The sequence below is a fragment of the Shewanella sp. 2_MG-2023 genome (assembly GCF_030548905.1).
Lineage (GTDB): Bacteria > Pseudomonadota > Gammaproteobacteria > Enterobacterales > Shewanellaceae > Shewanella > Shewanella electrodiphila.
The window spans coordinates 57,672-173,014 of sequence record NZ_JAUOSO010000001.1 but is presented as its reverse complement, the minus strand read 5'-3'; the positions used below and the strand labels follow the sequence as shown (position 1 = coordinate 173,014).

The 115,343-nt window shown below is 40.4% G+C and carries 87 protein-coding genes (1 of these 87 only partly in view); 61 read left to right on the top strand and 26 right to left on the bottom strand.

Annotated elements, in window-relative coordinates; genetic code table 11:
* The 14 genes from Q4600_RS00675 to rfbD all read left to right on the top strand — a co-directional run.
* A protein-coding gene (locus tag Q4600_RS00675; protein WP_303512675.1) for a nucleotide sugar dehydrogenase crosses the window boundary here: on the top strand, positions 1-235 show its final stretch. The gene continues 932 nt to the left of window position 1, outside the view; 235 of the gene's 1,167 nt are visible here — the last part of the coding sequence; the start codon falls outside the window, past its left edge; it ends in the stop codon at positions 233-235.
* A gap of 330 nt (positions 236-565) precedes the next feature.
* Entirely contained in the window at positions 566-2,497 is a 1,932-nt protein-coding gene (locus Q4600_RS00670) for a nucleoside-diphosphate sugar epimerase/dehydratase (protein WP_303512678.1), read from the top strand.
* A gap of 48 nt (positions 2,498-2,545) precedes the next feature.
* Positions 2,546-3,436, top strand: coding sequence for a UTP--glucose-1-phosphate uridylyltransferase GalU (gene galU, locus Q4600_RS00665; protein WP_303501493.1), 891 nt, complete (start codon positions 2,546-2,548; stop codon positions 3,434-3,436).
* Positions 3,436-4,449: a UDP-glucose 4-epimerase GalE gene (gene galE / locus Q4600_RS00660; RefSeq protein ID WP_303512681.1), complete on the top strand. Its 1,014-nt coding sequence runs from the start codon at positions 3,436-3,438 to the stop codon at positions 4,447-4,449. The genes galU and galE overlap by 1 nt, the downstream gene beginning before the upstream one ends.
* A gap of 180 nt (positions 4,450-4,629) precedes the next feature.
* On the top strand, positions 4,630-6,138 hold the full coding sequence (locus Q4600_RS00655) for an MBL fold metallo-hydrolase RNA specificity domain-containing protein (RefSeq protein ID WP_303512684.1): 1,509 nt from the start codon (positions 4,630-4,632) through the stop codon (positions 6,136-6,138).
* 513 nt (positions 6,139-6,651) lie between these two features.
* Positions 6,652-7,557 carry a sulfate adenylyltransferase subunit CysD gene (gene cysD, locus Q4600_RS00650; protein WP_303512686.1) on the top strand — a complete coding sequence of 302 codons (906 nt, stop codon included), beginning with the start codon at positions 6,652-6,654 and terminating at the stop codon, positions 7,555-7,557.
* Positions 7,558-7,648: 91 nt separating this feature from the next.
* The gene (gene cysN / locus Q4600_RS00645; protein WP_303512689.1) at positions 7,649-9,052 is read left to right on the top strand and encodes a sulfate adenylyltransferase subunit CysN; all 1,404 of its coding nucleotides are present in this window, start codon (positions 7,649-7,651) and stop codon (positions 9,050-9,052) included.
* A 300-nt stretch (positions 9,053-9,352) separates the two neighbouring features.
* Positions 9,353-11,080, top strand: a complete 1,728-nt coding sequence (locus Q4600_RS00640; protein ID WP_102529181.1) for an SLC13 family permease — start codon at positions 9,353-9,355, stop codon at positions 11,078-11,080.
* A 26-nt stretch (positions 11,081-11,106) separates the two neighbouring features.
* Complete coding sequence (gene cysC, locus Q4600_RS00635; RefSeq protein ID WP_303512692.1) at positions 11,107-11,751, top strand: adenylyl-sulfate kinase; 645 nt, start codon at positions 11,107-11,109, stop codon at positions 11,749-11,751.
* A gap of 470 nt (positions 11,752-12,221) precedes the next feature.
* Positions 12,222-13,577 carry a phosphoglucosamine mutase gene (gene glmM, locus Q4600_RS00630; RefSeq protein ID WP_102529195.1) on the top strand — a complete coding sequence of 452 codons (1,356 nt, stop codon included), beginning with the start codon at positions 12,222-12,224 and terminating at the stop codon, positions 13,575-13,577.
* A gap of 166 nt (positions 13,578-13,743) precedes the next feature.
* Positions 13,744-14,868: a dTDP-glucose 4,6-dehydratase gene (rfbB, locus tag Q4600_RS00625; RefSeq protein WP_303512694.1), complete on the top strand. Its 1,125-nt coding sequence runs from the start codon at positions 13,744-13,746 to the stop codon at positions 14,866-14,868.
* Positions 14,855-15,754 (top strand): glucose-1-phosphate thymidylyltransferase RfbA, encoded by a 900-nt coding sequence (gene rfbA / locus Q4600_RS00620; RefSeq protein WP_303512696.1) that lies wholly within the window; start codon positions 14,855-14,857, stop codon positions 15,752-15,754. Before rfbB ends, rfbA begins: the two co-directional genes overlap by 14 nt.
* Complete coding sequence (rfbC, locus tag Q4600_RS00615) at positions 15,751-16,287, top strand: dTDP-4-dehydrorhamnose 3,5-epimerase (protein ID WP_303512698.1); 537 nt, start codon at positions 15,751-15,753, stop codon at positions 16,285-16,287. The genes rfbA and rfbC overlap by 4 nt, the downstream gene beginning before the upstream one ends.
* Positions 16,284-17,228 (top strand): dTDP-4-dehydrorhamnose reductase, encoded by a 945-nt coding sequence (gene rfbD, locus Q4600_RS00610; RefSeq protein WP_303512700.1) that lies wholly within the window; start codon positions 16,284-16,286, stop codon positions 17,226-17,228. The genes rfbC and rfbD overlap by 4 nt, the downstream gene beginning before the upstream one ends.
* 298 nt (positions 17,229-17,526) lie before the next feature.
* Here the strand turns inward: rfbD and Q4600_RS00605 are convergent, their stop codons facing one another.
* From Q4600_RS00605 to Q4600_RS00595, 3 genes are all read right to left on the bottom strand, one after another.
* Positions 17,527-18,930 (bottom strand): RsmB/NOP family class I SAM-dependent RNA methyltransferase, encoded by a 1,404-nt coding sequence (locus Q4600_RS00605; RefSeq protein ID WP_303512703.1) that lies wholly within the window; start codon positions 18,928-18,930, stop codon positions 17,527-17,529.
* A 277-nt stretch (positions 18,931-19,207) separates the two neighbouring features.
* Positions 19,208-20,566, bottom strand: a complete 1,359-nt coding sequence (locus Q4600_RS00600) for a BamA/TamA family outer membrane protein (RefSeq protein WP_303512705.1) — start codon at positions 20,564-20,566, stop codon at positions 19,208-19,210.
* Between the two features lie 414 nt (positions 20,567-20,980).
* Positions 20,981-21,652, bottom strand: coding sequence for a DUF2461 domain-containing protein (locus tag Q4600_RS00595; RefSeq protein ID WP_229367535.1), 672 nt, complete (start codon positions 21,650-21,652; stop codon positions 20,981-20,983).
* Between the two features lie 532 nt (positions 21,653-22,184).
* Here Q4600_RS00595 and Q4600_RS00590 point away from each other — a divergent pair.
* From Q4600_RS00590 to Q4600_RS00580, 3 genes are read left to right on the top strand one after another with little or no spacing between them, the layout of a single operon-like run.
* Positions 22,185-22,616, top strand: coding sequence for a RimK/LysX family protein (locus Q4600_RS00590; protein ID WP_102529175.1), 432 nt, complete (start codon positions 22,185-22,187; stop codon positions 22,614-22,616).
* Positions 22,617-22,620: 4 nt separating this feature from the next.
* Positions 22,621-23,526, top strand: a complete 906-nt coding sequence (gene rimK / locus Q4600_RS00585) for a 30S ribosomal protein S6--L-glutamate ligase (protein WP_102529174.1) — start codon at positions 22,621-22,623, stop codon at positions 23,524-23,526.
* Positions 23,526-24,536, top strand: a complete 1,011-nt coding sequence (locus Q4600_RS00580) for a succinylglutamate desuccinylase/aspartoacylase family protein (protein ID WP_303512716.1) — start codon at positions 23,526-23,528, stop codon at positions 24,534-24,536. The genes rimK and Q4600_RS00580 overlap by 1 nt, the downstream gene beginning before the upstream one ends.
* Before the next feature lie 103 nt (positions 24,537-24,639).
* Here the strand turns inward: Q4600_RS00580 and Q4600_RS00575 are convergent, their stop codons facing one another.
* Complete coding sequence (locus Q4600_RS00575) at positions 24,640-26,514, bottom strand: winged helix-turn-helix domain-containing protein (protein WP_303512718.1); 1,875 nt, start codon at positions 26,512-26,514, stop codon at positions 24,640-24,642.
* A gap of 137 nt (positions 26,515-26,651) precedes the next feature.
* On the opposite strand from Q4600_RS00575, the gene Q4600_RS00570 reads away from it, so the two are divergent.
* Both Q4600_RS00570 and Q4600_RS00565 read left to right on the top strand, forming a co-directional pair.
* Positions 26,652-27,410 (top strand): sterol desaturase family protein, encoded by a 759-nt coding sequence (locus Q4600_RS00570; protein ID WP_303512720.1) that lies wholly within the window; start codon positions 26,652-26,654, stop codon positions 27,408-27,410.
* 75 nt (positions 27,411-27,485) lie between these two features.
* Positions 27,486-28,166: a fumarylacetoacetate hydrolase family protein gene (locus tag Q4600_RS00565; protein ID WP_303512722.1), complete on the top strand. Its 681-nt coding sequence runs from the start codon at positions 27,486-27,488 to the stop codon at positions 28,164-28,166.
* A gap of 436 nt (positions 28,167-28,602) precedes the next feature.
* Here Q4600_RS00565 and Q4600_RS00560 read toward each other — a convergent pair whose 3' ends face one another.
* The gene (locus Q4600_RS00560; RefSeq protein WP_248954639.1) at positions 28,603-29,163 is read right to left on the bottom strand and encodes a CBS domain-containing protein; all 561 of its coding nucleotides are present in this window, start codon (positions 29,161-29,163) and stop codon (positions 28,603-28,605) included.
* 248 nt (positions 29,164-29,411) lie between these two features.
* Between Q4600_RS00560 and Q4600_RS00555 the strand changes: the two genes are divergently transcribed.
* Positions 29,412-30,086: a flagellar brake protein gene (locus Q4600_RS00555; RefSeq protein WP_303512726.1), complete on the top strand. Its 675-nt coding sequence runs from the start codon at positions 29,412-29,414 to the stop codon at positions 30,084-30,086.
* A 21-nt stretch (positions 30,087-30,107) separates the two neighbouring features.
* Here Q4600_RS00555 and Q4600_RS00550 read toward each other — a convergent pair whose 3' ends face one another.
* Both Q4600_RS00550 and Q4600_RS00545 read right to left on the bottom strand, forming a co-directional pair.
* Positions 30,108-30,527, bottom strand: a complete 420-nt coding sequence (locus tag Q4600_RS00550; RefSeq protein WP_303512728.1) for an MmcQ/YjbR family DNA-binding protein — start codon at positions 30,525-30,527, stop codon at positions 30,108-30,110.
* A gap of 28 nt (positions 30,528-30,555) precedes the next feature.
* Positions 30,556-31,071, bottom strand: a complete 516-nt coding sequence (locus Q4600_RS00545) for a hypothetical protein (RefSeq protein WP_303512731.1) — start codon at positions 31,069-31,071, stop codon at positions 30,556-30,558.
* Positions 31,072-31,261: 190 nt separating this feature from the next.
* Here Q4600_RS00545 and Q4600_RS00540 point away from each other — a divergent pair, with 190 nt between their 5' ends.
* On the top strand, positions 31,262-31,663 hold the full coding sequence (locus Q4600_RS00540; protein ID WP_303512733.1) for a PilZ domain-containing protein: 402 nt from the start codon (positions 31,262-31,264) through the stop codon (positions 31,661-31,663).
* An 81-nt stretch (positions 31,664-31,744) separates the two neighbouring features.
* On the opposite strand, the gene Q4600_RS00535 is transcribed toward Q4600_RS00540, so the two are convergent.
* From Q4600_RS00535 to Q4600_RS00520, 4 genes are all read right to left on the bottom strand, one after another.
* Positions 31,745-32,239 carry a CPBP family intramembrane glutamic endopeptidase gene (locus Q4600_RS00535; protein ID WP_241906465.1) on the bottom strand — a complete coding sequence of 165 codons (495 nt, stop codon included), beginning with the start codon at positions 32,237-32,239 and terminating at the stop codon, positions 31,745-31,747.
* Positions 32,240-32,644: 405 nt separating this feature from the next.
* On the bottom strand, positions 32,645-33,562 hold the full coding sequence (locus Q4600_RS00530) for a LytTR family DNA-binding domain-containing protein (RefSeq protein WP_303512738.1): 918 nt from the start codon (positions 33,560-33,562) through the stop codon (positions 32,645-32,647).
* Positions 33,563-33,896: 334 nt separating this feature from the next.
* Positions 33,897-34,760, bottom strand: a complete 864-nt coding sequence (gene yghU / locus Q4600_RS00525; protein WP_303512741.1) for a glutathione-dependent disulfide-bond oxidoreductase — start codon at positions 34,758-34,760, stop codon at positions 33,897-33,899.
* A gap of 348 nt (positions 34,761-35,108) precedes the next feature.
* Entirely contained in the window at positions 35,109-35,600 is a 492-nt protein-coding gene (locus tag Q4600_RS00520) for an OmpA family protein (protein WP_102529164.1), read from the bottom strand.
* 417 nt (positions 35,601-36,017) lie between these two features.
* Here Q4600_RS00520 and Q4600_RS00515 point away from each other — a divergent pair, with 417 nt between their 5' ends.
* The 29 genes from Q4600_RS00515 to Q4600_RS00375 all read left to right on the top strand — a co-directional run bounded on the left by Q4600_RS00515 (position 36,018) and on the right by Q4600_RS00375 (position 74,500).
* Positions 36,018-37,898, top strand: a complete 1,881-nt coding sequence (locus tag Q4600_RS00515) for a serine/threonine-protein kinase (protein ID WP_157936231.1) — start codon at positions 36,018-36,020, stop codon at positions 37,896-37,898.
* Between the two features lie 51 nt (positions 37,899-37,949).
* Positions 37,950-39,272: a type VI secretion system-associated FHA domain protein TagH gene (gene tagH / locus Q4600_RS00510; RefSeq protein WP_303512749.1), complete on the top strand. Its 1,323-nt coding sequence runs from the start codon at positions 37,950-37,952 to the stop codon at positions 39,270-39,272.
* 14 nt (positions 39,273-39,286) lie between these two features.
* The gene (gene tssJ / locus Q4600_RS00505) at positions 39,287-39,757 is read left to right on the top strand and encodes a type VI secretion system lipoprotein TssJ (protein ID WP_102528958.1); all 471 of its coding nucleotides are present in this window, start codon (positions 39,287-39,289) and stop codon (positions 39,755-39,757) included.
* Positions 39,758-39,854: 97 nt separating this feature from the next.
* Positions 39,855-41,183 (top strand): type VI secretion system baseplate subunit TssK, encoded by a 1,329-nt coding sequence (gene tssK, locus Q4600_RS00500; RefSeq protein WP_102531752.1) that lies wholly within the window; start codon positions 39,855-39,857, stop codon positions 41,181-41,183.
* A gap of 27 nt (positions 41,184-41,210) precedes the next feature.
* Positions 41,211-42,497 carry a type VI secretion system protein TssL, long form gene (tssL, locus tag Q4600_RS00495; RefSeq protein WP_102528960.1) on the top strand — a complete coding sequence of 429 codons (1,287 nt, stop codon included), beginning with the start codon at positions 41,211-41,213 and terminating at the stop codon, positions 42,495-42,497.
* Positions 42,498-42,520: 23 nt separating this feature from the next.
* Positions 42,521-46,063: a type VI secretion system membrane subunit TssM gene (gene tssM, locus Q4600_RS00490; protein ID WP_303512753.1), complete on the top strand. Its 3,543-nt coding sequence runs from the start codon at positions 42,521-42,523 to the stop codon at positions 46,061-46,063.
* Positions 46,045-46,776: a type VI secretion system-associated protein TagF gene (tagF, locus tag Q4600_RS00485; RefSeq protein WP_102528962.1), complete on the top strand. Its 732-nt coding sequence runs from the start codon at positions 46,045-46,047 to the stop codon at positions 46,774-46,776. The genes tssM and tagF overlap by 19 nt, the downstream gene beginning before the upstream one ends.
* The gene (locus tag Q4600_RS00480; RefSeq protein WP_102528963.1) at positions 46,767-47,534 is read left to right on the top strand and encodes a PP2C family serine/threonine-protein phosphatase; all 768 of its coding nucleotides are present in this window, start codon (positions 46,767-46,769) and stop codon (positions 47,532-47,534) included. Before tagF ends, Q4600_RS00480 begins: the two co-directional genes overlap by 10 nt.
* Positions 47,535-47,847: 313 nt before the next feature.
* Positions 47,848-48,954, top strand: a complete 1,107-nt coding sequence (gene tssA / locus Q4600_RS00475; RefSeq protein ID WP_102529483.1) for a type VI secretion system protein TssA — start codon at positions 47,848-47,850, stop codon at positions 48,952-48,954.
* A gap of 34 nt (positions 48,955-48,988) precedes the next feature.
* Positions 48,989-49,489, top strand: coding sequence for a type VI secretion system contractile sheath small subunit (tssB, locus tag Q4600_RS00470; RefSeq protein WP_303512759.1), 501 nt, complete (start codon positions 48,989-48,991; stop codon positions 49,487-49,489).
* The gene (gene tssC, locus Q4600_RS00465; RefSeq protein WP_303512762.1) at positions 49,489-50,982 is read left to right on the top strand and encodes a type VI secretion system contractile sheath large subunit; all 1,494 of its coding nucleotides are present in this window, start codon (positions 49,489-49,491) and stop codon (positions 50,980-50,982) included. Before tssB ends, tssC (Q4600_RS00465) begins: the two co-directional genes overlap by 1 nt.
* A gap of 45 nt (positions 50,983-51,027) precedes the next feature.
* Positions 51,028-52,563 carry a type VI secretion system contractile sheath large subunit gene (gene tssC / locus Q4600_RS00460; RefSeq protein ID WP_102529480.1) on the top strand — a complete coding sequence of 512 codons (1,536 nt, stop codon included), beginning with the start codon at positions 51,028-51,030 and terminating at the stop codon, positions 52,561-52,563.
* A 12-nt stretch (positions 52,564-52,575) separates the two neighbouring features.
* Positions 52,576-53,364 carry a type VI secretion system accessory protein TagJ gene (locus Q4600_RS00455; protein ID WP_303512766.1) on the top strand — a complete coding sequence of 263 codons (789 nt, stop codon included), beginning with the start codon at positions 52,576-52,578 and terminating at the stop codon, positions 53,362-53,364.
* Positions 53,365-53,372: 8 nt separating this feature from the next.
* On the top strand, positions 53,373-53,858 hold the full coding sequence (tssE, locus tag Q4600_RS00450; protein WP_241904026.1) for a type VI secretion system baseplate subunit TssE: 486 nt from the start codon (positions 53,373-53,375) through the stop codon (positions 53,856-53,858).
* Positions 53,855-55,684 (top strand): type VI secretion system baseplate subunit TssF, encoded by a 1,830-nt coding sequence (gene tssF, locus Q4600_RS00445; protein WP_303512769.1) that lies wholly within the window; start codon positions 53,855-53,857, stop codon positions 55,682-55,684. Before tssE ends, tssF begins: the two co-directional genes overlap by 4 nt.
* The gene (tssG, locus tag Q4600_RS00440) at positions 55,681-56,664 is read left to right on the top strand and encodes a type VI secretion system baseplate subunit TssG (protein ID WP_102529476.1); all 984 of its coding nucleotides are present in this window, start codon (positions 55,681-55,683) and stop codon (positions 56,662-56,664) included. Before tssF ends, tssG begins: the two co-directional genes overlap by 4 nt.
* Positions 56,665-56,683: 19 nt before the next feature.
* On the top strand, positions 56,684-59,290 hold the full coding sequence (tssH, locus tag Q4600_RS00435) for a type VI secretion system ATPase TssH (RefSeq protein WP_303512772.1): 2,607 nt from the start codon (positions 56,684-56,686) through the stop codon (positions 59,288-59,290).
* A gap of 458 nt (positions 59,291-59,748) precedes the next feature.
* Positions 59,749-60,228, top strand: coding sequence for a type VI secretion system tube protein Hcp (locus Q4600_RS00430; protein ID WP_102527844.1), 480 nt, complete (start codon positions 59,749-59,751; stop codon positions 60,226-60,228).
* A gap of 71 nt (positions 60,229-60,299) precedes the next feature.
* Positions 60,300-62,180, top strand: a complete 1,881-nt coding sequence (locus tag Q4600_RS00425) for a type VI secretion system Vgr family protein (RefSeq protein ID WP_303512774.1) — start codon at positions 60,300-60,302, stop codon at positions 62,178-62,180.
* Positions 62,181-62,182: 2 nt separating this feature from the next.
* The gene (locus tag Q4600_RS00420) at positions 62,183-62,536 is read left to right on the top strand and encodes a hypothetical protein (protein WP_303512776.1); all 354 of its coding nucleotides are present in this window, start codon (positions 62,183-62,185) and stop codon (positions 62,534-62,536) included.
* A gap of 77 nt (positions 62,537-62,613) precedes the next feature.
* A complete protein-coding gene (locus Q4600_RS00415) occupies positions 62,614-62,904 on the top strand; it encodes a PAAR domain-containing protein (RefSeq protein ID WP_102527847.1) in 291 nt (96 codons plus the stop codon).
* Between the two features lie 18 nt (positions 62,905-62,922).
* Positions 62,923-64,092: a hypothetical protein gene (locus tag Q4600_RS00410; RefSeq protein ID WP_102531003.1), complete on the top strand. Its 1,170-nt coding sequence runs from the start codon at positions 62,923-62,925 to the stop codon at positions 64,090-64,092.
* Positions 64,089-65,027: a hypothetical protein gene (locus Q4600_RS00405; protein ID WP_102531004.1), complete on the top strand. Its 939-nt coding sequence runs from the start codon at positions 64,089-64,091 to the stop codon at positions 65,025-65,027. Before Q4600_RS00410 ends, Q4600_RS00405 begins: the two co-directional genes overlap by 4 nt.
* Positions 65,028-65,039: 12 nt before the next feature.
* Positions 65,040-70,046: an RHS repeat-associated core domain-containing protein gene (locus tag Q4600_RS00400; RefSeq protein ID WP_303512780.1), complete on the top strand. Its 5,007-nt coding sequence runs from the start codon at positions 65,040-65,042 to the stop codon at positions 70,044-70,046.
* On the top strand, positions 70,046-70,900 hold the full coding sequence (locus Q4600_RS00395) for an immunity 49 family protein (protein ID WP_303524340.1): 855 nt from the start codon (positions 70,046-70,048) through the stop codon (positions 70,898-70,900). Before Q4600_RS00400 ends, Q4600_RS00395 begins: the two co-directional genes overlap by 1 nt.
* Positions 70,901-70,995: 95 nt before the next feature.
* Positions 70,996-71,487: a DUF6795 domain-containing protein gene (locus Q4600_RS00390; RefSeq protein ID WP_303512784.1), complete on the top strand. Its 492-nt coding sequence runs from the start codon at positions 70,996-70,998 to the stop codon at positions 71,485-71,487.
* A 23-nt stretch (positions 71,488-71,510) separates the two neighbouring features.
* Positions 71,511-72,668: a lipase family protein gene (locus Q4600_RS00385; protein ID WP_303512787.1), complete on the top strand. Its 1,158-nt coding sequence runs from the start codon at positions 71,511-71,513 to the stop codon at positions 72,666-72,668.
* 252 nt (positions 72,669-72,920) lie between these two features.
* Complete coding sequence (locus Q4600_RS00380) at positions 72,921-73,364, top strand: hypothetical protein (RefSeq protein WP_303512790.1); 444 nt, start codon at positions 72,921-72,923, stop codon at positions 73,362-73,364.
* A 461-nt stretch (positions 73,365-73,825) separates the two neighbouring features.
* Positions 73,826-74,500 carry a 2OG-Fe(II) oxygenase gene (locus Q4600_RS00375; RefSeq protein WP_303512793.1) on the top strand — a complete coding sequence of 225 codons (675 nt, stop codon included), beginning with the start codon at positions 73,826-73,828 and terminating at the stop codon, positions 74,498-74,500.
* A 252-nt stretch (positions 74,501-74,752) separates the two neighbouring features.
* Here the strand turns inward: Q4600_RS00375 and Q4600_RS00370 are convergent, their stop codons facing one another.
* The 8 genes from Q4600_RS00370 to Q4600_RS00335 form a co-directional block, all read right to left on the bottom strand.
* Positions 74,753-76,234, bottom strand: coding sequence for a CotH kinase family protein (locus Q4600_RS00370; RefSeq protein WP_303512795.1), 1,482 nt, complete (start codon positions 76,232-76,234; stop codon positions 74,753-74,755).
* 333 nt (positions 76,235-76,567) lie between these two features.
* Positions 76,568-78,145 carry a PAS domain-containing methyl-accepting chemotaxis protein gene (locus tag Q4600_RS00365; RefSeq protein ID WP_303512798.1) on the bottom strand — a complete coding sequence of 526 codons (1,578 nt, stop codon included), beginning with the start codon at positions 78,143-78,145 and terminating at the stop codon, positions 76,568-76,570.
* Positions 78,146-78,638: 493 nt separating this feature from the next.
* Entirely contained in the window at positions 78,639-78,896 is a 258-nt protein-coding gene (locus Q4600_RS00360) for a hypothetical protein (RefSeq protein ID WP_153913414.1), read from the bottom strand.
* 191 nt (positions 78,897-79,087) lie between these two features.
* Positions 79,088-80,716, bottom strand: a complete 1,629-nt coding sequence (pfaD, locus tag Q4600_RS00355) for an eicosapentaenoate synthase subunit PfaD (protein WP_303512803.1) — start codon at positions 80,714-80,716, stop codon at positions 79,088-79,090.
* 10 nt (positions 80,717-80,726) lie between these two features.
* The gene (locus tag Q4600_RS00350; RefSeq protein ID WP_303512805.1) at positions 80,727-86,825 is read right to left on the bottom strand and encodes a beta-ketoacyl synthase N-terminal-like domain-containing protein; all 6,099 of its coding nucleotides are present in this window, start codon (positions 86,823-86,825) and stop codon (positions 80,727-80,729) included.
* The gene (locus tag Q4600_RS00345; protein ID WP_303512806.1) at positions 86,822-89,053 is read right to left on the bottom strand and encodes a PfaB family protein; all 2,232 of its coding nucleotides are present in this window, start codon (positions 89,051-89,053) and stop codon (positions 86,822-86,824) included. The genes Q4600_RS00350 and Q4600_RS00345 overlap by 4 nt, the downstream gene beginning before the upstream one ends.
* Entirely contained in the window at positions 89,050-97,362 is an 8,313-nt protein-coding gene (locus tag Q4600_RS00340) for a type I polyketide synthase (protein ID WP_303512809.1), read from the bottom strand. Before Q4600_RS00340 ends, Q4600_RS00345 begins: the two co-directional genes overlap by 4 nt.
* A complete protein-coding gene (locus tag Q4600_RS00335) occupies positions 97,359-98,192 on the bottom strand; it encodes a helix-turn-helix domain-containing protein (RefSeq protein WP_102527927.1) in 834 nt (277 codons plus the stop codon). Before Q4600_RS00335 ends, Q4600_RS00340 begins: the two co-directional genes overlap by 4 nt.
* A gap of 400 nt (positions 98,193-98,592) precedes the next feature.
* Here Q4600_RS00335 and fusA point away from each other — a divergent pair, with 400 nt between their 5' ends.
* Positions 98,593-100,632 (top strand): elongation factor G, encoded by a 2,040-nt coding sequence (gene fusA, locus Q4600_RS00330; protein WP_303512812.1) that lies wholly within the window; start codon positions 98,593-98,595, stop codon positions 100,630-100,632.
* Between the two features lie 285 nt (positions 100,633-100,917).
* Positions 100,918-101,874: a 4'-phosphopantetheinyl transferase superfamily protein gene (locus tag Q4600_RS00325; protein ID WP_303512815.1), complete on the top strand. Its 957-nt coding sequence runs from the start codon at positions 100,918-100,920 to the stop codon at positions 101,872-101,874.
* A gap of 107 nt (positions 101,875-101,981) precedes the next feature.
* Here the strand turns inward: Q4600_RS00325 and queF are convergent, their stop codons facing one another.
* On the bottom strand, positions 101,982-102,836 hold the full coding sequence (gene queF, locus Q4600_RS00320; RefSeq protein ID WP_303512818.1) for an NADPH-dependent 7-cyano-7-deazaguanine reductase QueF: 855 nt from the start codon (positions 102,834-102,836) through the stop codon (positions 101,982-101,984).
* Positions 102,837-102,895: 59 nt separating this feature from the next.
* On the opposite strand from queF, the gene syd reads away from it, so the two are divergent.
* A complete protein-coding gene (gene syd / locus Q4600_RS00315) occupies positions 102,896-103,543 on the top strand; it encodes a SecY-interacting protein (RefSeq protein WP_303512820.1) in 648 nt (215 codons plus the stop codon).
* Between the two features lie 168 nt (positions 103,544-103,711).
* On the opposite strand, the gene Q4600_RS00310 is transcribed toward syd, so the two are convergent.
* Positions 103,712-104,485 (bottom strand): Zn-ribbon-containing protein, encoded by a 774-nt coding sequence (locus Q4600_RS00310; protein WP_303512822.1) that lies wholly within the window; start codon positions 104,483-104,485, stop codon positions 103,712-103,714.
* 290 nt (positions 104,486-104,775) lie between these two features.
* Positions 104,776-105,111, bottom strand: a complete 336-nt coding sequence (locus Q4600_RS00305) for a hypothetical protein (protein ID WP_102527867.1) — start codon at positions 105,109-105,111, stop codon at positions 104,776-104,778.
* Positions 105,112-105,305: 194 nt separating this feature from the next.
* Between Q4600_RS00305 and Q4600_RS00300 the strand changes: the two genes are divergently transcribed.
* Positions 105,306-105,692, top strand: coding sequence for a DUF3192 domain-containing protein (locus tag Q4600_RS00300; protein WP_102527868.1), 387 nt, complete (start codon positions 105,306-105,308; stop codon positions 105,690-105,692).
* 68 nt (positions 105,693-105,760) lie between these two features.
* Here the strand turns inward: Q4600_RS00300 and Q4600_RS00295 are convergent, their stop codons facing one another.
* Positions 105,761-105,991, bottom strand: a complete 231-nt coding sequence (locus tag Q4600_RS00295; protein ID WP_102527928.1) for a DUF2789 domain-containing protein — start codon at positions 105,989-105,991, stop codon at positions 105,761-105,763.
* Between the two features lie 131 nt (positions 105,992-106,122).
* Between Q4600_RS00295 and Q4600_RS00290 the strand changes: the two genes are divergently transcribed.
* Both Q4600_RS00290 and Q4600_RS00285 read left to right on the top strand, forming a co-directional pair.
* Positions 106,123-106,752, top strand: a complete 630-nt coding sequence (locus Q4600_RS00290; protein ID WP_248954656.1) for a GNAT family N-acetyltransferase — start codon at positions 106,123-106,125, stop codon at positions 106,750-106,752.
* 145 nt (positions 106,753-106,897) lie between these two features.
* Entirely contained in the window at positions 106,898-107,233 is a 336-nt protein-coding gene (locus Q4600_RS00285) for a DUF962 domain-containing protein (RefSeq protein ID WP_229367452.1), read from the top strand.
* Positions 107,234-109,115: 1,882 nt separating this feature from the next.
* Here the strand turns inward: Q4600_RS00285 and Q4600_RS00280 are convergent.
* Together Q4600_RS00280 and Q4600_RS00275 are read right to left on the bottom strand one after the other, a co-directional pair.
* The gene (locus tag Q4600_RS00280) at positions 109,116-109,502 is read right to left on the bottom strand and encodes a DUF3301 domain-containing protein (protein WP_102527871.1); all 387 of its coding nucleotides are present in this window, start codon (positions 109,500-109,502) and stop codon (positions 109,116-109,118) included.
* The gene (locus tag Q4600_RS00275) at positions 109,499-110,524 is read right to left on the bottom strand and encodes a DUF3549 family protein (RefSeq protein WP_303512830.1); all 1,026 of its coding nucleotides are present in this window, start codon (positions 110,522-110,524) and stop codon (positions 109,499-109,501) included. Before Q4600_RS00275 ends, Q4600_RS00280 begins: the two co-directional genes overlap by 4 nt.
* Before the next feature lie 60 nt (positions 110,525-110,584).
* Here Q4600_RS00275 and Q4600_RS00270 point away from each other — a divergent pair, with 60 nt between their 5' ends.
* Positions 110,585-110,962 (top strand): YqcC family protein, encoded by a 378-nt coding sequence (locus tag Q4600_RS00270; protein ID WP_303512832.1) that lies wholly within the window; start codon positions 110,585-110,587, stop codon positions 110,960-110,962.
* 10 nt (positions 110,963-110,972) lie between these two features.
* Positions 110,973-111,821: a tRNA pseudouridine(65) synthase TruC gene (truC, locus tag Q4600_RS00265; RefSeq protein ID WP_102527873.1), complete on the top strand. Its 849-nt coding sequence runs from the start codon at positions 110,973-110,975 to the stop codon at positions 111,819-111,821.
* 156 nt (positions 111,822-111,977) lie between these two features.
* Here truC and Q4600_RS00260 read toward each other — a convergent pair whose 3' ends face one another.
* Positions 111,978-112,160 (bottom strand): hypothetical protein, encoded by a 183-nt coding sequence (locus Q4600_RS00260; RefSeq protein ID WP_102527874.1) that lies wholly within the window; start codon positions 112,158-112,160, stop codon positions 111,978-111,980.
* A 157-nt stretch (positions 112,161-112,317) separates the two neighbouring features.
* Here Q4600_RS00260 and Q4600_RS00255 point away from each other — a divergent pair, with 157 nt between their 5' ends.
* The 3 genes from Q4600_RS00255 to purU all read left to right on the top strand — a co-directional run bounded on the left by Q4600_RS00255 (position 112,318) and on the right by purU (position 115,266).
* Complete coding sequence (locus Q4600_RS00255) at positions 112,318-112,779, top strand: flavodoxin (protein WP_102527875.1); 462 nt, start codon at positions 112,318-112,320, stop codon at positions 112,777-112,779.
* On the top strand, positions 112,734-114,203 hold the full coding sequence (locus tag Q4600_RS00250) for a PTS transporter subunit EIIC (RefSeq protein WP_303512838.1): 1,470 nt from the start codon (positions 112,734-112,736) through the stop codon (positions 114,201-114,203). The genes Q4600_RS00255 and Q4600_RS00250 overlap by 46 nt, the downstream gene beginning before the upstream one ends.
* A 181-nt stretch (positions 114,204-114,384) precedes the next feature.
* Positions 114,385-115,266, top strand: coding sequence for a formyltetrahydrofolate deformylase (purU, locus tag Q4600_RS00245; protein ID WP_303512841.1), 882 nt, complete (start codon positions 114,385-114,387; stop codon positions 115,264-115,266).
* Positions 115,267-115,343 lie beyond the last annotated feature (77 nt).

Sequence of the window (115,343 nt, the reverse complement as noted above, 5' to 3'; positions counted from 1 at the left end):
CAATTTTAGAGCATCGAGTATTCAGGGGATCATGAAGCGCTTAAAGGCAAAAGGCATTGAAGTGATTGTTTATGAACCTGTTTTAGAAGAAGATGAGTTCTTCCACTCTAAAGTCATTAAATCTCTTGAAGAGTTTAAAGCGAGTTGTGATGTGATTGTGTCAAACCGTATGGTTGATGAAATTCGTGATGTTGCGGATAAAGTGTACACTCGCGATTTATTCGGTTCTGATTAATATTCTTTGTGCCGGCTGAATATGACCATCTATCTATTATGATTTTAGCGCTAGAATATTGATTTACTTATAATAGCGCTAATTTTTTCTGTCTCATTATCAACAATGTCGATAAAAATGTGTCTCATTGGTTTTTTGTTCACATTTATTCCTACAATTCCAGAGTAGTGCACAAGTTAAGTTTTTTCTTCGTGTTCTTTCATGCTCTCACATATAATATCCTAAGCTAGTTGTACGCATTACTCATATTTCCCTGTAAATGGTATAGTGGTGAGGCGTTCGTATTTAAAGAAGTAATACACTATGATTTTTAAGTTTATGGAGCGGAAAATGGATTTTTTGCAAAAGTTGTTTCGTTTAGAGCGTAGTCAAAAACGTTTAGTGAGTATCGCAATTGACACTGTTTTTCTAAGCTTTGCCTTTTGGGCTGCGTTATTAGTCAGAGTTGATGATGTCAGTGTGTTGCTTAATGGGCATTACTGGGCTTTGGTTGCTACAAGTATTCCTTTCAGCATTTTAGCGTTCGCCAAGCTTGGTTTGTACCGCGCGGTATTGCGTTATATGAGCTTACAAGCAATAACGGCTATTTTACTTGGTATTGTCGCGTCAACTGTCACTTTAGTGTTCGTCTCTTATTTTACTGAAGCGCATCTGCCTCGCACTGTTCCTATCATATATGCCATGTTCGCTTTGGTGTTTGTAGGGGGAACGCGTGCACTTGTTCGTTCTTTAGTTGGCTCAGGTATTAAACGTAACGGTGAGCCAGTGATTATTTATGGTGCAGGGGTCAGTGGTCGTCAATTACTGAACTCTTTGGTGCTAAGCCATGAATATTATCCTTACGCTTTCGTCGATGATGATGAAGCGCTACATGGCAGTGTAATCCAAGGTGTCCACGTTCATTCACCCTCAATCATACGTAAACTCATCACTCAAAAAGCAGCAACCAAAGTGTTGCTTGCAATACCCAGTGCAACCAGAGCCAAACGTAAAGACATTCTTAATCGTTTAGAGTCGCTATCTACTCAGGTGTTAACCATTCCTGCAATGGCCGATCTGGTAAGTGGTAATAAACTTTATAGTGATATTAAAGAAGTTGAAATTGATGATTTATTAGGGCGTGATTCGGTCGCGCCTAGACAAGATTTATTAATCGCCAATATTACCGATAAAGTGGTTATGGTGACTGGTGCTGGCGGCTCTATCGGCTCAGAATTATGTCGTCAAATTTTAAAAAAATCACCAAAAAAGTTAGTTTTATTCGAACTGTCTGAATATTCGCTTTATGCCATTGAAAGAGAGCTATCTGCTACAGCAAAAGAGCTTGGCCTCAATGTACGCATTTTGCCGATGATGGGCTCGGTTCAGCGTGAGAATCGTGTCCAAGCGATTATGGAATCTTTTGGTGTTCAAACGGTTTATCACGCAGCGGCTTATAAGCATGTGCCACTGGTTGAGCACAATGTTGTTGAAGGGATTCGAAATAACGTTTTTGGCACCCTGTATACCGCAAGAGCGGCTATTGCAGCCAAAGTCGAAACCTTTGTTTTAGTGTCAACTGATAAAGCAGTACGTCCAACTAATGTTATGGGCACGACCAAGCGTATGGCAGAGCTTGTGTTACAAGCTTTTTCAAAAGAGAAGCATCAAACTCGTTTTTGTATGGTTCGATTTGGTAATGTTTTAGGGTCATCTGGCTCAGTAGTGCCGCTTTTTAGAACGCAAATTGCTAATGGCGGTCCAGTTACTGTGACTCACCCAGAAATCACCCGTTTCTTTATGACCATTCCTGAAGCTTCGCAGCTTGTTATTCAGGCTGGTGCAATGGGTAAAGGCGGTGATGTATTTGTATTGGATATGGGTAAATCAGTCAAAATTATCGATTTAGCCAGTAAAATGATCCGACTGAGTGGTTTTGATGTCCGTGATGAGTTTAACCCAGAAGGCGAAATAGCGATTGAATATAGTGGATTACGCCCTGGTGAAAAGCTCTATGAAGAATTGCTTATTGGTGATGACGTTACGGGCACAGAGCATGAGCGGATTATGACAGCCAATGAGCTTTATCTCTCATGGGCAGAGTATTCGAAAATTCTTGAGCGCTTAGATTCCGCTTGTCATGCTTTTGACCATGCCACAATACGAGACATTTTATTAACCACGCCAACAGGTTTTGCGCCAACGGATGGTATTTGTGATTTGCTTTATCAGCAAACAGAAAAAAACAAACCAGCTGTTCAAAATGTGGTTAATTTAGTCTAGTATATTTTTATCATTGTTTTTCAGTCACCTAATTAAATAAGGTTTTTCATGAAAGTTGTTATTCCCGTTGCAGGCCTTGGCACACGTATGCTTCCTGCAACTAAAGCGATTCCAAAAGAAATGCTTCCTATCGTGGACAAGCCGCTTATTCAGTATATCGTTAATGAGTGTGTAGCTGCTGGCGTTAAAGAAATTGTACTGGTTACCCATGCCAGTAAAAATGCCATTGAAAACCACTTTGATAAATCTTACGAGCTTGAATCAACGCTTGAAAAGCGTGTTAAACGTCAGCTGTTAGAAGAAGTACAATCAATTTGTCCCAAAGACGTTTCTGTCATCAGTGTTCGTCAAGGTGAGGCTAAAGGCCTAGGGCATGCAGTGTTGTGTGCTAAACCTTGTATCGGTAATGAACCTTTTGCAGTGGTATTGCCTGATGTTATTTTAGATGAATATACAGCAAACCAAAAAACTGAAAATTTAGCTGCGATGATGGCACGTTACCATACCAGTTTTGCTAGTCAGATTATGGTTGCGCCAGTACCAGATAATGAAGTGAACAAATACGGTATTGCAGATTGTAATGGTGAAGAAATCGCCCCAGGTGATTCAGCTAAAATCAAAGCTATGGTTGAAAAGCCTGCCATTGGGACTGCTCCATCAAACTTAGCTGTTGTTGGTCGTTATGTGCTATCTGAAAAAATCTGGAATCTATTAGCTAAAACACCAGCGGGCGCGGGTGACGAAATTCAGTTAACAGATGCGATTGATATGCTAATTGAACAAGATACAGTTGAAGCGTTCAATATGACCGGTAAATCACATGATTGCGGCGACAAACTGGGTTACATGAAAGCCTTTGTTGAATATGGCCTAAGAGATAAAAAACTCGGAAGTGACTTTTTAGCTGAAGTAACAAGTTTGGTTAAGGGTTGTGAGTAATGTCTGTTCTTGTAACTGGTGGTGCAGGTTATATTGGTAGCCATACGATTGTAGAATTACTAAAAATCGGTACAGATGTTGTTGTTATTGATAATTTATCTAATTCAAGTTTAGAAAGTTTATACCGTGTTAAAAGCATTACAGCACAGCAAGTTACTTTCTATGAAGGTGATATTTTAGATAAAGCATTATTGCGAAAAATATTCAGTGAAAATGATATTGAAGCCATTATTCATTTTGCAGGGCTAAAAGCAGTAGGTGAATCTGTTGAACAGCCATTAAAGTATTATACCAACAACGTCACAGGTACCATCGTTTTATGCGAAGTCATGGCTGAGTTTGGTATAAAGAATTTGGTGTTTAGTTCTTCTGCAACGGTTTATGGTGACCCTGCGAGTTTGCCTATTTTAGAGTCTTTCCCTACTTCAGCAACTAATCCTTATGGTCAATCTAAATTAGTCGTTGAGCATGTACTTGCCGATTTACATCATTCAGATCCTAGCTGGAATATCGCATGTCTACGATATTTTAACCCAGTCGGTGCTCATGAGAGTGGTTTGATTGGTGAAGACCCAAATGATATACCGAATAATTTAATGCCATTTATCTCTCAAGTTGCCATAGGTAAAAGAGAAAAGCTAATGGTGTTTGGTGATGATTATGCAACACCAGACGGTACTGGCGTTAGGGATTATATTCATGTTGTTGATTTAGCTGTTGGGCATTTAAAGGCATTAGAGAAGTTAAAAACCAGTAGTGGCTTAGTTACCTATAATTTGGGGACAGGCCAAGGTTATAGTGTTTTAGATATGGTCAAAGCTTTTGAAAAAGCTTCTGATAAAGTCATTAATTTCGATATCGTAGCTCGTCGCCCTGGTGATATAGGTGCTTGTTATGCTGACCCTACAAAAGCCAAAGCAGAGTTAAATTGGACTGCGACACATAATCTTGACGATATGGTTAATAGCAGTTGGAAATGGCAGTCATTGAATCCTAATGGTTATGCTGAATAGTTAATTCGTCTGTTAGCTTTAATTAATAAGCCTTGAGTTGACACTCAGGGCTTTTTTATGTGTATTTGATAAGGGGAAATATAGAAGGGAACTTTTAAGGCATTACTTTATTAAGCACATATCGTTTTATAACTTATTTATGTTAAGTTAATGGTATCTAAATCATAAAATGGATTTTATATGCGGATACTTCATCATGGCGCTGTGAATGGTGTCACTGGCTCATGTCATCAGTTAGATGTGAATGAGTCAGGTGTTGTTTCAAGTTATCTTATTGATTGCGGCTTGTTTCAAGGGGCTGAAACAGCTGGTAAATCTTCGGCGCAGCAATTACAGATTGATTTTGATATAAGTGCTGTGCAAGCGCTTATTGTGACTCATTGCCACATTGATCATGTGGGACGTATACCGTATCTCATTGCTGCAGGCTTTAATAAACCCATATACGCAACAACAGCCACAGCAGCTTTGTTACCTTTGGTAATTGAAGATGCCCTTAAAGTTGGTGTTACTCGTGACAAAAGCTTAATTAAAACGTTTTTGAAAAAACTGCGGTCTCTTATTCGTCCAGTTGAATATAGCCAGTGGGCTAGCCTTAAGCTTAATACTAATTCTAGCGTTTCCCTTAACGCCAACTTAAGTCAAAGACATTGCTCCAACTCTAAAGCGAATTCTAATGATTTCGCTAGTCCTGCAGCCAAGAATAATGCTGTGCCATCTCAGTGTGATGTCTCTTCAATCAAGCTTAAATTTAAACCTGCGGGACATATTTTAGGCTCGGCGTATGTTGAGTTTGACTTGATGGGTAAGGATAAACACAGAGTGGTATTTTCTGGTGATTTAGGCGCAACTTATACCCCTTTATTAGCGAGTCCCCGTAGCCCTTATCGTGCAGATACCTTAGTGATTGAGTCCACTTATGGGGATAAAACCCATCAAGGTCGTAAGCACCGCACTGAACTGCTCAAGCAGATCGTGACTAAATGCGTGGCGGACAATGGCGTAGTCTTAATACCTGCATTTAGTATTGGCCGCACCCAAGAATTATTATACGAATTTGAACAAATCATTAATCGCAACCCAGATAACCCTATGTGGCAAGAAATTGATATTGTTGTTGACTCACCCATGGCGGCTAAATTCACCGAGAAGTACCTTGAGTTCCAGAAATTATGGGATAAAGAGGCTAAAAAGGTGGTTAGCACTGGCCGGCATCCCTTAGATTTTAAGCAGCTATATACCATAGACAGCCATAAAGACCATTTAGCTGTAATTAATTACCTGAGTAATCGTAGCAAACCTGCAATTGTTATTGCGGCATCGGGTATGTGTAGTGGCGGGCGAATAATGAATTATTTAAAACGTTTTTTAGCTATGCCAACAGCAGATGTATTATTTGTCGGTTATCAAGCGCAAGGTACCCCGGGGCGCGATATTCAAATTTACGGACCTAAAGGTGGGTATGTGGTGCTTGATGATACCAGAATCGATATTAAAGCAGGGGTTTATACCATTAGTGGTTATTCTGCCCATGCAGACCAAACTAATTTAGTTAATTTTGTAAAACGTATGCATCACAAGCCTAAGCATATTCGCATTGTTCATGGTGATGATGAAGCTAAGCTAGCCTTGGCTGAAAAATACCAGCAATTATTACCTGATTGTGAGGTTGTTATAGGCAAAGAATAATAGCCTCCTCTATTGCAAACTTTTAAGGAGTTGGCTTTCAAGTTAATCGCTTTTAAGTTAGAGCCTTTCAGTTATAGGCTTTCAAATTTTTGGCTATCCAAGAGAGTTGCTTTATCGAATTTTGTTGCAGCGTTAGTAATGACCTTGACGGTCAATGAAGCATGCTATATTCGATATAATGTAAATACTTTTTCTGTTTGAGTTAGCGTCACTATTTAAGTTAATCAAGCTTGTTTTTCATCCCACCTTTCTTATCATCAATAATTCTTCCTTCATTTTGCCTCACTTGTGCCACTTACAGACACAAGCTGTCCGCGGCGAGTTACTTTGCAAACCTTTCATTCCTTTATATTCCTTTTCGTTATACTAAACTTTTCATTAATAACTTTTACTATTGTTTGATGCTGGTAATATAATTATATGTAAATTCAGCTTAACAATTATTAAAGGGATGACTCTGACATTTGGGTCTCTTTTTCTCATATGAATTATTGAAGGTTTATTGGAACTGATATGTCGACACAATTGACTCATTTAAAGCAACTTGAAGCAGAATCGATACAAATCATGCGTGAAGTCGCCGCTGAATTTGATAATCCCGTGATGTTGTACTCAGTGGGCAAAGACTCCTCAGTATTGCTTCATTTGGCTCGAAAAGCCTTTTACCCAGGAAAAATTCCATTCCCGTTGATGCACGTCGATACCAACTGGAAATTTAAAGAAATGATCGCTTTTCGTGATCAAATGGCCGAAAAATATGGCTTTGATTTAATTGTGCACAAGAATCCCCGCGGAGTGGCGATGAATGTTGGCCCCTTTACACATGGTAGTGCCAAACACACCGACATTATGAAGACTGAAGGGCTTAAACAAGCGCTAGATGAACATGGCTTTGACGCTGCTTTTGGCGGTGCAAGACGTGATGAAGAAAAGTCTCGCGCAAAAGAGCGTGTTTATTCATTCCGCGACAGTAAGCATCGCTGGGACCCCAAAAACCAGCGACCAGAACTTTGGAACATTTATAACGGCAAGGTTGATAAAGGCGAGAGTATTCGTGTATTTCCGCTTTCAAACTGGACTGAGCTGGATATCTGGCAATACATTTACCTTGAAGGCATTGAAATCCCATCGCTATATTTGTCAAAGCCTCGCCCTGTGGTAGAGCGCGATGGCACCTTGATTATGGTCGATGATGAGCGTATGCCAATTGAACCTAATGAAGTGGTAGAACAAAAAATGGTTCGTTTTCGTACTTTAGGCTGTTACCCATTAACGGGCGCAGTGGAATCAGAAGCGACAACTCTACCTGAAATTATTCAAGAGATGTTGTTATGCACCACATCTGAGCGACAAGGTCGAGTTATTGATAATGACTCAGCAGGCTCAATGGAGAAGAAAAAAATGGAAGGGTATTTCTAATAACAGAAATATATCTATTTTAATCCATCTAAATACCCCTAAAGAATTGATGAAGCTGCGCAGCATGTACGGCGATAGCTAAGGAAAAGAAATGAGTGATAGCACAAGCCTAATTGCATCTGATATCGAAGCATATCTAAACGTTCATGAAAATAAAGACATGCTCAGAGTATTAACGTGTGGCAGTGTTGATGACGGTAAATCTACGTTAATTGGTCGTTTATTGTTTGATAGCAAAATGATTTTTGAAGATCAAATGGCGGCCATTGAGAAAGATTCAAAGCGCTTTAATACCACTGATGAAGCTTTTGATTTAGCCTTATTAGTTGACGGTTTGCAGTCTGAGCGTGAGCAAGGGATCACCATTGATGTTGCTTATCGCTATTTTGCTACTGAGCAACGTAAATTTATCATTGCTGATACACCAGGCCATGAGCAGTACACCCGTAATATGGCGACCGGCGCATCGACTTCCGATTTAGCGATTATTTTGATTGATGCTCGCCATGGGGTTCAAGTTCAAACTCGCAGACACAGTTTTATTTGTTCACAATTAGGCATTAAGCACGTTGTTATCGCGATTAATAAAATGGATGCCGTTGATTATGACCAATCTGTTTATCAAAAAATTAAAAAAGATTACCGTGAGTTTGCCCAAGATTTAGCCTTTGATGATATCCGTTTTGTGCCTATTTCTGCTTTAAAAGGCGATAACGTCGTCAACGAAAGTGACAATATGAAATGGTATCCAGGTTCTACGTTACTTAAGTTGCTTAATACGGTATCTATTACTGAAGATACCAATGCATCTTTCCGTTTTCAGGTTCAATATGTTAACCGCCCAAACCTGAACTTTAGAGGTTTTTGCGGCACTGTAGCGTCAGGTGAAATCCGGGTAGGTGACACCATAGTTGCACTACCATCAGGTAAAGAAAGCAAAATTAAATCGATAGTGACTTTTGATGGTGACTTAGAAAAAGCCTCAGCTGGTATGTCAGTAACGCTTACCTTAGAGGATGAAATTGATGTTGGCCGTGGAGACATGCTTGTTAGGCCCCATGATCAACCTCATTCATCTAACCACCTTGAAGCTGATGTTGTTTGGATGGCTGAAGAACCACTTCAACTAGACCGTGAGTATGAAATCAAAGCGGGCAGCAAGTCGGTATACGGTTATGTGGATGCTTTTAACTTTAAAGTTGATGTTAATACATTAGCTACCGAAAGTACCCAACAACTGGCACTCAATGAAATGGGTAACTGTCATTTTACCTTAACAGCGCCAGTTCAATTTGACTCATACAGCCAAAATCGTTCAACGGGCGCATTTATTATTATTGATAGGCTGACTAACGTGACAGTGGGCGCTGCAATGATCCGCTCGGCGGTTGAAGGCGAGGTAAGTTCAAAGCACCAATACTCTGAGTTTGAAGTTGAGTTCAATGCATTAGTACGTAAGCACTTTCCGCATTGGGGTGCCAAAGTGATTGGCTAGCTTGTAGGGTGATCGTATAGAAGTGCTCGCATGGATGTGATTGGTAAGTGCGAGCACGTTGATTTGTTTCATGTTTGAAGCCAATTAACGTTTAAGGTGACTAATGTTTAAGGCGACTAATGCTTAAGGCAATTAACCGTTTAAAGCTAGCGGTTTGAACTACCGTATTCTTTTAGGGTACCAATACAGCGTTCTTGTCTCTGAGGCCACCACATCTAGATAGTATCTAAATACTTTACTAAGATGTGGTGCTTTTTAGTCCTATTTCTTTTTTACTTACTTAGCGTGAACCATTGTTATATGTCATTTGAAGCCTACGTTACAGTATTTATTTTTGTCGCCACTATCGTGGCATTATTGCGCTTTCAGAATCGGCCTGGCGCCGTTTTTGGCGTAACCTTATTACTACTAGTGGCTTCAGGCTTAGTAACCCAGCAACAGCTGTTATCTAGTATTGCTAATCCTGGGTTGATCACTTTAGTGTTATTGATCATTTGCTCTTTCGCATTAGAAAAAACCCGTCTCTTACGCCTTATAGCCTCTAAAGTGATTTTAAAAAGCTACAAGGCTACTTTTATTCGGCTGTTTTCGTTAACAACAATCAGTTCTGCTTTGTTAAATAATACCGCGGTCGTGGCGACACTACTTTCGCCGATTCGAAATAACCCACACCATTTCGCTAGTCGATTATTACTGCCCTTGTCCTATGCAGCCATTTTAGGGGGAACATTAACCCTGATTGGTACATCTACTAATTTAATTATCAACAGTCTCTATTTGGATACTGCAGGGCAATCGTTATCTTTTTTCTCATTTACAGCCATTGGTTGTTTATTGGTTGTTGGTTGTGGTGGGGTATTAGCATTTTCTGTCAGGTTTTTACCTGAAAATGCGCCCGTGTCGGATTGTAGTAAGGGCTATTTTATTGATGCCAAAATAACCGAGCATTCTGAGCTGATAGGAAGAACTGTCGAAAACAATGGCTTGCGCAATTTAGAGTCATTATTTTTGGTGGAAGTGGTGCGTGATGGATGTTTAATCAGCCCTGTTTCTCCTAGTGAAATACTCAGGCAAGATGACAGATTAATTTTTTCAGGTGACATAACTAAAGTTGAACAACTAGCTCAGTTCTCAGGCCTTAAAACTTTTGCCCATCAAAATGAACTGACAACGGCCAATTTGACTGAAGTCGTTGTTCGACCTGAAAGTATTTTAATTAGAAAAACACTTAAACATGTTGGCTTCAGAGCCTTGTTCGATGCTGCTGTTGTTGCGATTAGACGTGATGGTGAGCAAGTGTCGGGTAAGTTAGGTGAAGTGTGCATTAAAGCGGGTGATTTTTTAGTACTTGCTGTCGGTGAAGATTTTAAATCTCGCCGTAATATCAGTAAAAACTTTATCTTTTTGAGTGGTGTTGAAACTGAAGTTAGATTAAATGGCTGGCGGGCGTGGTTAGCGGTGGGAGGTTTTGTTTCTACTGTTGCGTTAGCGGCTTTGGGATGGGTTGAATTATTTCAAGGGTTAGTGATTTTACTTGGCTGTCTTATTTTATCTCAGTCGATTAGCGTTAATGAAATTATGCGTAGGCTGCCCATTGATATTTGGTTAATTGTTTCAGCGGCTATTTTGTTATCTCATGCATTAGCCAATGCCGGTGTTGTGAGCTTGTTGGGTGATTGGATAAGTGATGGATTTGACAGTAATCATGTTTACTTAGCTTTGATTATTATTTATTTTTTAACTTGGTTTATGACAGAACTTGTCACTAACAATGCTGCGGCCGCACTGATGTTTCCAATTGCGTACAGTGTGGCGTTGGGTTTTGGGGTCGATGTCTTACCGTTTGTTATGACGGTTGCATTTGCCGCCAGTGGCAGTTTTATTAGCCCCTATGGATATCAAACCAATTTGATGGTGTTTAACGCCGGTCAGTATAAGTTTAACGACTTTATTAAAGTTGGTTTGCCCGTCAGTATAGTTTATGGCGCGATTGTTATTCTGGCAGTGCCTTATTTCTTTCCTTTTTAACGACTTAAGTATTACAAGGATTTACCATGTCACAAACGCCTTATCAGTCTATTGACGTTAGCGCTGAAAAATCAACCGATGTTGTCTGGCACCTTACTAGTGTTAGCAATGATGAACGCGCCAAGCTCAATGGACATAGCGCTGCGGTGTTGTGGTTTACAGGATTAAGTGGCTCAGGTAAATCTACCGTTGCCAATGCTGTAGATAAAATGCTCTATGATTTGGGCTGTAAAACCTATGTGTTAGATGGTGATAACGTTCGTCATGGCTTAAATGGCGATTTAGGTTTTAGTGATACTGACCGAGTTGAAAATATTCGTCGTATTGGTGAAGTGTCAAAGCTATTTGTGGATGCTGGGTTGATTGTTTCTACAGCATTTATCTCGCCATTTTTACAAGACAGAGAAATGGTGCGAGCGCAGCTTAATCAAGGACAATTTATTGAAGTTTTTATTGATACGCCTATTGCAATTTGCGAGCAGCGAGACCCTAAAGGGCTTTATAAAAAAGCACGAGCAGGCGAGATTAAACACTTCACAGGTATCGACTCGGATTATGACATCCCTTTAACGCCTGAAATCCACGTTAAAACGGCCGAAAAAGACATTGAATCCTGCGCCAAGCAAGTGATTAACTATTTAATTGCTAATCACTACATCACTGTGAAGTGATATGTCGATGGATTTTGATGTGTTTAATTCTATTCCCATAATGAATCTGCATTATGGGAAGTAAGTTATTTTATTACTAACAGCTAACAGCTAACAGCTAACAGCACATCACCTCAAAAAATCTCATCTTAAGTCTTAATGTCAGCGCCTTTTGTAACTTCGCCTATAAAGCAGCTGGCATTAGCAAGACCTGTATAATAGTGTTTAGCCATGCTCAGGTTACTCTAAAGTTAGCAACAGATAAGTTGTTTAGCTAATGCTACGTCGGTCACTGAAATTAAATTTGTGCGACATAACTCGAACTCAATGATGTCCTGTCAATAAATATGGTTAAACTTGGCTAAAAATTAGGTAAACTTAGCCACAGTGAATCAAAGCATTCGATTTTTTAAAAGAGCTGTGAGCTGTTAGCTATGTGTTAAGTGCCATCAGCAGTCGGCCATGAGCTTGTAGTTTTTAATGGAGTGATAATGTCTCGTAAGTATTTTGGCACCGATGGGGTGCGTGGCAAAGTGGGTGAGTTTCCGATTAACCCATCGTTTGCGATGAAGTTAGGTTGGGCGGCAGGTACGGTTTTAGCCTCTGCTGGTACCAAAGAAGTGATTATTGGTAAAGATACCCGTATTAGTGGTTATATGCTTGAAACGGCAATGCAAGCTGGCTTTTCGGCAGCTGGTATTAATTGTGCGTTAGTTGGGCCTATGCCGACACCTGCGATTGCATATTTAACTTCAACGTTCCGTGCTGACGCAGGAGTAGTGATTAGTGCATCGCACAACCCTTATTATGACAATGGCATTAAGCTGTTCTCAAATTCAGGCACTAAGCTTAATGATGCGCAAGAGTTAGAAATTGAGCATTTACTAGATCAAGCGATTAATCACGGCGCCATGACGTGTGTAGATTCTGCAAAGCTAGGTAAAGTACGTAGGATCAGCGATGCTGCTGGGCGTTATATTGAATTCTGTAAAGGCACGTTTGATAAAAACAAGTCATTAATGGGCCTCAAGATAGTGGTGGATTCAGCTAATGGCGCGGCATACCACATTGCTAAAGAAGTGTATGCTGAACTTGGCGCTGAAGTGATTAGTATCAATGATAAGCCTGATGGTTTAAATATTAATGAACGTTGTGGTGCAACCCATTTAGATAGTCTTCAAACTGCTGTCATGGTTCATGAAGCTGATTTGGGCATTGCTCTTGATGGTGATGCCGACAGGGTGTTGTTTGTTGATCACAATGGTCACGCTGTAGACGGTGATGAGATATTATTTATCTTGGCACAAGCGGCTAAAACTTCTGGTGAACTAAGTGGCGGTGTCGTTGGTACATTAATGTCGAACTTAGGGCTAGAGTTAGCACTTAAAGAAATGGATATTCCTTTTGTTCGTGCAAAAGTTGGCGATCGTTATGTTGTTGAGCAACTTAAAAATACCGGTTGGCTTTTAGGTGGTGAAGGTTCAGGCCATATATTAAGCCTTAAACACACCACCACAGGTGATGGTATTGTTGCTTCGCTTCAAGTGTTAAATGCTTTGATTGATTCAGGTAAAAACTTATCTGAAGTCAAATCTGGGATGACTAAACTGCCGCAAATCTTGATTAACGTGCGTCTTAAAGCAGATAACGCTGATGAAATTATTGCATCTGAGCAGGTTCAAGCAGCTGTTAAAGCTGCTGAGGTTGTAATGGGTGATAATGGCCGCGTCTTGTTACGAAAATCAGGCACAGAGCCGTTAATTCGCGTTATGGTTGAATCAACTTGTGAAGATATGACGCAGACTCAAGCTCAAAGTATTGCCGATGCAGTATCTGCAGCTAATTGATTTATTAGCTTGAACATCATTGTTTAGTCGGGGTTAACTGACTTAACTAAATACAAATTAAAAATGCCAGAGCGATGCTCTGGCATTTTTGTTTTATTTGTTACTATATAGGTAATAAAGCGCATTCCTTCAGTGTTTGCGATATAGAATTAGGTCAGATACAAGAATGATTTTGATAACCGGTGGGGCGGGGTTTATTGGCAGCGCACTAATACGCTACCTTATAAATCACACTCAAGAGCAAGTGTTAAATCTTGACGTGTTAACTTACGCAAGTAATTTAGATGCTTTAAAAGAGGTTTCTGACTCACCTCGTTACCACTTTGTTCAAGCTAATATTTGTGATGCTGAGGCGTTGCAGAGAATTCTCGAACATTATCAACCTTCAGTTGTGATGCACTTAGCGGCAGAGAGTCATGTTGATCGTTCTATTTCAGGACCTTCGGAGTTTATACAAACTAATATTGTAGGTACTTTTCAGTTGCTTGAAGCATCTAGAACCTACTGGCATAAGATGAGTGGTGACAAAAAATCTCAATTTCGTTTCCTTCATATTTCTACTGATGAGGTTTATGGTGATTTATCGCCAACAGATGAACCTTTCTCTGAATCATCCCCGTATGCGCCAAGTTCACCTTATTCGGCATCAAAAGCTTCTGCAGATCATCTAGTCTGTGCTTGGCATCGAACCTATGGTCTCCCTATTATCATCAGTAATTGCTCTAATAATTACGGTGCTTATCAATTTCCTGAAAAATTAATTCCGCACATGATTTTAAGTGCCTTAGCTGGCAAGTCTTTACCGGTTTATGGTGATGGCTTACAAGTCAGAGATTGGCTGTTTGTTGATGATCATGTCGATGCTTTATATAACGTCATCAAAAAAGGGCAAGTCGGGCAAACCTATAATATCGGTGGAAATAACGAATACACTAATATTGATGTGATTAATCTGATCTGTGATTTGCTGGAGGAGTTAGCACCAGAATACAAAACAGGCGATCAATTTAGGGATTTGATCACATACGTTAACGATCGACCAGGCCATGATAAACGTTATGCTATTGATGCTTCTAAAATCAAAAATGATTTAGCTTGGTCTGCGAAAGAAACCTTTATAACAGGCCTTAGAAAAACGGTTAAATGGTATATCGCGAATGCTGGGATGTGGTTACCATTACCTCAAAATACTCTGTTTAAAAATCATATTGATATTGATAGTGTGCGTGAAGAAGAGAGCATTAAAAGTATTACTGATGGTGAAAAGGGCAAAGCTGATGCACAAAATTAATCAGCAAGCCTATAAAGGAGTCGTATTGGCGGGAGGCACTGGTAGCCGTTTATTTCCGCTTACTTTAGGTACGTCTAAACAACTATTACCTGTGTATGACAAGCCCATGATTTATTACCCAATTTCTGTGTTAATGCTGGCAGGTATAAAAGATGTGTTAATCATCAGTACCGAAGAAGATTTATCAAGCTTTAAAAGACTACTTGGTACAGGGGAAAGGTTCGGTATTAACCTTAGTTATGAGGTACAAGCAGCACCTGAAGGTATTGCGCAATCATTGATTATCGCAGAAGACTTTATTGCTGAAGATAATGTGGCTTTAGTGTTGGGCGATAACATTTTTTATGGCCATCATTTTAGAGATAAGCTACTAAATGCTGCCTCTAAAACTAAAGGTGCGACGATTTTTGGTTATCATGTTTGCGATCCAGAACGTTTCGGTGTAATAGAGTTTGACGCTGACGGAAAAGCGCTCAGCATTGATGAAAAACCATCATTGCCTAAATCTCAATATGCCGTAACAGGCTTATACTTTTTCGATAATGATGCCATTAACATAGCTAAATCTATTACTCCTTCAGCCCGAGGGGAGCTTGAAATTACCGATGTGAACATGGCTTATTTACAGCGTGGTGATTTAAGTGTCGAAACCTTAGGTCGTGGTTTTGCCTGGTTAGATACCGGTACGCATGATTCGTTACTTGAAGCGAGTCACTTTGTGCAAACCGTTGAGAAAAGACAAGGCTTAAAGGTCGCTTGTTTAGAAGAAATTGCCTACGGCAATGGTTGGCTCACTCGAGATGAATTAATTATCCAGGCCAAGTTTCATTGCAAAACCGCTTATGGGGATTACTTAATGTCATTATGCAAGGAACCCCAATTTTGAAGGTTATTGATACTAAGATTGCTGACGTTAAAATGATTGAACCTTCAGTGTTTAATGATGCTCGTGGTTATTTTATCGAGACTTTCCAAGCCGATAGATATCAGCGTTTGTTAGGTATCGATAAAGCGTTTGTTCAGGATAACTACTCTCGCTCTAGAAAAGGTGTTTTGCGTGGCTTACACTTTCAAAAAGTAAATCCTCAAGCTAAATTGGTTCGTGTTGTGAGAGGTGCCATTTTTGATGTGGCCGTTGATATTCGCAAAGGCTCAGTTACCTTTGGCCAATGGGTCGGCGTAGAGTTAACAGAGACTAATATGCGCCAGCTTTATATTCCTGAAGGTTTTGCTCATGGATTTGTCGCGCTCACTGAAATAGCTGATGTTGAATATAAATGCACAGATTATTATGACCCCAGCAATGAAGCTTGTATTAAGTGGAATGATCCTGATTTAGGCATTACTTGGCCCATTAAGAGTGTCATATTGTCTGACAAAGACGAGAAAGGTTTGCGATTTAAGGACCTGCTAAAGTGAAATGTTGGTTAGTTGGTGCGAGTGGTCAGTTGGGGCAATGTTTACAACAAGCGTTGATAGACAATCAGGTTTTTTCATCTATTGATCTGGTTAAATCAGTCCACACTAACCCTGACTATCCTAGTTCGGAACCTTTTTACTTGAAAGCCTCGAGAACGAAACCGTTCAAGCTTGATATCACCGATTTTGATGCGGTAATGCTCTTTGTTCTTACTCATAAGCCTCAACTCATTATCAATACAGCAGCTTATACTGAGGTAGATAATGCGGAGTCGAATATTGATAAGGCTTATAATGTTAATCATAAAGGCGCTAGAAATTTAGCCTTGGTTGCTAATCAATCCAATATCCCTATTATTCATATTTCGACTGATTTTGTATTTGATGGTCAAGCGACAATTCCCTATCTAGAAACTCACTCTTCGCGTCCTATAAATGTGTATGGCGCGTCAAAACGTCAAGGTGAGTTAGCTATTCAACAAGCGTGTTCTCAACATGTCATTATTCGAACATCTTGGTTAATCAGCGAATATGGTAATAATTTTGCTAAAACCATTATTAGACTCGCTCAGAATAGAAATGAGTTACGTATTGTTGATGATCAAATGGGCTGCCCGACATCAGCACATGATTTGGCTGACGTTATCCTTACCATTTCGATGAAAATTGCAGAGGGTAAATATCACTGGGGAACTTTTCATTATTGTGGCTCTTCGCCGACGACCTGGTTTAGGTTATCAAGTGCGATTGTTGCTGAAGCGATGAGTCAGGGGAAGTTAACTGCATCACCTAAGCTCGTTGCTATAAATACTGAAGATTTCCCACTTCCTGCTAAACGTCCACAATATTCCGCTCTAGATTGCAGTAAAATAGCTAAGACCTGGGGGGGGGGGATTTGTGATTGGCAGCATGCTTTAAAGCGCATTGTAAGCCAGTTATAAAGATTGCTCTGGGAGATAAGCTTGAAAGAAACTCTTTTTGATGAGCCCTTTGAGATGAGCCCTTTGTGCTAAGGACTTTGAGACAAGGCCTTTGAACCAAAAGATGTGATAGCAATAGCAGGCTATTCTTATCACACAAGCGTATTGGCCAAAATAACCTTTAAGCACTTATACTCGTAAAAGTACTTATCACTAAGCACTTATCACTAAGCACTTATTACTAAGAACTTCTCACTAGCACTCAACACATAGCAGCTCATTACTTAGTACTTAGCACTTAACACATACCAACTAACATCTATCGCTTTACCATTCTCGCCACATACATGCCGTCTGAATTCGCTTCATTAGGCCACACTGTAACGTGTTTTTGTTGAGCTTGGGTGAATGGGTGTGTACTCAACACGAGATCAAAGCTTGGGTTGTGTTGTAAAAACTGCTCTACCACTTGTTCGTTTTCTATCGGTGATAATGAGCAAGTGGCATATACGAGGTGCGCGCCTGTTTTAACGGCTTTTGAACTACGAGACAATATATCAAGCTGTAGTTCTGATTTATTATCTACGCAGCTTCTATCATCAATCCAACGCATGTCAGGGTTTCTACGCCAAGTGCCTGTGCAGCTGCATGGAGCATCCACTAAAACACCATCAAAACTGTTAGCGTCGACAGGTAAGTCGTCGCTTTTCCAGCGTGCAACAGTAATGCCTTTGAAGTTTGCTCTTTTGGCGCGTTTTTTAAGCTCTTCTAACGCTTTTGAGCGAATGTCCGAAGACACAATAGAGCCGGTTAGTATGGCTATTGAATTTGAACTTAAATTTGAGCTCGCATTTTGTAGCATAAGCGAATGAAGCTGTAAGGTTTTCCCGCCTGCGCCACTGCAAGTATCCCACCATTTATCATCAGCCTTTGGCTGGCAAGTATTGCCAATCACTTGCGAAGCTAAATCTTGTATTTCAACTTGGCCTTGCTTGTATAATGCGACGTCATTGAGGTTAATACTTTTATTGCCAAGACTTAATGCATCAGCAAAGTATTCACTAGCACTGGCATCTATCCCTGCTTGCTGTAACTGCTTTACTGCGACTTGGGTATCAATATTTTGTGCTCTTGCCCATATCGGTGGGCGAGAGCTCATTGCCTCGATGAGCTGTATTTTCTGTGACTCATCACTTATCGGGCACACTTCCCAAAACCAATCTGGTAATAGTTGTGATTCACTGAAAGCAACAGGGTTATAAATGCTGGCCATTAACTGTGTTTTTTCAACGACTGTGTAAGTGTTTACTTCAGTTATAGGTTCAGCAGCACTGTTTAACTGTTCATTCAGCACATTATTAATAATGTCTAACTGAGAAGGGGATAATTGGCCAAACTGCTGCCATGCCTCAGCAAAGCTTCGCCAAGTATGTAATTCTAGAATGGCACAACTACTGAGCATTTTGAACCATGTTTGCTCATCATGTTGCGAGCCTAACTGCTTAAGCCAACCCCACCAACGAAATAACCCGAATAAGGTTTCACGTATCACCCTGCGATCTTTTGAACCATGCTTTTTATGCTCACGGAAGTAATTGGCCACAATCCTATCCGCAGGCATTTTAGTGTCTAATACTTCATCAAACAGTTTTTTGATGGTCGCTGAATAACTTAGGGCTCTTTTTTCAGCGGGTGTATTGGCTTGGATATCTGCTTGGTTCATGGTTCACTCAAGAAAGGAATGAGGCGTTTACTCGGCCGCATATCAATAAAATAATAGGTGAGTTTAACATGGCTAATAGAGTGGATTAAAGTTATCGCTGAGATTATGTCGAGCTTAATAAATTTGGTGGAAAAACAAGCCACCTTTATTGTTAGATGACTGTGTTTTCGGTTATGTATTAGGTCCGTTTTAGCTTGCGTTCAAGCTAGGGAACAGGACAGAACTCATTCAAGGCCTTAATGACATACCTTAATCATAGAAATATATGCCAATAAAATTAAAAAGGATGATCGACCATGACCCACGCATTAGTGCTTTCATCTGATTGGGCAACATCAAGTCTTACAACAATCCCTGCGGTTAATGCTCTTAGTGATACGCCATAATCGTATTTCATGTCAGTCAGTAGCTCATCGCTAGTGTAAGACTCACCTACACGCCCAGCTTCAACAAAACCAACCAATTGGAACCAGTCTAAACGAAGAAACTTGAGCCAGTTAACGTCTTCAATCGGATTGTATTTCAGGGTGTAACGGTACTCAGCACTGCCATAAATCACTGCTTTATCATGGAAACGTTTATTATCAAATCCGCGCATGCGATAAAAACCACCTAAGGTTGCTCCTTCGCTGTAAGGTGCGTTATTGGTAACAATTCTTCCACCTTCATCGTCGTATTCAAGCTCCCAGGTGGGCGAATAGCCTGTCCAAAAATTTAATGCAAGAATACGCTGCGATGCGTAATCCGATTCACCAAATGAAAAGTATTTACTGGCTTCAAACTCAATAAAGGTCCATTGCTTTTCTGATTCGAACCAACCTGCGTCATGAGAGATAGCGACATACTGTTTACTACCGTAACTGGGGTTGATTGAAAAATCAGTGTTGTCGTATAAAAGCCCTAACTCAATAGCGTGAATTGCGCCATCAAGCTCACCATCATCAAGCTCAAAACTTTCGTAGCGGTTAAATTGCCTTAGCACGGCAACAGTAGCGCCTGATTCCATCGGATTCCACACACTGCCTCCAGTGGGCTCAGAGGTGAGTAAGCCTCTAGTTAAGTCATAGGTCACAGTGCTTTTATCACGGGTTGCGCCAATAGGAAGCGTGTATTCAATTTTTATATCCCACCAATTTGAGGCGCCATCCGCTTGCAGAAATTGCTCATTGGATGAGTCATTGCTGCCTGGCAATGGTGTTCCAATTGGAATGTATTCACCAGCTCCGCCAGCATAGGCTTTTTGTTGCGGGTAATAGCCCATAAAGCCGACTAGGCTCATAAAAAATCGGTCTGTTTTAGGTAAACGATAATTCCAAACACCAGCGCCCGCACCATAACTGACATCGCCGCCATAGACGGTACCACCAATGGTCATTTGCTCTTGATGGTAACCACTTACCATGGCGCCCACGCCCAAATTTAATCCCATAGAGTCAGTGCTAAATACGTAAGGAAGGATCAGTTTCTCAACCCCTGTATCTTTGGTTTCGACGCGATTAACTGCTGATTTGACGTTTGCAGGTGCTGCTATGGCAGAAGGTTGGGTCAATAGCGCGGTAAAGGCTATTAGGCTGATGAAAAAAATGTGCTGCTGAATCGCTATCGCTTTGGCGGTACTGAGGTATTGTTTCATCATCTACTAGCCTTGTCGTTTCTTCGAACATACAAGCTATCGAGTTCAAAGGGGAGAGTTCTAAGGAAGTGTTTTGTTGATTATTTGTTTCTATTACATTGAATAATATAGATTGTTATATCGGAAAGATACAGCTTAGAAATCAATTATCGCCACGTAGCAACACAGTGTGACAATGTTTGAATAGTCGGCGGAATTTACGAAGTTTAGTTAGCCGTATAAATGATCGTAAACACATTAAAGTAAAGTCGAAATTGCTCACTCCCTCTTTTAATAAGCTTTTATTCCCTTGTATATAAAGGAAAAAGTATATTAAAGAAAAAGAATATTAAAGAATAAGTACATTAAAGCAGGAGCATATTAAAAACTGAATGGCTCGGTGCTCCATATTGGATTTCACCGAACCGAATCGTTAATTTAAAAATCTAAATCGAGTGCAAAGCAAAGGTAGCTCATCAAGTTGATGGTCTTGTTAAATTCTTGGGCGCAATAATCGACAAAATCATTAGCGCAAACTTGTTCAATTGTAATGGGCTTTATAGCAATAAAATCCTTACGCTTTAGTTCCTCAATAAGAGGGTGCGCTTTATCAAAACCTCGTGGTGGCCTTACTAAGCTATCACCAGATAATTCAAACCCAGCTTTTTCTAACGCTAGTAAGGCTTTTTGATAGCCGTTAGGGTTTTCATCAATACAATGTCTAATTGCATTTAATGCCTTTGATTCAGGATGCCAAATGCCAGCAGCAAGAAAACAGCCATCATTAGCTAAGTGTAAATATAAGCCTGGAGCATGAACATCTTTACCCTGAAAGTGTCTAAACTGAATGCCAACATTCAACTTATAAGGGCTTTTGTCTTTACTAAAACGGCTGTCTCGTTGGGGGCGCATCATGCTGCCGCCCACTTTTTTAGGGACTGCGGTTAGGCGAGGGGACAAATTTAAAATCGGACCCTGCATTGCTTCGATAAATTTAAGTGTAGGGGTTCTGACTTTGTCTTCATAATCTTGTTGGTTGGCTTTAAACCATTCACGATCATTGTTATTGGCAAGTAAGGTGAGAAAATCGAAACTTTGCTGAGTATACATAACAAGTCCTAAAAATGATGAAGGTAAAGTGTGCCATAAAGGCATTGAATTTCAATCTATGATTAGCTTTACCTCGACAATATATGACCTTAACTTGCTATATTCAGTTGATGTATACGAGTAGCAATAATAAAGGCTGACCTATGCCTAAACTCATACTCGAATGAGATGATTTATGTTGAGTGTTAAAACATCAAATTTAAGTTATAGGTGTACTTTTTTAGGAAATATATAAAGTTAGCTGCTACTTTTGGCGCTTTGAGAATATAGCGTTAATAAGGTTAGCGACTGTTGGTGATAGTTTTTTTATATCATTTGTATTTTTTTAGTAGTATTTTTAATCTTTAGGAGTATTATGCGCTTCCAAACTGATTGAGAGTAATTTTTTAACTCGATATTAACTCTGTTAAATTGTTGTTTTGGCTTAAGTTGATGATGCTTGAACGGTGATATTACCTAACAAACTCATTTATTCTACTCTAGCTTTTCTAATTTAACGCTATTAAACAAGGTTCTGTAAAAAGGCTTGAACATGACAAAAAATGCATTACAAATTCTTGGCTGGTGTGAATGGGCGACGTTTCCTGAACTTGGCAATGAACGGATCAATATGAAAGTTGATTCCGGTGCTAAGACGTCATGTTTACACGCTTTCAGGATTAAACCGTTTACAAAAGCAGGTGAAGACTGGATTAAAGTCTGGTTTCACCCAGAGCAAGAGTCAGATAGAGAATTGATTTGTGAGTTTGCAGTGTTTGACCGTCGCCATGTAAAAGATTCAGGTGGTCATATTACTCATCGCTATGTCATTAAAACGCCAATCATTATTGGCGAACAACAATTTGATATTGAACTCACGCTTACACAGCGTGACAACATGCAATTTAGAATGCTATTAGGTCGCAGAGCACTAGCTGGACGCTACTTAGTTGACTCATCAGCATCATACTTAACAGGAGCCTAAGCCCATGCGCATTGCCATTATGTCTCGAAACGGGAATTTATATTCAACTCGTCGCCTTCGAGAAGCTGCGGTTGCTCGCGGTCATGATGTTCAAATCATCGATCCGTTAGCATGTTATATGAACATTAATATGATGGCGCCAAGCATTCATATGCGTGGTGAAGAGTTGCCTACATTTGATGCTGTTATTCCGCGTATTGGCGCATCAGTGACATTTTACGGTACAGCAGTATTACGTCAGTTTGAAATGATGGGTGTACACCCCTTAAATGAATCGGTAGCCATTTCTCGCTCGCGGGATAAATTACGTTCATTACAATTGTTGTCACGTAAAAACATCGGTTTACCAGTGACTGGTTTTGCTAATAAGCCTGCAGATGTACCTGATTTATTAGACATGGTTGGCGGTGCCCCTTGCGTGATTAAACTGCTAGAAGGTACCCAAGGTATTGGCGTTGTTTTAGCTGAAACCCGTAAAGCGGCTGAAAGTGTGATTGAAGCTTTTATGGGCCTTAAAGCCAATATCATGGTGCAAGAATATATTGAAGAGGCTGGTGGTGCTGATATTCGTTGTTTCGTTATTGGCGATAAAGTGATTGCAGCAATGAAACGTCAAGGCGCTGAAGGCGAGTTTCGCTCTAACCTGCATCGAGGCGGCAGCGCTACAGTTGTTAAGTTAACACCTGAAGAACGTTCAACTGCAATTCGAGCAGCTAAAACCATGGGGTTAAATGTGGCTGGTGTAGACATTTTACGTTCAAAACATGGCCCTTTAGTGATGGAGGTTAATTCATCTCCGGGGCTTGAAGGCATAGAGCAATCAACGGGTATCGACGTGGCTGAAAAAATTATTCAGTTTATTGAGAAAAATGCCAAGCCAAGCAGCACCAAAACCAAAGGTATTGGTTAATGGCGCCAAAGCGTGAAGCGTTTACCATTGGTGAGTTTAGTATTGATGCTGGCACACGTGCCAGTATCAAACTGCCCGCAGCAAAATTGTATAACGACACGCCTTTAGAGCTGCATGCTGAAGTGTTTCATAGTAAAAAGCCTGGCCCTGTGCTGTTAGTGTGCGCCGCCATTCATGGTGATGAGTTAAATGGCATTGAGATATGCCGCAGGTTGATTGATAAGATGAGCATCAGAACCTTAACGGGGACTTTGGTGGTTGTTCCTATCGTCAATGTGTTTGGCTTTATTCATCAGTCTCGTTATCTGCCAGATAGACGCGATTTAAATCGCTGTTTTCCTGGTAGTGCGAAAGGGGCGCTTGCGAGTCGTTTAGCACATTTGTTTTCGAGCGAGTTGATTTCAAAAGCCACTCATATTGTTGACTTACACACTGGTGCAATCCATCGTGATAATTTCCCGCAGATCCGTTGTGATACTGATGATGAAACAATGATGGCAATGGCGACGGCGTTTGGTGCGCCAGTGATCATGGACTCTAAGTCTGTAAAAGGCTCAATGCGTGGCTACGCTAATGACAAAGGTATTGCCTGTATTTTATATGAAGCTGGAGAAGCACTGCGTTTTAGCGAGCTGTCGATAAAATCGGGTGTCACAGGTGTGCTTAACGTGATGCGCTATTTAGGCATGCTAAGCAGTAAGCTTAAACCCACCGCTTCGATTAATGCCAGTCGAAGCTATTGGTTAAGAAGTGAAGCGGATGGCTTAGTGAATGTGAAACGTAAAATTGGCTCTCGGGTAAGCAAAGGTTGCTTGCTGGCTAATGTGGTCAACCCGTTTGGCGGCGAAGTAACCGAATTAAGATCGCCAACTGATGGCATCATTATTGGACTGACAAACATTCCAGTTGCCAATGAAGGTGAGGCGCTGTTTCATATTGCGCAGTTTGTTGGTGATGATATTGAAATTGCTAACGAGCACTTAGACGAGTTTATTTCGACTTACGCTTAACAGAATTACCTAGGATTAATCCTTTATGAGCCACTGATTAGTTATTTCTATTCAGTGGCTTATTGCTATATGCGAACAAATAACGCTATTGGTTGCTTATTAGCTATTGAGGATACTTTTTAATAGATTCATCATCTAAACCTACCTTTTTTAGGATAACTTTAAATCTCTTTTCCTGATGGTATTTAACTAATCTCGGATCGTTTCTACTAAATATAAGACAATTTGATTGATGGTAAACCGCATCTTCAAGGTACTGAAACATTAATTCTTTGTCGTCTAACAAGGCATAGACAACAGCTGTTTCATAAGGACAAACATATTGGTCCATTGATTGAGCTTGCGCGACTAAATTAAGTGCTTTAGAACCAAAATTTGATGCTGCATAGGACTGTGCTAATAATACGAGAGGTAATGAGTCGTTGAGACTTAAAGAGACTCCCTGTTCAGAAAGTTTGATACTTTCTTGTCCCTGTTGATTTATATATTTTGCGACCGCTAAACTTAATAAAGGATAAGGTTGTTCAGGAAGTAATCGATGCTTTTCTGTTCCCCAGGCTATAGCACCCTCTATATCATTAACCATCATTAACGCCCACATCCCCCATTCTGCAATTTCTAAATTAAGGGGGTCAAGGGTATTGGCAGACTCTAATGCTTGCTTCAACTTTTTTTTATTTCCCAATGCTGCGTAATATAATGCAAATCCTAGTTCGGTCGTCGCTAAGTCTGGTTGAAGTTGTTTAGCCTTATTTAACATGTTCCAAGCTTCTTGCCATTGCCAGTTATGTACGTAAGCTAAACCCAATGATGAAAGCACTTGTGCTGAGTCTGGTTTAATTGCAAGAACTTGTAAGGATGAACTGATCACATCGGGCATGACTTTTTTTGGGGATTTAAAAAATGTCATTAATAGCCTGTAAGCATCTGACTTTGCTTTGTAAGCTTGGACGAACTTAGCGTCTAGTTCAATGGCCTGATTAAACATTGTAATCGCTTGCTCTGTGGAGGAAAGCGTCATTTTTGACAAGGCGTGCTGCCCTTTAATGTAAAACTGATAGGCTTGCATATTTTCGGTTGGCGGTGATGCTAGTTGCTTTTTTTGTTGTGAAAGTACCATAACTTTCAATGTGTCTGAGACCAATGTTGCTATTTTTGCCTGCACAGCAAATATATTGAGACTATCCGAGCTGATGTCAAAATCATTTACCCAGATGAGTTCCTTTGTTTGAATGTTCTCAAGTTCAACAGTTACACGTACTTGACCATTGACACTCTCGCTCACAGCACCGTCTAATACATATTCTATTTGAGGTAGTTTGTTCAGAATATGACTTCGAATTTTATTATTGCTAAAGGTGGAGGAAGTTGGTGGTGGGAGAGTCGTAATACCCTCAATTTTTCTGAGATCTTGAATGATTTCTCGGGTCATTTGTTCGGTAAAAGGCACCCAGTTTTCATTGTTCGTAATTGTTGAGAAGGGCACAACTAACAGTATTGGCGCGTGACTTTTTGTGCCGGTTTTTTGATAGTAAAACCAGAAAGTAAGGGTTATCACGGTGACTAATAATATCATTAGCCATTCCCACTTACGATGGTAGAGAGTGGCCAGTATAGGTACTTTATTGCTTAAACTAGAAGGTTGTACGTTAAATGATATTTGCTTTGGGTTTTCTTCAATTTGAGCTATAAACTGATAACCTCTTGAGCGTATTGTGTTGATAATTTGCTGCCTTTCACCATCATCACCTAATACATTGCGAGCGGTTTTAATATGGTTACTTAAGGTCGTATCTGAAACTTCTCTATTTGCCCAAATATTTTGAAATAACTCATCTCTTGAAATAACCCTTTGGCGATTCTCAATTAAGTATACGATCAAATCGAATACTTTAGGCTCTACAGCAATAACGTTCCCATCAATGCGGATTTCGAATTGAATGAGATCGATTTCTGTTTGGTTATATCGATAAATCACAATGAGTTTTCATCCTGAATCTGTTTGTCGACAGAAATGTGAACAAATAATTAGCTAAAGATTATCCAATCTTCATGTTGTTTAGCACCGCTAATTAATACTAGAAGTTCAATTTGCCAGTGAAAAGGACGAACACTATGCCGACATTAACTGAACTTATTCTAGATCCCGTATCGCTCACACTGCTAGCTATATACGGCACATTAATTGTGATTGAAATTAGCTTCCCTGCACGAAAACTGCCGAAAGTGACGGGTTGGATCCCGATATCTTTAGCCGTATTTAGTTTTTATTTTTTGCTATCTAGCTACCTGCCATTATTGATTGACCCATACTTAAAACCGTTTCAGATAGCTAATTTAGATGACCGGAACTCTTTTCTTGGTACTATTTTCGCCATCTTAATTTTCGAGTTATTGATTTATATTTGGCATAAGGCAATGCATAAACATAAAAGCCTGTGGCGAATATTTCACCAGATGCATCATAGTGCTGAGCGGCTTGATAGTTTTGGCGCTTTTTACTTTAGTCCCTTCGACATGATTGGCTTTACTTTGATTGGAAGTATAGCTCTGAATATCTTTGTTGGGTTATCGCCAGAAGCAACAACTTGGTTTTTTTATAGCACTATGGTGTTAGCTATTTTTCCTCACCTCAATATTAATACACCCCAATGGCTCGGGTATATCATACAAAGGCCTGAAAGCCATTCAGTGCACCATGAAAAAGGCGTGCATGCTTTCAATTATTCTGATTTACCCATCTTTGATATGATTTTTGGCACGTTCAATAATCCTAAAACGTTTGCTAAGGAAATTGGTTTTTTTGATGGAGCTTCGAGAAAACTGCCACAGATGTTAACGTTTCAAGATATAAACTCATTGAAAAGTAAATAAAGATGACTTTTTATAGGTGGTTTTTATGTTTGTATTTCAATAATATAAAGCTGAATGCAATGATAAGGATGCTAAGTGACATTACAAGTAATTGAACAAGATGAGGGTGAAGCATCTTTTACCCCGTCTAAAATCGTATGCGTAGGGCGCAACTACGTCGATCATATCAAAGAGTTAGGCAACGAAATCCCCTCAGATATGGTGGTATTTGTTAAACCGAACTCAGCTATTGGTCAAAGTCTGCCGTCATTTATACAAGAGCCGATTCATTATGAAACAGAGCTTTGCTTTAAAGTGGAAAATGGTCAGTTTGCTGCAGTAGGGCTTGGGTTGGATCTTACTAAACGTGCTTTACAATCAAGCCTTAAAAGTCAGCAATTACCCTGGGAGCGTGCTAAGGCATTTGACGGCTCAGCAATATTTAGCCAATTTATCAGTTTATCGACATCATCACTCAAGGCGAATGCGAGTTTTTGCTTTATGCTCACGATTGATGATGAACTGATTCAATTAGGCCATAGTGATTTGATGATGTATTCGGTTGATCAGATCCACCGTTCTATTAGCGAGTTTATGTCATTGGTTGATGGTGATATTGTGATGACTGGTACCCCAAAAGGAGTCGGTGAGGTCACTAAAGGCGCAGTTTTTGAAATGAAGCTTTGGCCTGGCATTGAATACCATTCTTATGAGCAATTATTAGCAGACGTTAACAAAGCTCAACCTATGATATGTCAGTCATGGGTCGCAGAATAGTTTGATTTAATTTAGCTGGCACGATAGCCCATGTTTGCGTGCGCCTAACTGATGTTGATTGTTGTTATAGCGCTTAAAAGTTTGCAATCACCTGTTATGACACTCATAACAGATATTGTTGTTTTAGCTGAAGATATAAAGGGCAAGGTTGAAAGCCTAGCTATTGCCGCCCATAAAAGTGTAGCAAAGTGGTGAGTGTAAGTTTGGGTTTACTTCATGTACGCCGCAAAAGATCACTGCGCAGATATCTGATTGAAAAGGCTGAAACTGAGCGATATTAACCTAAGAAAACAGGCAAAATCGATGTTGATGATTATGTATGAACACCAATTATGCCGTTAGCGATATTTAATTATAAATCTTATGGTAATGCCTAATAACTAATAACTAATAACTAATAACTAATAACTAATAACTAATAACTAATAACTAATGTCTAATTCGATTGGGCAAATATCTGGCTAAACGATGGGCGCTTGTGAATTTCTATAGGTTGATTGAGCTTTCTTGCCAGATCACTTGCTGCAATTAATCCTCTGATGTGATGCAATTCTTGATCAATTACCAGCATGTGGTGAAGGTTATTCTCTTGCAGTAATCGAACAATATCACTCACTTTTGCAGTTGATATTTGATTGTAATCAAAAGCTTGTAGTTCTTCTCTTGGCACCATAATTTCAGTTACCAATAACTCATCAATCGTTAAAGAGAGACGCTTAGCTGTGAGCATCAGATTGTGATGAGATAGTTCTTGTTGGGTAATGATACCCAGAAATTTATCATTTTTATCCACGACCAAGCGCATATATGCGTGAGTTTTTTCCATGATTTTAGCAGTACCAACTGCACTGGTAGAGGCATCAACAATGATGGGTCTAGATACATCAAAATCAGTAAAAATCTCTAAAGCTGAAGAGTCTAAATTGGGTGTTGTTGACTCTGATGACCATAAAAGGTGATCGATAGATGCTGTACTAAATAATTCTAAATTTCTCATGTGTTTTGTTCCGTTACGCTATGTAAACGGCTTAGGTTACTGAAAGTAGCGACCGCTATTATTCAGGATTGGTGCAACGTCCTTTATATGTTTAACATCAAAAAACCTTAACCTTGTGTTAATAACAATAGACCTGTGGATGCAAGTGAAGCAAGTACATGAAGAACATTTAATTTAGGTTAAGCTACTGTTGTGTATGTTAAATTTTGTGCTAACATTCTAGTGGGTAATAACGCAAGGACGACAAAATGCCGACCAAACAAATCACTAGCAAAGATGGATTATCGAAGGAGTTTAAGTATTTACTGGCAGGCACGTCAGTTAATATTGATATCGTCAGTCCAGCAGGGCAGAAAGGTCGGTTTAGAACCATTTTTATAGGCTACTTACCTGAGCAATTTATATTAATTCAATTTCCTGACTCTAATAAATTAGGTAACTTTGGCCAATATTTTGTTCAGGGGAGTGAAGTCATTGTTAGAGGGCTAGTTGAAGGTCACGAAGCATCTGTTATTGCATTTTCATCAACAATAAAACAAACCTTGAGCACGCCAACAAGAATGATGGCACTTAACTTTCCTGATAAAATGATCATTCATAATTTGCGTTCGACTAAACGTGTGTTAACAGAGCTCACCGCAAGTATAAAAATAAAAGAGGAGTCTTGGGGAGCACAGTTAACAGATGTCTCACTGACAGGCTGCCACGTAGAAGTCAGTGAAGGGGGGCAAGATGAACTTGTCGAAGGTGAAACTATTAATATTTATGTTGATGGAGATGATGAACCCCAAATCTCACTCATAGCCCGTATTTGTAACGCAAAAACTTCAGAAGAAGGGATTAAATTAGGCTGTCAGTTTATTAGCGAACAAGATAAACAGGTAGAAAAACTGGTTCATATAGCTCTCTTAGCTGAAAAGTAATTAGTTAAGAAAGAATCTAGATTACATGTGAAGCAATATCGATGTTTGTTCTTTTTTAGCCATCTTACTGACTACTAACATAAATGAATTATCAATTATCCTTTCTAACTCACCAGCGGGCACTAGATTAATTGGTGCAGAGTTATTTGCAACTGAACTTTCTATTATTCTCTGATTTTCAACATCATTTGGGTAATAAACTGAAATCCAGTGTTTTTTATCCATGTGATAACCAGTGGTAATTGAGTTGAAAATATCCCGTAAAGCACAAGATTCATCAGGATCGCATTTAAGGTTAATCATCAAAGCATTCTTACGCCAGCCAACTAATGCAAACATTTTCGAGTTTACTTTAAATACATGGGCTCCTTCGCCAAAAGGAAAGCTTTCTGTAGTGAATGGCTTCGAGAGTAAATAGGCTCTAACTTGATCAAACTCCATAATATATTCCAAAATTTAGCTGATTAGATTATTTCCTAAGTGATATATCACCGCTTATTACATTAAGGTACTCACCGTTTATCGTAACCAGTTTAGCTTCAATATGCATCGACATAGGGAACTTTATATCAGGTTGTTTTATTAACACCTGTGCATAGGTACGGTAATGATTAGAGAGCATATAAAACTGGCCGTCTACTTCACAATCTAAGTAAAAATTCTTTTCACTTAAATTTATATTTTCTAGCAGGTTATTTGAACTAAACATATGCTCTTCGGTAGTGATGATATTGCAATAATCATCACTATTTATATCAGTGAATTTAAATGTAAGAGCAGGTTTTCCTGCAAGTTCAGTACTATATCCCCCTATATATTTTTCAAGATTAATCGTAGTAGCATAGATGCTACTTGAATAAATAGAGCATAATATAATCAGTAAGTTAACATAAGAGTGAATACGAAAGGTTGTAATTAACGGAGCCTCTGTATTGAATGAAGGGAATTCAATAAAACCTAAATTTAAGTTTGTTAATTGCTTCATAAGATACTCCCTCTCTGACTAAATTAGCACCGTACACTCGCTTTAAATCATGATAGTTGATATTCACAATGCGGTTTTACATAAGTTAAATCAATCTCAAGTAAATCAACCGGAGCTAAATCAATAAAGAAGGTGATTATTTGTTGATAATTATTATGGGTTTTAAGTACGGTTTAACTTGAAGGGTAAAATGATCATTCATAATTTGCGTTCGACTAAACGTGTGTTGACAGACTTATCAATGAAAATTTGCACTACAACTGTTCAATTATCTGGGTCAATGACAGATGTTTCTTTATCAGGGTGCCAGCTTGAACTGGAGCAGCAAAAGAAAGGATTAAATGAAGGTGAAGAAATCGTCATAGAAGTCGCTGAAAACGAGCAAGAGACCATCAGGGTAAAGGCAAGGATTTGCAATGTGAAGCCCTCGGATGATGGCACCGCATTGGGGTGCCAGTTTTTGAATGAACAAGAAACTGAAATAGAGAAAATTGTTCATATGGCATTAATATGGCAGAACAATAATTATCTCAATTTGGCATCATTGATTAACTTGCGTTACACGCTAAGTTATTTTGCAAAAATAGCCTAATGCTTAGGTTTAACAGTATTAGGCTGCGAGTCATTGTTTTATCGTTTAATTAGCTGATTTTACTGTATTAGCTTAGCTATATTAGCTTTTCCAGAGGCGCTGTTTTGTCACCGCTCTTGGCTTTCCTTTTTTTATTAACCAATAAACGTAAACAAGGCTCAAAACAATGGTTAGGCCTTTAAATATGTTGGCGCTAGCTTCTCCCATTGCACCACCTGACATACCAAAAATACCGTAAGTGGCGTTCATAAAAAGATGCATCCACATAGGGTACCAAATGCTGTAACCACACTCACAATAGAGCCAAGCAAACCAAGAACCAGCGACAGCCATAAAAGCAAACAACATCAATGCAGATATGACATCATGGCTTTGGTAAAGGTGTCCAAAACCAAAAATCAGTGAAGTGGTTATTGCTGCAGGAATAAAGCCCCATTTACAAACCCGAAATAGTAGACCAAATAAAATGGCTCTAAAAATAATCTCTTCAAACAATGCAGGGTAAACCGATCCTGTTATTACTGCCGCGATAGATAGGTTTAAGTCTGTCGATAAATAAGCGTAACCGAGCGTCATAGGAACGCAACATAATAAGGCGGAGGTTAAGTAGCAGTCTTTGCGATCAGAATTGAGCCCTAACACGGCTAAAACAGGCTCATCTCGAAAGATGTACAAAGTGAAAAAAACAAAAGGGCCGTAGATAAAAAGCCATCTGGTTAGTGAGTGCAGAACATAAGAATGGTTATCTAAAGCTAGTAGTGTTTCTGTCCATGTTTCACCCCATAAATTTCTTATCAATAAATGGCTACAAATGAATGCCGCCAACAAAAGTGTTGCTCTGATTTTATTTGTCATCTTCTACCCAGTCGTCATTTAGTGTTTATCGAATGACAGTGTTAACAACGAGTGAGTAAGTCACAATACTTTTGGGATTAGCTTAAAATTTTAGTGGTGAAACCTGTCGAATAGGGACGAATAACATTAACTAGGGGCGAGTGACAAAGCGGTTTTAATTACAGCAATATATGATCGAGACACAGGAACGATAACGTCACTAAACTGCATTGTTAGTTTTAAACCATTGGCATTTCCGTGGAATGATTTCACGTGTGATAAATTTACCCCGTAAGAGCGATGGCATCGAACAATATCGCTATCGTGTGGTAATTGTTCTAGCGCTTTAATCAGTGTCATGCGCAGTAAGTTAACAGTCGCTTGGTTGTCTTTTATTGTAATGATTTCACAGTAGTTATCGGCTGATTTGATCAAAATAATATCGGCTAAGCTGACAGATAAAAAGTCTGACTTGTTCTCGCCCGTTATTTGAATGACAACAGAATTATCGGTTGTTTTTTGGGCTTTATCTTCTGTTAACGAAGCTTTTGTTAACCGAGAATTTGTTAACTGAGTATCTGTTGATTGAGTATCAGTTAAGCGAGAATTAGATAAAGGGGCAGATGGAGTGGGTTTACTCGTTGATGTCACATTATTATTGTTACGAAAATACATAATCGAAACTGGAAATATCGCAATAGTCGATACGTAAAATACAAATATCAGCTGATTTTCCCAGTGCCAACTATCATAAACGGCAACAACGAAATAGCTATGATTGAACAGCGCTGCGATTGTGATGTATAGGCTAATGATTAATAGAGGATAAGGTTTTATTTTGGCTCTATGGTGAGATAAGGCTATCTCAATCATCCCTGCAATAAAGACGGCTAGGAATGTGGCAACGCCATAGCCTGCTAAGCGTAGGTATTTAAATGATAACTCTGACTCATAAGTGCCAAAAGGCTGAAAGACACATAAGATCAGCACTGTAATACTGGCAGTTAGCAAAGCCCGTTTTTGTAAAGTAATGCGAGAGTTTAGTGAGTCGTTCAACCAAAACATGAAAGATATTCTAATGATAAACTTTACAAAACACTAACATAAAACTATCTCTAAGAGAAAATCAAAGACGGTTGAAATGAATTCCCTTCTAAGTTAAAAACTTAGCGAGTGTCAGTGATGTTTAGGGGCATATAACGTGAACTTATTCAATGTGTGTATTGGCCAACTAATATTGAGTTATTCCTTGAACATCCTTGCTTTATTATGTCTTTTAAAACGACAAAGTAATTACTTTGCCGTCTTAGCACTCTGTCACTATTTAACCCTTGAAATGGTGAACCTATCTAATAGGGTTAAAGTGGTGAAGCTTGTTTTAATTTATAACATCTAAACTTTAGGTTTTAGGTTTTAGGTTTAATGCCTTATCAATATCTTCAGCGCTATTGCGGTTAGGGACTTGTTCCCATTCTTCTCCCCATGAACGGTTCACAATTCTTCCGCGCTCTACAGCAGAGCGCTGCTCTATCTCTTTTGCCCAGCGAAGTAAGTTAGGATAACTTTCCACATCCAAAAATTCAGCGGCATCGTAGAGATTACCTAAGACTAAATTGCCATACCAAGGCCAGGTAGCAATATCGGCAATACTGTATTCGTCGCCTGCAAGATACTGATTATTTGCCAGTTGCTTATCTAATACATCTAGCTGTCTTTTGGCTTCCATTGAAAAGCGATTAATTGGGTATTCAAATTTTTCAGGCGCATAGGCATAGAAATGGCCAAAGCCACCACCAAGATAAGGTGCAGAGCCTTGAAGCCAAAATAGCCAATTCATTACTTGAGTACGACTCGCTAGTTCTTTAGGTAAAAAGTGACCAAACTTTTCAGCCAGATAAACTAAAATAGCACCAGACTCAAAAACATTAATAGGTTCATCCGTGGTGTTGTCGAGTAATGCAGGGATTTTAGAGTTAGGATTGACTGCAACAAAGCCTGAAGAGAATTGATCACTTTCGCCAATATTAATGATATAAGCATCATACTCGGCTTCAGTTACTCCAGCTGCCAGTAGTTCTTCAAGCATGATAGTGATTTTCTGTCCGTTAGGCGTGCCCAAAGAGTAAAGCTGCAGAGCATGCTTACCTTTAGGCAGCGCTTTATCAAAACGGGCACCAGAATCAGGTCGATTGATACTTGCCCATTTTCCACCATTTTCATCTTCCATTTTCCAAACTTTAGGCGGAGTGAATTCGTTCGTCATTGTAAAACCTCATTAATTTGACACTAGCTAAAAGATTACCATCAATGCTTTTATCTAGCTTCTGCCGACTGGGATACATTTCTCGTGCTATGTAAAAGATATTAGGGCAAAACTAAAATAAAAAAGTGTAGGACGAAAAATAGATTAGCAGAATTGGTTATTAATAAGGGAAATTTAGAATAATGAAACGCTGTGAACTGGGAGGATAACCGAGTCAATAATATGAGAGATGATTGGAGGGTGAAAAGTAACAATTGCTTGATATTAATACTTAACACCCACACCTAACACCCATAATAAAAATCCATACTCGATACCCATATATAATACCTATGGATAAGTAGGGCTTTATAACTTAGTTGTCACTTCAAAATTGACTCTGCGGATTTTTGAGCGCTCAGCTTTAGTAAGCTTTTTACCTTTATCTTGAATGATATGGGCACTTGAAGCTAACTGATTTGGAGAGGCACCAAGTACGACAAGATGTTCAACTAACCCTTCTGCACGACGTTTAGCAAGCGCTTTATTGTATTCAATGGTGCCTTTATCATCCGTGTAACCTTGAATATCAATCGATTTGTTAGGGTTGTTTGACAGGTAAGTCACTATACAAGACATGTTACTGTCTAATCGGCTGTATGGTTTGTCACTGTTCACCTCAAAAAATACCGGTCTAAAGCCTGTTACTTCGGTTTCTTGCTCATTTTGTAATGCGTAACTTAAGCAAGCTGGAGATAAAGAAACCTTTTGCGGCGTTTCGGGGGCTTTTTCTGGTGTTGATTTACACCCTGAAATGACAGTAAATGCTAATATTATCGCTGAATATTTTAAATGTTTCATATCTATATTTAGTCCATTAAAAAAGAAGTCGTAAAATTACCTATTCTATAATTGCGGGTCAATAGTAATTACATTAATTTTAGCGTTTGTTGATTAAAAAATTAATATCACAACATACTTAATGATTACTTTCGTTATTAGTACATACTATTGGGTGTGTTTGTTTTGTTTGATTGGTAATTTAAATTAATTGTAATTATTTTAAATGTTGTTTTTTTATATGCGATGCTGCACCATATTATAGTTTTTTTATTACTAGGTAGTTAGTTTACATACCTTTTGATTATATTTAGGGATAAACCTGTACTTATGGATAAGTGTCAAGAATCGAGCCCATCAATTGATGATAAAACTTTTGTGGCTGGAATAAACCAAACTAAAACAATTGAGAATAAAACTAATTTGATTGGAAAATGTTTGAAAAAACGTTATTTAATTGAATCTAGAATTGGCCATGGTGGCATGAGTGACATATATCGAGCAAAAGATTTATACCTCGAATCACTTAATGTTTCTGAGCCTTTTGTGGCAATAAAAGTATTATTATCGGAATTTGCTGATGCACCTGAGGCGCAGCAAGTGTTAATTAAAGAGTCGATTCAAACACAGCAACTTTCCCATCCAAATATTATTCGTGTTTATGATGTGGATAGCGATGATGCTTACCATTTTATGGTCATGGAGTGGCTAGATGGTGAGACATTAGAGCAGGTCATCAAGCGCTCTAAACCATCGGGCATTAACTTTAAAGGCACAATGCAAATCATTGAGCAGATTGGCTCGGCTCTGTCTTATGCACACAAACAAGGGATTGTTCATACCGATTTAAAACCTTCCAATATCTTTCTCACTCGAAAGGGTGACATTAAAGTCTTTGATTTTGGTGTTGCTAAAAACTTTCAGCAAAACGTAGATCAGTACGCATTAGCTGAAGCCGATTCTGATCCTTCTTTAACGGGTTATACCCCTGCATATGCAAGCTATGAACAGCTTTTAGGCGAAGAAGCATGTGCTGCGGATGATGTTTTTGCGTTTTCTTGTATAACCTATGAATTATTGACAAGTAAACACCCATATTTAAGAGTCGCTGCTAACGAAGTCGATACCAACAAACAAAAACTGACTAAACCAAAACACCTCAGTTTTCGCCTTTGGTTAAGCTTAAAAAAAGGCTTAGCGATTCATAAAGCGCAAAGAGAACTCGATATACAATCATTAATCACCAAGTTTCAAAGTAAGACCTGGCCTGTGCCTGTTTCATTAGCCGCTGCTGCTTTGATTGGTGTTGTAGGTTTTCAGATGCATCAAGCTTCTGAACAAAAAATTGGCGATTTAGAAAATATCATTTCAGCTAATGAGCAAGTCAAAAATGAGTCTGATGCATACGAGTTTATCACTGCCTCGACGCTATTTGAGCAAATTGATGGTCTTCCGATCGAGAAAAATTTGATCCGCGATGGTTTATTGAGAAAACATCAAATCGAAGTCTTGGATTTAATTGAAAAGCAAATAGCAGCTGTGCCTAAAAGTGACAATGGCTTATATCAAAATTACGGTCAAATTGAGTTAATAATTGCAGACATTAGCCGTTACTACCCCGACTCTGTGAGGTTGTTGCAAATCAATAATCAGATGAAGCGAAGTAAACAATCAGTCATCGATTCTTTGTCTGATCGTCTGACTGTGTTGTTGTCGCAATCTCGCTATAACGAGACCGGGGATAACAATATTAAGTTGATTGTAGAAGGTTTAGCTTTCGTAGAGCCTAAATTTAAGTATATGCCTAATGAAGAGGCGTTAGTTTTATATACTTCTTCATTTGAGCAGGCGTTAAAACTTCGTGATGTTGAACAAATCAATGCACTTATTACCACTGGAGAAGTTGTTTTTTCAGCAAGTCCTGAAGCTGAACCATTATTGAAATATGGTGCATCAATGCGTGTTGCTGTTAAAAAGCTTAATGATTTCAACCGTGATACTGAAAGTGGTTCTGCTGCTGAATATCCTTATGAAGCTGCCGAGGTATTTTATCGTGATACGTTCAAGGTGCTTACAGAACAACTTGATCTTATTGATGAACCAAAGAAACTGCATGCTTTTGACAAAGAAGTAGCCATTTTAGCGACAAGTATGCCTGCCGACTTTGAACCCTTACTGACTCTTGAGAAACGTTTAGCGGCTTCTTTTTTACGTCAAGCGAATATCTATTTAGAAAAACAGTACTTAAAAACTGCTCGTGAATTATTTGCCCGCGGAAATGAGCTTTATGAACGTTTGAATGGCGTACAACGCTTATAAATATGTTGGTGAACGTGACTAAGTTTAATGGATTATGAGACGAGTAATAAAATGGAATTAACGTTAGAGATTGTAAGTTATCACAGACTATCGCCCGAGCAGGTCAAGGTTATTAATGTTGGTAATGTTTTGAGCTTAGGAAGGTCTGAGACTTGCGATTGGCATATGCCTGATCCTGATAAAGTGGTATCAGGTAAGCATGCTCAAATATCTAAACGAAATGATGGTTTTTACATCGAAGATTTATCAACTAATGGTTTATTCATCAATCGTGCTGTTGAAGCGCTAGGTTCGGGTGCCGCCCACAAGATTGAGCACGAAGATTTGTTAACTTTCGGTGACTATGAGGTCAGTGCGAAGCTAATTTCGGCAACTGACTCTGCTCATAATGGGCATATGTCTGCTGGAGTTCAGCAATCGAACATTTTACCTGCAGAGGCAGTCATTAGTTCGAGTGAGCCTGCTTTTAACAACGATTTTAATAATGATATTACTGGTTTTGATGCTCAAGAATTATTAGGTAAAGCGAGTTCAAACTCAGCACTATTATCTGAAGTTAATGCCGACCTACAGGATCACTTTAAGCCACCAGAATCTACAATCCCAGAAGAATGGGATAAGGATTTCTTTGAGCAAAAAAGCACTCCAGCAGCGACTCCAACAGTTGCTGCTAAACCTTTAGTGGAAACGCCAAGGCCTCAAGCGGCACCGCAAGCGCAAGCTCAAGTTAACCCCGTCGCTCGAAGCACGCCGCGTACAACACCAGCACAAGAAGCTAATACACAAGTTCAGCCGGTAACGTCTCTCACTCAAGCTTTTTTTAAAGGCTTGGGGGTAGATGAACAAGACTATGGCAAAGTGCTGAATGAATCGTTAATGCTGGAATTAGGCCAAAGTATGCATTTAATGCTGACAGGTTTAATGGATTCTTTGCGTCAACGCTCTCAGCTTAAAATGGAATTCAGAATTAATCAGACGACATTTCAACAAAGAGAAAATAATCCGTTGAAATTTTCGGCCAATATTGATGATGTATTTCAAAATTTATTCTTACGTAACAGCGCGAGTTTCTTGTCTTCACAGCAGGCGATTACTGAAGCCTTCAATGACGGGCGCAAGCATGATATTGCTTTAACTGCCGGCACCATTGGCGCATTGCAAGGCTTACTTAATGAGTTAGACCCTCAGGCGATAGAGCAAAAAAGTCAGAGTCAAACGATAACTGATATGTTGCCAGGTCAAAAGCAAACAAGACAATGGAAAGTCTACAAAAGCTTACATCAAGATTATAAAAATGAATTCATGAGAGATAATTCTGCAGCGTTATCAGATGATTTCGTGAAAGCATATGACAGTAAACTTAAATTACTTTAGGGAGAAACGGTAAAATGAAACTTAAAATTAGTATTTATTATATTGCTTTGGTCTGCACGCTATTATTCAGCACTGGCTGCAAAACGATTAATGCTGTTGTACCGCCTTATACGGATATTACTTTTCAAGCCAGTAAAGATATTAATCCTGATATTAACCTTCGTCCATCACCGGTCGTAGTAAAAGTGTTCGAATTGTCTTCAAGAACCATTTTTGATACCCAAGACTTTTTTACTTTATATGAAGATGCTGAGTCTGTATTAGGCCCAGATTTAATACGCAAAGATCAATTAGAGCTTCAGCCTTCTGAAATTCGTGAGTACCCAATGTCTTTAGGGGCAAATACCCGTTATGTCGGTGTGGTTGTCGCGTATCGTGATATTGACTCATCGCGCTGGCGTTCAGTGGTTGAAGTTGATCCTACAGGCTATGACAGTATTACGATAAACATCGAAAAAATAGCCGTTTATAACTCTGAACAATAATGCATTTTTGATGAAGCTTTCTGGTTTAGAGAAATTGCATTAACGTTTTATAGAATAAAAATAAAGACATTGAACGTCATTATATAATAGGGAAATTATGAGTGATTTTAGTCCTGTAGCATGGACGGAAGGGATGTTCCTGCGTCCACAACACATGCAACAACAAGAGCGATTCTTACAATATCAGCAAACTCATGCGGTCAATAAACTTAACCCTTTTGCGTGGGGAGTGACCAGCTTTGAAGTGAATCATGGATTATTACCCCTAGGACAATTTGGTTTAGACAGAATTGAATGTATGTTCCAGGATCACACGCTGGCATTATTACCAGAGCAAAGTCCTTTACCTAAAGCGATTTCAATTCCTGCTGGCACCATTGATCAACTGATTTATATTGTTCTGCCTGTATCTAAAAGTAACAGTCTTAATATTTCGTCGGAAGAACAAAATCAAATAACAAGATATGTGTTTGATGATCATAATATTGTGGATACCAGTTTTGGCTCTGATGCTACAGAAGTGCTGCAGGTGGCCAAATTAGATTGTCGATTGAAATTGCAAAGTGAAGACCGTTCAGGCTATGTATCCATAGCGATAGCAAGAGTCATTGATGTTTCTGATGAAGGTGTAGTTAAACTTGATAAAAAGTTTATTCCTGCCTGTACCGGTATTTCCCACATTAAAGCCCTGCAAAATATAAATACCGAAATCAATGGCATGATCCAGCAACGAGCAGATGCTATCGCTGGCAGATTAAATCAATCCCAAAGTGCTTCAAGTTCGATTGCAGACTTTTTAATGCTGCAATTGTTGAATAAGTATCAACCTATATTTGAACATTACTCTGTAGTTAGCCATGTTCACCCTGAAACCTTTTTTTGCTCTTTGCTGTCATTCTCTGGTGAATTAGCTACGTTTAGTAGCCCAGATAAACGCCCGCCTAAATTTCCTATCTACCAACATGACAATCTTACGTATGTATTCAGTAATGTGATGGTGATTACCAACCATGGTTTAAGTACTGTTCTTGAACAAAGTGCAACAGAGTTTGCGTTAGAAAAGACCAAGTTCGGCGTATATTTTGCCACCATTTCAGATAAAAGCATGCTTGATAATGCAGACTTTATTCTGGCTGTGAAAGCGAACGTGCCGAGTGAGGAGCTTCGCCAAAGGCTGCCATCACAAATAAAAATTGGTTCAGTAGAAACGATACGAGAATTAGTCAATAACCAACTGGCGGGTATCGGTATCTCAACCTTACCAATAGCACCACGACAAGTGCCGTATCATGCCGGTTATCACTACTTTCAGCTTGATAAAAATAACAGCCATTGGGTAAAGCTGAAATCTAGTGGTGGGTTAGCTATGCATATTTCAGGTGCATACCCTGAGTTACAGATAGAGCTTTGGGCTATCAACACGTAATAAACACAATGTATAAGGATATTTGTTGTGGAAGATAAAACTATTGTTAAACCTCGCCCTGGGAGAGGGGCTGGATTAGCAACCAGTAAACCCAAAGTTAATGATGACAGTCAGAAAACATTGGTACAAGAAATCAAATTTGATAACCGTGCACAAAGTGCGGTGTTAAGTTTAGCGCAAAATCCGATTGTTGATTTTGCAGGAACATTATTATCGATATGTACCCAATTGCGCACCAGTGCTCAGCATGACGATATTGATACATTACGAGTTCATTGTGTTGAGTTAATTAAAAATTATGAGCAGCAACTACGAAGCGCTGATGTGAGTGCAGAAGATATAAAGTCTGCGCGTTACTGTTTGTGTTGTTTCATTGATGAAGTTGTATTGAATTCACCTTGGGGGGAACAAAGTTACTGGGCCTCCGACAGTTTATTATCAACCTTTCATAATGAAACCTTAGGTGGTGAGTACTTTTATACATTACTCGATGCATCATTAAGACAGCCCGAACAAAAGTGTAATTTATTAGAGTTAATGTATTTATGTTTAACCCTTGGATTTGTTGGAAAGATGCGCGTTGAGCCACAAGGTGATCAACAGTTAGAGGCATTAAGAGAAAGAACATTTTTGGTGATTCAATCGACGAAAGATGATTTACATCGTGAGTTGTCACCTTCTTGGCGACAGAACATAGCCTCAAACCAAACCTTTGAGCAGCCATTTCCATTGTGGGTTATTGGTGCGCTTTTTGGTGTGTTGTTATTGTTTATTTATTTAGGATTTAGATACAGCATTAATGACTACTCATCAACAGCTTATAAGCAACTTACCAGTATTGTGCCATGGGAAGACACCGTTGAAGAACAGTTGATCAGTCGCGATGAAGCCTTGTTACTGCAGCAGTTATTACAAACTGAGATTTCTAAAAACTTATTAGAAGTTGAACAGTTAACCGATCGGGTGAGAATTAGAATTGAAGCGGGGGAGTTATTTGCATCAGGTAATACTCAGCCTCGTTCTGACTTTGAAGCTATTCTGGCAAAAATTGCCAGAACGCTTGAAGGCACTTCAGGGAAAATTCTGATTACAGGTCATACTGACGATGAACCTATCTTTACCTCAAAATACCCTTCGAACTGGCATCTATCTCTAGCAAGAGCAACTTCAATAGGTAATGTTTTGGCTCAAAATGCGTCTTTACGAGGTCGTTTATGGCCAGAAGGAAGAGGCGAGTCAGAACCGAGAGTTGCCAATGACAGTGAGCAAAACCGCGCATTTAATCGTCGTATCGAAATAGACTTACTGTTTTAGCATTACACAAAGGAATTGTAATAATGTCTGCAAAATCAATTGGCAAAAGGATTGTCGATATTTTTAAATCCAAATGGGTTATCACAATCATTGGATTTACATGTTTAGCGTTATTGATTTGGTTTGGTGGCCCCTTAGTGGCTATTGCTGGTTATGAACCGCTTGCATCAACAGCAGTGAGAGTGATCGTACTATTGGTCATTGTCATCATTTGGGGTGGGCTGCACTTTATGCAGCAGGTCAAAAATAAAAAACAAAGTGATGAAATGGTCGATAGCCTCATTAATGGTGAGGGTGAAACGGTTTCTGGTGATGATCTCGTTAAAAACGAAATAGATGTTCTACAAAATAAGATGACCCAAGCTTTAGACATCTTAAAGCAGACTAAACTGACAAAGAATAAAAGTATATACGAGCTCCCTTGGTACATCATGATTGGCCCTCCAGGTAGTGGTAAAACGACAGCTATTCAACATTCAGGTTTAGAGTACCCATTAAAAGAAAAAATGGGTGTGGATATGATTGAAGGCGTCGGCGGCACACGTCATTGCGATTGGTGGTTTACTAACAAAGCCGTGTTGATAGATACCGCAGGTCGCTATACCACGCAAGATAGTCATGTAAAACAAGATTCTAGAGCGTGGCAGGGCTTTTTGGGCTTACTGAAAAAGTATCGTCCAATTAGGCCTATTAATGGTGTGATTATTAGTATGGGAATGTCTGAATTGCTTAACCAGACTAAAACCGAACGTAACATGCATGCCAGAGCGATTAAACAACGTTTACAGGAGCTACAAAACCAATTAGGCATGACGTTTCCTGTTTATGTTTTGTTATCTAAATCGGATTTAGTAGCAGGCTTTAACGAGTTTTTTGATGATTTAACAAAGGAAGACTGTGAGCAAATTTGGGGCGTAACTTTCCCACTTGATGTGGATGAAGAAACTGACATTGTTAGTACATTCAATAAAGAGTTTCATCATTTACTGCTGACTTTAAACGCAAGATTAAATACCCGATTAAGGCATGAGCGAGATTTGGAACGTCGAGCTGCGATTTACGAGTTTCCTAAGCAATTAAGGCTGTTACAAAGCTCGGCAGATGACTTTTTGAAAGAAATCTTTGCACCAAATGCATACGAAGAAGCACCGTTACTTCGTGGGGTTTACTTGACGAGTGCCACACAAGAAGGCACACCGATAGATCATCTTTCAACTCATTTATCGAGCGGGATTAAAAGTAAAACCAAGGCAAGTTCCAATGGCAAAGTAAGAAGCTACTTTATAAAACGTTTATTAGAAGATGTTGTTTTTCCAGAAAAAGACCTCGCTTCAAGCAACAGAAAACATACTAACCAAAACAAATTATTGAGAAAGGCATCGTTAGCTATTGCTGCTTCGGTCACTTTAGTAGCGAGTTATTTTTGGTGGGAGAGTTACGACTGGAATCGACAGCTGATAGACAATACTTACCAAGAGCTTACTAAATATGAAGACGTTACCCAAGGTGGCTTGTCTTCTAAGACGGATATTGTCACTTTAACGAAAGGCTTAACGATTATTCGAGATTTACCTGTTGGCTATGGTACTGAAAAATCGGAAGATGCTCATACATTAGGGCTTTATCAAGGCGATAAATTAAAGCAGCCAGCGACAGCCGCTTATGTAAGGGCACTTGAGTCCCACTTAAGACCTTTAATGCTATCTATTCTCAGTGAAGAAATGGATGCTAATGGCCACCACCTTAATTATCTCTATGAAACATTAAAAACCTATTTAATGTTGTATTTACCTGAGTACTATCAAGCTGAAGACATTAAGATTTGGTTTTCTGCTTACATTGACCGCAATGTGATCGGCAATGTAAACGCTGAAGTGCGCCAACAGCTTAACCTTCATATTGAAACCTTACTTAATTTAGGGATTAGGGGCGACAACTATGACGACATGGTTGTTGGTGGTGCTAGGGCCAATTTAACCATGCTACCCCTAGTTGAACGTGCGTATCAGCGTTTAAAAAGTGACTATTCGCAAAGCAGTATTCCAGATTTTGAATTGGTCGATATCCTCAGTTCTGACAGTTTAGATGGGTTAGTTTTTGGAAGTGGACGTCAGTTTAATCAAGGTATTCCTGGCCTATACACCTTCAATGGTTTCCATGGCATTTTTAATATTGAGAAAAATAAAATTATTAAAAACTTAACGGCAGATAGTTGGGTTTATGGTGATGAGTTAGCAAATTTAGACGAGCAAGCACGAAACCGCTTAACAGCTGATCTTGAGAGAAAGTATATTCGAGATTATATTTTTTACTGGGAAGACTTTTTAAGTGATATCACGGTTAAACCCTACTCGACTCTCGAGGAAGCTGAAAGAGTTACTGCAGCATTAGCAAGTCCAGATCAACCGATTAAAACCATTATTGCAGCAGTGCAAAAAAATGTGCAATTGACAAAACTACCCATGGAATCCAATAACTTAAAAGCGGCATCTGAAGTGGCTGGCAATGTTACTGATGTTGCTTTTCGTTCTAAAAAAGCGCAGTTAAATCGCTTGTTACCTGATACCGCGATTGAATTAGATGTGGAATTACCAGGTAAAGAAGTTGAAGTGGCGTTTGCAGAGCTTATAGAAATCAAGTTAACTGATGTCGATAAAATTCAAACAACCCTCAGAGCGCTTAACCGTAACTACGCCAAACTCATGTTGCAGTCAGATATTCGCGGTAACGTGATGAATCAATCTGTAGAAGAAAGTTTTGCTCAAATGGGCAGCAATCTATCAGAACAATTAATTGATCTTCCACATCCAGTGAAAGGTTGGCTAGGTGGGGTTGCATATCAAACACGTACTTTTGCCAAATCAAATCAAAATCAACGCTTTAATGGTATTTGGCGTTCACAGGTTTTAGCTGAGTTTAAAGGCGCGATTGATGGACGTTATCCATTTAATCGTAAATCTAAAGTTGATGTGAGATTGAATGACTTCAGTAAATTCTTTGGCTATGGCGGCACACTCGATAAGTTTTGGGATCAATATTTAGCAATGCATGTTGATACCAGTAAAAAGCCGTGGCGATTCATTCGAAATATTGGCATTCAAGATGATGTGTTGATTATGTATCAACGTGCTGAAGTGATTAAAGAAGCTTTTTTTGAGCCTGGTAGTAAACGCCCTAAAATCAATTTCTCGCTAGAGCCTCAGCTATTAGACCGAAGTGTCAGCTTGTTCTTATTAGAAATGGATAATCAACAGCTTAAGTATCAACATGGCCCAACCAGAAAGGAAATGTTTATTTGGCCTGGCCAAGGTGCAAACAACGAAACGCGCATCGCATTCTCGCCCCCTAATGGTGGCCGCTCAATTAATATGAAATATGAAGGTGAATGGTCTTTCTTCAAATTACTTGATGAGTTGAGTAATAAGCGTCCACAAACTAAAAAGGACGGAAAGTTGATGATTAACCTGAGTGGATATAACGCTGAACTAAAACTGATTGCTAATAGTGTGAACAATCCATTTTGGATGGCAAATATGGAGACATTTAGATGTCCTGCGAACCTTTAAAAAGTATTGGTTATTGTGGAAAAATCCCTGCTAAAGGAGATTTTATTCAACAACATTTGAATCAGGACTTTCTGAAAAATTGGAATGATTGGCTTCAAGCTGTGCTTGCTGTAAGTAAGGAACAAGCCGCAAATGAGTGGCTAGATTATTACCTTACAAGTCCAATATGGAATTTCTCTTTATCGGCAGGCATATGTTGTGAAGAGGCGGTGATAGGTACTGTTATACCGAGTGTGGATCAGGTCGGCAGGCATTATCCATTTACAGTCGCGGGTTTTCATTCTCAATCTGCACTTAGAGGTTGGTGTGATAACACTTGTTCCCCAGTGTTTGAGCAGCACATTTTATCGGTATTAGAGGATGACACTGCAATAGACACTTGGCTAATTGAATTACTTGATAACACATTGACAGTATCAATGGACAAGTATTCATTCTCTGAAGTGGAGTCAGAGGATCAAACCAAAACAGCTTGGGTGTTTACTGGTAGTCAAAGCCCTGAATTATTGTCACTACTGGATCAACAGTATAAGCGTAAATTTAATCGCTACAGTATTTGGTGGACAGAAGGTTCTGCTGATGTTGAGCCTTGTGTCATTATTACAGAAGGCTTGCCGCAGGTGAGCCAATTCATCTCGATGCTAAATGGACAATGGAAGCAAACTAGTTGGAATATGGCCGAACTTAATAAGGATGAACATACGTGCACTTAAGTCATGCTTTGACCCATCGGGGTACAATAAGAGAAATTAATGAAGATGCATTTTTAGAATTGCCGTATTTAGGCGTTTGGGTTGTTGCTGATGGGATGGGTGGTCACGCAGCTGGTGATGTTGCAAGCCAAACTGTTATTGACGGAATTCAACAATCATTGGAACAGGTTGAGCCAAATGAAATCACTATCGAATTACTGAAATCATCTTTGCAGAACAGCAATCGTATTTTACAGCAAATGAGCGAAACTGAGTTTGAAGGTAAAGTCGCCGGTAGTACCGTGGTTGTGCTGTGGTTAGATAATGATCAGTATCATATGTTATGGGTTGGAGATAGCCGAGTATATCGGTTTAGAGAGCAACAGTTAACTCAACTGTCTAAAGATCACAGCCAAGTCAATGACATGGTAGACGAAGGTATACTTGCACCTGAAGAAGCTGAAACTCACCCCTTGGCTAATGTCATCACACGAGCAGTAGGCGTAGATGTCCATTTGGACATTGACTATCGCAGCGATAAAGTAAATGAAGGTGATATCTTTCTTTTATGCAGCGATGGCCTAAACAAAGAACTTAACGATAACGAAATTCAAAGAATCATTCAGTCTGAAAACATTATTGACTCAGGTTTAGCTTTGTTACATGCATCGCTAGTGAGAAATGCACGTGATAACGTGACATGTATATTAGTTAAACATACTAATAAAGTGTCTAGTTTAAGTGAAGAGTGCGATAAAACAATTCCGGTTTTTGTATAATCAGCGATTAATAAAAGTAATATTAATAAATATAGTTAAACCAAACTAATTAAAAAGAGTTTTAATTGTATGTTTGCAATTAAAAAACATTATAAAGTATTAGTTTGATATTTAATTTACATTAATCTGTTTATTTAATCTTGTTATGTTTACTGATTTATATAAAATACATCAAATAGTATTATTGGAAAGTGTTTGGTTTTTAAATTTAAATAGTAAGTGTTATTTATGTCTATTTAAAGTAAGGAATACACTAAAAAGTATTAGTTATTCGGAAGAGACAATATTTTTATAATTCAAGGATTGAATTTAATTGAACCAGCTAAAAGAATTATTCATTAATGATTTAATATTACCTATTGCTGAAGATTCAGCAACGGGTATTGATCCCCGTGAAGATATCAGCCCGACGTCGACTTATTACTTACTAAAAGATGTAAGGAATAATGCACGTGCAAAAGAGCGAAAAGCTCTGATTGATGAAGAAGACCTCTTATCTGTCGCAGTAGACTGGCGTCCTATTTTTGAACAAGTTCCTGGCGTACTCAAAGACCAAACCAAAGACATTGAATATATTGCTTGGTTTATTGAAGCAGCTTGTCGGTTACATGGCTTTAAAGGACTGAGTTTTGGTTTTACACTTGCAGCTGAATTGATTGAAACCTATTGGGAAAACCTATACCCCACACCTGAACCTAATGATTTATCCGAAAGGATAGCTGCACTTATTGGCCTAAACGGCATTGAAAGTGAAGGTTCACTCATTCAGCCCATTAAAACAATCCCGATCACTGAAGGCGGCTATGCCTTTTCCACTTGGCAATATGAACAAGCTTTAGAAGTGGATCGTTTAGATAAAGATAAGCAGGAAAAGCGCTTTGACTCAGGTGCCGTATCACTTGAAGAAGTTGAACTGAGCATTAAAGAAACGCCAGATAGTTTCTATATAGATTTGAATCAAGACATTGATGATGCCATTGCTGCATTTTTACGTTTGTCCGAAGCCATGGACAGCGCAATGTCAGGCCAACCACAACCTACTAGCTATATCCGTAAAGCGTTAGAGGCATGCGCTTTACAGATCCGCACTATTTCAGCACCCATTATCGAGAAAGTTAATGTCAGCGAAGATGTTGACCCAAGCGAAGCGAGTGAAAGTGACAGTGTTGTGAGTGATGCTGGGCAAAACGGAATGAGCCAACAGCTTAATTCACGTGCGCAAGCGATAAATAACCTAGAAATGATAGCGACCTTTTTTAAAAAAACCGAACCTCACTCTCCAATGTCCTATGCCATTGAACAAGTGGTTCGTTGGAGTGATTTAAGTTTACCTGAGTTGCTACAAGAACTAATCCAAGACGGAGAAGCGAGGAATGGCTTCTTCAAACTATCTGGAATTAAAGCAGAAGATAATCCCTAGTTGATTACTCACAATATTATTGAAAGGAGTTCAAATGAGTGTACATGATCGATTAAAACGAGTGAGAAAGCCACGCGTCCACATTACCTATGATGTTGAAACTGAAGGCACAGTAGTTAAGAAAGAATTGCCATTTGTTATCGGTATCACTGGTGACTTCTCTGGACATAACACTGAAACGCTTAAGCCATTAAAAGATCGCCGCTTTGTGCAAATTGATCGTGATAACTTTAATGATGTATTAAAGCGTATGAGCCCTCAGTTAAACATCGCAGTGCCAAATACATTGGCTGATGATGATTCTGAAATGAATGTTTCACTTAAGTTCGATAGCATGGAAGATTTCGAACCTGCAGCCATTGTTAATCAAGTTGAGCCATTAAAAAAATTAATGGAAACGCGTAATAAATTGCGTGACTTGATGACGAAAGTCGATCGCTCTGAAAACCTTGAGAACATTCTGGAAGAAGTACTAAGCAATACAAATAGCTTAGACAAACTTGCAGGTGAACTTAACCTTAAAGGAGCAGAGTAATGAGCATGGAAGCAGCCACATTAGATGCGACATCTGAAGAGCAAACAATAGAAGCATCGATTCTTGAACAGGCAATCGGTGCCACTAAACAGACTGATTCAACTCGTGCTGAAGAACTCATTCGTTCACTCACCGAAGAAGCCCTTAAAGGCACCGTGCAATGGGATAAAAACCTTACTGTTACCTTTAATAAAGCGATAAGCCAATTAGATGAAGTTATCTCTAAACAGCTATCAGCCATTATGCATAACGATGAGCTACAAAAGCTAGAAGGTAGCTGGCGTGGACTTCATCATACGGTTAAGAATTCTGAAACCAATGCGACATTGAAAATCCGTGTGATGAGCTTGTCTAAAAAGGAGCTACATAAAGATTTAAGCAAAGCGGTTGAATTTGATCAAAGCCAAATGTTCAAAAAAATCTATGAAGCAGAATTTGGCACACCAGGTGGCGAACCATATGGCTGTTTAGTCGGCGATTATGAATTCAGTAACCATCCAGAAGATGTTGAGTCTCTTTCACTCATGTCGAATGTGGCAGCAGCAGGGTTCTGTCCATTTATTTCAGCATCTGGCGCTTCTTTATTTGGTTTTGATGATTGGACTGAACTAAGCAAACCGCGTGATTTAGAGAAAGTATTCGAGTCTCTTGAATATACGCAATGGCGTTCATTCAGAGACAGTGATGACTCTCGCTTCGTTACATTAACAATGCCGCGCGTATTAGCACGTTTACCATATGGCTCAGCCACTAAACCTGTTGAAGAGTTTTGCTACGAAGAGTTTGATATTGACGAAGCAAGCGGGCGCTCAAAAGTGGCTGGTCATGACGATTACTGCTGGATGAATGCGGCTTATGTGATGGCGACCAATATGGGGCAGGCATTTAGTCAATACGGTTTCTGTACTGCAATTCGTGGTGCTGAAGGTGGTGGTAAAGTTGAAGGACTACCAGCTCATGTATTCACCAGCGATGATGGTGACCCAGACTTAATGTGTCCAACAGAGATTGGCATTACTGACCGCCGCGAAGCTGAATTGAGTAAGTTAGGTTTCTTACCTTTATGTCATTATAAACATACTGACTACGCAGTCTTTTTTGGCGCTCAATCTTGTCAGAAGCCAAAAATATTCTCAAATCATGATGCAACCGCTAACGCAGCAATTTCATCACGCTTACCTTACTTAATGGCGACTTCTCGTTTTGCTCATTATTTAAAAGTAATGGCCCGCGATAAAATCGGCAGCTTTATGGAAGCTGATGATGTAGAAGCTTGGCTAAACAGATGGATTCTGTCATTTGTGAATGCATCTGAAGGTGGTGGGCAAGACATTCGTTCTAAATATCCACTTGCAGATGCGAAGGTTGAGGTTAAAGAGATCCCAGGTCAACCGGGTTCTTATAATGCAGTTGCATGGCTTCGTCCTTGGTTACAAATGGAAGAGTTAACTGCTTCTTTGCGTTTAGTCGCTAAAATTCCGAAAGTAGGCTAATCAGCGAAAGATAGCCGGATTTGTTTTCAAGGATAGAAACAAACGATGACGCAAGAAGCTATTTCATTTGTTACAAGTGAAATCTTTAAAGAAGGCACCGATGTCCCCACATCGGTGTCTTCTACTCCTCAAAAGCTTAAAAATAAGCATCTTGTTGAACGATTCCTCAGGGAGTCTGATTCAACGAGATCGCTTTTGTTATGGCTTGAGAATTCAAACCATTCACTGTCACGATTCGATAAAGTATCGGTATTACCTTTTTTGATCAAAGCAATTGAGGAAATAGACAGGCAGTTAGAGCAACAAATAAATACCATTATTCACCATGCATCCTTTCAAGCCCTAGAAGCGAGTTGGCGTGGAATTTTGTATATCGTTAACCAGCAAGAAATGCATGATAAAGACCAAAAGGTCAAAGTTAAGCTGTTAGATTGCTGTTGGCTGACATTATCAAAAGATATTAATCGTGCGATAGAGTTCGACCAAAGTGAGTTTTTTAAACTCATTTATAACAACGAATATGATATGTCGGGTGGAGAGCCTTTTGGTGCGTTGATTGGCGACTATCAAATGAGCCATAAAAATCGTCCGGGAGTATCGACAAACGATATTGATGTTTTAAAGGATATTTCTCGCACAGCTGCAGCGGCATTTGCCCCCTTTATAACCTCAGCAAGTCCTTCATTATTTGGGGCAGACGATTTTACTGATTTATCTGCTCATATGAATATCGGCAAAATATTTGAACAACATGAATATTTGAAATGGAATTCATTAAGAAAAATGGACGATGCACGGTTTATAGGCTTAACCCTGCCAAATATTTTAATGCGTTCACCTTATTTGATAGACGGCACTCGCAGTGAAGGCTTTAAATTTAAAGAGTCGATTAAAAATCCAAATCAGGACCATTTATGGGGCAACGCGGCATATGCCTTTGGCGGCATAATTATTCGCTCATTTAGTGACTCTGGTTGGTTTGGCCATATTCGTGGCTTAGAACCAGGAGCGCGAAAGAAAGGACTCGTTTGTGACCTTGCAGTTTGTCAGTATGAGACTGATTTATACCGTAAAAGGAACAAACCTTCGGTGGATTTACTTGTGAGTGATAGAGCTGAAAAGGCATTGTCTGATCAAGGCTTTATCCCCCTATCTCCAGTATCCGGGTGTGAGCACTTAGTTTTCTACAGTAACGCCTCTATACAAGAACCACCGAAATATGAGCTTTTAGAAGACAACATCAACGCTAAATTATCGTCAATGTTGCAATACATTTTATGCGTCTCTCGGTTCGCACATTACATCAAAGTCATTGGCCGTGAAAAAATTGGCTCTTTGAATTCTGCTGAAGCATGTCAACGAGACTTACAATTATGGTTACACCAATACACGACAGCGTCTGAAGTTTCATCTGATGATGTACGTAGTCAATACCCACTTCGAAATGCTCAAGTGCAAGTTAAAGAAATGCGAGGAAAGCCAGGTCATTTCTATTCAATTATACAACTTCAACCGCATTTTCAATTAGATCAAATGGTTTCTAGCATCAAGTTAGTGACCGAACTTACGTCAAGAAATTAGTAAAGGATTACAATGAAAAATATCAATCAAATGCTTAATAATGGCCAATTACAACAAGCTATTTCATTCGTTGAAACAGAACTGAAAGAAGATCCGATGAATGTCGATCTGAAAAGTGCGTTAATAGAATTGTTATGTATCAATGGATCACTTGAACGTGCTGATAAACAGCTTAATTTATTAGTTCAGAAGCACCCTGATTTCCTTGTAGGGGCATCAAATCTGCGTCAACTCATTAGAGCGGAGCAAGCTAGGCAAGACTTTATGTCAGGTCAAGCGACACCGAAATTGTTTTCCCAAACTGATACCCACTCTGAATCATTAATCAAACTTAGATTAGCGTTAACTGATGCTCAGGATGATGTGACTGTTTGTGCTGAAAACCTTGAAAGCCATCGTCCACAAGTTAGCCTAGTTTTTGACGAAAATACCAAAGAAGAAATTAGAGATCTAGACGATACCTTAGGTGGATTTATTGAAATATTTGGCACCGATGGTCACTACTATCTAGCCCAACATTCAGAAATTGATTATATCCACTTCAAACCCGTCTCGTCATTAGTGGAAACCGTTTGGCGACGTGTTGAGCTCGCGATTAAAGATGGCCCTAGTGGTGAAGCACATATTCCTATGGTCTATGGCGGCAGTGAAACAGATGCGCAAAAGCTTGGCCGCGAAACCGATTGGGAAGAGGTGGCAACAAATGTCATGTCGGGCAAAGGGCTAAAAATGTGGTTTGTTGATGATAATGCCTTGGCATTAAATCAAATCCAAAAAATTAACACTCCTGCTCTGCAATAAATTAACTCATGAAAAGCACTCAACCAATTATGGCATCCGTACTCGATAGATTAATCGATGATGCGCCTGATGAACAAGACATTAAAGATAGTCATCGCGGACTTAATTTACGGCAACTTAGGGCTAATGTTCGTCGGGATCTTGAAAATTTACTCAATGCTAAATTGCAATGGCAAACATGGCCTGATCATTTAGCAGAGCTCGATAAGTCGTTAATGAATTACGGCCTAAGAGATTTTTCATCAATGCCAGTTGCAAGTTTAGATGGTCGTCAAATGTTGTGTCAGCAGGTTGCTGACACTATCAAACGCTTTGAACCTCGATTTTTAGAAGTCATGGTTGAAACCGTTGATAACGAACAGCCATTAGACCGAGTGCTTAGATTGAAAATCAATGCGTTGCTATATGCAGATCCAGAACCTGAATTTATTACCTTTGACTCAGAAGTAGAACCTATTCATCTCGCCATGATAGTAAATGAGGCATCATTGTGAACCAAGAATTATTAGAATATTACAATCGTGAACTCGCTTATATCAGGCATATGGGATCAGAGTTTGCTGAGCAATACCCTAAAGTCGCGGGCAGATTACGATTAAGTGATGAACATGTTGAAGACCCACATGTTTCTCGAATGATTGAAGCTTTCTCTTTGTTAACAGCGCAAATTAGACAAAAGCTAGATGACAGTTTTCCTGAGTTAACTGAAGCATTGCTAGGGCAGTTATACCCAGATTATCAAGCACCGATACCTTCGATGTCTGTTATTCAAGTGACGACTGAAAACCTGTCGACGACGGGTGTGTTATTAGCTAAAAATACCAAGGTTGATACGCAAGTCGAAGGAATGAAAACCTGTCATTTTCAAACATGTTACGACATGAAATTATGGCCTATTGAAGTGACAAAAGCTCAATTTCAGAATGCGCCTTTTACAGCTCCTGAGCCACAATGGCCACAACGTGCTAAAGCCATTATTAAGCTTGATATTGCCTGTGAATTTAAAGAAATGAGCATGCAAAACTTGGGGCTTGGTAAGTTACGTTTTTTTCTTAATGGACAAGATCATCAAACCTTCCAGCTATATCAACTTCTTTTTGAGCATAGTCTAGGGTTTGCTTTAGTTAATGAAAGCCAATCAGTGTGCAAGTTTTTAACCAAACGTCATTTAAAAACTGTTGGTTTTGATGATGAAGAGCAGGTTATTCCTTACAGTCAACGCAGTAGCAGTGGTTACCGTTTATTGCTTGAGAACTTTATTTTTCCTGAGAAATTTTTATTCTTTGATATCGATGATTTAGAAGATTCATGGAAGGGGATTGATGCCTCATTTTCACTTTATATCTACTTAAAAGAAGGTTCGCAAGATTTAGAGAAGCAAGTCTCTGCCAGCCATTTTTTATTGGGTTGTACGCCAGTTATCAATTTATTCGAGCAAAAGCTAGAGTCTGTAAGTATTGAAGGCGCTCAATATGAATATAAGTTAGCGGCTAAGTATGCCGATGCCGAAGTCTCTGAAATCATCAATATACAAGAGGTGATTGCTTATGACCCTAAGGATAATAAAGTTGAAGTTACCCCATTTTACGGTGAGTCTCATCCTCAATACTTAGGCCATAACAATCTGTTTTGGAATGTAAGAAGAGAATCTGCAAGTTGGGCTGGTGGCTACACTGAACAAGGCACAGACTCCTATTTGTCATTAGTCGACCATAACTTTAAAGGCTTTACTCCAGAAGAAGATTACGGCGCTTGGGTATTAAGTATTACTGCGCAATGCAGTAATCGAAATTTGCCAGCGCATTTACCTTTTGGCACTGACGAACCTAAGATGTTTGTACCAGAGCGTGCAGATATCATTAAACAAGTTAAATGCTTATTAGCGCCAACTTTACCTGTCAGAGCCACATTAGGTGATGCCTCAAGGTGGCAGCTAATTAGACACCTTTCTATTGACAGTTTTAGTGGACCAAATGCATTAAACAACTTAAAAGAAACGCTTAAGTTATATGACTTTAAGTGTTCACCAGAAAATAAAAATTTAATAGAAAATATACATCATGTAGAAGTGAGCCAAGATACTGCTCGAGTCAATCAGAATGGCCGAATCAGCTTTTGCAGCGGAAGTCATATCGAAATTACTTTTATTAAAGATCACTACTCAGGCAGTGGTGTATTTTTCTTTTGCTGTATTTTGGACCATTTTTTCTCACAGTTTTCAGTGGTAAATAGTTTTACCCGCTTAAGTATGCGATTTAAAGATCAAGACGCCATTTATCATACTTGGCCAGCACGTTCAGGGAAGATACCGCTGTTATGAATCTACAAGCCATCCTTGAAGCGCCGACTGAGTTTGATTTTTATCAAGCGGTATATCAATTCCAATTGCAATTATCTCATCAAGATAAAGGCTATAGAGTCGGTCACGATGCGATTCCATCTGAAGAACTAATTCGATTTAAATCGGATCAGCATTTAGGTTTCCCAGGCCAAGCAATTAGCAAAATTGACGCAAAACTTAGCCAGCGTACAGGTAAGCAAGCCGCCGAAATGCATGTGTCCTTTATGGGGATGACTGGGCCAAGTGGGGTATTGCCGCAACATTATACCGAATTAGTCCTTGAACGATTGCGCCTAAAAGATACTGGCATGCGTGATTTCTACGACTTATTCAATCATCGGTTAATTTCCTTGTTTTATCGAGCCTGGGAAAAATATCGCTTTGCAGTTAATTATGATTCGTCACAAAAAAGCACATCAGACAGTTTCAGTCATGTGTTGAACCAATTAAGTGGCGGAGGCACTCATAGCCGTTATTACAGTGGTTTCAGTCAAAGAAAGTCTCCTAGTGCAGAGTCATTGAGGCTGATGTTAGAAGATTTCACGGGTTGCATCGTTGAGATAAAGTCTTTCGAAGGGCGATGGCAGTCATTAGCTAACACTGAGCAGACAAGGATGGTGAGCCGCGCTATGCCTGAGGGCCAATATGCTCAGTTAGGAAAAGACGCCAGTATTGGCAGTAAAGTGTGGGACATTAACTCCAGTATTACGATTAACATCAAACCCAGTGAAAAAGGTTCTGTTGCTTCTTTTTTACCTGGAGAACCTGGGTACCTTCCGCTTAAAGAATTAGTGGATAACTACTTAGGTAAATCAGTAAAACACAAAGTTTATTTAGAAATAAAACAGCAAGATGCGCCTAAAGCGCAATTGTCTATGTCTGCTGTCCCACTGGGACTAGGATGCGGTTTATTAAGTCGCGCAGATAATGGACAACAACTTAAACGCCTAATGATATAAATAATAAAGGACTATAAACATGTCAGCGATGACCTTAAGTAAACTGGTTGAAAAACTGAATCCAGTGTGTCGAAAATCTTTAGAATCTGCCGCGAGTATTTGCCATAGTCGCAGTCAGTTTACCGTCGAAATAGAGCATTGGTTACTTGCTTTACTCGAAGGTGATTCTGGTGATTTAAACATTATTAATGCCAGCTTTTCGATTCAAAAAGAACAACTCATAAGTGAAGTGAGAAATGGACTAGAAAAGTTCAAAACAGGTAATAGTGCCGCGCCAAGTTTGTCACCGCATATTGTTAACTTACTGCGTCAAACATGGCTGAACACCACGATTGAATTTAATGATGATGAGATCCGAGCCGCTTATATCATTTTTACATTATTAACAGATGACTCTTTAAATTCATTGGTTTCTCGCTCTGCCAAGCAGTTAATGAAGATAGACCCTGCACAGCTCAAACATGCTTGGCCCCAACTGGCTAGGCAGTCAACAGAGCATAAAGTATCAAGCTCTGATATTGAAGAAACACAAGCAGTTCAGAGTGCCCCGAGTAAAACACCTAGCTTGGATCAGTTTACTCAAAACCTGACTGAACAAGCCAAACTCGGTAAAATTGACCCTATCTTAGGCCGTGATAATGAAATCAGGCAGATGATAGATATCCTTACCCGCAGACGTCAAAATAACCCTATCCTGACGGGCGAAGCTGGAGTGGGCAAAACGGCTGTTGTTGAAGGTTTAGCATTAAAAATCGCACAACAAGAAGTCCCTGATGCACTGCTTAATGTCAGTATTCATGTTCTAGATTTAGCATTATTACAGGCTGGTGCAGGCGTTAAAGGTGAGTTTGAAAATAGACTTAAAGCACTGATTAATGAAGTTAAAAGCTCAATTAAGCCAATAATTCTATTTATTGATGAAGCGCATACCATGATTGGTAGTGGTGGCGCAGCTGGGCAAAATGATGCTGCAAACTTACTAAAACCTGCATTAGCACGTGGTGAGTTAAGGACGATAGCCGCAACAACATGGGCAGAATATAAGAAATTTTTTGAAAAAGATGCAGCACTAACTCGCCGATTCCAAGTCGTCAAAATTGAAGAGCCTAGTCCTGAGCAAGCGGTCGCCATGATGCGTGGTTTATTACCCGTTATGGAGACGCATCATAAGATCTTAGTTTCAGATCAAGCATTATGTGCAGCAGTAAACCTTTCACATCGTTATATAACGGGACGCCAGTTACCTGATAAAGCGGTCAGCCTTCTTGATACTGCGTGTGCCAGAGTCGCGATGAGCCAAGCTTCAACACCAGGCGCTGTTGAGTCATTACAACGTCAAATCCAACAGCTTGATACCCAAATAGCTATCTTATCTCGCGAACAAAAAAACGGTTCAGATCACAAGAAAGTATTGGCCGAGCTATCAAAAGCACAAAAAGGCTTTGAAAAAAGCTTAAAACCATTAATCAAACAATGGGAATCTGAATTAGCCACGGTGAAACAAATCTCGGAGCTTGTTGAACAGATCCAAACGCAGAATGATGACAGTACAGATTACCTGGCTCAATTGACCAAGCTAAAGCAGACTTTAGCTGCAAACAAGCAACCTATGGTGCATTGGCAAGTTGATGAACAATTAGTGGCTGAAGTGATTTCTGACTGGACAGGAATACCTGCGGGTAAAATGCAAGATGATGAAATAGCGACGATTTTAGATCTTAAAGCCAGTATGTCAAAACGCGTAATTGGCCAAGATCATGCTTTAGATTTAATTGCTAAAACAGTTCAAACATCTCGTGCACAACTGGGCGATGAAAAACGTCCAATAGGCGTGTTCTTATTAGCTGGCCCAAGTGGGGTCGGTAAAACTGAAACCGCATTGACCTTGGCTGAACAGGTTTATGGCAGTGAAGATAATGTCACTGTTATTAACATGTCAGAGTTTAAAGAAGAGCATAAGGTTTCATTGTTACTAGGCTCACCTCCAGGTTATGTCGGTTATGGTGAAGGTGGGGTATTAACTGAAGCGGTTCGCAGAAAACCATACAGTGTGATTTTGCTTGATGAAATGGAAAAAGCACACCCAGGTGTGCAAGATATATTCTATCAAGTGTTTGATAAAGGAATGATTAAGGATGGTGAAGGTAGGGATATTGATTTTAAAAATACCATTATCATCATGACATCTAATGCAGGTACAGATACCACAATGTCATTATTTGAAGATGAGGAAACCATCCCTTCAATTAATGGCCTACGTAAAGCATTACAAGATGACCTGCTAGCTTATTTTAAACCTGCATTTTTGGGGAGACTTAATGTCATCCCATACATCCCGCTGAGTAAATCTATGCTCAATGACATTACGACTTTGCAATTACAACGAGTGGGTAAGCGATTAAATCATCATTATCAAGCCAAGTTTAGTTATAGCGAAGATGTGGTCACGAAAATTGTTTCAATGTGCCAGGATGCTGGTTCTGGTGCACGTAACGTTCACAATATTTTGCAAAACACCATGTTGCCTGATCTTTCTATTAAAATTTTACAAAACATGGCTGGTAATAAAAAAACCACAAATGTCAAAGTGAATATTGAAAAAGAAGAATTTAATTATAAAGTCTAAATACATACTTATAGGTGTGTGACGTTCTTAAAAATATTATTAAGTATTAATATTGTATTTTAAATAATATGACTACTATTTTGCGTAAAAAATAATTTTACGTGAAATAGTGTTACTTACACCTATAGGTTTTATTAATACTATTACAAAGTATTAGTTTGAGGCTTTAGTTAGATAGTTATAAAGTATTACACAAAAAGCTATCAAACGGTTTTCCTTATAAGTTATTGATTTTGATGTTATTTTTTATTTTTAAATTACATTGAAAGTATTGTTGATAATAAAAAGGTCTTTGATATAATCTCGTTGCTTTAAAACGCGAGTTTAATTTTAGATGTGCCACATTAATAACTTTGGCATGTCTGAATGCATTTTTAATAAATTGAATTAAGTTTATATTTAAACTTATATAAACCTATCCACTAATGGATGATATTTACGCAAAAGGAGCATTAATAATGCAAGCGAATACATATTTAGATTACGAAGGTATTAAAGGCGAAACAACTGCTGCAGAATTCAAAGACATGATCACTGTCTTATCTGTAGATTGGAATGTAAGCCGTGAGATTTCTTCTTTCACTGGTACTGCTAAAGATCGTGAAGCAAGTTCAACTCGTTTAGGTGACGTTACAATCACTAAACTTCAAGATAATGCTTCAACAGATATCTTTAAAGAAGCAACAATCGGTAAAGGTAAAAAAGCTGTTTTCCATATCACCAAACAAGGTGACAAAATCGAAGAAATCATGCAGATCGAATTAACTGATGCAATGATTTCAAGCTACAGCGTGTCAATTCAAGGTGACCGCCCTGTTGAAACTATCACTATCAGCTACACAGAGATGATGATGGCAGTTACACCTACAGATGACAAAAACAACATCACTGCAGCGCTACGTTATGGCTACAGCGGTGTTAAAGGTCAACAAATGTAATCCATTTGTGATCTTGTATCTTGGAGGAGAAATTCCTCCAAGATCTTTACCTAAAAAGACTGAGGCAAGGAATGCTAAAGGCTACGCAAAAAAACAATATCATTAGTATTACGACTCCATTAGGTAAAGATACGCTCTACCTAACACATTTTACTGCCTCTGAAGCGATTTCCCAGCTGTTCTCAATTAGTGTTTCAATGTTTACTATTGGTACTCAAATCAAACTTGAGAGCTTAGTCGGCAAAAATGTTTGTATCTCATTGAGAAATGCCGAAAGCGATGGTGCAGCTAGATACTTCCATGGCGTAATAAGCCATATTGAATCTGCTGGAATGCGAACCGCTGCTGCAGATGTTGCACAAGACTATATTGATTATCAAGCGGTTATCGTTCCTCGAGCTGCGTTAATGAAGCAGCGAACTAACTGCCGAATTTTTCAAAATCAGTCTGTTATCGATATTCTTACTGACATATTTGGTCAACATGCCGTCAGTTTTCAAAATAAGACAACCCGTACTTATCCCAAATACGAATATTGTGTTCAATACCTTGAGTCAGATCTTGATTTTGTGACACGTTTATTACAGCAAGAGGGTATTTTTTACTTTTTCGACCACAGTATAGGCGATCATAAGTTAGTCCTTGCTGATGACATCACTGCTTATAACGCCTGCGATGAAGCGCAGGTTCGTTGTTTTTCAGGCCATCTAGCCGAGTCACATGTTTCTCACTGGCAAGGTGGTATGAGCATGGTAAGCGGCGGATTTGCTCAAAAGGGATATGATTATACTCAACCTAAAAAATTCCCGTCTGGCAGCAATACTAAAAACGATTTGCCGGAGCAAAAAAATCTAGAAGTATTTGATTACCTTGGTGAGTCTGAACTAAATAGTCGCTCCCAACCATTAGCAGATAATCATTTAGAAGCTTTTCAAAAAGATATGAATAAATGCAGTGGTCAAAGCGATTGCCGCAGCTTTACTGTAGGTAAGTTTTTTACCTTTAAAGATCATGAGAATAGCAGTTTTAAAGGTAAGACTTTTCTTGTGAGCGCTTTAAGAACATCAGCGACACAGCCTAATCAATCGGGTGCGAGTCAATCAGGTAGTCATGCTGTCTATCACAATGATTTTGAATGTGTTCCCAATTCAACACCTTACCGTAGTTCTCTATTGATGCAAAAGCCGTTAATCAACGGCGTTCAAACCGCTGTTGTGACCGGCGAACCTGGTGATGAACAGCATATTGATAAGTTTGGCCGAGTTAAGGTGCAATTTCATTGGGATAGAGAAGGCGAGTTTAATTCAAAAAGTTCATGTTGGATCCGTGTCGCACAAAGCTGGGCTGGCAATAAGTGGGGAGCCTTTTTCTTTCCACGAGTTGGCCAAGAAGTGTTGGTTGAATTCATTAATGGCGACCCAGACCAGCCTATTATCAGTGGTGCTGTCTACAATGCTGATTTGATGCCTCCATATGCTTTGCCTGCTAAAAAAACGCAATCGGGAATTAAGTCACATAGCACAAAAGAAGGCGGCGCTGACAACTTCAATGAGTTGCGTTTTGATGATGAAAAAGGCAAGGAGTTGCTATTTTTTCAGGCCGAAAAAGATCATCATTTAAATGTTAAAAATGACCAAAAAGATAAAGTTGGCAATGACAGGTTTACCGAAGTCGTCAATAACGATAATGAAAAAGTAGGCAACGATAGCAAGCTAGAAATTGGCAATGATAGAAAGCAGGATATTGGCAATAACGAGACCGTTAAAGTTGGCAAAGTGCTTAATATTGAAGCGGGTAATGAAATTGTGATTAAAACGGGTGGCGCCAGTATCAAAATGAGCAGTGACGGTTCGATTTCAATAGAAGGCACCAATATTAAAATCAAAGGCACAGACGTTAAAGTAAATGGGGCGAGTATTGCCCTCAAAGCCGCTCAAATTAAGCTGAATTAGTTATGACCTCGACATCATATGCTGGCGTAGGTCAATTAGGCGCATTTTGCCGAGGGCACGAAATTGTTTGTCGATTTGGCTATCGTTATTTGATTTGTAAACCTATTGATAAGCCAATGGACCCGCTGCTAAATCAGCCAGAAATAGCATTGTCAGCATCCAGCCTTTTTGGTGAGCAATTCTTGAAAAGTCGTCATACTTGGAATAATCAAACTGATATTCTGCAGCGTATTTATCAATACTTAAACGCTGAGGAATTTAGCAGTAGTCAGATAACAGAAGCTGAGATGATTACGGCAATAGCCAATGCAATCGAAAGAAAGCAATTATTGGTAATTCTAATCGATTCAGATTAACCCAGATTATCTGAACTGCCAGTTTTAAATGTTTATAGCCCCAATGCTATTTGCGCTAACAAATAAAGGAATATTTGATGGGAATGCCAGCTGCGACATTATCTTGTATGCATGTTTGCCCGAAGACCAATCCAGGCCCTGTACCTCATGTTGGCGGGCCAATTATCATGGGTTCAGGCAATGTGTTAATAGGTTCTATGCCTGCAGCGCGCAAAGGTGACAAGCTTATTTGTGTTGGGCCACCTGACACTATCAATGCCGGCTCAAGTTCAGTACTCATCAATGGAAAACCAGCGGCTCGCTTAGGCGATGGCACTGCGCATGGTGGGAAGATCATTGTAGGTAACCCTACCGTGCTGATTGGTTAAACGACAAGGAATGTATTGATGAGTTTGCATGAGCGATTTGATTTTTTATTAGCGCAGCGACAAGTGATAATGTCGTCTTTTGAGTGTGCGCCTAAAAATCTTATAGATAATACTCAAGCATTATTTATCAGTTATAAAGCGTTAAATGAAGGTGCTGCTCTTAGCCAAAGTGATAGCCAGAATGTTTGTCAGAATGATAGCCAAAGCCTGTTACTTAAAGCTAAAAATGTCACTGAACTCGTAAGCGCACTTGAATCTGAAGAGGATTATGACGTTCAAAACCAGTTGGTCATCATTCAGTTATTTTTAAGATTACATTGTCAGCAAAATTCACAGCAGCAATGTTTATTATTTCAACGACTATTTGATAGCAGCGTAATCAATTCTGCACAGAGCTTTCCCAATCTTGCACTTCTTGCTAGCCAGTATTTAATTCATCCATTGGTATTGAGTAGCGATGGGAAAACAGCCGCACAAATTCATCAATACTTATTGCTTTGTATTTTTCAAGGGCAAAGACTTAACCGCAAACAAGCAAGTGAACGACTAACTACGTCAATGACACCAGTAACGCCAGTGACAACACTGTATGTTGAGTTGCTGATGGAAGTTAAAAAAGCGCCATTAAAGATCTACGAAAATGTTATTGAATTAGAAATGGTAGACAGTATTTTATTTGATTTTTATATCGCCTCCTTAGATGAAGAACAACTCACTTTGATACTCAATGTTATGAGCCAAGACGATACATTAAGGGCTAAAGTGATTGAGGTTATGGGGTATTCTGGTTTTATTAAGTTTGTGCCTTTTTTAGCGAAAGCGATGCAACAACCCTCGCAAACAATGGCAGCGTTTAATGCACTCAAAATCATTTTAGGTCCCTTGCTTGAACAAGCAATTTCTCTTCAGTGGCAATCTGAAAGCGATTTGGGTAAACGTGGTGAATATTTACAGTTTTACAGTGCGAAGTTGCTTGACCGTTGGCCAGCTATCGCACTTAACTATAATCAAAATAACACTATCAGCCGAATGCTAAATGGCGTTGAAGTGAATGAGAGTTCTATCGAATTCTTGCTGACACAAACAAGTCCGGTTCATCAAAAAATAGCGCAACTTCACCAGTATCGTTTGCACGGCACTATTTCAAATGCAATTGCCAGCACAGCAGATAGCAAGTTGGCATCATGATTATAGATGTCCAACATACCCGTCTTAGTATTGGTGATAATACCGACACTGAACGATTGATTAACTTACCTTTTAGTGAGCCGTTAGAATTCTCATATCAGCAGAACTCACAAAATGTTGTCGCAGTCATGGCGGCGAATTTATCTACTGAACGCAAAATTGATCGCTTAGTAGACTTGCTATTTAAGTTAAATTTACAAAATGACACTGTATGGAAAACATACCAGGGCAAGCCTGTTTTTTGGTTGCTGCCAAACCTTTCTGCCAATGAATTACAACACTGGGTGAGTGTGCTTCACCAACATTTACCACATTGTTTTGAACATCCACTCACTCGGATTTTTCCTAATGGAAGCGCTTCGTTAATGTTTGCCTTTAAGGCACTAGAAGCGATGTCATTTGATTCACAAAGTGTGGTGTTAATTTCTGTTGATAGCTTATTTTTTGACTTAGCAGAGTTGTTAGCGACAGAAAATCTGATTACCGAGGAACAAGGATCTGGCAGTCGTCCAGCAGAAGCCGCAATGGTGGCAAACTTAAGGGTTAATACCACTGGTTTAAGCATTGACCTATTAAGTCAAAATAACTGCAGTTTAGTGCAGCAAACTCAAACTATTCAAAGCCTTTTTCAGCAGGCAAATAAAGCGTGCGAGCCAGAGCTTTTTAATCAATTGTATTTACCCGGTGCTAATCAAACAGTGACCGATAATTGGCTAAATGCATATGAACAGCTTGCAGGTAGAATTGATTCAGATAGTGACATTTCACAGACAACAAATTTCACAGGAGACATTGGTTGTGTCTCTGGTTTATATAATTTTGTGCATCTTTTTAACCGCTATGAACAACAGACTGTAACAGGGAAAAGTTTACAGCTTGAAGTGTCTCAAACGCTGCATTTAGGATTAGCAACATACTCATGGATAGAGGCATAAACAAGCATGACAATGAGTAACTTTCGCTTTAATGGCCAAAATCGGCATATTGTAGTAGCGCTAACAAGCGCGTCTACGCCAGCGGGTTTCCAACTATTAACCTTTGATAAAGCAAATCAGTTAACAGACGTTATCAATGAGATATCACCTCATTTAGTTCGAGATCGTAACGCGTTGATTTATGGTCGTGATTTAGTTTTACAAGCAGGATTATCTGCCACGCTACAGCCACGTAATATTGTAAAAAACCTGACAGAAGCAATCGAGCGTTCATTGCTCAGAGTGTATGTTGAGGTGCCTAAACCGCAAATTCAATACTCGACAGAAACAGCCACGCCAGGCGTAAGTTCAAGTGCTAAAAAAACGCCAAAATCGAATAACGGCAAGAAAGCTAGCTCAGCAGCGTCAGCCGGATCTGTAACCAATAATACCTCAACAGAAGTGGCTATTGATAAGCAAGAGTGCCGTAGCGATCCTGTTTCCATGTTAAGTGGCGAAGAGATATTACCGCTGGTTGATTTCGAAATCAGTGGCCTATTACCCCTAACGTGGCGACGTTTATATCGCTCTAGTAAAATCGATTCCAATATCGGACTAGGCTTCGGTTGGCGACATAATTTCAGTGTCCAATTAACTCATCAATATAAAGAAGCGCCTAAAATTGGCCCTAAAAAACCAGCAAAGCAATGGTATGAATTAACAGATGAAGAAGGGCGGGTACATGTGTTTGACTGCGTTAAACGTGGTCAAACAAGCATTCAAACTTCGACAGGTTGGTCGTTAGTCCATCAAGCGGATGGTCGACAGGTACTGATTAAACCTGACGAGAGCCATTGGGCGTTCAAGCTTTATGAAATCGAAGGCAAAACGGTATGGTTACTTGAAACCATCAGTAACCATCAAGGTCAATATTTTGAACTGTACTATGACAAAAAAGGCCGCTTAGCTCAGATTACTACAGGGCCTAAACGTGGGGTGTTATTACATTACAACGCCCAAAATAATTTGTTACGGGTGTCATCATATGTGCTGAATGACAAAGGTAATCGAGAAGTTCATCCATCATTATTAGCCAGTTATCAATATGATGATGCTGAAGCGTTAATAGCGGCAACAGATATCAATGGCCTTGTAGAAAGGTACAGTTATGTCGACGCAGCTAAACCTAAAACACAAGCTGAGCCACACAAACATCCCCTAGGGCCCAAATCATCGACTTATCTGCTAAAACGCAGAACTCGGGCATCGGGTTATAGTCATCACTTTGCATGGGATAGCCATGATGCCAGCGCTAAATGTATCGAGCAATGGGGTGACAATGACACCTATCATTACCACTTTGCCTATGAGCAACAATCAAGCGGAATGCGCAGCAGCTGTGTTGATTCTTTGGGAAACAAAGAAGAGTTTGTTCATAATGCTCAAGGTTTATTAACTGAGTATCATAATGCCAATGGGCATATTACTCGACATCAGTATGATGCAGCGGGTCGTAAAGTTGCCACGATTGATGCTAATCATAATCAAACCCAATACCTGTATAACTCTTTAGGTCAAATTGACTCGATAGTTCAACCTGATGGGGGCGTCACAAGTTTTGAATACAACCGTTTAGGGCAACGTATTCTCACTCAAGATCCTATGGGTCGAAAGTTATCAAAGCAATTCGATGCAACAGGTCGGATTTTGTCTGAAATTAATTTTGATGGTCGTCAGCGCCAGTATCAATACAATGATTTTGGTCAAGTCACGCAAAAAATTGAGTTTGATGGTGTGACGCATAAATATTTATGGGATCGTGATGGCGAATTACTCGCAACGCAAGTAGGGGAGTCACTCACTCGATATAGCCACGACCGTTTGGGTCGAGTCAATGCAGTTATCGATCCACAAGGGCTAGTCACCGAATTTATTCGAGATGACAAAGGCCAAGTTGTTCAGCAAAAATCTTATCCTCAATCAGCGCCTGAAGAGTCGGTTAATAAATACTTTCAGTTTGATGATGCGGGGAGGCTGACTTGTCACTCACAAGATGTCAGTCAACTTGATACAAACTCAGATGAGATTGCGAGCACCAATACAAATGCGCTAGATAATAAATCAAATGAATTATCGTTAAATCACACCATGCTCAGTTATCAGGGGTTATCACAGCCTAGTGAACAAACCTTTGCTGATGGTAGCTGGCTTAAGTTTCATTATGACAAAGAGCGTAACCTTAAACGCATCGCCCGCAGTGATGGTGCTGAATACGCCATTGATTATACGCCGACAGAGCAACCTAAAAAGTTAGTCGGTTTTGATGGGCGCGAGCAGCAATATCAATACGATGCTAATGATAAACTGATTGCCGTGAATGACAGTGATACTCGCTTTATTGAGCTAAGCCGTGATGCCATGGGGCGGATTGTTAAGCAAAGCAGTCATGTCAAAATAGAAGCGAATGCACTATCACCACTATTAAATACCCAAAACTTTTATCAATATGACAAGTTAGGCCAAATCACCCGTGCTCATAATCAGCATCGTACAGTTGAGCAGAAATATGATGTTCAAGGCCGTTTAGCCACATCAACTCAGGGCAGCTGGCAGCTTGAGTATCAATATAATGATAAAGGTCAGCGCACGCATCTTGTGTTGCCCGATGGTAGTAATATTGGCTATCAATACAATACCAATGGCCAACTAACAGATATTAGTTTGCAAACGGCTGTAGATGGAACACAAACGGCTGTAGATGCAGCAGTAGCAAGGTCTGATAAACAAACATTAAATACACTTGTTAGTTATCAATATCTATCCTCGGGGCTTTTACATAAAAGCCAACAATCAAATCAACTTGAGTTAGTTCAAGAGTTTGATGCATTCTCACGATTAAGCGCGCAAACATGGTCCAATCAATGTGACGCCGCCACGTTTGAATACCGTCAATACCAATACGATAAGCAAGACCAGTTAAATCAATTATCAACTGAGTTAGCAGCCCAGCAGCCAAGGGTTAAGCAATTTACCTATAACCGTATCAGCCAGCTAGTTAAAGATGTCACAGCTTGTATGGGGGAATCATTCACTGCAGTGCATAGCGCTGAGCATGAAATTAACGCCTTTGACAAAAACAGTTTTGATAACAAAATCCTTGATAACAACAGCTTTGATGACAAAGAACAAATCGCCAGGCAGCGTGATGGGAATCCGTCAGATTCTGGCATTCACCAATATCAGTGGGATGCCTTCGGTAATCCGCGAACGGCTATCAGCACTCATGCTGATAACAGTGTTGTCTATAATGATACCGATAAAAATTCGACTGAAAATAGCCCAGCAGAGCAAACTATAAATAAACCATTTGATGAGGTTATTGTTAAACATGACCGTCTGTTAAGCATGGCGGGTATAGATTACCGTTACGATGCTAGCGGCAATCAAATTAACCAATTAGCTAAAGGTGATAAACAGCAGCGCAGCTTTAATGGCTTAAACCAACTGGTGCATATTAATGTTAATGGCCGGCTGGCCCAATATGAATATGATGCACTAGGTCGGCGCAGCGCCAAAATCACCGAACAAGGCCGCACCGATTTTATTTGGGATAATAACCAGTTAATAGGTGAATGCAACAAAGGTGAATACACCTGGTACATCTATCAACCAGAGACTTTTTTACCCGTAGCATTAGTCAAACATGGCCAAATCTATCACTACCATTTAGACCAACTCGGTACACCGATTTGCTTAACCGATGTTAATGCGCAAACCGTATGGCGCAATCAGCTCGATGTATTTGGTCATGCTGACTCAACAGCTATTGAAAATAGTGCTGAGGTGGCTAATCACATTGATAACCCACTGCGCTTTCAAGGCCAGTACTTTGATGAAGAGTCAGGCCTACATTACAACCGCTTTAGATACTACAGTCCTGAGCAAGCACGGTTTATTCATCAAGACCCTATTGGTTTAGTGGGCGGTATCAACCATTACCAATATGCGCCTAATCATGTGAACTGGGTGGATCCGTTTGGATTATTGTGTAAAGAAGGAGAGGAAAAATTAGAAAGAATGCTTGGGACTCTAGTAAACGATACAGGTATTGATACAGCAACAAAAGATAAGATACTGCAAGCAGCCATTACCAGTGCCGCCTTGGCAGGTGACCCTAATGCTTATGTCAAATATACGAAACCTGGTGGTAAGAACAAGTTAGATTATCAATATGATATTACCGGTTTAGATGAAGACGCGGGCACGATTACTATTTCAAAAGAGATTGAAGGGGCAAACAGTGTTAGAGAAGTTACTTTAACCGTTGAAGAGTTTGCCGGTGGTCATCTTGTTGACGGAAAATTGGTTAATGAAGATTGGGCGAAAAAAGGCTCCTTTGTACAAGAAAAAGATATTCCGCTTAATAAAGCGAAAAAGAAAGATGAAACTCAAACTTATAAACTGACTGACAAGCAGCAAAAAGAATTAGAGGAATGTTGTCAGCAACGTGACGCAGAAATGACTAAACGTGATGAGTTTGACCGCGGTACGCCAGAATATAATAAGCAGATCCCCCCAATTAATCATCAATCAGCTAAAATTGGCGAAAAAGCCGCTGATATGGCAGTTAAAGACAAATACCCGGGCTTTGAACGTATTCACCCAGACGATTTAGATAATTCGTCTTCAGTGTCGGGAAATTTTGATATGGTTTATCAAAATGCTAACGGTGATGTCATTATTGTTGAAGCCAAAGGGGGCAAAAGCCCATTGGGTAAAAAGAAAATTGATGATGAATATCATCAGCAAGGCACGACTAAATATGCGCAGGCGATTACAGCTAGTATGGAAGGTAACAAGAACGCGAATGCTGTCACCGACAGAAAAGCGGCTGTAGCAATTAAAGAAGCGGCGGAAGATGGTAGTAAAGTTCAGTATTTACATATTGAAACACCAATTACTAAAACCGCAGCTGGCAGCACAGTCAATGACGTTAGCATATCTGAATTTGATATCGATACCACTCAATTAGTAGGTTAATGATGAAAGTAGAAAGAAAATACGATCCAGAGTTTTCGACATGTGTCCCTTTATTGGAATGGCTAGAGGCGCCGAGAAGAAGAATTAAAAAAATACCAGTTAATATCGTTAAAAGTCGTGATAATTTGATTCGATTTTCCGATACCCAAATCAACCTCGCCCGTTGGCTCACTTGGGAGCAGCAAACACCCGGAATAGCCAAAGAGTCAAGCTCAGCATTGGTACATGCGGCTAAAATGTTAGCGGCTTTTCATCAAATAGCGCAGCAACCCGAGCTTAAACATACCATTAGCATTGCTGAATTACCGGCGGTGACCTGGTCGGGCGAGGGCATATTGGCATCAGGATTAATTAATTCGGCAGACTGGTGCGAGGCATACTTTTGCGCAGTGATAACACGCGATGAAGCCAGTATGGATACTTTAGCGAATTTCCCCGTGGCCTTAATAAAGCAAAGTGGTACCAAAGCTGGCCCAGTATCTTATTTGCTTGTTGAAGTGTTTCAAGCATACCACCACAAAAAAGATAATTTCCCGAGCTTATTGCAAGAAACTATGAGTGCAGCGGTGGCTCAAAATGATGATTGGGCATTAGGTATCGCAATGGGCTACTTAGAAACATTCGCAGCGCTAACCACCGACATTGGTTTCGACTTTAATGAAGTACTGGCGAAAAACCTTGTGCATCAAGAAAAGTATAGGATGAATGCCGCGGATAAAGACGTAGTGCCAGTTGCTTCTTTTTTACCAATAGAGCTTTTAGGTATGGCGTGCATGTGGCATGACAAAGGCAACACCGTGACGGTTGAATCCGACTCATTGCCGCGATTTTTAATTGAAGGGACTTACCTTTAAGTGTGCATCTTAGATCATTGGTTGTTCTATTTCGTTGAACTAAGCCATACAAAATATTGCTATTTTTAGCAATGTTACTGTTTTTTGGGGGTGTAATGTTTGGTTTAATAAAAAGCTTTGATGTACATATGTGCTCAGAAGTGAAAGGCATTGTATTACTGGACGGGAATCCTGTAGTCGGTGCAGTTATTAATCGTAACTTAGAGTTTGCTTATAAAGTTGAAAAAGAAGATGTAACAGTAACTGATTCCGAAGGGCAATTTTATTTACCCGCTATAAATATCAAATCAAAAATCCCAGGTGATATGTTTTCGCATGAAACAACTTCTCAGTTTATAACTGTCACCTACGATGGGGAAACTTACGTACTCTGGAATTCCAGTTTAAGGGGCATTACAGAGCTCGTGGAGTATAAAAATAAGTTAGCAAGTTTAGACTGTGATTTATTATCTTCAAAAGTACACTTTTCTTTTCCTAATCTAACAAATCGAAATTTAGATTTTAGTGGCTCGGGAATTTGCCATTGGGAAACAGACTTTGAGATCTATGAAGTAGACGATGGAATCGATTACTTCGAAAATTTTTAAAACAATATATACAAAGGAATGTAATGAATATCTTATCTCCTAGCCTTGCTGTGGAACTAGCTGAATTTGCCTATAAAAGTTTAAGAAATAATAAAAGTGGCGCGCTAGATGCCAGCATGTTGATTAATAAGAACTTCGCTTTTAGCGCTAAAAATTCAAAGTTAGATGGTGTTAGCGGTACAGTTGCTGAGCATTTATTAAATCACGCCAGTGGCTTTGGTTTTTTTGGTTTAGGCAAAAATGAAGGTCAATTTGCAGGGGATATAGTCATTGCTTTTAGGGGTACTGCAGGGCTAGCTGATACTTTGACTGATTTGCATTGCGGAGTGACAGTTGGGCCAAACTATAAAGCTGTTCACGCAGGTTTTAATCGGACATTTGAGTCTATAAAACCTCAGCTAGCTTCTTTACTTAATAAAGCAGGTAACCGAGCAGTCCATTGTGTAGGGCATAGCCTCGGTGGTGCATTAGCAACCTTAGCTGCAAATTGGATTAAATCACAGTATAAAGTTCCTGTTAAGTTGTATACATTTGGTGCTCCGAGAGTAGGTTTTAACCCTTTTGCATTGCAAACAGAAACGAGACTAAATGGGATCTATCGAGCTGTGCATAGAAGCGATCCAGTTCCTATGGTACCAGTGTGGCCCTTTGTGCATGCTGGTAATGAATATCGCCTAAGCACTTGTGTTTCGTTTAATGCGTCTTCCCATAAGATGTTGGGTAATGCGCCTGGTTACATCGCCACCGCATCGAAGTATTCAGACTACAAACAAATGCAACTTGGTTCTATCCAAAATCTTGCGATTGTAAGATTAAAATATCAGGAAAGACATTTAGCCAGTTTCAATGCTCATTGGGCTGATAAAATAGGGGATGCGCTGCTTACCTTGCTTCGTGATAGTGGAAAAATTACCAGTATTCTAACTCAGGCAGCAGTAGGAAGTGCTCTAACTATATATGATGCATTAGCAAGAGGCCTTGTTGAAATCTCTCAAATGTCGTCTAGATATGCAGAGGATACAAAAGGGATTTTGGGTCATATTCTTAATTATGTTGGTAAACCAGGCGTAAAGATTGTCGATATGACATACCAATTAATCAAAGATATATTAGTATTGATGCTAAATAAGCTTAATACTGTTGTTAGTGCTGCTATTCCCGCTGTTTCAATGTATATGTAATCTGAACTACTGCTAAGCATCGCTCGGTGCTTAGTTTTTTTAATTTCTTTAATTTTAGTTTTGCAGTTGTAAAGGAATGACGTTACTGCATTTTATTTTAGCTAAGCTTTAACAACTTTAAGTTCAACTTGCTATTACTGATTAAGTAGAATTATGTTAAATATATAGAACATGACTTCTCTAACCTTCAAATTAACAGCAACACCCACAATTAACATTTCAAAAGTCATTGATAGCGGGAAGTGAAGCATAATGAAAAAATTAAATTTTATATTATTAAGCTTAATTTTCGTAGTCGACTCGGCCAACGCTGATAATATTTCTTCGTCAGAATTAACAGGCTTTATACAAGCGACAAACAGCGTTGATTACCTTGCTAAAGTAAAAGTGATTAAAGTAAAAGTCATCAGCCAAGATGATGATTTAGAAAAACAAGTTTACTTTGCTGAAGTTCTTGCTACATACAAAGGGGAGCTTAATCAAAACATAAGCTACGAGATGCATGTAGAACCAGGTGAAGATGTCATATTCAATTCTACGCCGGTTTATATCGCATTGTGTAAAAATAGTCATGGGGCATACTATTGGCCTGGCACGGGCTCTGAGTTTAGGTTATCAAAAGAAATTGATTCATGGTTAGCCGATAATAGTAAAATCATAAGCCAGAGCGACTCTGCTGCAGATTGGTGTAAATAATTTATTAACTCACAAGAATGTGAATATTTGGGCGTTGTGAAAAATTTTTAAGTCATAAATATATAAAGCGGCAGTTGTTATCACGACGCTGTCGTGAATATATCTAGATTTAACTCATCAAGTTTTGCTCATTTCAGCTGAAAACTTACCAACATTACTTAGCCTTCTTTCATCGATGATTTATATCAATTATTAGATTCTCGATACTTTCCTCCTTTAAACTCAAGATGATAATTAACTGTTTCTCAATATAAAAATATTACTTGATGTATACTCAAATGACTTAGCTGAATCGATAATACCGACTTTAATTAAGGATATTCAAACCCTTAAGTAGTTAGCGTTTTTAACTTAAGCGTTTGTACTCTGATATGCCAATGATGGCGGATTTGCTTGGTGAGCATTACTCTTTTTTGTTGTTTCTAGTTAAGAGGATATAAGTTTTACCGAAGGTATTAAAATTGGTTGCAGTTAATCATTTAGCGTCAGATGGCTCTAATAGCTCATATGACGAAACGCTTTTCTCACTGATAGCTCAAGATCTTGAACAAAAAGGTTACAGCATTCGCCTAGGTGCACTGCCTGAACCGCTGGCCCAATCATTACTTACCTATCAACTATCTATTGAGGCTGAAGCTTTCAAAAGTGCGGGTATCGGTCGCGGTGAAAAATACCTGCAGAATGAATTTGTGAGAACAGATGAAATCTGTTGGATTACAGAAGGCGCAACACCGGCTAATCAATGGCTTGATTGGACAGCGAGGTTACAAGATTATTTGAATCGGCGGTTATTTTTAGGGCTGTTTTCTTTCGAAAGCCATTTTGCTCATTATGGGCCTGGTGATTATTACAAACGCCATTGTGACGCCTTTAAAGGTGAAGCTAATCGGGTGCTTTCTGTTGTCGCTTATTTTAATTCAGGCTGGACCAGTGCTGATGGTGGTGAGTTAGTGCTCTATATGAATGAGCAAGATAAGCAAGGCCTCAAGATTGTGCCACTGTTAGGCTCTTTAGTTATTTTTTTAAGTGAAGAATTTCCCCATGAAGTGTTACCTGCTAAGCGAGACAGGCGCTCTATAGCAGGTTGGTTTAGGGTAAATACTTCTGTCGCTAATAAAGTTGATCCACCTTTGTAATTTGACTTAGTTACTAAGTCAAATTAAACCACAGTGTATCTACTGTGGTTTAGGGCGCTCTTGTTTAAGTTGCTCTTGTTTAAATTGCTTTGGTTTAAATTGCTTTGGTTTAAGTCACTCTTATTCAAGGCGCTTGTTTAAGTTGCGCTTGTTTTAGGCGATTAATTAGGTTTAACGCGACTTGGTTTTAAATGCGCTTTGGTGTTAATCCCTTTGCTATAAACTTAAATCAATGTTGATCTATTCTATCGTTTATTGATTATCCAAATATTGCTCAACGGCATCATTACGTTCTTCTACATGAGAAATTAATTCATCTATCGCTTGGTAAAATTCATTACTGTTGTTTAAGAATGAATACCCCGACCGCTCAGATGTCGCATAAGGTTCAATTAACGCTTGGTAGTCTTGATACTTTGCTTGTATTTGATTGGTTTCAAATGCAGTTTGTGACACTGAAAGCAGGTACTCGTTGTAACGATTTTTGTATTCCTCATCCGCATAAATATTGCCAATGAGTGGCCAATCTGCTGAATTTAAGTCAGAGAAGTCTAGCGCTAATGCGCCGCCCATTTTTCCATCTTGAAGAGTTTCGTTATGATCCCAAGGGATCCAAGTGAGTTGCGACGTTTCAGGGTTATTATATAAATAATAGTTGTGCGGCATAACGCCATAAGAGTCCCAGTTTTGAATAATGCCATTAACAGCTAAGTAGTTAAGATACGCATCAACATTAAATACAGCCTCTAAATTAGCCCGCCAAGTTTGTGGGTCGCTGGTGGCCGTATCATCGTGTAATGCACTGAATAATGCTTGGATATCAGACCAATCAGCATCATCTTCATTGGTTTTTTTCTCAAAGTTCTCTTCGTCAAAACTGCCATAAGCAAACGTGGCACCATCGTCTTCAGGCTTATAGAGGTTACCATCATCACTGCTAAATTGTGTGTCGAGAACTTCGCCGTCGACTTCTTCAACTAAGGTGTATAAACCAAAGTATTCAGGGCCGTCACCATGGTCAACATAGAGGGTATAAAATGCGGTGTGCGACACTGCAAGTCCTGCATCGTAGAACACATCAGCCGCGACTTTTTCACGCACGAAAGAAGGGTCGCTATAGTTGTTTTTAAGACTAAATTTTTTGAAACCATAAAAGCGTTGGTTATCAATTTGCGGATAGTCATCTTCGTACTCATCAAAATCCAACTTGAACGAGAGTTTTAAAATCCCTTGTTGCCAACTGGTTTGCAGTGAAGAATTTCCCTTGAACCTTATCCCAACTCGGTACCATTGAGTGTCGTTATAAAATACTTCGGCGGGAACAAATATTGGGTCTTCATCAGTATCTGTTAAGCCATTGTTTGACGTTGATTGACCAAAAGTGCCGTAAAGAGCTGTCATGTCATCTAGCATGCTTTGCCAGTTAGCTTCGGTGACGACAAAATCGAGGCGTTTTACTTGGGTATCGTCAAACACTTCGTCAAAATTAGGATCGACATCTTTGGTGTGTGTGGCTTCTGTCCAATCGGTTGCTTCGAAATCAGAATCGTAATCGATAACTGGGGTTACAGTCTCTTCAGGTACTGTGATGACTGTATCTTCACTGGTGCTGTCATCATCACTACTGCCACAACCTGTGAACAAAAGTAAGCTGCTCAACAGCATAATAGAAATAGATAAATATGGTTTGTTGTTTGGGGTATTAACGTCGAAAAAACGATCTAGTGTGGACATAATTCTCTCCTGTAATCGAGCCACTTGAAACCATTACCATTGGGTAAGATGACGAATGAATAGCTTAATTAAAGAGTGTGCAAAGAGTGAGCAGAAACTGAGGAGTTAGCATGGATTTAAGGTGTTAGATATTTGATGCAGGTGACTAAGGCTTGCTAAATGCGACTTTAAGCGATGACTTTATATGATGAGTGTAAGCGATACTTTTAAGTGTAATCGTGTAATCGTGAAATTTTAAGTGTGTGATTTTAAGGTGAGAACCGCAATAACAATATTCAAAATCATGTTATTGCGGTTTTCATATTTGGCTGTTTTTACTTATCCCGAGTAAGGTTACTTAGTCCGCTCAATAGTTTGCTTCCAAAATTGCTTTGAAAGGTGGCTGGTTTTATTGGCCAGCCGTCCCATTTGTTCACATTTGTTCTGCGTATCTTCGGTTTGGATTAGACTTTGGTTTGAAAGCTCATCAATTTGCTGAATCGATCGACTAATATCTTCCGCTACTAGAGTTTGCTGGCTCATTGCTGCTGCGTTGAGCGCTGCCATATCTTGAATGCGATTAATCGATGATAAAAGCTGGTCAAAAGCACCATCGGCTTCTTCTGCTAGTGATACAGAAATATCAACTTGGCGCTGACCTGCTTCCATTGCTTGGGTGGCTTTTTGAGTGCTTTGTTGGAAATTAGCCACGATATGTTCAATTTCTGCAGTGGATTCACTGGTGCGAATCGATAATTGTCTTACTTCATCGGCAACCACCGCAAAGCCCCTGCCGCTTTCTCCTGCCCTTGCTGCTTCAATCGCTGCATTGAGTGCAAGCAGGTTAGTTTGTTCTGCAATGCCTTTGATTTCGCTCAACACGCTAGCAATAGATTTACTGTCGCGCTCGATGGTGTTAACCACAGTTGAAAATTGAACCACTTCTTTTCTGAGCTCACCAATTGAGTTAACCACTTTCACCATGCTGTTATGGCCTAGGTTAGCAGCTTCCTGGCTAGTGGTAATTTCTTGGGCGGTACTGTGCGTATTGTCATTCACTTCTGCAAAGCTGGTGGTCATTTCTTCCATCGCCGTGGCAGCTTGGCTGGTTTGTTGGGTTTGCTCTTGCACTCGCTCGCGAGTCTGAATAATCGTGTCATTGAGTTGCTGGCTTTCTTCACTGATTGACGAGGCAGAATCAGCCATACGACCAACCACGCCACCCATTTCAGTAATTAAATAATTTAAAGCTAAATCAATTTTGCCTAACTCGTTTTGGTTTGATGAAAAAACACCACAAGCAATCGGATCATCAATTATTTGGGTCGCTTTGTTTTCAAGATTTTTTAATGGTCGGGTGAGGAAGTAAATCCCAATACCAGCAAGAATTGGAATTAAAATAGCAGCAACAAGCATTGGCATAACTAAGGGCGCGACAGCGGCGATTAACGAGATAAATACAGCCCATAAACACAGTGCACCAGTAAAACTAAATAGAGGAGGGCTGAGTTCTGCAGGTTGCTTACCGTCATTGAGTTGTTGATAGATTTTTTCCGCTGTAGCGATATGTTCACGGCTTGGTTTACGGCGAATAGATTGAAGTTCATGTAAGCGGCCATTTTCGTAAACGGGTGATATATAGGCGTTCACCCAGTAGAACTTACCAGTTTTGGTTTTATTTTTAACAATGCCACACCATGGTTTACCTTCTTTTACATTATCCCACAGGGACTTGAAGGCGGCTTTGGGCATATCAGGATGGCGAACAATATTATGGGGCTTTCCATGTAATTCGTCTGCACTGAATTCTGAAATATCGGCAAAAGCCTTATTGGCGTACTTTATATTTCCATTTAAGTCAGTGGTAGAAAGTAAAATACAATCATCAGTAAGGGGTTGTTCAATATTGTTGTTAGCCTTGTTATGACTCATAGAAATATAACCACATAAAAAAGAATGAGTTAGTTTGCCTTAGCTAATGTTATTTATTGTTGATTTAGGTCAAATATTTGTTAACGCATTATTTTTGTTAGCAAAAGTGCGACATAGTGCTGATTTGTTACAAAGCGCATATGACTGAACATTTATAACAGAGCACTTAAATAAGAGGGTTATTGGTATCGACGTATATTGAAGTCTTAAACTGAAACCTGCTTGTGACGCAGAGACATTCCAGATTGAAACTTTACATACTCGCCATTGGAGGAGGTAACAGGGGTTTACTCCTAATTTTGTTAGCAGTTTCAAGCTTCAATGCAAGCTGATGTCTTGCTTTGTAACCCACTCATTAATATTTCAGCTAGGTAAAGTCTTGTGCCTTTTTACATGACGACAGTTGATAAACTGGCATTTGGCTAAGATTCTAAGCATACAAAAAAAGCACCCTAAGGTGCTTTTATAATATGGTCATATGACATCGCTGGTCTTACTTCATCAACGCAACGGCTTCCATATCCAGTTCAATATCGGTACAACCTTTGGCGCAATATATACCAGGGGCTTTTTCACTTGCTTTCGCTTTAGCTGAGTTAGGCGGGAGTTGCAGTGTCAGTGGTTTATTGCACTCACTACACTGGGCGCTATTGCCTTTTAGCATGCGTTTTATCAGATTTTTTTGCTGATTAAATGACTCAAGCGTAGTGCCATTGACCGCTGAAAAATCTAATTTTTGTGTTTCACTCATACTGATACCTAATTCGCTTTACTGTTCTAATCATCTGCCTATTCCTTGACTATTTATTCCTAGATAAAGGGTATAGGCTGATAACGCAATTTGTTGTTTGATACATGACTTATCGCTAACTTACCGTTAACTTGCTATAAACTGATAACTGGCTCATATTGTAAAACAACAGCTGCGGATTAGCAGTCAGGTTATTTTACCTGATCAAGCGGGCTCCAACGTTGTAGTTCAACCGGAAGCGGTACGCCTTGAGCAGTCAATAAGTTAACGCGAGCTTGGTACGCTGCGCCGTGCATCAAGTGTTTGGCTAAGTCTACCGCATTTCGCTGGGTATAATCATCTAAATAGCTGCCTTTTGCCCATTCATTGAACGCGCCAAGTGCAGGGCCTGCCCAAATTTGGTAATCCATTTCACGACCAACTTCGCCAGAGTTTGACCAACGGCTTGAAAGACCTAAATACCAACGGAAGATAAGTGCCATTTTACGTTTCGGGTTTCCTTCAGCACGCTCGATTTGCTTAGGGTCGCGCTCGTTAAAGTGGGCTACTGTGCCTGCCCAAATCTCATCGAGGGTTGAACGGAAGACTTGTTTTTCAAGTTTTTCACGCTCTTCAGCTGGTATGGCTTCAATGGACTCATAACGGGTGTAAATTTCATAAAGCTTGTTTGCGCGCATTGGGAACAATGTGCCGCGTTTAACCACTTGCAGTTTTACGCCCATTTCAAACATGTCAGCTGCTGGCGCCATGGTCACATCAGCCATTTCTGTTGTTGCAAGCAGTTTACGAGTGTGTTCACTGGATCCAGCTTCAACACAAGCTTGGTTAATTGAACCTGTAACGATGTACGCAGCGCCCATGTTAAAGGTAGCGAGTGCTGCATCAGGGGTGCCGACACCACCGCCGCAACCTACGCGAATAGGTGTTTTGTACTGATACTCAGCTTGCACTTTATCTTTAAGCGCTAAAATAGTTGGCAATAATGTCACTAACGGACGGTTATCTGTGTGACCGCCTGAATCTGCTTCAGCGGTTACGTCATCAGCCATTGGGACTAATTGTGCAAGCTCCATTTGCTCTGGCGTAATTAAGCCTTCATCAACCAGTTTTTGCAGCATTTTAGCTGGGGCAGGTTGCATAAACTTAATAGCAACCTCGGTGCGGCTCACTTTAGCGATAACCTTGTTGGCGATAACGACTTCGCCTTGACTATCACGGCTTAAACCCGCTGCGCGATAATACACAATTTGTGGGGTTAGCCCTAAAAATGCTGATGCTTCAACGGTGCGCACTTTATGTTTTAAAAATAGTTCAACACTGCCACGCTCAAGCGCTGGTTCGCTTGGGCTATGGATTAAGTTAAACATGTATGGGCCATTTGGTAGCGCAGTTTGAATACGGTTAATTGCTTGCTCTACACGAGAAGGAATTAATCCTGCTGCGCCAAACGAGCATAAGATGCCAGCTTGACCTAACGCAATCACTAACTCTTCTGATGAAATGCCATTTGCCATCGCGCCAGCGTAGTATGCGTATTTAACCCCATGCACACGGCGGAAATTACTGTCGCCTAAACTTTGTGTTCCTAATGCAGGGGCAAATGCACTGACGGGTAAATCTTGTTGACTGTTGATACTTTCAGTCATCACTTGGGCATGTTGTGAAACACCCAAGCCCTTTTCAGGGTGATTAATCAGGTAACAAGCTTGAGTCAGTTCTTTTAATTTTTTACCGATAGTGGCAGTGTCAAAGCTGGCATCACTTGGGGCAACTTGCCAAGGCCATGGAGATAGCTTTTCGTTTTGAGTGCTTATAGTCATTATTATTCCTTTATGCCTCTTCGATACAGATTGCGATGTCTTTAACTTCGTATATACGTAAACCGTCTTTGCTTAGGTTTGCGTCACCAACAATAATGCGTTTGCCGTTTTCATCTTTAACTGCACTGATGTGCACATCTAACGACATTTGTTTATTCAGTGGGTTAATTTGGCCACGGTACTTCCATTTGATGTCAGATAAAATCTGACCAAATTTAGGGTTAGTGAAACCTTTACCTAAGTCTTTACTGATGGCGTAAGTTTGCATTAACTCGATAATCGCTTCAACGCCTAATGAACCCGGCATCACAGGATCTTGATGGAAATGGAACTGGAAGAACCAATCACTTGGGTCAATGGTGCGAGATGCAGACAAGTAACCTAAACCATTTTTGCCCCCTTTATCAACGATTTCAGCTTTGTCGATAAAGTTAAGCTGACCACCGGCTAGACGGTAATGTGGCTGATTAGCAGGCGCATGGAATACGCGAGATTGCTTATCCAGTAAATCAACGCTGATATCGGCAGCAACATTGTTTTCAACATGCCAAGGCTGCGTGATGCGGCCATTATCAATACCCAGTTGGTTTTTAAGTGCATCGCCTTTGAAGTAACCAAATACCGCACTGCCTTTGTAGAAAGGCTCGCCATCGACACTTAAATCAAAGGTGAAGCTTTGAATAATGTTACTGCCAGCTATCACGGTAGATAACAGTTTTGAGTCGTTAACAATGGTTTTACCGCGTAAATCCACATCGCGGAGTAACTCGCCACTACCATCTAGGTTACGGAAGAATAATTCTTCACCAGGGAAGCCTAATGTCGTGCCCATGTAACCAGAGATAAAGCCGTTTGGTTGCAATGAGATTTCCATTAGTACTGAATATGGCATTACAGAGGCATGGCTGTTTTTAGCAAAATACCATGCATCCGTTGGCACTTCGTATTCAGCGATACATGACGATGGTTTTTTAAGTTCGCCACGTTTACCGTCAATATCGATAATACGAGTGGTTAACTGTAAGTCGCCACACGGCGTACGCGGTGGAATAAAGCCGCGATAGATACTGAAGTCAGGGCCAAAACAGTTCTCGATGTTTCCTGTGGCAAATTCAAACATGTGATAAGCAGTGAACGGCAACGTATCAGGGGTGCGGTTTGGATAGTCAGGGATCAGCGGCGCTTCAACATGCTGCAGTGGGATAACCCCTTTGTTGGTTGGTGCGCTTAAGTCAGGCACTTGCGCCATTAACGGTGCATTTGTTGATGCAGGCGTATTATGGCTATTGTTGTTTTGGACTGTGCTTGAAATGATAGCACTTGTCTCAGAAGTGTCGCCGATGAAACGGGTACATTCGGCTTCTTCTTTAATCATCACACCAAGGTTTTGGAAATCAACTACCGCTTTACCATTGAGTAAAATATCAATGTTTGCTTTTGCAAATGGGCGATGGTGAGTACCAATTTCAGTGATTTCCATGCGGTACGTTAATTCGCCATGTTGCGGCAGTACTTGACCACGACAACGTACTTTTTGCGACGCATTTTCAAGTGGTTGGAAGCGACCGTTTTCAACTAAGGTGTGCATGCCGATGTGCAACATAAAGAATTGCAGTAATTGGCCACAACCTTCTGCCATTAGCGAGCCTGCCATCACTTGGTCACCTTGGAAATGACAAGGGAAGTACCAATGATCAGGTGCTAGGGTTTTGTGGCCTTCAATAAAGCCTAAACCCCAAGCGCCGCCATGAACTTGCAGGTTGCCAACTTGCTCAATCATCAAGAACTTTTCTGAAGCGAAACATAACGAGTCTTGTTTACCCGAAGCTTGTTGATGGTTATGGTGTTCACCACTAAAACAACCACCAATATCGGCATTCAGTAGATGATGGATTTGTCCATAATCAAACTCAGTTTGCGCGCAATGCAGTAGCGGTTCAAAACGAGGTTTGTTCGGGTTGTTTAATGCTGTTTCACGGATTTTGATTTCATCATCAGTGCGAATAACGCCTTTGCCATCATCCAACTCTTGATCGGTAAAGAAACCAGCACAACCGCCATCCATTTTCAGGATCATCTTATCGCCAACAAAGCACTCGTAAGAAAAGAAGAATAATAAGGTGTCGCCATTTTTAGCAAAGTTGTTGATTTTAATATCGTAACGTAAGGTATCGCCGCCACGAGGTAAGTCATCTAAGAAGGTTAACGTACAATCAAGAAGACGATAAACGCGCTCACCTTTGTTCTCAAAATCAATGCCTAAGTAGCTGATCAGCATTAAATCGCATTGGCCTGACTCAACGGCTACTGCCCATGGAATTTGTCCGTCAACTAAATACGGCGCATCTTCAGGGATGTCGTATTCCGTTGTCATGCTACATGGCTTGTATTGATTCATGGTGGCATCGAGCTTAGTTACACGAGATACCAATAAGTAATCTGTTGTAGGAAGGCGTACACGACGTGAGTAGTTATCAATCACAGCGTAATCAGGGCCGAATACTTTGGCAATATCGCCTTCGGCATATTCCACTAAATCAGCATAATTCCAAATACATGGCTTATCTGCTGGCACTGGCGCTGTGTATGGCGGCACGTTGGCATGATCTGGACGTAAAACTGGAGCTGGTGCTACTGGCTGAGCTAACACGTTTGCTGCTTGGATAGGTGCAACAGCTTGTGCAATCGATTGGGCAACATAAGGCTGACCATTCGCATGGGCTAGCTCTTGCTTTAAGAGCGCGTCTGCCACTTTTAAACCTTGCTCACGGCTCTTCAAAAACGCTAACTGCGCTTGATGGGCTAACCATTGGTTTTGCTCAAAAGCAGTTAAGTGTGCAGGTGGCACTTGGCTGATGGCAACACTTGGCATTTGGCTGATGGCGGTTTGAGGCGAAGCGACTTGCTTCGGCGCTGACAGGCTTGGTTTAGGGTTAAACTGGGTTGAACGATCAGAAAACGGCATAGAAGTCTCTGTTGTCATTGAAATTGGGGGAGTAGTGTCAGCTGTCACAGCATTTGTATTTGCTGGCGCAATAAACTGGTTACGCTCGGCCATCGTTAACGGAGTGCTTTTAGCTACTGGCGTTAATTTGGCCGTTTTAGCGCGAATACTGTCTAACTCAGGTAAAGGTGCATCGACAATATGTTGATAAATATCGCGGCCACCTAAGCTGACTTGTTTCACTAAGCTCAGTTTTTTGGCGGTTTGCTGGCCAATATTTGTGTTTATTCGGGTCTTAAGCGCTGTTGATTGCTGCGCTGATTGACTAACGAGCAGTTGCGAACATTGGTTTTCACTCATTGTGGCTACAACAAGATTTTGACTTGTTGAATCTGTTTTAAGTGATAAAACGCCATGCAATAAGCTGGCAATACCCGATGCTGCAAACGTATGGCCAATGCACTGCTGCGCTTGGCTCGGGCTTGATTGGCTAAACATTTGCGATAACTGCTGCACTGCACTGATATTATTTGGCAATACCTGTGCATCTGGTGCTTGGTTAAGCTCCAGGGCATTAATCTGCTCAGCCGCTAACCCAGCAGGGGTTAACAAGTTATCGCTGATGCTACTGACTTGTTCGCTATGACCAAAGGCTAACGTATTAATTGTACCGTAGCTATTTTGCAGTAATATTGATGTGTCATGTTCAGTGATTGGTGATTCTACTGCGCCTAAGGCTTGATGAATTAAATCTAACGACTCGACATTAACAGCTTTTGGTGTGGCGGTTTGCAGAACAATTGCACCAGCACCTTCACCAATATTAAGCGTTTGCTGCTGAGCTGTTTTCGCCCCTGTTTTCGCCCCTGTTTTCGCTAAGTTGGCCGTTTTTAGCACCATATTTTCAATACTGCCAGATAAATCAACCGCGGCAATAATCACTGCATCTAATGGCTCTTGACGAGATTCCATCGAGAATAAGTTTTGCGCCACATCAATACAGCGATTAACCGACTGCTCGCCCGCTGAAATCGTAAAGGCTGGGCCATTGAAATCCCATAACGATGAGATACGCGACGCCATAATATTACCAATGAAACTGGTATATTGGTTGAGCTTAGCGGCATCTAACACGCTGTCCATGGCAATGGTTTCAAGTGCTTGGTATTCAGAGTCAGATAAGCTTACGCCATGGGCCTTAAGGCTTGCTGCTATTTGGGTATGCAAATTGACTCGACCGCGGAATTGATGCAATTCAAGTTCAGTTTCCATTGCCACAAGCACGGCTACCTTACTACCTGACTCAAGCTTGGCATCATGTATCGCTTCATCAGCCACTTTCATTAATAACAGCTGCTGAGAAATCAAGCGGTCATCTTCATTTGGCGGCACTTTGAAACGTAAAAAGTCGAAATCAAACTGGTCGATATAAGCGCCCATTGGCGCTGTTTCTGCAATGCCAAATTGGCTTAATAATTCAGGGTGTTTATCAAGGCCTTTCCAACGTTTTGCTGGTAATGCACTAAAAGCATTTTGCTGAGTTGCAACGGCATTAGCGAATGTATTAATGGTGCTAAGGGAGCCAAAGTGCGATGCCATGCCGGTAATATGCATAGGTAATTGCGCATTGATTGTCGTTGAATGAGTCGTTGAATGAGTCGTTGAGTGTGACGGGGTGCTAATGCTGTTATTAGCATTACCTTTAGCAAAGTAAGACTCAACCAATAAATGAGCATTACAGCCACCAAAACCAAAAACCGATACCCCAGCATGGCGGGCTTTATTGCCTGCTTTGTCTGGCCAAGGTAATACATCATTGGGTAATGTGGCTGGGCCAAACATCTCCGATGGAGATGCAATCGGCGCGCTAATGTTAATACTTGGCGGTAACATGCCTTGGCGCATAGCAAAAATCATTTTCATGATCCCAGGCATACCCGCTGCAGTCAGTAAATGGCCTAAGTTAGATTTGGCTGAACCGATGAGCGGCGTGTTGCTTCCTTTGAGCTTGTCACTGAAAAAGCGCTCCATTGAAGTCAGTTCAACTTTATCACCTAAAGGTGTGCCTGTTGCATGACACTCAATCACTTCCACTTTGTCTGGTCCAAAACGCTCAGAGCCAGCACTTTCATCGTGCATTGCTGCGTCAGCATAAGCACGCTCAAATGCTTTAACTTGACCATCGCTATTCGGGCTTAATACAAATTGACCTTTGCCGTCATTTGATAATCCAATACCGCTAACCAACGCATAGATATGGTCGCCATCGCGCTCAGCATCTTCAAGACGTTTTAGCACTAAAACACCAGCGCCTTCACCAGCAAATAAACCTTTTGAGTTACTATCAAAAGGCGCTGAAATACCATGGTCAGGGTAGGCGTGGAAAATGGAGAAACCCATGTTAATAAAGAATGGGTCAGCGCCAGACACTGCGCCAGCAAGCATCATGTCAGCTTTGCCTGTATGCAAATAATCACAGGCAAGTTTTAGCGAGTAAACTGAACTTGCACAGGCGGCATCTAGGCTTAATTGCGCAGCGCCTAAACCCAGCGCGTCAGCCACTAACTTTGAGGCGTTATGAGCAATCGCACCGTTAGATAACGAGGCCGGTGTCGCCTGCGTTGCAAAGCCTTCAGAGTCAAATGCTTGCAGGGTAAAATCAGCTTGCTGCAGTTTATGCTGTAAGGCTTTTTCTACCGCGCTGTGATACAGCGGGACAAACAACTCATTCGATTTTGCTGTTGGGAACGATAAGGTTCCCATTACAATCCCTGTACGGCTTAAGCTAGCTGCATTTTGTGGGTTTGTAATATCAATGCCAGCATCATTTAATGCGTTGCGGGCAGTATCTGTTGCCCATAAAAAGCTGTCATCAAGGCCGTCAAATTGCGCCGCTGGGATTTTGTAACCATTAGCATCAAAACTGAAGTTTTGAATATAACCGCCTTTATCACAATAAAAGCGGTCTGACTGACCTTGTACACCAGTAAAATCAGCAGGGTTAGCATTGAGTTTTTGGCTGCTAATGGTTGTGCGAGAATCTTTTTTATCTAATAGATTCTGCCAAAACTTTGCCGGTGTATCCGCATCAGGATATTGGGTTGCTAAACCGACAATCGCAATTTTTGGCAAACTCGCGTGTTGTGTATTCGATTGAGAACTCAAGATTGTTCTCCTTCTAATTGTGAGGCTAACTGAGAGTTTGATTGACTCATCGCAGTTTGACTTTTTTGTGCACTCATAAGTTGCGTAGTCAAAAGGTTGGTTAAACCATCAGTTAAATAATTGAGTGATAACGGCACGTTGTGAGCCACAAGTTGAGCAATACATTTCAGTAGCGCTGTTAGGTCATCGCCGCCTTTAGCATTAGTTGCAATGGCTTGGCATGCTGAATTCATTACTGTATTGGGGGCTTCAGTGGTGCGGGCAATTTTATCGATTAAGGTGCTGGTTTGTCTGTCTGCACCAATTTCAACGAATAAACTGGCGCCTTGTTTACGTGTATTGTTTACTAATTCCGTAAAATTCAGCGGGTGGCAGAATGTATCAGCAATAGAGTCTGCAATTGCTTCGCTGGTGACGCTAACAGGTATAGTGCTGGCAGCGCTCATAAATTGTATTTGCGCCGCTTGTGCATCAAGTACAGCCTGGTCATGAAGCGGTTGCTGATAAAATGTTTGCACATTGTCGCGTATTAGCATCGCAGGTTGGGTGTGCATCGCAGTAACACGATTCGCAGCAATCCCACGTTTACCTATTTGCTTAAGTAGCGCTTTACAGCTTTGCTCACAACCAGCAAGTACGCAGGTGTCGCCTTGAACGATGGCGAGATAAGCACGAGGGTAGTCACTTAATGCCGCTTCTATGATGCTTGGCTCAGCGCGAACCACAAAACTATTCCAGACAATATCTTCATCATGATTCAATTGCCATGCTTGACGCACGCAATCTAATCGACCTGAAATGTCGGTGGTGAAAATGCTATTGGTTTGAGTAGCTTCAATCATATTGTGCGGTGTTTTCCACACATCAAGACTGGCCCACATCGACGCTTCACCCATAGAGTAACCCATGGCATAATTTGGTTTTATAGCAAAGTGCTGGGTTAATATCTTAGTTAAAATATAACTCACACCGACACCAGCAATGGCCAGTTTATCTAGGCTCATATCTGATACTTTGGCATTTTCAGCGTAAATGCTTTCTGCTTGCAGCATGGCTTTGACGTCGCCTTCACGTTCTAATTGTGAAAACAGCGTTGGAAAGTAACTGGGTAATTGAGCAAACATTTGTGGGTAAACAGTACCTACGCCGGGGTAGACAAAACAGACGCCACTATGCGCATCTTTTTGTTGGGGTGAAGTATGTAAACAGCTCCCAGACGGCGTTTTGTAATCGAGTTCTGTTGTGTTGTTATTTAATGCTGTTTCAACAGCCAATAGCATGGCTTCGGCTTCAGTAAAAGCTGCAGCTGCCGAGTTCGCCATGATCACGGCCGATAACGCGTTATTGTTAGCAAACTTTTCAAGCTGAGTGAGCATTAAAGTCATGATGTTATCTGACTGCGATTTAATGCTATCAAGTTGGGCGTGTAAGTCTGTTAATTGCAATTTGAACGCTTGCAAATTATCTGCAGATAAAGGGATAAATATCCGCTTTTCATCCAGCATGGATTTTGCCTGGGCAAGCTCAGTTCCTTGAACTAACACAGCTGCATGATGATGGGCGCCTTCAGTGATATTGAAGCAAGCCACGCGGCTTTGATGCATTTCGCTGAACCAGTATGTTGAACTGTCTGCAGTGAGGTTAGCAGGCATTTTAGGCATGCTTCGCGCTGCAATGTTGCCAACTAGCGTTATCAATTCAGCAAACTTATCTTTATAGCTGTTGCAATGAGTCGCATCCACTTGGATTGGGCTGATATGAGCGCGTTTCGCTTGAGATAATGCCTTAGAGGTTGCTGTTTTTGCATTACTATCATCGCCCATACCTGTTAAATAAGCATGGGGGTGGCAGCGATGCTTAGCAGCAACAATAGCTGGCATCATTAATAAACGATAAGGCATAGCAGGGTGGCTGAGTAGCACACTTTGCTGTTGTTCTATATGAACAATTGCTTGGGCTAAATAGTCACTAAAACTGATAGCTTGGTTTGCGGGGGCTGATGTGTCGTCTAACGATGACACATCAATTTCAAGCACGATAGCTGACAAACCAATACTGTCAGCTAAAGAACATGACTTGATGGCAGCAAAAGCTGAGCTGTTCATTTCAGCTTGCGCGGCGAATGAGAAAGACTCATTCGCCACTAACTTTAACGCGATGCGCATGTTAGCCGCACTTGCTGATGTTGTAGACTGTACTTTTTGTGCAGAAAGAGTTTGATTACTCACACAGACTCCTGCAAATCAGCTAATGCTTTAGCTGGGGCTAAAAAAGCCTCATTTAAGCTTTTGCTGATTGTCGTTTTAGCGTTTGTCATCGTACAACTTAGACGGCCATCTTGATGATATAAAGCAATGTCAGCCGTTAATGAGCGACTGGTACTTTTAACCACATTCAGCACTAAGTAGCCACTGTCACCTGATGCAAACGGTGCATAAGTGGTTAACTCACCAATAGTTGACGGTAAGCTGGCTGCATCATGCTTGATACGCGCCCACACTAACATGGCTTGCAGTAGCAAATCTTCAGCGAAAGCCTGACTACCACCTAAACCTGTTTGCGGCGTAAAGCTTGCACAATCTTTAGCATCAATTTGTGGTAATTCAACCGAACAAACCAACTGCTTATCGTCGGCAATTAACAGCTGCTTTATTCCTTGAAGGCGAGGGCCGTGGAATAAGCTGCCGTTGCTATATAGCTCGCTATCTGTGCTGATGATTTTGCCTGACTCAACTAACTGTTGGGCGTCTTTTGCCACTGTTGGTAGCGTGTCTGAAACAGCGACATTTCCGAGCTTCTCATTAACAACTTTCTCATTAACAACTTTCTCATTAACAAGGAGGCTGGCTTGATACTGAGGTCTAAGCAAACTATCCACATCATCACTTTGCATGCGACTAGCAATCAGTGCTGTTAAGCCTGATTCAGTTTGCGTCAGTTTCAGCGTTAATACTTGTGGCTCTTTAGTCTCGAAAATAATGCCTTTTAGCAGCTTATAATCTTGAACCAATACAGGCAGGCCACACAATTGCTGCGCAGTTTCACGCATCCATTGTATGGCGCACACTGTTGGTAGTACCGGATTACCCGCGATGCAATGATCTTCAATGAAGGGCATTGCAACAGGATTTAGTACTCGTTCAACACTCACCGTGTTACTCACAACACGGTGACTTGCAGCATTATTTAAAGAAAGAATCAGCGAACCCTCGGCATTATGCGAAGAGTCCGCATTAAGCTTTTTTACAGCAGCGCCTTCAGTTGATGCTGAACCTTGCATACTTGAACCGATTAATAGCTGTACACCAGACTCAGACAATAGACTGTGAGCAAACAAGTTTGCGCCTTTATCGAGCGGAATCACATATACGCCGCGTTCAACAAACATTTTCTTTAAGGCTGAACTGACCATACCGCCGTCCCAAGGTCCCCAGTTAAAGCTCATCACTTTTGCTTGCGGGTAGTTCGCTGCAAGTTGTAGTGCTGTCTTGTTAAGGATCTCATTCGACATTGAGTAATCACTTTGACCCGTATTGCCATAGAAACCCGCTGCAGATGAGAACATAGCAACCAGTTTTAGTTGGCTAGCATCAATCGCATTGATGATTCCGGCAAAACCCGACACTTTAGTGCCATAAACGCGGCCTAACTCGGCTAAGGTTTTGTCTTGAATGTGTTTATCGGCAAGTACGCCTGCACCGTGAATGATGCCAGTAATTGGCTTAATACCTGCTAATGACTGTTTAATCGCTGCATCTGAACTGACGTCCATGCTGATGTATTCAGCACTTGCGCCAACGGCTTTAAAGGCTGCGAGTGAACGATCAATTTCCAAACTGCTGGTTATCGGCCAAACTAAGGCATCAATTTGCTTAGGCGTTGGTTTGTCACCTTGTGATTGAATAAACTTAATTGCCGCTGCTTTCAGCTCAGATGCTTGCTTGTTTTGTGCCCAAGTCGGCAAGTTTGCTGCCAAATGTGCACTACGACCTGCAAGAATAAAGTGTGATTGAGTTTGCTTAGCAAGGGTTAGGGCGCACTCAAACGTCACACCTTTTGCGCCGCCAGTAACAAGTACTGTGTCACTACTATTGAGCGATGTTGTTTGGTAGCGAGTTTGCGCCGCTGTTGTTGCTGTGAGTGTGTGACGACCTTGGTCGCTAACACCGACTTCTGCAATGCTTGTTTCAACATCATAAAGCTCTGCAATCACTGCTTGAGCAAGCTCAACAGCTTCAAAACTTGGTGCAATATCTAATGCTCGACAAAACACGTTTGGCCACTCATGGCCGAGGGTTTTGGTGAGGCCAGATAAAGCAGCCTGGTTAAGCTCAGCTTTTGCCAGTTCAGTGGTATTTAAATAACCAAAGCCACCATCAATACGGCTCACTGTCATAAAGCTTACGCGTTGTGATTGTGCTAATTCGCTAAAACGACTTTGTAGATGTTTAGCCATTAAGAAAGCTTGCTCAACTGCGATAAATCCAGCATCACTTAATGGTAAGTTGCCTGATGTTGCGAGTTGAGGCTGCAGGTGAACAAAACCTGCAATTTTATGTTGCTTGCTGATTTTAGCTATTACATCGCTAATTGCATCATCACTAACCGTTGATAAAGTGAAGCTGGCAATATCGCTACTTAGCGGTGATTGCGCAGATGTCACAGATTCAGGGCTACGAATAACGGCGACGGTTAGGCCTGTTGCTACTAATTTTTCAGCTAAAACACCTGCGTTATGACCGTCATCATTGATAACGATACATGCGTCTTTTGAAAAACAGTCAACTAACTTATCCGCCGCTGGTAGCTTTTTTAGTGCGACTTCCTGATGAGGAGGTAAGTCGTTTGCTAAATCTGCTGTGGCTGTTGGTGCAGCTGCCGTTGATGCTGCAGTGTTCACAACACTGCTTGTCGTTAGTTTGCTGTTCATGTAGCTAACGATTTCGCCTAAAGTGCGACATTCTGCTAAATCTTCAGGATTTAGGTCTGGTAAGCCAGGTAGTTCGTCTTGAACAGTACCTAAGATTTCAACTCGCTTGATTGAGTCGATGCCTAAATCCGCTTCCATATCCATGCTTAGTTCAAGCATTTCCGTTGGGTAGCCGGTCTTTTCAGCAACCACAGTCATCATAGTGCTTTGAACTTGCTCTGCAGATAAACCTGACGGCGCGCTCAGGGCTGTCTCAGCTGATAAACCACTAACAGCTGGCGCTGCTACTTGAGAAGCGCCTGCTGCGGCCTGTGTATTAGCGCCTGCGGCTGCACTTGTAGGAAGAAGCTTGCTGTTCATGTAGCTGACGATTTCACCAAGTGTACGACACTCAGCTAAATCTTCAGGGTTAAGCTCTGGCAAGCCTGGTAGCTCGTCTTGAACAGTACCTAAAATCTCAACACGTTTGATTGAGTCGATGCCTAAATCCGCTTCCATATCCATGCTTAACTCAAGCATTTCCGTTGGGTAACCGGTCTTTTCTGCAACCACAGTCATCATGGTGTTTTGAACTTCTTGAGCTGATAAACCATTGTTAGCAGGAGCAACTTGCGTCACTGGTGCAGTGACAGTATTTGCACTGACTGCAGGAAGTTTGCTGTTCATGTAGCTGACGATCTCACCAAGGGTACGACACTCAGCTAAATCTTCAGGGCTTAACTCTGGCAGTGTTGGTAGTTCATCTTGAACGGTACCTAGAATTTCAACACGTTTGATTGAGTCGATGCCTAAATCGGCTTCCATATCCATGCTTAGCTCAAGCATTTCAGTTGGGTAACCCGTCTTTTCAGCAACCACAGTCATCATGGTGCTTTGAACTTGTTCAGCGCTTAAACCTACTGGAGCAGAACCAGTAGTTGGTAGCTGAGAGCCTTCAGCGGCACTTGTAGGCAGTTTAGAGCCTTCAGCTGGCAGCTTAGAGTTCATATAAGAAACGATTTCGCCCAAGGTACGACACTCAGCTAAATCTTCAGGACTCAATTCTGGCAATGTTGGCAGTTCATCTTGAACGGTACCTAAAATTTCAACACGCTTGATTGAATCAATACCTAAATCCGCTTCCATATCCATGCTCAACTCAAGCATTTCAGTTGGGTAACCCGTCTTTTCTGCAACCACAGTCATCATGGTGCTTTGAACTTGTTCAGCGCTTAAACCTACTGGAGCAGAACCAGTAGTTGGTAGCTGAGAGCCTTCAGCGGCACTTGTAGGAAGTTTAGAGTCTTCAGCTGGTAGCTTAGAGTTCATATAAGAAACAATCTCGCCAAGGGTACGACACTCAGCTAAATCTTCAGGGCTCAATTCTGGCAGTGTTGGTAGTTCGTCTTGAACTGTACCTAAAATTTCAACACGTTTGATTGAATCAATACCAAGGTCTGCTTCCATATCCATGCTTAGCTCAAGCATTTCAGTTGGGTAACCGGTTTTTTCAGCTACGACTTCAAGCATTGTATTAAGCACGGTTTCTGCGCTAAGACCTGATGCTGGTGCTGCAACAGCAGTTTGAGCTGCTATTTGAGTCCCTTCAGCGGGTAGCTTACTGTTCATATAATCAACGATTTCGCCAAGTGTACGACATTCAGCTAAATCTTCAGGGCTTAACTCTGGTAGCGTTGGTAGTTCGTCTTGAACGGTTCCTAGAATTTCAACACGCTTGATTGAATCGATACCAAGGTCTGCTTCCATATCCATGCTTAATTCAAGCATTTCAGTCGGGTAACCGGTCTTTTCTGCAACGACTTCGAGCATAGTGTTCAGCACTGTTTCTGCGTTTAAACCTGCAGGCGCTGCTGCAACTACCGGCGCAACGACAGGAGCTGTAATTGGGGCAGGTGCTTTTACTGGTTCAATACGTGGCGCTGGAGCAGCCATAGCGGCAGGTTTGGAAACAGGCGCTTGTACTGGAGCGGCTACTTTTACAGTTTCAACGACTGGTGCTGGCGCAGTAATCACTGGAGTTGCAGCGATAGGCGCATTAACTCTAGGAGTATTGATAACAGGAACTGCAACAACAGGCGCTGTCGCTACTGGTGCTTGACCAGTCAGCATGCTTAATGCGTTTTGGCTTGACTGTGCTTGTTGCTCAAGGAACAAAGTATGACTTTGTAGTGTTTGAGCTTGATGCTGGTGGAATAGCTCCATTGAGCGTTGTAGGCTCTCAGGAATAGCATGTCCTGCAGCAGCCATTTTACTTTGCTCGGCCATTAGATGAGTAAAGGTGTCACCATATTGCTGTGGAATGGCTAAGAACTGCTGATGCAAATCAGCGGCTTGCTGTTGTGCATTGAAGAACGCTTCTAAGCTGCCTGAAGCTGGAGCACTTTGTGCTGGAGCTTGAGGTGCTATTTTTTGAGGCGCTTGAGCAGCAGCGTTAGACACTGCAATTGAACCTGATGCGGCAACTTCAACGTATTCTGTTTTAATGACTTCTTTTTCCACGATTTTCTCTACTACTTTTTCAACCGGTACTTCAACCACTTTTTCGACAACTGTTTCAACAATTTGTGAAGTGACTTTGCCAGTGGTTAATGATTTTTCCATTTTAGCGCGGGTTGGTGCACTGATATGGTTTGAAGCTGTTAGCTTGACGTTCATGCCTTTCGGCACTGCAGGGGCGGCGATTTCTGCTTGATAAGGATCAACCTCCGTTAGCGGTGCGCCAAGAACGTTAAGTTGCATAGCCGCGATACGTAACTGCAGATCGCTGTTACCTTTCGGATTGGGGTTGATGCTAATCACTGATACGCTTTCTGCTTTGTTACCTAGCGTGGCTTCAACCAGTTTCTGCAAGATATTTTTAGGCCCGAATTCAACAAATACACGCGCTCCAGCGTCATACATGCTGTTTAACTGATCAGTAAAGCGAACCGACTGTAGCATGTGCTGTTTAAATGCCGCTTTAATCGACTTAGCATCCGTTGGATGTTTTTCACCGCTGGCATTTGAGAATAATTCAACTTTGCTGGCAGTAAACTTGGCTTTATCGATGGCTTTAGCGAATGGCTTTTGTGCATGTCCTACAAGTGGCGTATGGAATGCGCCAGATACAGGCAGTGCAATGGCTTTAAAGCCTAATGCGCTAATGGCTTTAGCTGCTTGTGCACAAGACTCTGTAGGACCTGCGATAACAAGCTGAGTCGCAGAGTTGTAATTAGCGACTTTTACACCGTCAAATTCAGCAATACAGGTTTCTAACTTAGCGATGTTATCGCTGTTTGCTGCATCAGCATCATTAGCTGGCAAGATAATGGCGTACATGGTGCCTTTATCTAATTCATTACCGTCTTTATCTATAGCCGATGAAGCCATAGCTGCGCCGCGAGCATATGAAAGCTGATAGTAATCATCATTTGAAATTACCCCAGCGGCACATAATGCTGAAAGCTCACCAAAACTATGACCTGCAAACATATCCGCGCTAAAGCCTGCCTGACTCAGTAACTGATACTGACTCATGCTGACTACGCCAATAGCACTTTGCGCGTTGTCGGTGCTGGTGAGTAATGCCACTTGTGCATCTTTATCTGCTTTTTCAAAAGCAGGAATAGGGAACATCACTTGTGACAGTGGTGTTTTGTCAAAGCTTGCAAACACTTTATCGGCTTTGATCAGTTGCTGACGCATTTCAGGGAAATGACAAGCGACTTCAATACCCATGTTGACGTATTGCGAGCCTTGGCCGGCAAATAACGCTGCGACTTTTGGTTCGCTAGTTGCTTTTTTACCCTTAGTTGTCACAGTGATGAGTGCTGATGAGCGGTAACTGGTACCCGATGGCAATTGCCATGCTTCTGAATCGTTATTAAGTTGCTTTAACGCTAAACCAAGCTGAGTGGTTAGCTCGGTAAGGCTTGATACCACAAGACCTAAGCGGGCAGCGGAATTTTCAATTTTAGTCACTGCATATTGCTTGGCAATGCGCGTGAGCTCTGCTTGCTCAATACTGCTATTGTCAGTACCTTTAAGCGCGCTGATTTCAGCGGTTAACTTATTCACTTCTGCAATTAAGGCTGTTTTGTTATCAGCACTAATTAATAAGCTTTGAGCCACTTGGCGTTGACGGTATTTGTCATCACGGCCGTGTTCTGGGCTATATTCTTCCAAGACTAAGTGGAAGTTAGTGCCACCAAAACCAAATGAGCTAATACCAGCACGACGTGGTGTGCCGTCAGGGCGAGGCATCCAAGGACGGGTTTCGGTATTAACGAAAAACGGTGAATCTTCAACGTTTAGTTTAGGGTTTGGCTTTGAGACGTTAATGGTTGGCGGCAGCACTTTGTGGTGCAGTGCAAGCGCAGCTTTAATCACACCAGCAGTACCAGCGGTTGATTTTGTGTGTCCTACTTGTGATTTAACCGAACCTAACGCAATGTGCTGTTTAGTCGGGTCATTTTCACCAAATACTGATTTAAGACCATTGAATTCGGCTACATCACCTGCTGCAGTGCCTGTGCCGTGCGCTTCAATTAAGCCAACAGTTTCAGGGGCAAAACCTGCATCATCATAAGCACGTTTTAGTGCTTTTGCTTGGCCTTCAGGGCGCGGAGCATAAATACTCTTGAACTTACCGTCTGATGAAGCGCCAACACCTTTAATGACTGAGTAAATACGGTCACCATCACGTTCTGCATCTTCAAGGCGCTTAAGTGCAACCATGCCGATACCTTCACCAATCATCATGCCTTTTGAATCGATATCAAATGGTTGAATCGTTTCATTGGTCGTGAACGCTGGGGTTTTTGAAAAGCTCATGTACATTGAAGGTGAGTTATCGGTACAAACACCACCAGTGATCATCATTTCACTGCGGCCTTCAACCAGCTCAGTTAATGCCATACGCATTGCGGCAAGTGAGCCTGCACATGCAGCGTCAACCACACAGTTCATGCCGCCTAAATCGAAGCGGTTAGCAATACGACCTGCAATAACATTACCTAGTGAGCCTGGGAATGAGTTTTCTTCCCAGTGAATGTATTGGTCTTGGAATTTTTTGATCAGCATATCGCTGTCAGCATCACTTAGGCCGCTGCTTTTGAATACCTTTTTAAGCACTGGGTATTGCAGGCGCGCCGTTAAGCTTGCATTGATTTTTTGACCGCCACCCACACCCAGCGTAATACCGATTTTGTCAGTGTCGTACTCAGAGGTAACACCCGCATCTGCAAGCACTTCTTTGGCAATGACTAGCGAAAGCAGCTGTGAAGTATCAGTTAGTTCTAAGATATTTGGCGGCAGGCCAAACTCCATTGGATTAAAGTCCACTTCTGGAATAAAGCCACCACGTTTACAGTAGCTTTTATCTGGCGTTGATTTATCAGCATCAAAGTAATCTTCAGGACGCCAGTGCGACTCAGGCACTTCGGTAATCGCATCAATTTTTTCACTGATTAAATCCCAAAATTTATTCAGGTAACGCGAATTTGCAAAAATGCCTGCCATGCCAACAATGGCAATTGGCATGTCTTTAAGGCGTTTATTTAATCTCGAATCTTGATATTGACTGTTTTCTTGAGAGGGCGTCTCAGGATTAGTAGGGGTTTGGCTCATTTTGAGTCTCCAGTACTCAGCTTATCCTTAGCTGATTTATTATTTTGAGGCGCGTTTTCTGCTGCAGTTGCACCAGGAAAACGAGCTAAAAATGTATGGTAATTTTTGACGAGTAACTTACGTAGATGAAACGGTCCGTGCTTTAACACATAAGCGATATATCGATTGGTCGCTTGTGTGTGGTTGTCTTGATAGATGTCGAGATAAACCCAGTCGGTTGCAAAATCGACACCGAGTAAAATTGAATAACTGTCTGCTTGTGTCAGTTGCGGTGGAATGGTTAATGAAACCACTTGTACCACGTTATCGGGCGTAGCCTCTGGTAGAGCAAGGGTGTTAGCCAGAGTTTCAGGGTTTAAGGTGTAAGTCGCTACATCTGTACCCTGAACAATGGGTAACTGATTAAAATATCGTTCAGGTACAAAAGGGCTTTCAAACTCATCGAGTTTGGATACACCGTAACGTTTAAGACAACGGGCTAAACCAGAGCGAGATACGTTTTCATTGATGAACTGTTGGGTGACTTTTAACAGCCTATCTAAAGGCATTTTCAACTGATAGCGCAACCCGACAACCACATACTCTTCCATTGGTGAAAGGGTGGTTTTTAAATGATGTGGGGTATTAGGTGTATCACTTATTGAGTCTCGCTTGCGCCACTTTCTGACTGTTGCTTCAGTAATATTAAGAATTTTAGCTAACTGGCTGACAGTAAACTCGGAAGTCTGAATGAATTGACGCATTTCAGGTGTCGTTGTTGCATTGCGATGGCGCACAGGTGTGTTTGCCGCATCACAATCGGAAGATACTTTTTTGCCAGGTTTTTTCATGGCAGATTTAGCTTGTCGGTTTGCTGTCATTTAAGGACGGCCATAGCAGAATGAATACTCCGTACAATCTATTGGGACTCTTAAAATCATAATGAAGATTAACGTTTGTTCATCTTCATTATTAGTGTTTTAGCATAAACGAGCATGCAGAGTACCTGAGGTTTCAGGTCGATACAATCACCCGAAACTAATTAATCACTGATACGACCAGAACTAGCTAACACTTGTAAGCTGAATGGGTGATTTTGTTATGAAAAATGGGGTCGGTGTAAAGACTGATCTAGGTCAATTTATTCACTTTCTTTCAGTCGTATACTGGTTTGAGTGCAAATAATAGGCAGCTGTAAACATACAAAGACAAAATATGGATAGTTTAATAATGTGAACAAAGGAGGCCATCATGGCTGAGTTTACCACTGAGCAAATCCGCAATCTGGCAGTGCTCGGACACACTGGCGCAGGGAAGTCCTCATTACTTGAGGCATTACTCTTTAGCGCTGATGCAATCACTTTAAAAGGCAGGGTCGATAAGGGTACAAATCATGCTGATTTCACTGCCCAAGAAAAATCCCACCGCCACAGTTTAGAACCTTCCTTTTTAAATCTTGATTATCAATCGCATCACATCAATTTTATCGATACTCCTGGATTACCTGACTTTTTTGGTCGTGCACTATTACCCTTACCCGGCGTTGAGTCGGTGTTATTGGTCGTCAATGCCGGTGTCGGCATTGAATCTGTCACTAAACGCGCTTTTGAAGCAGCGCGCCGTCAAGGTAAAGCGGTGATCATTGCGATTAATCATATGGATGGCAATGAAAAAAACGTGTCAGAAGTGATGATGGATATTCAGCATCAATTTGGTCATCGCTGTTTGCCGGTTAATTTACCTCATACCAATGCTGATGGCGTTGTGGATTCAGTCGTTGATTGTTATTTACATTGTGATGAAACCACGTCGACGCTATTCAGTAGCCCTACCCAAGCCAGAGATGAGCTAGTCGATACCGTATTAGAAGAAGATGAAGCCTTAATGGAGCTTTATCTCGAGCAGGGGGAATCACTAAGCCCTGAGCAATTACATGCACCATTAGAAACAGCATTAAGAATGGGGCACTTAGTGCCAGTTTGTTTTACCAGTGCTGAGCAAGATATTGGTATTGGCTCGTTATTAGAAATGCTGATTAAATTAATGCCTAGCCCGCTTGAAGCTAATCCACCACAGTTTATTAAAGGGTTTGGTGATGATGCTAAGCCAGTTAATGTCACACAAAAAGCCTCAGACCATGTTTTAGCTCATGTATTTAGGGTGGCGATAGATCCGTTTTTTGGACGTATGGGGGTTTTCCGCTTGTATCAAGGTACGATTTCTGTGGGAATGAAATTGTTTATTGGTAGCGGTCGTAAGCCGTTTAAAGTGTCTCATTTAATGAAGTTGCAAGGTGACAAACAAATCAATGTGAACCAAGCGTTACCAGGAGATATCTGCGCCATCGCTAAATTGGAAGAGTTGACAGTAGGCGCAGTGCTGCATGACAGTCATGATGAAGATGAATTCCATTTACCGGAGCTCAAATTCCCGCAGCCTATTTTTGGCTTAGCGGTATCTGCAAAACGGCGCGGTGATGAGCAAAAAATATCGGAAGTGTTACATAAGCTAGTGGCAGAAGATCCTAGTTTGCAAATCAGCCGCAATGAAGCTGAAGGCCAAACTGTATTGCAAGGACAAGGGGATTTACATCTGCAAATTGCATTGGAGAAAGCGCAGAATCTATTTAATGTTGATATGGAAACCGACATTCCTGCCATTGCGTATCGGGAAACCATTATGGGCGAGGCTAAATTTCGTTATCGCCATAAAAAGCAATCTGGTGGTTCAGGCCAGTTTGGTGAGGTTGAGTTAAAAGTTGAGCCTCTTGCTCGTGGGCAAGGTTTTGAGTTTGTCTCTAAAGTGGTGGGTGGCTCGGTGCCTAGCCAGTATATTCCAGCAGTTGAAAAGGGCGTTCGTGAAGCCATGCTCGTCGGAGAGTTAGGAGGATACCCGCTGCAAGATATCAAAGTGACCGTGCTTGATGGCAAGCATCACAGCGTTGACTCAAAAGAAATAGCCTTTGTTATGGCAGGTAAAAGAGCTTTTATGGAGGCAGTGAAATTAGCGCAACCTGTAATGTTAGAGCCGATAGTTGATATGAATATTCAAGTAGCGCAAACCCATGTCGGTGAGATCACCGGTGACATTAGTTCTGCCCGCGGTATTGTGTGTGGCACACAGGCTAACAGTAAAGGTTTAGTGGAAGTTAATGTAGAAGCGCCGCTAGCCAATGTGAGTAACTATTCTACTCGGCTAAAATCGATGACGGGAGGAGATGGTCAGTTCTCGATGCAATTCAGTCGTTACGATGTATTGCCACAAAAAGAGCTCAAGGCTGTGGTTAGTTAGCTTATAAGTCAATTAACGCGTTAGTTGATAAAAGCACTCTTTGATATAAGCATATCTTGGATATAAGCTCTCTTTGATAAAAGTACTTTTTGATATAAGCGTAAATCTATTCAAGCATTAGCAGGTTAATTGCTTGAGTAACTCTTGCAATACCTATTGACCGAAAAATAAAAGGGTTAAGCTTGGCTTAGCTCTTTTTTATTGCAACAAACAGATAGGCTGCTAGTTGAAACAAGCCCCTAAAAAAAGCGACAATACGCTATTGTTACTCTGTGTGAGCTTAATTTGCAGTCTTCTACCACCATTCAACTGTTTTATTGTTCTCTTAATACTGATTTACTCGATGATTGTAGTGCATCTATCGTGCGTTCATGGCTGCCTGAAAATGAACTGATTAAAGTCGATCGCTTTATTCAACAATCAGCCAGGGAACAAGGTTTGATGGTACGTGGATATTTACGTGCAGTGTTGTCCCAATTTGCAGATATTACGCCACAGCAGTGGCAATTTGAATATGGTGAGAAGGGGAAACCAAGGTTATCAGCTGCGCAATATAAGCAAACGGGAATTCAGTTTAATGTCAGCCATAGCGGTGAGTGGCTGTTGATTGGCGTGATCCAAAATACGATTGATTCTAATGCTGCTGACTCTGATACTATTGATTCTAATACTATTGCCTTTAAGAGTGCAGACTCAGTGATTGCAGAAGAGTTTGGTGTTGATTTTGGCGTTGATATAGAACGTCGCCGAAACAGTACTAACATTCATGCCATTTTACATCACTACTTCTCATCCCCAGAAGAGTCTGCGTTATTGGCGTTACCAGAAAATCAACAGAGAGAACGCTTCTTTGATTTATGGTCTTTAAAAGAATCTTACATAAAAGCCAAAGGCCTAGGCTTGGCATTATCACTTAAATCGTTTGCATTTGACCTCAAGAACCTACAATTTTGTCCTTTGCCAGTTTCACATGAACGTTTGTCAGTTACTCATAAAGTGCCAGATGCGCATATGGCGTCAAGTACTTATAAGTTATTAAACAAGGAGTTGTTATTGTCTGATAGCATTCCACTGAGTTTGCTGTGTGAAGCCGACGCAAAGCAATATGTCACCGCATACAATTGGCAATGTTATTTAGGCAGGATTGATCAAACATATCGATTTGCGATTAGTGTCGATTGCGGGGCTGAAAATAAGATTGTTGTGAAGGCTAAACAAGTTAACTTTTCCGACATCTTTTGAGCTTAGAACAGCAAAAAAGTATCGAACAATAAAAACGCATTTTGCTAGATTGCAAGGCGGCAATTCACTTGCCGCGCTTAATCCGTTTTTATTTGCCACTACACAGCTTACTGTCTAGCTAAACGGTGAGTTTCTGGTGGCTGCTCAAAGTCACTTCTGAATGGATTAATATCTAAACCACCACGACGAGTATAGCGGGCATAAACCGTTAATTTTGTGCATTCACAATAGCGCTTTAAATCGGTAAAAATACGCTCGACACATTGCTCATGAAACTCGTTATGCTGGCGGAAAGAAATTAAATAGCGCAGCAGTTTTTCACGGTCAATTTTAGGGCCTTGATAACGGATCATTACGCTGCCCCAGTCAGGCTGTGAGGTGATAAGGCAATTGGACTTTAGCAGGTTTGAAGTCAGCGTTTCTGCTACGTGTTTATCATCAGTGCTGTTTTCAAGATACTCAGGTTTAAACTGATAGTCATCTACTTCAATATCAAGCTCGTCAATACAGTGACCCGGCAATTCAACAATACGCTGGGTATTAAAATGCTTTGGCTCAATGACTTTGACGCTGACGTCACCATTAGCACAGAGGCTTAAGTCGGTAACTAATGTTTGCTGCACTTGTTCAACACTGTCAAATCGAGTCTGATTGTAGCTGTTGAGATATAGCTTAAAAGATTTTGATTCGATTAAATTATCACTTTCAATCGCTAAGTAAACTTCAATAATAGCGACCATGGGCTTTCCCTTGGCATTTAGCCAAGACAGCTCGTAACCTGTCCAAATATCAGCACCTTGAAAAGGAAGCGTATCAGTTAATTCAATGGCATCGCGATTCAATTTACGAGGAACCCCTTGCAGCAGTGAAGCATCATATTCTGCTTGATATTGCGTCGTTTGGCCTAAAGTGAGTCCTTTAAGTGCCTCTGCATCACTATAGGGGTCGTGATTGTGTGTCATCTAGTCTGTTTCCGTGTCAAAATAGACTTATATTATAACCCAAAATTGGAGCATCTTAAGTGTCTTGTTCAACTTCATTGGATCATTTTTCTAGCCGTTATATTCAAGCTTATCAGGATGTATTAGGCGAGTTTCCCCGTTATTTCCCACTTGGGCAAGGATCCGCCTGCATTGAAGGTAAGTATGATCTTGAATCAGATGAAGCCGTTTCCTGGAAGGCTGTTAAACGTAAAAACAGCTCTGATTTCAGTAATGTAGAACACGCTTTAGAGCTAAAATTACATCAAGATATTAATGCATTTTATGGTGAGTATTTTTCTGCGCCTTTGTATTTTGATTCAACATGGGGTGAGGGTGAATTACTCCAAGTTTGGAATCAGCAAGACTTTGAATCTTTGCAACAAAATGTGATCGGTCATCTCATGATGAAGAAAAAACTTAAGCAAGCGCCAACTTGGTTTGTGGGTGTATTAGGTGATGGAGACCAAATGATCACCGTAAATAATGAAGACGGCAGTGTGTGGATTGAAATTCCAGGTGATAAACCTAAAGACCAACTGGCTGACAGTTTAGCCGAATTCATCGATGCATTATCGCCGCGCGTTATGCCGCCAGTTGCGCCTATTGTTGAAGACCATAATGTCGCTCACCCTGGAATTTGGCAGCGAATGAAGATGATGTGTAATGATTTACTGAAACGTAAATGATCAATCAGCGCATTTAGCATGATGTGAAAATAAAAGCCTGACTTACTCATTATAAGTCAGGCTTTTTTGAACCGCAGGCTTATAGCCTAAGAGGTTATTAATTAAGAAGTTATTAGCTAAGGGCTTATTTGCTAAGGGCTTATTAGCTAAGGGCTTATGAGTACAAGCTTACTGATGATCCCAAGAAATATTAGACACGATTCGACAAGGCTCACATCGAAAATGGAACATATCGAGTAATGGCTCATCTAAACGCCATTCTTTTGAGCCACATTTAGGACAAGCTCGTTCTTTCTCTTTGGCTAGGCTTTCACCACCTACACGATATAAGTAATAGTAGGTTGGAATTTTAGTGATAAATTCGACTCTGCCGCGTATATCCCAACCGCGTCTAAATAGGTCGCTTTTATGGCTGGTGATTTCTTCTAGAGCGGCAAACTCAGCTTGAGTCGCTGCAGCCATTTGTAATTCATCACAGGCTTGCCACTCTGTTTGCCAGCGGATCACTCTTTTGTGGTCGCCATTAAATGTGGCAGGGATTTGATATAACGGAATAGGTAACAAGTTATCGCCGCTACGTAGTGGCGAACACATATGAACATAACTGGTATAAAGCACCTGCCAACTTGGTGCTTCTTCATTACTTTGTTCTGAATTAATGTCTTGGCCAATGTACTTCTCACGTGGCGCAAGTAACTTTGCTTCAGTCAATTGCAGTAAAGCTTGTTTAGTCCAAGGGCTGTTATGACGGCTCGATAAACTGGTTTTTTCCGGCATTAACAACCTGACTTTAAACTCACCTTCGTTAAATGCAACAGCGAATTCTCTTCCTAGAATTTGACCGTTTGCTCTTAATGATTCGAGGTAATGGTTAATGGCTTTCTCGGCTGCGGTTATCGTGGTATCCGCAAAACATTCAAATCTGAGCTCTGTGACAAACATGGGGTTTCCGTTCAATTCTTGGACTGTAAAATGACAAGGTTCCAGTGCACTAAGTCAATGTGAGTGCACTAAGTCAATGTGAGTGCACTAAGTCAATGTGAGTGCACTAAGTCAACGTGAGTGCACTAAGTCAACGTGAGTGCACTAAGTCAACGTGAGTGTACTAAGTCAATGTGAGTGTACTAAGTCAATGTGAGTGTACTAAATCAATGTGAGCGCACAAGTTAAGGCACTAATTTTGTGTCAGCAGACTCATATATTTAAATGAAAATACTGCTGTACTTCAATCGTTATTGTTTATTTTCAAGCTGTAAAACACGCTTTTCTAGTGATTCTATTTTAGCTTCGAATTCAATTTTCATTTGCTGCATTTGAGCCATTAATTGTTGCTCAATCATACTAGGTGCATCATTTGTTGCTTGTTTAGTTGTTTCAAGCGCATCGCCTAAGTCTGGCAAGGTTTGCCATTGTTCTTTCGGAATGGCTTTGAATTGCTGTAAGCCTTGAATAAGAATTGGCATAGGTACTCGGCCACCTAATTTCCCCTTAATCAATGCCATTGTCGGTGTATGACCATTCATTGCGATAGTTTTTGCCGCTGCGAGGACCTGTTCGATTGGACTCATAATTGGTGAAAACCCTCAATATTGATTAGTGAAAATGCTCAACCGCCAATTAGATATTTATAAAACTTAATAAAATCAAGTGTATAAATTTTGGCACGGTTTTAGCTTAATGATAATTGACAACATTATAACGTATCTCAAAAGCAGTTTGAGTAGTAATTACGTGAGAATCATTTTAATAAAAGGGAAGTATCATGAAAACAAAATTGGGTTTAGCATTTTTAATGGCTGTGAGTAGCCTTTCTTTGAGTGGTTGTGTGTTGAATGTTGGTGATCATGAAGGTAATCGTAGTGATTCTTACTGGGAAAAACAGCAACAAACTAATAGAACTAACTTATCAAAATTAACCATTGGTATGGCGCGCGATCAAGTCACTATTTTAATGGGCACAGCAGATTTTAGTGAAGCTTACGTGACTCAAGCTGATGCTGAAAGTCCGAAGAAAGAAGTGAATGTGCTTTTCTATCGTACGCAGTGGAGTAAAGGCGATGGCAAAACCACTAAAGATGAATGTACCCCAGTAGTCATAAGTGACAATAAATTAGTGGGTTGGGGTGAAACCGCGTATCAAAAGATTTAATACCAGCCATTAGTTGGGTAAGTTTTTATCAATATTTTATGGCTATGCAATTTTAGATAGAATCTTAGCTATTGCCTTAAAAGAACGTCCAGTTGGTCCACGAGTTCAGACCACTGGGCGTCTTCTTTTAAACTCTCTTCTAAAAATGCTTTCTGAGCATGATTCCAAAAGCTTGCATCTGTTAACTTGGTATTGGCATCAATACTATGTTGTGACAGAAAAAGCTTGATACCGGCCTCTGTAGCATCTAAACCGAGTTGCTCAAATAAGTGTGCAAGCGTAGCTGAAGTCGTGTCCATAATAGTCCCGTTATTATGCTTAAATTTCGCGATTAAATTAACTTTAAGCGTAGGTGACTGCATTAAAATTGCAATATGTTTCAAACTTGTTAAGTTGTAACTATCAACTTGATTTAGCAATGAGTGAGAATATGGAACAGAACGTGTTGGCAGAGCATAAAGCCGTTTACTTAACGGCAGAAGACTTGCGAGTGGCAGCTTCGATTATTTATAACGCTTACCATGATGATCCTTTCTTTATTGAAGCACTTGCTACTACAAATCAGGCAAGTTACGAGCAAAAGCTTCGCGCAGCTATTCGTGAAGAATTGACGGAGCTTTGGCAGCAAGAACAACCTTTAATAGGTTGGTTCGATGGTGATCGCCTAATTGGCGTTGCATGTGTTATTACTCACCAAGTGCCGCTAGGGGAAAGCCGTTACTGGCATTGGCGCTTGAAAATGGTACTGGGAACAGGCTGGAATTCCACTCAGGCATTAATTAAAAAAGAACACAGCATCTTAGAAAGCTTGCCGAGTAAGCAATATGGGATCCTGCAATTTATTGCATTAACCCCTAATGAACAAAGTAAAGGTAACGGTGCAAAATTGATCGAAGCAGTATTAAGTTGGTGTGATGAACAGCCTGATTTAGATGGCATTGGGGTGTTTGTGAATAACCCTAAACATGCAGAGCTATTTGCCCGTGAAGGTTTTAATCATTTATCTGAACTTTCTATAGGTAGCGTAGATGGTGAAATATTAATTTATCCGAGTAAGTAAAAGCTTCAGTTAACAAGCTATTAGCTACCTATTATCTAACTATTAGCTAACTTCATGAAGTAGCTGATCGTTTAAGAAAAATTTTTGCGTTAATTTATATTATTACAATTAGCTTCGGTTATGGATGAAAAGATGAGTGACGGTTATGAATGAAAAGATAAGTGAAAAAAAGTATCAAGACTTTAAATCTTTTTATCCTTTCTATTTATCACAACATCAAGACACAACTTGCCGGAGACTTCATTATGTCGGCAGTGCCTTAATCATTGTGCTAATCATTGTTACTTTGTTGAATCAACAGTGGTGGCAATTATGGCTTTTGCCAGTTATTGGGTATGGTTTTGCTTGGGTAGGACACTTTGTATTTGAAAAAAATAGACCTGCCACATTTGAATATCCTTTATATAGCTTACTCGCCGACTGGGTGATGTTTGCACAAATGTTAAAAAAGCGCCTTGGTTTAGGCTCGCCTTCAAGCTAACTGTTACCTATGCTTGTGAGACTTATCTCACAGTAGTGTAGGTATTCTTTCGTTATGAGTTATCTAATTTCTCACCATTTAATTAAAAGCTAAATAAAAACAAGTGCTTATGTGTTTAGCTGTAATATTTACTTTGTGAATATTTTGTTTCAATGGTTTTTAGGCTGATTTCGAATTCAATTATTATTTACAATGAACTTATTAAGCAATCAATGAATTAATTGAGTGAGTTACAGGATGTAGCCATAATCAAAGTTAATTGAGTTAGTGCTTAAAGTGAATAAAAATGCTTTTTCATTAGTTATGGATGAGTGTATCAATTTCAGGATGAAACTAGGACACGCTCAAGGAATGGGCATAAGCTCAGTTAATGATTAACTGAAACAAGGATGAACCTCATCAGGAAGATGAAGGATTGCAGGAAGCAAATACCAGGACGGTATATTAGGAGTTAGCCTCTCAGTCACAAGGATAGACTGATTCAAAGGAATGAACACTCAAGTAATACTCTTCAAGGGTAGTACAAGGAAATTGAGTTAAAAGGAAAATGGAGCAAGGAGCACGTTAGTCGCATGGATGGAGCAGGGAGCACAATTTAGCAGGATAGCTAACGAAGAGTAAAATGAGCGCAACCTTATTAGGTTGCGCTTTTTTATGCTTAATTGAAATCAATATTTATGCACGCCTACTTTTATATATGCCTACTTTTATGAATGCATGTCTGCTATGTAAATGTTAAATATGTGAGTCGGTCAAAAGACTTAGCTTCTTACTTTTCCACTCTCCTTGTGAGATATATCTCACAAGCGCTGTGAGACTTAGCGCTTTTAGATTGGCTTATTTGGAGTGTTTTGTTTTAAGTTGTTGTATCGTTTGGTTTAATTTTTAGTTTGGCTTTTGCTGTTTGTTGCTGCTCTGTTAATTGCGTGTTTTGTGCATATTTATTTACTCACATATTGCTTAAAATAAGTGACATGGAAGCAGATAAGCACAGGATGTGTTTAGTAGTTTTAAACAAAACTGCTGCTAATTAAGATTTTAGCAAGTGGCTGTAACATGAGACTGATTACAATAGATTGTTGTAATGGCTTGCTCAGGATGAACCCTAGTTATTACCTTAGTTATTGATGTTGCTCATCAGGATGATGACTTATAGCACATTAATTAAGTGGACGATAAAGCGTCGTTAAGGAAAACGACAGTGTTAATGGATGACACTGACATCAGAGATGATGAAAGACTTTATGGTGAAATGGATTTTAATGTTTGGACATCAGTAGAATGGATTTACGCTGTTAAGGATAACAGTGATTGCAATGGATGCAGATAATTGAAGCAAGGATGTCATGGAAGAACCCCAAGGATGATTTAAAGGACACGCTTAAGGATTTGAGCAGGCTCGGTCAAAGGATAATCGAGTAAGAGGGACAGTACTTTAGTGTACACGGAACATCAAGGATTGAATAAGGATAGCGCACGGAGCAAGTTAGACGCATGGATGGTGCAGGGAGCACAAATATAGCTGGATGGCTTAACAAGAGTATAAGAGACCGCGACAATTTATTGCCGCGGTCTTTCTTTTGCTTAAAAATTCGACTTACGCTGATATTGAAACGAGATATCAGCTAGGGCGTGTTGATTTTTACTGGTTGAATTTGTTCGAGATAAAAAGCGAATTAAGCGCGGCTAGTGAATTGCCGTCTAGCAATCTAAGCAAATTTCACTGCAAAAAAAACCTTAAAAGATCAACACACTCTAATACTCAGCCAATAAAAAACGCTATTGAGAGTGTGCTTAACCCTCTAATAGCGTTTCATCATGTGGACGTTTTACACTTTAATTAAGTAAATGCTTAATTGAAAGCTTGCTTAACGTATGCGTATTAACGGCATTTGCCAGAATTGCAGCTTGATGCGCCACCACAGCCACCAAACTTACCTTTGGCCATTGGCGCATCCATCCATTCCGGCTCTGGAAATATCGGCCAGTTAATCTTTTCTATCTTTTTGCCGTGCATATCGATGTGACCGCGGTATTGATTAATACCATCGGTACTGAATTCAAACATAAATTTTGCACGCCAACATAAGCCTGTTGTGCCACCAATACTTGGTCTTGCTGATTCCATAGCAATAGCCAACAATTGTACTTTTTGATTGGCACAAGATCTTTCAGCATAGCGACGACTGATTTCAGCCATTTGACGTAATTGCCAAAAGAATGCAGCAATTACGACAACTGCGACGATTAAAATAAAATCTGACATCATTGGCTAACGGCCCTAAATAATCCGCCGATGGCGGAAGAAAGTTTCTCACTACGGTCAGCACTTCTTAAATCAAGCAGCAGTGAATCTCGTAAACTTGGAATAGCTACGATATCAGCAAAAACTTGATTAAAGAAGTTTTGCGGTTGGTTAGCTAATACTTCAAGATAAAGTTTGCGAGTTGCATCATCTTTTAGAGCAGTCCAGCTTCTTGCTGCAATTGTGATCAATAAGTTCTCATCTAACTGTTGGTAATTCACTAATAGCTTAATCGCTTTTTGCGTTAATTCTGGTTGAGATGCGAGCGCTCTAAGGTAGATATGCTTATGCTCAACTTCTGCGGCGGATAACTTATCAAATAAGGTATTAGCTAATGCATCTGAAATGGCAACGTGCTCTAAACATTGACAAATAGCAGCTTGAACCTCTAACGGTGCTAGGGTAATAGCTGCATTGATATGCTTGTCATGGTCAAACTTATCTAAGCGGACACAGACATCGGCAATACCTTGCAATCCGAGTTGTTGCCAGTTGTCACCTTGAGCATTGGTTTCATTTAAATTCGAAAAATACTGGGCTGCATATTCATATTGAACTGATGCTTGCTGACTTAATTGCTTTTTAACCATTGCATTAAACAGTGCTAGTTTTTCTTGGCTAGGCTTAAAACTGAACGGATGATTGGCGTAGCGTTCTTGTTCTTCATCAGACAAAGCTTTAGTTGGATCACGCCCTAACGCTTCTAGGATCATTTTAATAAACTGGCTACGCTGGGCAGGCGATAACAAACCTTGCTCATCAAGGGGCAACTTTAAAAACCAAATAAAAGGCGGTTGTTCTTCACGCCAAAACACAATAGCAAACTGGGCGTGGCCTTGAATTGGAAATGGGTAAGGGGTGTTCAATGCTTCAATTTGGTTGAATAACACTGGGTCAATGTTTTCCACTCTTCGGCCTAAATCATAAACCTGAAATTGAGTGTTAGCGGTGTCTAGGAATTGGCTTAAGGTTTCGAGTTGTGTCATGGGAGTTTATTTATCGCGATTAACTTGCCGCTATTATAGGGTTAACTGGCGTCTGATGATATGATTAGTCGCACAAACAACTATGATTATTTTAAACCGTTTAAGCGAAAACCTGCCGTTATGCCTCATATTCAAACCGCTCAATATTTAATACAGTTAGAACAGCAACTAAAGCAAAGTGATTTGTGGTCTGGCTCTACACCTTCAGATACAGCGCTTGCCAGTACGGCGCCATTTGCTTGTGACTCATTGCGTTTTGAGCAGTGGCTGCAGTTCATATTCATTCAGAAAATGGGTCAGTTAATTGAGCAATGCTTACCTCTGCCGACGCAAATATCGTTAACGCCAATGGCAGAGCAAGCTTGGGTAAATCACGGTGACTTAACAGCTTTAGTTGAATTGCTGACTCAGATAGATAACTTTTTAACCCGTCAGTAAGGTGAATATAATGACAGAAGATAAATATATTAGTCCATTTGCTGATGATGAATACTTTGACGATGAAACGCTTAATACTGAGTTAGAGGAAAGCGATGAAGTCGCTCCTGAGTTAGAGATTTTATTTGAAGATGAACATATTGTGGCCATCCATAAGCCTGCCGGTTTATTGGTACATCGTTCATACTTAGCCAGAAAAGAGCGTTTTTTTGCGATGCAATTAACACGTGATTTAGTTGGATGTCATGTATTCCCTGTTCACCGCTTAGATAGGCCGACTTCAGGTGTATTGGTGTTTGCTAAAAGTAGTGAGGTGGCTAGGGCTTTATGTGAGCAGTTCGAGCTGCACCAAATTGAGAAAACCTACTTAGCATTAGTGCGGGGTAATATGCATGAAGCAGCTAGGCTGGATTACGCATTAAAAGTAGAACTTGATGATGTTGCCGACAAAAAAGCCCGCAAAGATAAACCTCCTCAAGATGCGGTGACTGACTATGCTCCTTTATTAAATACAGAAATTCCATTTAGTTCAGGTCGTTACTCGACGAGTCGTTTTTGTTTAATTAAATTAACACCGCAAACAGGACGTAAACACCAATTACGTCGTCATATGGCACATTTACGTCACCCGATCATTGGTGATACCACCCATGGTGACGGCAAACAAAATAAATTCTTCAGATCGCACTTTGAGATAAATCGACTGTGGCTGATAGCGAAATCTATTCGCTTTACCCATCCTGTCACTCAGCAATTAATGCATATTGAAACAGAGCTTGAGCAAGAGTGGTTAACGATTTTTGAACAGTTTGGTTGGCAAGAGCAACTAATTGATGAAGAGCCTATGCTGCTTGCCTAGTGCTAAATATTTAGTAATAGAAAATAGAAAATAGAAAAAGTTGAATAATAAAAAGAGATATCTGTCAGGGATATCTCTTTTTTCAATATTCTTTGATCGATATCATGACTGTCAATAACGAGCCAATAACAACCGCGACTATTGGACTAAAACGGACTAACTGGCCTTAAGCGGCACTTTAGTATGTTCTAGCAATACCGATTTAAGTTTTTCAAACTCTTCAATTTTTGCCAGAGGTTCACTGGTATCTTGTTGCTCACAACGAAAATAAAAATTACGGCGAATATGGGCTGATTTGTGTTGCAGTTTAAACAATCTGTGCCTGTTGGCCTGACGCATAACAGTAACCTTAACGAATGGGTAAGTTATTACTTTTGTTTGTATTTCATACTTGCAGCCTAGTATTAGAATACAGTATGGTGAAGTTATTAACCTCATAAAGCAGCGCACTGCTAAATGAATTATAGAAGTCAGTTAACTTAAAGAGAAGTATATCATGGAAAAAGTTAATTTAGTGTTTGGGACGGTATACGGTAGTGCTCAATTTGTTGCTGAAACATTGACCGATAAAATTGCCGAATTAGATTTCACGGCTAATCTGCTGCAGCCAGCCGATTTAACTGGTTATGTGCCCAGTGAAGATGAGTTATTGATTGTCGTTACTTCAACGACCGGGCAAGGCGATTTACCGGATGATATTGCCCAGTGGTTTAGTGAGCTGAAATCAGTGGCGCCATATTTACCTAAGTTGCAATACAGTATCATTGGTCTTGGGGATTCAAGTTATGAAACCTTTTGTGGTGCCGCTAAACAATTTGATGAGTTATTGTCTGAACTTGGGGCAAAAAAACTCACTGAGACATTAGAAATTGATGCATGCGAAACCATGGAACCTGAAACTGAAGCGACACAATGGATACCAGCTTGGCACGCGGCAGTTCAATCACTCGCCAGTTAAGACGACTTAGCCAGCAATGGTTTAAGTTTGCCCAGCGCCTGAGTCAGGCGCTGCTTATTCCTATTGCCATTTTACCCGCTGCCGGTGTAATGCTCGGTTTATCATTTAATCCACTCCCTTTTATTCCAGCAGAGCTGGCGACGGTTTTCTCCGCTGTTGGTAACCTCATTTTTACTATGATGCCTTTGCTTTTTGCGGTGGCGATATCGATAGGTTTTTGTAAAGATCAAGGCATTGCAGCATTTGTTGCAGTGTTTGGCTACGGGGTCTTTATATCTAGCCTAGGAGCATTTACTGCGATTTATGAGTTAAACTCCCGGCCAATATGGGGAATTGACACCATTGATACAGGTATTGCAGGCGGTATTCTTGTTGGCGCGTTAACCTGTTTTGTTGTTCGGTTAAGTCAGGATGTTAAGCTGCCTGCGATGTTTTCTTTTTTTGAAGGCCAGCGCAGCGCCGCGTTAATCATCATTCCTTTCACAATTGCTCTGGCTTTTTTACTTGCTCATATTTGGCCAACGTTAGCTTACTATATTGATTCACTATCGCTTTGGGCGGTATATCAAGATCCCGCAATTGCCTTCGGTGTTTATGGCACTATTGAACGTTTTTTGATCCCTCTTGGTTTACATCATATTTGGAATGCACCTTTTTATCTTGAAGTGGGTCAGTATTTTCATGAAGGAAAAATGGTTCGTGGTGAGATAGCACGTTACCTTGCAGGCGATCCGTTAGCGGGTAATTTAGCTGGTGGCTATTTAATTAAAATGTGGGGCTTACCTGCTGCTGCATTAGCGATTTGGCGCTGCGCGGATAAATCAGAGCGTAACCGTGTTGCCGGCATTATGTTATCAGCCGCAGCTACAAGTTGGCTTACGGGCATTACTGAGCCGATTGAGTTTGCATTTATGTTTGTGGCACCAGTGTTATTTGTTATTCATGCCATATTAACTGGGCTTGCTTATACCGTTTGTATTTTACTTGATGTTAACCATAGTGTGGTGTTTTCCCATGGGTTAATTGATTTCAGTTTATTGTTTGCTCAGTCCAGCAATACCAGTTGGTTCTGGTTTTTAGGGCCATTAACGGCCTTTATTTACTACCTTATTTTTAGAGTCAGTATTTTAGCTTTTAATTTGAAGACACCTGGTCGGTTAGAGCTTGACGACGATGGAAATAAAGAGAGTTTGAGATCAATGATCAGTGCCTTAGGTGGACCTGATAATATCGTTGAATTGAATGCTTGTTTAACTCGATTACGTATTGCGGTTGTCGATCCTAAGCTAGTTGATAAGCCTAGATTAATGAGACTGGGAGCAAAGGGCGTGATTAAAGTAGGCAAGGGGGTACAAGTCGTATTTGGTACTAAAGCAGAAAGCTTAAGAAAGCTGTTGCAGAAATATCTCGACACTCGTCAGTAAAATCCAAGTTTAATTATAGAATTATCATCTTTTAAGTCATATTTTTATACATATCCCATCTCAAGGCACTTATTTACTTCGCAATCATAAAAATATATTCCTGAATATTTATTTTCTCAAATGCTGTGTTATTAATGAATGGCTATAAGCGTTTAATTTTATTGATATGAGTAGTGTAATTATGAATACCCCCCCTTTAAGTCAACAAAGTGAAACAACATCGGCACCATTACCTCGGAAAATTTTAATTACTGATTGTGAAGATGCCCAAGGATTAATCGCGAACATCACAGGGGTTTGTTTTGCTCATCAGCTAAACATTATCAAAAACACCGAATTTGTTGATCATCAGCAAGGCCGTTTTTTCATGCGCACCGTGTTAGAAGGCAAGATTAATGATGAAGCGTTATTGGCAGATCTTCGTCAAGTTTTACCAGAACAAAACCACATGAAGTTAGTTGATGACGGTAAGAAGCGTATTGTGGTATTAGTGACTAAAGAAGCTCATTGCCTGGGTGATATTCTAATGAAGTCATATTACGGTGGTTTAGACGTCGAAATTGCGGCAGTCATTGGTAATTACGACATTTTACAAGGCTTAACGGAGAAGTTTGATATTCCGTTTCATTATGTGAGTCATCAAGGGCTTGATAGACAAGAACATGAACAAGCTATGCTTGAAAAGATAAAACGTTATTCGCCTGACTATATCGTGCTGGCCAAATTCATGCGTATTTTAACCCCTGAGTTTGTTGCAGAGTTTCCAAATACCATTATCAATATTCATCATTCATTCTTGCCGGCATTTATTGGCGCATCGCCTTATCGCCAGGCTTGGGAAAGGGGAGTTAAAATTATTGGTGCAACAGCGCACTTTGTGAATAACTGTTTAGATGAAGGACCAATCATTAAGCAAGATGTGATTAATGTTGATCATAGCTTTAGCGCTGAAGAAATGGCCCATAACGGCCGTGACGTTGAAAAGAGTGTATTGAGTAAAGCATTACAATTAGTGCTTGAAGAACAAGTGGTGGTGTACGGCAACAAAACCGTCGTGTTTTAAGCTGCTAGTTGGCAAAAATTCAATAAAAAAGGCTCAGTATCATCTGAGCCTTTTTACGTTAACATCGGAGTGCTTAG

What these genes read in the sequence shown, in the direction of transcription:
- yghU (WP_303512741.1), bottom strand. Translation starts at nt 34,760, where the DNA reads ATGACGAACGAATTCACTCCGCCTAAAGTTTGGAAAATGGAAGATGAA.
- tagH (WP_303512749.1), top strand. Translation starts at nt 37,950, where the DNA reads ATGGAATTAACGTTAGAGATTGTAAGTTATCACAGACTATCGCCCGAG.
- glmM (WP_102529195.1), top strand. Translation starts at nt 12,222, where the DNA reads ATGTCTCGTAAGTATTTTGGCACCGATGGGGTGCGTGGCAAAGTGGGT.
- tssJ (WP_102528958.1), top strand. Translation starts at nt 39,287, where the DNA reads ATGAAACTTAAAATTAGTATTTATTATATTGCTTTGGTCTGCACGCTA.
- Q4600_RS00605 (WP_303512703.1), bottom strand. Translation starts at nt 18,930, where the DNA reads ATGAACCAAGCAGATATCCAAGCCAATACACCCGCTGAAAAAAGAGCC.
- Q4600_RS00560 (WP_248954639.1), bottom strand. Translation starts at nt 29,163, where the DNA reads ATGAGAAATTTAGAATTATTTAGTACAGCATCTATCGATCACCTTTTA.
- Q4600_RS00400 (WP_303512780.1), top strand. Translation starts at nt 65,040, where the DNA reads ATGAGTAACTTTCGCTTTAATGGCCAAAATCGGCATATTGTAGTAGCG.
- Q4600_RS00380 (WP_303512790.1), top strand. Translation starts at nt 72,921, where the DNA reads ATGAAAAAATTAAATTTTATATTATTAAGCTTAATTTTCGTAGTCGAC.
- Q4600_RS00365 (WP_303512798.1), bottom strand. Translation starts at nt 78,145, where the DNA reads ATGAGTCATAACAAGGCTAACAACAATATTGAACAACCCCTTACTGAT.
- pfaD (WP_303512803.1), bottom strand. Translation starts at nt 80,716, where the DNA reads ATGACTATAAGCACTCAAAACGAAAAGCTATCTCCATGGCCTTGGCAA.
- tssE (WP_241904026.1), top strand. Translation starts at nt 53,373, where the DNA reads ATGAAAAGCACTCAACCAATTATGGCATCCGTACTCGATAGATTAATC.
- Q4600_RS00555 (WP_303512726.1), top strand. Translation starts at nt 29,412, where the DNA reads ATGCCGACCAAACAAATCACTAGCAAAGATGGATTATCGAAGGAGTTT.
- Q4600_RS00670 (WP_303512678.1), top strand. Translation starts at nt 566, where the DNA reads ATGGATTTTTTGCAAAAGTTGTTTCGTTTAGAGCGTAGTCAAAAACGT.
- Q4600_RS00300 (WP_102527868.1), top strand. Translation starts at nt 105,306, where the DNA reads ATGAAAACAAAATTGGGTTTAGCATTTTTAATGGCTGTGAGTAGCCTT.
- Q4600_RS00405 (WP_102531004.1), top strand. Translation starts at nt 64,089, where the DNA reads ATGATTATAGATGTCCAACATACCCGTCTTAGTATTGGTGATAATACC.
- cysN (WP_303512689.1), top strand. Translation starts at nt 7,649, where the DNA reads ATGAGTGATAGCACAAGCCTAATTGCATCTGATATCGAAGCATATCTA.
- Q4600_RS00425 (WP_303512774.1), top strand. Translation starts at nt 60,300, where the DNA reads ATGCTAAAGGCTACGCAAAAAAACAATATCATTAGTATTACGACTCCA.
- Q4600_RS00420 (WP_303512776.1), top strand. Translation starts at nt 62,183, where the DNA reads ATGACCTCGACATCATATGCTGGCGTAGGTCAATTAGGCGCATTTTGC.
- Q4600_RS00285 (WP_229367452.1), top strand. Translation starts at nt 106,898, where the DNA reads ATGAATGAAAAGATAAGTGAAAAAAAGTATCAAGACTTTAAATCTTTT.
- Q4600_RS00545 (WP_303512731.1), bottom strand. Translation starts at nt 31,071, where the DNA reads ATGAAGCAATTAACAAACTTAAATTTAGGTTTTATTGAATTCCCTTCA.
- Q4600_RS00295 (WP_102527928.1), bottom strand. Translation starts at nt 105,991, where the DNA reads ATGGACACGACTTCAGCTACGCTTGCACACTTATTTGAGCAACTCGGT.
- Q4600_RS00310 (WP_303512822.1), bottom strand. Translation starts at nt 104,485, where the DNA reads ATGTTTGTCACAGAGCTCAGATTTGAATGTTTTGCGGATACCACGATA.
- Q4600_RS00335 (WP_102527927.1), bottom strand. Translation starts at nt 98,192, where the DNA reads ATGAAAAAACCTGGCAAAAAAGTATCTTCCGATTGTGATGCGGCAAAC.
- tssM (WP_303512753.1), top strand. Translation starts at nt 42,521, where the DNA reads ATGTCTGCAAAATCAATTGGCAAAAGGATTGTCGATATTTTTAAATCC.
- Q4600_RS00370 (WP_303512795.1), bottom strand. Translation starts at nt 76,234, where the DNA reads ATGTCCACACTAGATCGTTTTTTCGACGTTAATACCCCAAACAACAAA.
- Q4600_RS00305 (WP_102527867.1), bottom strand. Translation starts at nt 105,111, where the DNA reads ATGAGTCCAATCGAACAGGTCCTCGCAGCGGCAAAAACTATCGCAATG.
- tssC (WP_303512762.1), top strand. Translation starts at nt 49,489, where the DNA reads ATGAGCATGGAAGCAGCCACATTAGATGCGACATCTGAAGAGCAAACA.
- rfbB (WP_303512694.1), top strand. Translation starts at nt 13,744, where the DNA reads ATGATTTTGATAACCGGTGGGGCGGGGTTTATTGGCAGCGCACTAATA.
- Q4600_RS00430 (WP_102527844.1), top strand. Translation starts at nt 59,749, where the DNA reads ATGCAAGCGAATACATATTTAGATTACGAAGGTATTAAAGGCGAAACA.
- Q4600_RS00540 (WP_303512733.1), top strand. Translation starts at nt 31,262, where the DNA reads ATGATCATTCATAATTTGCGTTCGACTAAACGTGTGTTGACAGACTTA.
- Q4600_RS00385 (WP_303512787.1), top strand. Translation starts at nt 71,511, where the DNA reads ATGAATATCTTATCTCCTAGCCTTGCTGTGGAACTAGCTGAATTTGCC.
- Q4600_RS00270 (WP_303512832.1), top strand. Translation starts at nt 110,585, where the DNA reads ATGATTAGTCGCACAAACAACTATGATTATTTTAAACCGTTTAAGCGA.
- Q4600_RS00600 (WP_303512705.1), bottom strand. Translation starts at nt 20,566, where the DNA reads ATGATGAAACAATACCTCAGTACCGCCAAAGCGATAGCGATTCAGCAG.
- tssC (WP_102529480.1), top strand. Translation starts at nt 51,028, where the DNA reads ATGACGCAAGAAGCTATTTCATTTGTTACAAGTGAAATCTTTAAAGAA.
- cysD (WP_303512686.1), top strand. Translation starts at nt 6,652, where the DNA reads ATGTCGACACAATTGACTCATTTAAAGCAACTTGAAGCAGAATCGATA.
- Q4600_RS00595 (WP_229367535.1), bottom strand. Translation starts at nt 21,652, where the DNA reads ATGTATACTCAGCAAAGTTTCGATTTTCTCACCTTACTTGCCAATAAC.
- Q4600_RS00580 (WP_303512716.1), top strand. Translation starts at nt 23,526, where the DNA reads ATGGCGCCAAAGCGTGAAGCGTTTACCATTGGTGAGTTTAGTATTGAT.
- Q4600_RS00255 (WP_102527875.1), top strand. Translation starts at nt 112,318, where the DNA reads ATGGAAAAAGTTAATTTAGTGTTTGGGACGGTATACGGTAGTGCTCAA.
- Q4600_RS00390 (WP_303512784.1), top strand. Translation starts at nt 70,996, where the DNA reads ATGTTTGGTTTAATAAAAAGCTTTGATGTACATATGTGCTCAGAAGTG.
- Q4600_RS00340 (WP_303512809.1), bottom strand. Translation starts at nt 97,362, where the DNA reads ATGAGCCAAACCCCTACTAATCCTGAGACGCCCTCTCAAGAAAACAGT.
- Q4600_RS00640 (WP_102529181.1), top strand. Translation starts at nt 9,353, where the DNA reads ATGTCATTTGAAGCCTACGTTACAGTATTTATTTTTGTCGCCACTATC.
- truC (WP_102527873.1), top strand. Translation starts at nt 110,973, where the DNA reads ATGACAGAAGATAAATATATTAGTCCATTTGCTGATGATGAATACTTT.
- Q4600_RS00530 (WP_303512738.1), bottom strand. Translation starts at nt 33,562, where the DNA reads ATGTTTTGGTTGAACGACTCACTAAACTCTCGCATTACTTTACAAAAA.
- Q4600_RS00250 (WP_303512838.1), top strand. Translation starts at nt 112,734, where the DNA reads ATGGATACCAGCTTGGCACGCGGCAGTTCAATCACTCGCCAGTTAAGA.
- Q4600_RS00550 (WP_303512728.1), bottom strand. Translation starts at nt 30,527, where the DNA reads ATGGAGTTTGATCAAGTTAGAGCCTATTTACTCTCGAAGCCATTCACT.
- Q4600_RS00415 (WP_102527847.1), top strand. Translation starts at nt 62,614, where the DNA reads ATGGGAATGCCAGCTGCGACATTATCTTGTATGCATGTTTGCCCGAAG.
- tagF (WP_102528962.1), top strand. Translation starts at nt 46,045, where the DNA reads ATGTCCTGCGAACCTTTAAAAAGTATTGGTTATTGTGGAAAAATCCCT.
- Q4600_RS00520 (WP_102529164.1), bottom strand. Translation starts at nt 35,600, where the DNA reads ATGAAACATTTAAAATATTCAGCGATAATATTAGCATTTACTGTCATT.
- Q4600_RS00360 (WP_153913414.1), bottom strand. Translation starts at nt 78,896, where the DNA reads ATGAGTGAAACACAAAAATTAGATTTTTCAGCGGTCAATGGCACTACG.
- Q4600_RS00260 (WP_102527874.1), bottom strand. Translation starts at nt 112,160, where the DNA reads ATGCGTCAGGCCAACAGGCACAGATTGTTTAAACTGCAACACAAATCA.
- Q4600_RS00455 (WP_303512766.1), top strand. Translation starts at nt 52,576, where the DNA reads ATGAAAAATATCAATCAAATGCTTAATAATGGCCAATTACAACAAGCT.
- Q4600_RS00290 (WP_248954656.1), top strand. Translation starts at nt 106,123, where the DNA reads ATGGAACAGAACGTGTTGGCAGAGCATAAAGCCGTTTACTTAACGGCA.
- galU (WP_303501493.1), top strand. Translation starts at nt 2,546, where the DNA reads ATGAAAGTTGTTATTCCCGTTGCAGGCCTTGGCACACGTATGCTTCCT.
- galE (WP_303512681.1), top strand. Translation starts at nt 3,436, where the DNA reads ATGTCTGTTCTTGTAACTGGTGGTGCAGGTTATATTGGTAGCCATACG.
- fusA (WP_303512812.1), top strand. Translation starts at nt 98,593, where the DNA reads ATGGCTGAGTTTACCACTGAGCAAATCCGCAATCTGGCAGTGCTCGGA.
- Q4600_RS00655 (WP_303512684.1), top strand. Translation starts at nt 4,630, where the DNA reads ATGCGGATACTTCATCATGGCGCTGTGAATGGTGTCACTGGCTCATGT.
- Q4600_RS00280 (WP_102527871.1), bottom strand. Translation starts at nt 109,502, where the DNA reads ATGATGTCAGATTTTATTTTAATCGTCGCAGTTGTCGTAATTGCTGCA.
- Q4600_RS00275 (WP_303512830.1), bottom strand. Translation starts at nt 110,524, where the DNA reads ATGACACAACTCGAAACCTTAAGCCAATTCCTAGACACCGCTAACACT.
- tssH (WP_303512772.1), top strand. Translation starts at nt 56,684, where the DNA reads ATGTCAGCGATGACCTTAAGTAAACTGGTTGAAAAACTGAATCCAGTG.
- Q4600_RS00590 (WP_102529175.1), top strand. Translation starts at nt 22,185, where the DNA reads ATGACAAAAAATGCATTACAAATTCTTGGCTGGTGTGAATGGGCGACG.
- Q4600_RS00395 (WP_303524340.1), top strand. Translation starts at nt 70,046, where the DNA reads ATGATGAAAGTAGAAAGAAAATACGATCCAGAGTTTTCGACATGTGTC.
- cysC (WP_303512692.1), top strand. Translation starts at nt 11,107, where the DNA reads ATGTCACAAACGCCTTATCAGTCTATTGACGTTAGCGCTGAAAAATCA.
- queF (WP_303512818.1), bottom strand. Translation starts at nt 102,836, where the DNA reads ATGACACACAATCACGACCCCTATAGTGATGCAGAGGCACTTAAAGGA.
- Q4600_RS00570 (WP_303512720.1), top strand. Translation starts at nt 26,652, where the DNA reads ATGCCGACATTAACTGAACTTATTCTAGATCCCGTATCGCTCACACTG.
- Q4600_RS00535 (WP_241906465.1), bottom strand. Translation starts at nt 32,239, where the DNA reads ATGACGCTCGGTTACGCTTATTTATCGACAGACTTAAACCTATCTATC.
- rfbA (WP_303512696.1), top strand. Translation starts at nt 14,855, where the DNA reads ATGCACAAAATTAATCAGCAAGCCTATAAAGGAGTCGTATTGGCGGGA.
- purU (WP_303512841.1), top strand. Translation starts at nt 114,385, where the DNA reads ATGAATACCCCCCCTTTAAGTCAACAAAGTGAAACAACATCGGCACCA.
- rimK (WP_102529174.1), top strand. Translation starts at nt 22,621, where the DNA reads ATGCGCATTGCCATTATGTCTCGAAACGGGAATTTATATTCAACTCGT.
- tssB (WP_303512759.1), top strand. Translation starts at nt 48,989, where the DNA reads ATGAGTGTACATGATCGATTAAAACGAGTGAGAAAGCCACGCGTCCAC.
- tssK (WP_102531752.1), top strand. Translation starts at nt 39,855, where the DNA reads ATGAGTGATTTTAGTCCTGTAGCATGGACGGAAGGGATGTTCCTGCGT.
- tssG (WP_102529476.1), top strand. Translation starts at nt 55,681, where the DNA reads ATGAATCTACAAGCCATCCTTGAAGCGCCGACTGAGTTTGATTTTTAT.
- Q4600_RS00410 (WP_102531003.1), top strand. Translation starts at nt 62,923, where the DNA reads ATGAGTTTGCATGAGCGATTTGATTTTTTATTAGCGCAGCGACAAGTG.